General features: G+C 67.6%; 117 protein-coding genes, 5 tRNA genes, 1 other RNA gene and 1 pseudogene (2 of these 124 running past the window's edge). 68 read left to right on the forward strand and 56 right to left on the reverse strand.

Annotated features, from left to right (window positions below):
* On the reverse strand, positions 1-139 hold the start of the coding sequence (locus Q0653_RS08175) for a plasmid pRiA4b ORF-3 family protein (protein WP_298744735.1). It extends 1,166 nt beyond the left edge of the window; only the first 139 of its 1,305 coding nucleotides appear in the window; its start codon is at positions 137-139; its stop codon lies beyond the left edge, outside the window.
* A gap of 87 nt (positions 140-226) precedes the next feature.
* Here Q0653_RS08175 and Q0653_RS08180 point away from each other — a divergent pair, with 87 nt between their 5' ends.
* On the forward strand, positions 227-1,699 hold the full coding sequence (locus Q0653_RS08180; RefSeq protein WP_298944089.1) for an HNH endonuclease signature motif containing protein: 1,473 nt from the start codon (positions 227-229) through the stop codon (positions 1,697-1,699).
* Between the two features lie 22 nt (positions 1,700-1,721).
* Here the strand turns inward: Q0653_RS08180 and Q0653_RS08185 are convergent, their stop codons facing one another.
* A complete protein-coding gene (locus Q0653_RS08185) occupies positions 1,722-2,492 on the reverse strand; it encodes a siderophore-interacting protein (protein ID WP_298944091.1) in 771 nt (256 codons plus the stop codon).
* A 155-nt stretch (positions 2,493-2,647) separates the two neighbouring features.
* Between Q0653_RS08185 and Q0653_RS08190 the strand changes: the two genes are divergently transcribed.
* From Q0653_RS08190 to Q0653_RS08200, 3 genes are all read left to right on the forward strand, one after another.
* Entirely contained in the window at positions 2,648-3,277 is a 630-nt protein-coding gene (locus Q0653_RS08190) for a CoA pyrophosphatase (protein ID WP_298944383.1), read from the forward strand.
* Positions 3,278-3,288: 11 nt separating this feature from the next.
* Positions 3,289-3,380, forward strand: a tRNA-Ser gene (locus Q0653_RS08195).
* Between the two features lie 192 nt (positions 3,381-3,572).
* Positions 3,573-4,985, forward strand: a complete 1,413-nt coding sequence (locus Q0653_RS08200; RefSeq protein WP_298944093.1) for a dicarboxylate/amino acid:cation symporter — start codon at positions 3,573-3,575, stop codon at positions 4,983-4,985.
* A gap of 54 nt (positions 4,986-5,039) precedes the next feature.
* On the opposite strand, the gene Q0653_RS08205 is transcribed toward Q0653_RS08200, so the two are convergent.
* Genes Q0653_RS08205 through Q0653_RS08215 form a run of 3 tightly spaced genes read right to left on the reverse strand, consistent with a single transcriptional unit; the run spans position 5,040 to position 9,532 of the window.
* On the reverse strand, positions 5,040-7,298 hold the full coding sequence (locus tag Q0653_RS08205) for a DUF3488 and transglutaminase-like domain-containing protein (RefSeq protein WP_298944094.1): 2,259 nt from the start codon (positions 7,296-7,298) through the stop codon (positions 5,040-5,042).
* On the reverse strand, positions 7,285-8,529 hold the full coding sequence (locus tag Q0653_RS08210; RefSeq protein ID WP_298944096.1) for a DUF58 domain-containing protein: 1,245 nt from the start codon (positions 8,527-8,529) through the stop codon (positions 7,285-7,287). Before Q0653_RS08210 ends, Q0653_RS08205 begins: the two co-directional genes overlap by 14 nt.
* 7 nt (positions 8,530-8,536) lie before the next feature.
* Entirely contained in the window at positions 8,537-9,532 is a 996-nt protein-coding gene (locus tag Q0653_RS08215) for a MoxR family ATPase (protein ID WP_298944098.1), read from the reverse strand.
* A gap of 104 nt (positions 9,533-9,636) precedes the next feature.
* Between Q0653_RS08215 and ffs the strand changes: the two genes are divergently transcribed.
* From ffs to Q0653_RS08240, 5 genes are all read left to right on the forward strand, one after another.
* An RNA gene (gene ffs / locus Q0653_RS08220) (signal recognition particle sRNA small type) lies at positions 9,637-9,733 on the forward strand.
* Between the two features lie 127 nt (positions 9,734-9,860).
* Positions 9,861-12,008 carry a phosphate acetyltransferase gene (pta, locus tag Q0653_RS08225; protein ID WP_298944100.1) on the forward strand — a complete coding sequence of 716 codons (2,148 nt, stop codon included), beginning with the start codon at positions 9,861-9,863 and terminating at the stop codon, positions 12,006-12,008.
* Positions 12,005-13,204 carry an acetate kinase gene (locus tag Q0653_RS08230; protein WP_298944102.1) on the forward strand — a complete coding sequence of 400 codons (1,200 nt, stop codon included), beginning with the start codon at positions 12,005-12,007 and terminating at the stop codon, positions 13,202-13,204. The genes pta and Q0653_RS08230 overlap by 4 nt, the downstream gene beginning before the upstream one ends.
* Before the next feature lie 71 nt (positions 13,205-13,275).
* Positions 13,276-14,013: an HAD-IA family hydrolase gene (locus Q0653_RS08235; RefSeq protein WP_298744719.1), complete on the forward strand. Its 738-nt coding sequence runs from the start codon at positions 13,276-13,278 to the stop codon at positions 14,011-14,013.
* Positions 14,013-16,547, forward strand: coding sequence for a glycosyl hydrolase family 65 protein (locus Q0653_RS08240; protein ID WP_298944104.1), 2,535 nt, complete (start codon positions 14,013-14,015; stop codon positions 16,545-16,547). Before Q0653_RS08235 ends, Q0653_RS08240 begins: the two co-directional genes overlap by 1 nt.
* Before the next feature lie 12 nt (positions 16,548-16,559).
* Here Q0653_RS08240 and Q0653_RS08245 read toward each other — a convergent pair whose 3' ends face one another.
* The 11 genes from Q0653_RS08245 to mpaB all read right to left on the reverse strand — a co-directional run bounded on the left by Q0653_RS08245 (position 16,560) and on the right by mpaB (position 25,268).
* The gene (locus Q0653_RS08245) at positions 16,560-17,297 is read right to left on the reverse strand and encodes a hypothetical protein (protein ID WP_298944106.1); all 738 of its coding nucleotides are present in this window, start codon (positions 17,295-17,297) and stop codon (positions 16,560-16,562) included.
* Positions 17,294-18,022, reverse strand: coding sequence for an ABC transporter permease (locus Q0653_RS08250; RefSeq protein WP_298944108.1), 729 nt, complete (start codon positions 18,020-18,022; stop codon positions 17,294-17,296). The genes Q0653_RS08245 and Q0653_RS08250 overlap by 4 nt, the downstream gene beginning before the upstream one ends.
* Positions 18,019-18,735, reverse strand: a complete 717-nt coding sequence (locus tag Q0653_RS08255; RefSeq protein ID WP_242087613.1) for an ATP-binding cassette domain-containing protein — start codon at positions 18,733-18,735, stop codon at positions 18,019-18,021. Before Q0653_RS08255 ends, Q0653_RS08250 begins: the two co-directional genes overlap by 4 nt.
* Positions 18,736-18,738: 3 nt before the next feature.
* On the reverse strand, positions 18,739-20,424 hold the full coding sequence (gene mpaP / locus Q0653_RS08260) for a daptide biosynthesis intramembrane metalloprotease (RefSeq protein WP_298944111.1): 1,686 nt from the start codon (positions 20,422-20,424) through the stop codon (positions 18,739-18,741).
* Between the two features lie 5 nt (positions 20,425-20,429).
* Positions 20,430-21,239 (reverse strand): daptide-type RiPP biosynthesis methyltransferase, encoded by an 810-nt coding sequence (gene mpaM, locus Q0653_RS08265; RefSeq protein ID WP_298944113.1) that lies wholly within the window; start codon positions 21,237-21,239, stop codon positions 20,430-20,432.
* A gap of 68 nt (positions 21,240-21,307) precedes the next feature.
* Positions 21,308-21,427 (reverse strand): MpaA3 family daptide-type RiPP, encoded by a 120-nt coding sequence (gene mpaA3 / locus Q0653_RS08270; RefSeq protein WP_298944116.1) that lies wholly within the window; start codon positions 21,425-21,427, stop codon positions 21,308-21,310.
* Between the two features lie 44 nt (positions 21,428-21,471).
* A complete protein-coding gene (gene mpaA2, locus Q0653_RS08275) occupies positions 21,472-21,615 on the reverse strand; it encodes an MpaA2 family daptide-type RiPP (RefSeq protein WP_242087610.1) in 144 nt (47 codons plus the stop codon).
* Between the two features lie 45 nt (positions 21,616-21,660).
* Positions 21,661-21,789 (reverse strand): MpaA1 family daptide-type RiPP, encoded by a 129-nt coding sequence (gene mpaA1 / locus Q0653_RS08280; protein ID WP_298944117.1) that lies wholly within the window; start codon positions 21,787-21,789, stop codon positions 21,661-21,663.
* A 4-nt stretch (positions 21,790-21,793) separates the two neighbouring features.
* Positions 21,794-22,978, reverse strand: a complete 1,185-nt coding sequence (gene mpaC, locus Q0653_RS08285; RefSeq protein ID WP_298944119.1) for a daptide-type RiPP biosynthesis dehydogenase — start codon at positions 22,976-22,978, stop codon at positions 21,794-21,796.
* The gene (gene mpaD / locus Q0653_RS08290) at positions 22,975-24,234 is read right to left on the reverse strand and encodes a daptide-type RiPP biosynthesis aminotransferase (RefSeq protein WP_298944121.1); all 1,260 of its coding nucleotides are present in this window, start codon (positions 24,232-24,234) and stop codon (positions 22,975-22,977) included. The genes mpaC and mpaD overlap by 4 nt, the downstream gene beginning before the upstream one ends.
* Complete coding sequence (gene mpaB / locus Q0653_RS08295; protein WP_298944123.1) at positions 24,231-25,268, reverse strand: daptide biosynthesis RiPP recognition protein; 1,038 nt, start codon at positions 25,266-25,268, stop codon at positions 24,231-24,233. The genes mpaD and mpaB overlap by 4 nt, the downstream gene beginning before the upstream one ends.
* A gap of 379 nt (positions 25,269-25,647) precedes the next feature.
* On the opposite strand from mpaB, the gene Q0653_RS08300 reads away from it, so the two are divergent.
* Complete coding sequence (locus tag Q0653_RS08300) at positions 25,648-25,824, forward strand: hypothetical protein (protein ID WP_298944125.1); 177 nt, start codon at positions 25,648-25,650, stop codon at positions 25,822-25,824.
* On the opposite strand, the gene Q0653_RS08305 is transcribed toward Q0653_RS08300, so the two are convergent.
* Positions 25,821-26,882: an NAD(P)-binding domain-containing protein gene (locus Q0653_RS08305; protein ID WP_298944126.1), complete on the reverse strand. Its 1,062-nt coding sequence runs from the start codon at positions 26,880-26,882 to the stop codon at positions 25,821-25,823. The two genes, Q0653_RS08300 and Q0653_RS08305, sit on opposite strands and share 4 nt — an antisense overlap.
* Positions 26,883-26,955: 73 nt before the next feature.
* Between Q0653_RS08305 and Q0653_RS08310 the strand changes: the two genes are divergently transcribed.
* The 9 genes from Q0653_RS08310 (at position 26,956) to Q0653_RS08350 (ending at position 37,059) form a co-directional block, all read left to right on the forward strand.
* Positions 26,956-29,136, forward strand: a complete 2,181-nt coding sequence (locus Q0653_RS08310) for a DNA polymerase III subunit gamma and tau (RefSeq protein ID WP_298944128.1) — start codon at positions 26,956-26,958, stop codon at positions 29,134-29,136.
* 3 nt (positions 29,137-29,139) lie between these two features.
* Entirely contained in the window at positions 29,140-29,733 is a 594-nt protein-coding gene (gene recR, locus Q0653_RS08315; RefSeq protein ID WP_298744713.1) for a recombination mediator RecR, read from the forward strand.
* Between the two features lie 320 nt (positions 29,734-30,053).
* Positions 30,054-31,349, forward strand: a complete 1,296-nt coding sequence (locus Q0653_RS08320) for an aspartate kinase (protein ID WP_298744709.1) — start codon at positions 30,054-30,056, stop codon at positions 31,347-31,349.
* 63 nt (positions 31,350-31,412) lie between these two features.
* On the forward strand, positions 31,413-32,486 hold the full coding sequence (locus Q0653_RS08325; RefSeq protein WP_298744707.1) for an aspartate-semialdehyde dehydrogenase: 1,074 nt from the start codon (positions 31,413-31,415) through the stop codon (positions 32,484-32,486).
* A complete protein-coding gene (locus Q0653_RS08330; protein ID WP_298744705.1) occupies positions 32,486-32,695 on the forward strand; it encodes a PLDc N-terminal domain-containing protein in 210 nt (69 codons plus the stop codon). Before Q0653_RS08325 ends, Q0653_RS08330 begins: the two co-directional genes overlap by 1 nt.
* A 105-nt stretch (positions 32,696-32,800) precedes the next feature.
* Positions 32,801-34,330 (forward strand): malate:quinone oxidoreductase, encoded by a 1,530-nt coding sequence (locus Q0653_RS08335; RefSeq protein WP_298944132.1) that lies wholly within the window; start codon positions 32,801-32,803, stop codon positions 34,328-34,330.
* Between the two features lie 10 nt (positions 34,331-34,340).
* Positions 34,341-34,934, forward strand: a complete 594-nt coding sequence (locus Q0653_RS08340) for a thymidine kinase (protein WP_298744701.1) — start codon at positions 34,341-34,343, stop codon at positions 34,932-34,934.
* A gap of 106 nt (positions 34,935-35,040) precedes the next feature.
* Positions 35,041-35,763: a FadR/GntR family transcriptional regulator gene (locus tag Q0653_RS08345; protein ID WP_298944134.1), complete on the forward strand. Its 723-nt coding sequence runs from the start codon at positions 35,041-35,043 to the stop codon at positions 35,761-35,763.
* 24 nt (positions 35,764-35,787) lie between these two features.
* A complete protein-coding gene (locus Q0653_RS08350; protein WP_298744697.1) occupies positions 35,788-37,059 on the forward strand; it encodes an alpha-hydroxy acid oxidase in 1,272 nt (423 codons plus the stop codon).
* Between the two features lie 20 nt (positions 37,060-37,079).
* Here the strand turns inward: Q0653_RS08350 and Q0653_RS08355 are convergent, their stop codons facing one another.
* The 4 genes from Q0653_RS08355 to Q0653_RS08370 form a co-directional block, all read right to left on the reverse strand.
* Positions 37,080-37,844 (reverse strand): HAD-IIB family hydrolase, encoded by a 765-nt coding sequence (locus Q0653_RS08355; RefSeq protein ID WP_298744695.1) that lies wholly within the window; start codon positions 37,842-37,844, stop codon positions 37,080-37,082.
* A gap of 58 nt (positions 37,845-37,902) precedes the next feature.
* A tRNA-Pro gene (locus tag Q0653_RS08360) sits at positions 37,903-37,979 on the reverse strand.
* Between the two features lie 33 nt (positions 37,980-38,012).
* Positions 38,013-38,972: a metallophosphoesterase gene (locus tag Q0653_RS08365; protein WP_298944137.1), complete on the reverse strand. Its 960-nt coding sequence runs from the start codon at positions 38,970-38,972 to the stop codon at positions 38,013-38,015.
* Complete coding sequence (locus Q0653_RS08370) at positions 38,972-41,566, reverse strand: transglycosylase domain-containing protein (protein ID WP_298944140.1); 2,595 nt, start codon at positions 41,564-41,566, stop codon at positions 38,972-38,974. Before Q0653_RS08370 ends, Q0653_RS08365 begins: the two co-directional genes overlap by 1 nt.
* Before the next feature lie 86 nt (positions 41,567-41,652).
* On the opposite strand from Q0653_RS08370, the gene Q0653_RS08375 reads away from it, so the two are divergent.
* Together Q0653_RS08375 and Q0653_RS08380 are read left to right on the forward strand one after the other, a co-directional pair.
* A complete protein-coding gene (locus Q0653_RS08375) occupies positions 41,653-41,871 on the forward strand; it encodes a DUF4177 domain-containing protein (RefSeq protein WP_298944142.1) in 219 nt (72 codons plus the stop codon).
* Positions 41,868-42,347 (forward strand): RidA family protein, encoded by a 480-nt coding sequence (locus tag Q0653_RS08380; protein WP_298744687.1) that lies wholly within the window; start codon positions 41,868-41,870, stop codon positions 42,345-42,347. Before Q0653_RS08375 ends, Q0653_RS08380 begins: the two co-directional genes overlap by 4 nt.
* Positions 42,348-42,419: 72 nt before the next feature.
* On the opposite strand, the gene Q0653_RS08385 is transcribed toward Q0653_RS08380, so the two are convergent.
* Positions 42,420-44,300: a hypothetical protein gene (locus tag Q0653_RS08385; RefSeq protein WP_298944144.1), complete on the reverse strand. Its 1,881-nt coding sequence runs from the start codon at positions 44,298-44,300 to the stop codon at positions 42,420-42,422.
* A gap of 104 nt (positions 44,301-44,404) precedes the next feature.
* Between Q0653_RS08385 and Q0653_RS08390 the strand changes: the two genes are divergently transcribed.
* Positions 44,405-45,019: a TetR/AcrR family transcriptional regulator gene (locus Q0653_RS08390; RefSeq protein ID WP_298944146.1), complete on the forward strand. Its 615-nt coding sequence runs from the start codon at positions 44,405-44,407 to the stop codon at positions 45,017-45,019.
* Between the two features lie 15 nt (positions 45,020-45,034).
* On the opposite strand, the gene acs is transcribed toward Q0653_RS08390, so the two are convergent.
* The gene (gene acs, locus Q0653_RS08395; RefSeq protein ID WP_298944148.1) at positions 45,035-46,999 is read right to left on the reverse strand and encodes an acetate--CoA ligase; all 1,965 of its coding nucleotides are present in this window, start codon (positions 46,997-46,999) and stop codon (positions 45,035-45,037) included.
* 370 nt (positions 47,000-47,369) lie between these two features.
* Between acs and Q0653_RS08400 the strand changes: the two genes are divergently transcribed.
* The 4 genes from Q0653_RS08400 to Q0653_RS08415 are packed head-to-tail and all read left to right on the forward strand — an operon-like array spanning position 47,370 to position 50,953.
* The gene (locus Q0653_RS08400) at positions 47,370-48,413 is read left to right on the forward strand and encodes a TadA family conjugal transfer-associated ATPase (RefSeq protein WP_298944150.1); all 1,044 of its coding nucleotides are present in this window, start codon (positions 47,370-47,372) and stop codon (positions 48,411-48,413) included.
* Entirely contained in the window at positions 48,410-49,285 is an 876-nt protein-coding gene (locus Q0653_RS08405) for a type II secretion system F family protein (protein ID WP_298944152.1), read from the forward strand. Before Q0653_RS08400 ends, Q0653_RS08405 begins: the two co-directional genes overlap by 4 nt.
* 33 nt (positions 49,286-49,318) lie before the next feature.
* Positions 49,319-49,459, forward strand: coding sequence for a hypothetical protein (locus Q0653_RS08410; protein ID WP_298944154.1), 141 nt, complete (start codon positions 49,319-49,321; stop codon positions 49,457-49,459).
* A gap of 3 nt (positions 49,460-49,462) precedes the next feature.
* The gene (locus Q0653_RS08415) at positions 49,463-50,953 is read left to right on the forward strand and encodes a recombinase family protein (RefSeq protein WP_298944157.1); all 1,491 of its coding nucleotides are present in this window, start codon (positions 49,463-49,465) and stop codon (positions 50,951-50,953) included.
* Here the strand turns inward: Q0653_RS08415 and Q0653_RS08420 are convergent.
* Positions 50,950-51,120, reverse strand: coding sequence for a hypothetical protein (locus Q0653_RS08420; RefSeq protein ID WP_298944159.1), 171 nt, complete (start codon positions 51,118-51,120; stop codon positions 50,950-50,952). The two genes, Q0653_RS08415 and Q0653_RS08420, sit on opposite strands and share 4 nt — an antisense overlap.
* Positions 51,121-51,122: 2 nt before the next feature.
* On the reverse strand, positions 51,123-51,320 hold the full coding sequence (locus Q0653_RS08425) for a hypothetical protein (RefSeq protein ID WP_298944160.1): 198 nt from the start codon (positions 51,318-51,320) through the stop codon (positions 51,123-51,125).
* A gap of 654 nt (positions 51,321-51,974) precedes the next feature.
* Between Q0653_RS08425 and Q0653_RS08430 the strand changes: the two genes are divergently transcribed.
* From Q0653_RS08430 to Q0653_RS08475, 10 genes are read left to right on the forward strand one after another with little or no spacing between them, the layout of a single operon-like run.
* Positions 51,975-52,115 (forward strand): hypothetical protein, encoded by a 141-nt coding sequence (locus Q0653_RS08430; RefSeq protein ID WP_298944162.1) that lies wholly within the window; start codon positions 51,975-51,977, stop codon positions 52,113-52,115.
* Positions 52,112-52,624, forward strand: a complete 513-nt coding sequence (locus tag Q0653_RS08435; protein WP_298944164.1) for a hypothetical protein — start codon at positions 52,112-52,114, stop codon at positions 52,622-52,624. The genes Q0653_RS08430 and Q0653_RS08435 overlap by 4 nt, the downstream gene beginning before the upstream one ends.
* Positions 52,621-54,018, forward strand: coding sequence for an AAA family ATPase (locus Q0653_RS08440; protein ID WP_298944166.1), 1,398 nt, complete (start codon positions 52,621-52,623; stop codon positions 54,016-54,018). Before Q0653_RS08435 ends, Q0653_RS08440 begins: the two co-directional genes overlap by 4 nt.
* Positions 54,019-54,036: 18 nt before the next feature.
* On the forward strand, positions 54,037-54,891 hold the full coding sequence (locus Q0653_RS08445; protein WP_298944168.1) for a hypothetical protein: 855 nt from the start codon (positions 54,037-54,039) through the stop codon (positions 54,889-54,891).
* Positions 54,888-55,049, forward strand: a complete 162-nt coding sequence (locus Q0653_RS08450) for a hypothetical protein (RefSeq protein WP_298944170.1) — start codon at positions 54,888-54,890, stop codon at positions 55,047-55,049. Before Q0653_RS08445 ends, Q0653_RS08450 begins: the two co-directional genes overlap by 4 nt.
* The gene (locus tag Q0653_RS08455; RefSeq protein WP_298944172.1) at positions 55,046-55,417 is read left to right on the forward strand and encodes a hypothetical protein; all 372 of its coding nucleotides are present in this window, start codon (positions 55,046-55,048) and stop codon (positions 55,415-55,417) included. The genes Q0653_RS08450 and Q0653_RS08455 overlap by 4 nt, the downstream gene beginning before the upstream one ends.
* On the forward strand, positions 55,417-55,719 hold the full coding sequence (locus Q0653_RS08460; protein WP_298944174.1) for a hypothetical protein: 303 nt from the start codon (positions 55,417-55,419) through the stop codon (positions 55,717-55,719). Before Q0653_RS08455 ends, Q0653_RS08460 begins: the two co-directional genes overlap by 1 nt.
* Positions 55,709-55,984, forward strand: coding sequence for a hypothetical protein (locus Q0653_RS08465; RefSeq protein WP_298944175.1), 276 nt, complete (start codon positions 55,709-55,711; stop codon positions 55,982-55,984). The genes Q0653_RS08460 and Q0653_RS08465 overlap by 11 nt, the downstream gene beginning before the upstream one ends.
* Positions 55,968-56,417 (forward strand): hypothetical protein, encoded by a 450-nt coding sequence (locus tag Q0653_RS08470; RefSeq protein ID WP_298944177.1) that lies wholly within the window; start codon positions 55,968-55,970, stop codon positions 56,415-56,417. The genes Q0653_RS08465 and Q0653_RS08470 overlap by 17 nt, the downstream gene beginning before the upstream one ends.
* On the forward strand, positions 56,414-56,662 hold the full coding sequence (locus Q0653_RS08475) for a hypothetical protein (RefSeq protein ID WP_298944179.1): 249 nt from the start codon (positions 56,414-56,416) through the stop codon (positions 56,660-56,662). The genes Q0653_RS08470 and Q0653_RS08475 overlap by 4 nt, the downstream gene beginning before the upstream one ends.
* Positions 56,663-56,715: 53 nt before the next feature.
* Here Q0653_RS08475 and Q0653_RS08480 read toward each other — a convergent pair whose 3' ends face one another.
* Together Q0653_RS08480 and Q0653_RS08485 are read right to left on the reverse strand one after the other, a co-directional pair.
* Positions 56,716-57,096: a hypothetical protein gene (locus Q0653_RS08480; RefSeq protein ID WP_298944181.1), complete on the reverse strand. Its 381-nt coding sequence runs from the start codon at positions 57,094-57,096 to the stop codon at positions 56,716-56,718.
* Positions 57,097-57,157: 61 nt separating this feature from the next.
* Positions 57,158-57,652: a hypothetical protein gene (locus Q0653_RS08485; protein ID WP_298944183.1), complete on the reverse strand. Its 495-nt coding sequence runs from the start codon at positions 57,650-57,652 to the stop codon at positions 57,158-57,160.
* Between the two features lie 14 nt (positions 57,653-57,666).
* On the opposite strand from Q0653_RS08485, the pseudogene Q0653_RS08490 reads away from it, so the two are divergent.
* The 7 genes and pseudogenes from Q0653_RS08490 to Q0653_RS08520 all read left to right on the forward strand — a co-directional run bounded on the left by Q0653_RS08490 (position 57,667) and on the right by Q0653_RS08520 (position 64,649).
* Positions 57,667-57,859, forward strand: a pseudogene (locus tag Q0653_RS08490) (DUF4244 domain-containing protein).
* Positions 57,856-58,194: a TadE family type IV pilus minor pilin gene (locus Q0653_RS08495; RefSeq protein ID WP_298744677.1), complete on the forward strand. Its 339-nt coding sequence runs from the start codon at positions 57,856-57,858 to the stop codon at positions 58,192-58,194. Before Q0653_RS08490 ends, Q0653_RS08495 begins: the two are co-directional and overlap by 4 nt.
* A 15-nt stretch (positions 58,195-58,209) precedes the next feature.
* Positions 58,210-58,527: an Rv3654c family TadE-like protein gene (locus Q0653_RS08500; protein ID WP_298744675.1), complete on the forward strand. Its 318-nt coding sequence runs from the start codon at positions 58,210-58,212 to the stop codon at positions 58,525-58,527.
* 72 nt (positions 58,528-58,599) lie between these two features.
* Entirely contained in the window at positions 58,600-61,281 is a 2,682-nt protein-coding gene (gene topA / locus Q0653_RS08505; RefSeq protein WP_298944186.1) for a type I DNA topoisomerase, read from the forward strand.
* Complete coding sequence (gene tmk, locus Q0653_RS08510; RefSeq protein WP_298944188.1) at positions 61,281-61,925, forward strand: dTMP kinase; 645 nt, start codon at positions 61,281-61,283, stop codon at positions 61,923-61,925. The genes topA and tmk overlap by 1 nt, the downstream gene beginning before the upstream one ends.
* A 10-nt stretch (positions 61,926-61,935) precedes the next feature.
* The gene (locus tag Q0653_RS08515; protein ID WP_298744669.1) at positions 61,936-63,090 is read left to right on the forward strand and encodes a DNA polymerase III subunit delta'; all 1,155 of its coding nucleotides are present in this window, start codon (positions 61,936-61,938) and stop codon (positions 63,088-63,090) included.
* On the forward strand, positions 63,087-64,649 hold the full coding sequence (locus Q0653_RS08520; protein WP_298944190.1) for an alpha/beta hydrolase: 1,563 nt from the start codon (positions 63,087-63,089) through the stop codon (positions 64,647-64,649). The genes Q0653_RS08515 and Q0653_RS08520 overlap by 4 nt, the downstream gene beginning before the upstream one ends.
* A 12-nt stretch (positions 64,650-64,661) precedes the next feature.
* Here Q0653_RS08520 and Q0653_RS08525 read toward each other — a convergent pair whose 3' ends face one another.
* From Q0653_RS08525 to Q0653_RS08535, 3 genes are all read right to left on the reverse strand, one after another.
* Positions 64,662-65,321, reverse strand: a complete 660-nt coding sequence (locus Q0653_RS08525; protein WP_298744665.1) for an ABC transporter permease subunit — start codon at positions 65,319-65,321, stop codon at positions 64,662-64,664.
* Positions 65,314-66,351, reverse strand: coding sequence for a methionine ABC transporter ATP-binding protein (locus tag Q0653_RS08530; RefSeq protein ID WP_298944192.1), 1,038 nt, complete (start codon positions 66,349-66,351; stop codon positions 65,314-65,316). Before Q0653_RS08530 ends, Q0653_RS08525 begins: the two co-directional genes overlap by 8 nt.
* Positions 66,352-66,417: 66 nt before the next feature.
* Positions 66,418-67,332, reverse strand: a complete 915-nt coding sequence (locus Q0653_RS08535) for a MetQ/NlpA family ABC transporter substrate-binding protein (RefSeq protein ID WP_298744661.1) — start codon at positions 67,330-67,332, stop codon at positions 66,418-66,420.
* 216 nt (positions 67,333-67,548) lie between these two features.
* On the opposite strand from Q0653_RS08535, the gene Q0653_RS08540 reads away from it, so the two are divergent.
* From Q0653_RS08540 to Q0653_RS08560, 5 genes are all read left to right on the forward strand, one after another.
* Positions 67,549-67,623, forward strand: a tRNA-Thr gene (locus Q0653_RS08540).
* A 25-nt stretch (positions 67,624-67,648) separates the two neighbouring features.
* Positions 67,649-68,038, forward strand: coding sequence for a hypothetical protein (locus Q0653_RS08545; RefSeq protein ID WP_298944195.1), 390 nt, complete (start codon positions 67,649-67,651; stop codon positions 68,036-68,038).
* Between the two features lie 54 nt (positions 68,039-68,092).
* Positions 68,093-70,318 carry an MMPL family transporter gene (locus Q0653_RS08550; RefSeq protein WP_298944197.1) on the forward strand — a complete coding sequence of 742 codons (2,226 nt, stop codon included), beginning with the start codon at positions 68,093-68,095 and terminating at the stop codon, positions 70,316-70,318.
* Complete coding sequence (locus Q0653_RS08555) at positions 70,315-70,893, forward strand: isochorismatase family protein (protein ID WP_298944199.1); 579 nt, start codon at positions 70,315-70,317, stop codon at positions 70,891-70,893. The genes Q0653_RS08550 and Q0653_RS08555 overlap by 4 nt, the downstream gene beginning before the upstream one ends.
* Positions 70,890-71,513 carry a DUF2510 domain-containing protein gene (locus tag Q0653_RS08560; RefSeq protein WP_298744652.1) on the forward strand — a complete coding sequence of 208 codons (624 nt, stop codon included), beginning with the start codon at positions 70,890-70,892 and terminating at the stop codon, positions 71,511-71,513. The genes Q0653_RS08555 and Q0653_RS08560 overlap by 4 nt, the downstream gene beginning before the upstream one ends.
* Before the next feature lie 6 nt (positions 71,514-71,519).
* Here Q0653_RS08560 and Q0653_RS08565 read toward each other — a convergent pair whose 3' ends face one another.
* The 4 genes from Q0653_RS08565 to Q0653_RS08580 form a co-directional block, all read right to left on the reverse strand.
* Complete coding sequence (locus tag Q0653_RS08565) at positions 71,520-71,747, reverse strand: RNA-binding S4 domain-containing protein (RefSeq protein WP_298944201.1); 228 nt, start codon at positions 71,745-71,747, stop codon at positions 71,520-71,522.
* Between the two features lie 505 nt (positions 71,748-72,252).
* Positions 72,253-72,660, reverse strand: a complete 408-nt coding sequence (locus Q0653_RS08570; protein ID WP_298744646.1) for a GNAT family N-acetyltransferase — start codon at positions 72,658-72,660, stop codon at positions 72,253-72,255.
* Positions 72,661-73,013: 353 nt separating this feature from the next.
* The gene (locus tag Q0653_RS08575) at positions 73,014-73,274 is read right to left on the reverse strand and encodes a Txe/YoeB family addiction module toxin (protein WP_298744644.1); all 261 of its coding nucleotides are present in this window, start codon (positions 73,272-73,274) and stop codon (positions 73,014-73,016) included.
* Positions 73,271-73,522, reverse strand: coding sequence for a type II toxin-antitoxin system prevent-host-death family antitoxin (locus tag Q0653_RS08580; RefSeq protein WP_298944203.1), 252 nt, complete (start codon positions 73,520-73,522; stop codon positions 73,271-73,273). Before Q0653_RS08580 ends, Q0653_RS08575 begins: the two co-directional genes overlap by 4 nt.
* A 363-nt stretch (positions 73,523-73,885) precedes the next feature.
* On the opposite strand from Q0653_RS08580, the gene Q0653_RS08585 reads away from it, so the two are divergent.
* Both Q0653_RS08585 and Q0653_RS08590 read left to right on the forward strand, forming a co-directional pair.
* Positions 73,886-74,164, forward strand: coding sequence for a type II toxin-antitoxin system RelE/ParE family toxin (locus tag Q0653_RS08585; protein WP_298944205.1), 279 nt, complete (start codon positions 73,886-73,888; stop codon positions 74,162-74,164).
* A 14-nt stretch (positions 74,165-74,178) separates the two neighbouring features.
* Positions 74,179-74,460 (forward strand): HigA family addiction module antitoxin, encoded by a 282-nt coding sequence (locus Q0653_RS08590; RefSeq protein WP_298944208.1) that lies wholly within the window; start codon positions 74,179-74,181, stop codon positions 74,458-74,460.
* Positions 74,461-74,537: 77 nt separating this feature from the next.
* Here Q0653_RS08590 and Q0653_RS08595 read toward each other — a convergent pair whose 3' ends face one another.
* Entirely contained in the window at positions 74,538-74,747 is a 210-nt protein-coding gene (locus Q0653_RS08595) for a hypothetical protein (protein ID WP_298944211.1), read from the reverse strand.
* Positions 74,748-74,913: 166 nt separating this feature from the next.
* Between Q0653_RS08595 and Q0653_RS08600 the strand changes: the two genes are divergently transcribed.
* A complete protein-coding gene (locus Q0653_RS08600) occupies positions 74,914-75,093 on the forward strand; it encodes a hypothetical protein (protein WP_298944213.1) in 180 nt (59 codons plus the stop codon).
* A gap of 104 nt (positions 75,094-75,197) precedes the next feature.
* Here Q0653_RS08600 and Q0653_RS08605 read toward each other — a convergent pair whose 3' ends face one another.
* The 12 genes from Q0653_RS08605 to Q0653_RS08660 form a co-directional block, all read right to left on the reverse strand.
* Positions 75,198-76,139, reverse strand: coding sequence for a serine hydrolase domain-containing protein (locus tag Q0653_RS08605; RefSeq protein ID WP_296194759.1), 942 nt, complete (start codon positions 76,137-76,139; stop codon positions 75,198-75,200).
* A gap of 297 nt (positions 76,140-76,436) precedes the next feature.
* Positions 76,437-76,658, reverse strand: coding sequence for an AsnC family protein (locus tag Q0653_RS08610; protein WP_296194756.1), 222 nt, complete (start codon positions 76,656-76,658; stop codon positions 76,437-76,439).
* A 361-nt stretch (positions 76,659-77,019) separates the two neighbouring features.
* Positions 77,020-77,796 carry a CBS domain-containing protein gene (locus tag Q0653_RS08615; protein WP_298944216.1) on the reverse strand — a complete coding sequence of 259 codons (777 nt, stop codon included), beginning with the start codon at positions 77,794-77,796 and terminating at the stop codon, positions 77,020-77,022.
* Between the two features lie 154 nt (positions 77,797-77,950).
* Positions 77,951-79,441, reverse strand: a complete 1,491-nt coding sequence (locus Q0653_RS08620; protein ID WP_298944218.1) for a toll/interleukin-1 receptor domain-containing protein — start codon at positions 79,439-79,441, stop codon at positions 77,951-77,953.
* Between the two features lie 301 nt (positions 79,442-79,742).
* Positions 79,743-79,949, reverse strand: coding sequence for a hypothetical protein (locus tag Q0653_RS08625; protein WP_298944220.1), 207 nt, complete (start codon positions 79,947-79,949; stop codon positions 79,743-79,745).
* 101 nt (positions 79,950-80,050) lie between these two features.
* The gene (locus Q0653_RS08630; RefSeq protein ID WP_298944222.1) at positions 80,051-80,296 is read right to left on the reverse strand and encodes a hypothetical protein; all 246 of its coding nucleotides are present in this window, start codon (positions 80,294-80,296) and stop codon (positions 80,051-80,053) included.
* Between the two features lie 255 nt (positions 80,297-80,551).
* Positions 80,552-80,950, reverse strand: coding sequence for a hypothetical protein (locus Q0653_RS08635; RefSeq protein WP_298944223.1), 399 nt, complete (start codon positions 80,948-80,950; stop codon positions 80,552-80,554).
* Positions 80,951-81,007: 57 nt separating this feature from the next.
* Positions 81,008-81,559 carry an adenylyl-sulfate kinase gene (locus Q0653_RS08640; RefSeq protein ID WP_298944225.1) on the reverse strand — a complete coding sequence of 184 codons (552 nt, stop codon included), beginning with the start codon at positions 81,557-81,559 and terminating at the stop codon, positions 81,008-81,010.
* A gap of 105 nt (positions 81,560-81,664) precedes the next feature.
* Positions 81,665-81,904, reverse strand: a complete 240-nt coding sequence (locus Q0653_RS08645; protein ID WP_298745414.1) for a hypothetical protein — start codon at positions 81,902-81,904, stop codon at positions 81,665-81,667.
* Between the two features lie 66 nt (positions 81,905-81,970).
* On the reverse strand, positions 81,971-82,624 hold the full coding sequence (locus Q0653_RS08650) for a hypothetical protein (protein WP_298944227.1): 654 nt from the start codon (positions 82,622-82,624) through the stop codon (positions 81,971-81,973).
* 114 nt (positions 82,625-82,738) lie between these two features.
* A complete protein-coding gene (locus tag Q0653_RS08655; RefSeq protein ID WP_298944229.1) occupies positions 82,739-83,038 on the reverse strand; it encodes a HigA family addiction module antitoxin in 300 nt (99 codons plus the stop codon).
* The gene (locus Q0653_RS08660; protein ID WP_298944231.1) at positions 83,013-83,291 is read right to left on the reverse strand and encodes a type II toxin-antitoxin system RelE/ParE family toxin; all 279 of its coding nucleotides are present in this window, start codon (positions 83,289-83,291) and stop codon (positions 83,013-83,015) included. The genes Q0653_RS08655 and Q0653_RS08660 overlap by 26 nt, the downstream gene beginning before the upstream one ends.
* A gap of 304 nt (positions 83,292-83,595) precedes the next feature.
* On the opposite strand from Q0653_RS08660, the gene Q0653_RS08665 reads away from it, so the two are divergent.
* Both Q0653_RS08665 and Q0653_RS08670 read left to right on the forward strand, forming a co-directional pair.
* Positions 83,596-83,907, forward strand: a complete 312-nt coding sequence (locus Q0653_RS08665) for a hypothetical protein (RefSeq protein WP_298944232.1) — start codon at positions 83,596-83,598, stop codon at positions 83,905-83,907.
* Positions 83,908-83,910: 3 nt separating this feature from the next.
* Positions 83,911-84,789: a tyrosine-type recombinase/integrase gene (locus Q0653_RS08670; RefSeq protein WP_298944234.1), complete on the forward strand. Its 879-nt coding sequence runs from the start codon at positions 83,911-83,913 to the stop codon at positions 84,787-84,789.
* A gap of 132 nt (positions 84,790-84,921) precedes the next feature.
* Here the strand turns inward: Q0653_RS08670 and Q0653_RS08675 are convergent.
* Together Q0653_RS08675 and Q0653_RS08680 are read right to left on the reverse strand one after the other, a co-directional pair.
* A tRNA-Lys gene (locus Q0653_RS08675) sits at positions 84,922-84,994 on the reverse strand.
* 114 nt (positions 84,995-85,108) lie between these two features.
* Positions 85,109-85,765, reverse strand: coding sequence for a fasciclin domain-containing protein (locus Q0653_RS08680; RefSeq protein ID WP_298944236.1), 657 nt, complete (start codon positions 85,763-85,765; stop codon positions 85,109-85,111).
* A gap of 162 nt (positions 85,766-85,927) precedes the next feature.
* Here Q0653_RS08680 and Q0653_RS08685 point away from each other — a divergent pair, with 162 nt between their 5' ends.
* The 5 genes from Q0653_RS08685 (at position 85,928) to Q0653_RS08705 (ending at position 90,797) form a co-directional block, all read left to right on the forward strand.
* Positions 85,928-87,643 (forward strand): cytochrome c biogenesis protein CcdA, encoded by a 1,716-nt coding sequence (locus Q0653_RS08685; RefSeq protein ID WP_298944238.1) that lies wholly within the window; start codon positions 85,928-85,930, stop codon positions 87,641-87,643.
* Between the two features lie 44 nt (positions 87,644-87,687).
* Complete coding sequence (sigK, locus tag Q0653_RS08690; protein ID WP_261606608.1) at positions 87,688-88,287, forward strand: ECF RNA polymerase sigma factor SigK; 600 nt, start codon at positions 87,688-87,690, stop codon at positions 88,285-88,287.
* The gene (locus Q0653_RS08695; RefSeq protein ID WP_298944240.1) at positions 88,284-89,057 is read left to right on the forward strand and encodes an anti-sigma factor; all 774 of its coding nucleotides are present in this window, start codon (positions 88,284-88,286) and stop codon (positions 89,055-89,057) included. Before sigK ends, Q0653_RS08695 begins: the two co-directional genes overlap by 4 nt.
* 57 nt (positions 89,058-89,114) lie before the next feature.
* Positions 89,115-89,753, forward strand: coding sequence for a DNA-directed RNA polymerase subunit beta (locus Q0653_RS08700; RefSeq protein ID WP_298944242.1), 639 nt, complete (start codon positions 89,115-89,117; stop codon positions 89,751-89,753).
* A gap of 159 nt (positions 89,754-89,912) precedes the next feature.
* Entirely contained in the window at positions 89,913-90,797 is an 885-nt protein-coding gene (locus tag Q0653_RS08705; RefSeq protein ID WP_298944244.1) for an aminodeoxychorismate lyase, read from the forward strand.
* 152 nt (positions 90,798-90,949) lie between these two features.
* Here the strand turns inward: Q0653_RS08705 and pstB are convergent, their stop codons facing one another.
* The 4 genes from pstB to Q0653_RS08725 all read right to left on the reverse strand — a co-directional run bounded on the left by pstB (position 90,950) and on the right by Q0653_RS08725 (position 95,022).
* Complete coding sequence (gene pstB, locus Q0653_RS08710) at positions 90,950-91,729, reverse strand: phosphate ABC transporter ATP-binding protein PstB (RefSeq protein ID WP_298745391.1); 780 nt, start codon at positions 91,727-91,729, stop codon at positions 90,950-90,952.
* 48 nt (positions 91,730-91,777) lie between these two features.
* The gene (gene pstA / locus Q0653_RS08715; RefSeq protein WP_298944246.1) at positions 91,778-92,881 is read right to left on the reverse strand and encodes a phosphate ABC transporter permease PstA; all 1,104 of its coding nucleotides are present in this window, start codon (positions 92,879-92,881) and stop codon (positions 91,778-91,780) included.
* Between the two features lies 1 nt (position 92,882).
* Entirely contained in the window at positions 92,883-93,836 is a 954-nt protein-coding gene (gene pstC, locus Q0653_RS08720) for a phosphate ABC transporter permease subunit PstC (RefSeq protein ID WP_298944248.1), read from the reverse strand.
* A 73-nt stretch (positions 93,837-93,909) separates the two neighbouring features.
* Positions 93,910-95,022, reverse strand: coding sequence for a phosphate ABC transporter substrate-binding protein PstS (locus Q0653_RS08725; protein WP_298944250.1), 1,113 nt, complete (start codon positions 95,020-95,022; stop codon positions 93,910-93,912).
* A gap of 185 nt (positions 95,023-95,207) precedes the next feature.
* Between Q0653_RS08725 and Q0653_RS08730 the strand changes: the two genes are divergently transcribed.
* Genes Q0653_RS08730 through Q0653_RS08740 form a run of 3 tightly spaced genes read left to right on the forward strand, consistent with a single transcriptional unit; the run spans position 95,208 to position 101,055 of the window.
* Positions 95,208-95,822: a hypothetical protein gene (locus Q0653_RS08730; protein WP_298944252.1), complete on the forward strand. Its 615-nt coding sequence runs from the start codon at positions 95,208-95,210 to the stop codon at positions 95,820-95,822.
* 2 nt (positions 95,823-95,824) lie between these two features.
* A complete protein-coding gene (locus Q0653_RS08735; RefSeq protein ID WP_298944254.1) occupies positions 95,825-99,760 on the forward strand; it encodes a Pls/PosA family non-ribosomal peptide synthetase in 3,936 nt (1,311 codons plus the stop codon).
* Complete coding sequence (locus Q0653_RS08740) at positions 99,757-101,055, forward strand: M1 family metallopeptidase (protein WP_298944256.1); 1,299 nt, start codon at positions 99,757-99,759, stop codon at positions 101,053-101,055. Before Q0653_RS08735 ends, Q0653_RS08740 begins: the two co-directional genes overlap by 4 nt.
* An 81-nt stretch (positions 101,056-101,136) precedes the next feature.
* Here the strand turns inward: Q0653_RS08740 and Q0653_RS08745 are convergent, their stop codons facing one another.
* From Q0653_RS08745 to Q0653_RS08755, 3 genes are all read right to left on the reverse strand, one after another.
* Positions 101,137-101,484 carry a cytoplasmic protein gene (locus Q0653_RS08745; RefSeq protein ID WP_298944258.1) on the reverse strand — a complete coding sequence of 116 codons (348 nt, stop codon included), beginning with the start codon at positions 101,482-101,484 and terminating at the stop codon, positions 101,137-101,139.
* Between the two features lie 226 nt (positions 101,485-101,710).
* Positions 101,711-101,783, reverse strand: a tRNA-Arg gene (locus tag Q0653_RS08750).
* Between the two features lie 16 nt (positions 101,784-101,799).
* Positions 101,800-102,558, reverse strand: a complete 759-nt coding sequence (locus Q0653_RS08755) for an SGNH/GDSL hydrolase family protein (RefSeq protein ID WP_298944260.1) — start codon at positions 102,556-102,558, stop codon at positions 101,800-101,802.
* Positions 102,559-102,673: 115 nt separating this feature from the next.
* Between Q0653_RS08755 and Q0653_RS08760 the strand changes: the two genes are divergently transcribed.
* The 7 genes from Q0653_RS08760 to thrB form a co-directional block, all read left to right on the forward strand.
* Entirely contained in the window at positions 102,674-103,519 is an 846-nt protein-coding gene (locus tag Q0653_RS08760) for a transglutaminase family protein (protein WP_298944262.1), read from the forward strand.
* A gap of 410 nt (positions 103,520-103,929) precedes the next feature.
* Positions 103,930-105,597, forward strand: a complete 1,668-nt coding sequence (locus tag Q0653_RS08765; protein WP_298944264.1) for an arginine--tRNA ligase — start codon at positions 103,930-103,932, stop codon at positions 105,595-105,597.
* A 4-nt stretch (positions 105,598-105,601) separates the two neighbouring features.
* Positions 105,602-106,426, forward strand: a complete 825-nt coding sequence (locus Q0653_RS08770) for a DUF2993 domain-containing protein (protein ID WP_298944265.1) — start codon at positions 105,602-105,604, stop codon at positions 106,424-106,426.
* A 125-nt stretch (positions 106,427-106,551) separates the two neighbouring features.
* Positions 106,552-107,961, forward strand: coding sequence for a diaminopimelate decarboxylase (gene lysA / locus Q0653_RS08775; RefSeq protein ID WP_298944384.1), 1,410 nt, complete (start codon positions 106,552-106,554; stop codon positions 107,959-107,961).
* The gene (locus Q0653_RS08780) at positions 107,958-109,286 is read left to right on the forward strand and encodes a homoserine dehydrogenase (RefSeq protein WP_298743482.1); all 1,329 of its coding nucleotides are present in this window, start codon (positions 107,958-107,960) and stop codon (positions 109,284-109,286) included. Before lysA ends, Q0653_RS08780 begins: the two co-directional genes overlap by 4 nt.
* Positions 109,287-109,305: 19 nt before the next feature.
* The gene (thrC, locus tag Q0653_RS08785) at positions 109,306-110,385 is read left to right on the forward strand and encodes a threonine synthase (protein ID WP_298944385.1); all 1,080 of its coding nucleotides are present in this window, start codon (positions 109,306-109,308) and stop codon (positions 110,383-110,385) included.
* On the forward strand, positions 110,382-110,865 hold the 5' portion of the coding sequence (thrB, locus tag Q0653_RS08790; protein ID WP_298944268.1) for a homoserine kinase. 473 nt of this gene lie beyond the right edge of the window; 484 of the gene's 957 nt are visible here — the first part of the coding sequence; it begins with the start codon at positions 110,382-110,384; its stop codon lies off the right edge, out of view. The genes thrC and thrB overlap by 4 nt, the downstream gene beginning before the upstream one ends.

A 110,865-nucleotide genomic window follows, 5' to 3' on the forward strand; every position in this document is an offset into this window, starting at 1 on the left:
GAGTGTCCCGCCATCCGAAGGCGATTTGGATCACGTCGTGGAGATCGGCGAGGGCGAGCGCGGCATCGACCTCGATGAGGCGCCAGATCTCGGGATTGGTGTCGATGCTGATGCGGAGGCGCAGAATGCGGCGGGGCATGTGCCTATTCTGACCTCTGGAAGATCTGTTCGATAAATCTGCACCTCGGCTATTGATACATACGTTCGAAAGTGTGATAATCAAGCTATGACATTCCTCGGAGATCTCCGCGAAGGCGTCGACCGCCTGACGCAGTTCTCCGAGCTCGATTGCGAGGTAGGAGTGCTGGCCACCGGCGCCGGTGCTCTCAGCGACGACTCTGTCCGCGCGGCGTTCGGCGTCGTCGCCGATCTCGCGCGCGAGGTGCAGAAGCTCGAAGCGGTGCTCGCGGGAGTCATCGCGCAGCGTTCACGGCGCGACACCGGCCACGCGGGGCTGGCGCAGGTCGGCGGGTTCCGCACCCCTGTGCAGATGGTGCAGGAGATCACTGGTGTCTCGCGCGCCGAGGCTACGCGGGTCGTCAAGGTCGGGCAGGCGCTGGCCGACGTGGCTCGGTCAGCCGACCGGCCTGCATCGGAGTCAGAGTGGCCGGTGCACTGGCACGAGCCGCTGGGCGCCGCGCTTCTCGTCGGGACCGTAACGCGCGCTCAGGTCGACGTCATCCGACGCGGGCTCGGCGAGCCACCCGCGATCGACGGGCGCGCCGAAGGCGACGTGGTGGAGGTGTGGCGCGTGGCAGTGGTGCAACTAATCGATGAGGCCGCCACCTGCACCGTGGAGGACCTTTTCGCGTCGGCACGTGCGGTGCGCGACGCAATCGATCCGATCGGCGCCGAAGCGCGCTGGGCCGATCACTACGAGGCGCGTTCGTTTCGGATACGCATCGACGGGGACGGGCGACGGCACGGGCACTTCGTGTTCGACGACCTCGCGGCCGAGTTCTGGCAGTCGGTGTTGGACGCGGCGCTGCGCCCACGACGCGGGGAACCTCGGTTTATGACGGATGAAGAGCGTGCCACGGCGCGCGAGCTCGCCGACGACCCGCGGACGAACGAGCAACTGGCGTACGACCTGTTGACCGACCTCGTGCGGGTCGGAGCCGTGGCCGAAGCGAAAGATGTGTTCGGCGCCCGGCAGGCGGGTGTGCGGCTGGTGAGCATTCGGGACGAGGGCGAACCACGCCGAGATCTCTTCGGGCGGCTGCTCGCGGTCGCGCACACGGATCACGGCGATGCGACGTTCCCCGGATCGGTGCTGGATCGAACGATCTGCGAGACCGGCATCGTGCCCGTGACTGTCGACGCGTCCGGAAATCCGCTCGACGTGGGACGTGAGCATCGGCTGTTCACCCCGGCTCAGCGCATTGCGCTTGCGACCCGCGACGGAGGATGCCTCTGGCCGGGGTGCGATCGACCTCCCGTGTACTGCGAGGCGCACCACATCGACCACTGGGAGGCCGACGAGGGGCGCACGGACGTCGACAGAGGCATCCTGCTGTGCATGTACCATCACCTGCACCTTCACCTGACGGGGTGGAAGATCACCCGCGAGGGAAATGGCCGCTTCATCCTGCATCCGCCGTCGGGCGAACAGACGCCGCCGATCGAGTTGCGATCGAAATCACCGCTGAGGTGGGCGTTCGACCCGCCACCGGGAAGACCTTGGCGACTCGCGGCCTGACCGGCACGAGCCACAGGAGCTGTCAGAGGATCTGCCCGATCGGTTCGCGCTTTTCCGCCTGGAAGCGGTCTTCCGTGCGGCCGCGCGCCCAGTAGCCCGAGAGCGAGACCTGGCCGCGGTCGAGCCCGCGCTGGTCGAACAAGACGCGGCGCAGTGCCTTCATCGACTCGCGCTCACCGTGGGCGAACACCTGCACGACACCGGCGGGCCAGTCGAACTGAGCGAGAACCGAGGCCAGCGCCTCGGCCTCGTGGGTGGGGTCGACCACCCACTCGATCTCCACGCCCGCCGGGGCCCCGACCGGGATGATCGCCGCGTCGGAGGAGACCTCCACGAACGCGTGACCCACGGCATCCGTCGGCAGTGCTGCCAGCGCCGCGGCGATCGCCGGAAGCGCCGACAGGTCACCGAGGAACAGATGCCAATCCGCCTCAGGATCGGGGCGATATCCGCCGCCCGGTCCCATCAGGCTGATGCGGTCGCCCGGGCGTGCGCCGGCCGCCCAGAGCCCCGCAAGCCCCTCGTCGCCGTGCACGACGAAGTCGATGTCGAGGGTGCGGGCCTGGTGGTCCACGCGGCGCACCGTGTACGTGCGGGTCACCGGCACCGCGTCGGCGCCGGTGAACTTCAGCTTCACGTACTTGTCCGTCTCGGGCCGGTCCTCGAACTCGGCAAACCCGGGCCCGCCGAGGGTGACCCGCACGAGCTCCGGGCTCAGCTCGGCCGTAGCGACCACCTCCCACTCGATCGTCGGGCGGGGCGGGCGGACAGCGGTGCGAGAAGAAAGGGCCACCTCTCCACGGTAGTGGCCGGAACGGGCCGGGGGCTGATCTGCGGGCGTAGCCTGAGAGGGTGCCCGCTGCTTCCGTTTCACCCCCGACCGCACGCGCACACCTCGAGAGAATCGCGGCCGAGGGTGGCCCGATCGGCGACACGCGCGGGTTCCCGATGCCGGCAGATCCGCGCGCCGCGGCCGTGCTCATCCTGTTCGGTGTCCTCGACGACCTCCCGAGCGATCATGTGGCCTCCGCGGTCTCCCGTGATCTTGATGTGCTCCTCCTTGCGCGCGCCACGACCCTGCGCTCGCACCCGGGGCAAGTCGCCTTTCCCGGGGGTCGGTTGGACCCCGAAGACAACGGCCCGGTCGGCGCAGCGCTGCGCGAGGCCCGAGAAGAGACGGGACTGGATCTCGCCGGGGTCGATGTCCTCGGCACGCTCGACCCGGTGCCCCTCGAATATTCCGGTCACGTCGTGACGCCCGTGCTGGGATGGTGGCGGCAACCCTCCGCGGTACACGCGGTCGATCAGGCTGAATCCGCTGCCGTCTTCCGGGCTCCCGTCGCCGATCTCCTCGATCCCGCGCACCGCGGCGTCACCGTCATCCGGCGCGAGGGGCAGGAATGGCGGGGCCCGGGGTTCGTCGTCGACCATCCGACCGGCGTCCACCTGGTGTGGGGGTTCACCGCTCTGCTGCTCGACGGATTGTTCACCCGGCTCGGCTGGACGGAGCCCTGGGACCGCACGCGCGAACTCCCGATCCCGGAGCACGGGCGAGGAGCGCGCGCCGACCTGAGGTAGGATCGTCCCTTGGAAGTGTGTCCGAGCGGCCTAAGGAGCATGGCTGGAATCCATGTAGGCGGGGTAACTCGTCTCGCAGGTTCAAATCCTGTCACTTCCGCCACAGAAAAGGCCCCGACCTCGCGGTCGGGGCTTTTTCGCGTCGCCGGGGAATGCTGACGGCATCGTCGTCGTTGTCACGCCACGTCACGCACTGCCCCGCTTTCCGGCGCGCGCTGTAGCGTCGATCGCGGCCGTCCCCAGCGGCCGGCAGCAACGCATCACCCGGCATCCGCCGTTTCCCCAGGAGATACACGTGAGTTCCACCCCGACCGGCGCGACCGCGCGCAAAAAGAAGCCCTTCTATCGCTCGTTCGGATTCCAGATCACCCTCGCGTTGATCTTCGGCATCCTGCTGGGGGTGCTGGCGCTGAACCTCGGACCGGATGCCGAAGGTAACCCGAACGGTCTCACCGCGACCCTGTCGACGATCGGGAACGGCTACGTCACGCTCCTGAAGGCTGCCGTCATTCCGCTTGTCTTCCTCGCGATCGTCGCGAGCATCACCCAGCTGCGCCGCGTCACGAACGCCGCTCGCCTGGCGGGCCAGACCCTGCTGTGGTTCGGGATCACGGCGCTCATCGCCGTGACGATCGGCATCGTCCTCGGTGTGACGATCCAGCCGGGCAATCGTGTCGATCACAGCGACCTCACCACTGGCGACCCCTACGCCGTGGGGACGTGGTGGAACTTCCTCAAGGGACTCATCCCGCAGAACGTCCTCGGCCTGTCGGTGTCGAGCTCTGCCGACGCAGCCACCGGCGCCGTCACCTCCAGCGTGGGCTTCAACGTCCTGCAGGTCATCGTCGTCTCCGTCGCCGTCGGCATCGCGGCACTCAAGCTCGGCACGCGTGCCGAGCCGTTCGTCTCGGTCACCGAGTCACTTCTGAAGGTCGTCCAGCGGGTGCTCTGGTGGATCATCCGGATCGCGCCGATCGGTACCCTCGGCCTCATCGGGGCGGCGGTCGTCTCGTACGGCACCGACAAGTTGCTCACGCTCGTCTGGTTCGTCGTCGCCGTCTACGTCGGACTGTTGCTCGTGTTGTTCGTCGTGTACCCGATTCTGATCAAGGCCAACGGGCTGTCGATCCGCCAGTACTTCTCGGGCGTCTGGCCGGCGGTGCAGCTCGCGTTCGTCTCGCGTTCGTCGATCGGGACGTTGCCGCTGACGCAGCGGGTCACCGAGCGCAACCTCGGCGTACCCCGGGAGTACGCGTCCTTCGCCGTGCCGCTCGGCGCAACGACGAAGATGGATGGCTGCGCCGCCATCTACCCGGCAATCGCCGCGATCTTCGTCGCCCAGTTCTTCGGCGTCGAGCTCAACATCATCTCCTACCTCCTGATCGTGCTGGTGTCGGTCGTCGGCTCGGCCGCCACGGCGGGAACGACCGGCGCGACGGTCATGCTCACTCTGACCCTGTCGACGCTCGGCCTGCCGCTCGAGGGCGTGGGTCTGCTCCTCGCGATCGATCCGATCCTCGACATGGGCCGCACCGCGGTCAACGTCGCGGGGCAAGCCCTGGTCCCCACGATCGTCGCCAAGCGTGAGGGAATCCTCGACGAGACGCTCTACAACGCCCCGCGCGACGGCGAGCCGTTCGCCGACGACTCGGACGACGAGGTGGACGACGCCCCGGCATCGCCCTCCGCGGAGCCGGCGCGCGTCTGAGCGCACCGAGAAGCCCCGCTCCCGTTCACGGGGGCGGGGCTTCGTCGTGTCCGGTCAGCGGGCGGATGCCGGCACACTCGCCACCCGTTCGGCGAACGCCGACCCGGGCCGAACGACGAGTGAGCGAGGCAGCAGAGTTGCGATGAGGCGCGTCCGTCCCGAGGTCGCCGTGCGCAGACCCGCGCGCACCGTCGCGGCATCCCTGCCGATGTCGCCCGCGCTGGCCGACGGGGAGGGTGCGTAGCTGGCGTGCTCGACGGCCGCGACGAGTCGTCGCGTTTCCTGCGGCGGGGCACCCGCGACCGAGACGAGCCGTGACCCGAACGCGCGCGGGGTCTCGGATGTGGTGACGTCCACGCCGAGGTCGATCGCGGCATCCTGCACGTACCGCCACGCGGCGGTGACAGTGCCGCTGCGTGCGCGGCGCAGGAGCACTCCGCGCCGCAACGCGCCGGCGGCCGCGGGCGCCAGCAGCACGATCAGCACGATGCCGATGACCGTCGCGGCCGGCCGCGGATCGAACGCGCGCGCCGTGATCGCACCGGCCTGCGTGTCCGCGTCGCGGTCGGCGACGTTCGGGGCAGCCGTCGAGCTCGGTGTGGCGGTCGGGGTCGGGGTCGGAGCGCCGACATCTGTGCCGCCCTCGTCGGTGGGCGCCGAGGCGGCGGGGACGAAGCGCGTCTGGGTGCCGAGACTCTTGGTCGGCTCGAACTGCACCCAGCCGATCCCGGAGAAGTAGACCTCGGGCCAGGCGTGCAGTTGCGCAGTCGAGGCCTCGGCAACGCGCATGCCGTCGACCGATTCACCGGTGAAGGCCCCGGGCAAGAATCCGACGGCGATGCGCGTGGGCATCCCGAGCGAGCGGGCCATGAGGGCGAAGGCGCCGGCAAAGTGCACGCAGTAGCCCTCCTTCTGCTCGAGGAACTCGGCGACCGCGTCGGCGCTGCTTCCATCGAATCCGTCGGCGACGGGAGCCGTCAGCGAATAGGTGAACTCGGGGCCACGGAACCAGTCCTGCAGGGCGATCAGGTGGTCGTAGTCGGTCGTCGCGCCGGCGGTCACGTGCGCCGCGAGCTCGCTCACGATCGGCGGTGCGCCCTCCGGGAGCGACTGGAGATCGACGCGGGACTCGGCGATCTCCGTCTCGGCGGCGCGGATCTGTTCGAGGCTCGGGCGGGGGAGATGGGTGACGATTTCGTACTGCTGGCCCTGCGCGTTGCTTTCGCCGGTCTGGATGGTCCGGTTGTAGGGGACCGACCTCCACAGCCCGTCGAGACCGCTCACCCCGACCGTCGGGAAGGGGACGGGGAGATACGCCGACGACAGCTGATCGATCGAGACGAACGTGCGGTATTCGGTCAGGCGGATGCCCTCATCGACCGTGACGGGAGCGAGGGGCGCTTCCTCGAGGGGCACCGAGCGGAGGCGATCCGGCATCCACACCTCGCCGTCGAAGACCGAGAGTGTCGCCACGCGCAGATACGGTGGCGTGGGCGCGTCACTGTAGGTCGACAGCACCGGCACATCCGAGCGCTGCCGCAGATCGTCGCCGAGGTCGAGACTGGCATCGATGCTCGCGACCAGCCCCCCTCCGGCGGCAGTCACCGGCGGGGGAGGGAGCGCGGGCGCTGCGACGAGCGCGGCCACGATCGCGACCGCCCCGATCGCGATGGCGACCGGGGTGACGCCCGCGGCACCGCCGCCGGTCGAGACCCTCTCGCGGGTGCGGGTCTCGGCGCGGATCAAGAACAGCAAGGATGCCGCCAGGACAGCGAAGGCGATGACATCGACACCGGACGGGACGGCGATCGCGGGCACGAGCCACACGGCGACGAGGGCGATCCCGGCCAGCAGCGGCATTCGCGCGGTGAGAACGACGTGGTCCAGGGCGATCGTCAGCAGGCCGATCGAGGCCACCACGAGGAAGTTCACGCCGGCGCTCGCCGGCAGCGGCGCAGCTCCCAGGAGAATCTCGTTCGACGCCGATTGCACCAGCAGCCGCGCCGCATCGAAAACACCCCCCGTGGGAATGACGCCGAGGAGCGATTGCGAGGGGAAGCCCACGAGCGTGATGACGGCGACCCAGACAGCCAGTTCCACCGCACTGACCGCCACGGCCGGTAGGCGTCGGCGTCGGAGCAGGTATCCGACCATCAGCAGAAGGGCCGGCAGTGCGAGCGCGCCCGCGACCCATAGGCCTGGCGCGATCACCGAGAACAGCGGAATGACCATGGCCTGCAGTGCCAGCCACAGCGCGATCGTCACGCGCAGTCCGCCGGGGCGTGCGGTCGAGCGCGCGTCAGCCGCCGACACGACTGGTCCCCCGATCGACGGCGAACCGCCACGCCTGCGTCAGATCCTCATGCGGACCGATGCCCACCGCGCGCCACCCGGAGTCGGCCGCGCGGGCGAGCGCCGCGCCCTGGGGTGCGACCGCGAGGAGGATCGGCAGTGAGCTGTGGGGGGCCAGCGGGGCCAGGAGTGCGGCATCCGTCTCGTCGAGGATGCCGGTGACCAGGACGAGAGGACCCGTCATGGTGCAGGCGAAAAGGCGGACCACGGCATCGAGCGAGGCCTGCCCGTGGGTGACGATCGTGGCCAGCGACATCGCCAAGTGCGGGGCCCCGGTCGTATCACCGCTGTCGATCGGCGCGCAGAGTTCGGTGCCGTCCACCTCGAGGACCGTCACCCGGTACCCCTCGGCGACGAATCGTGCGACCGCCGACACGGTGGCGCTCACCGCCGCTTCGAAACCGGGGTCCGTGCCCGGAGCCCGGGCGGCACTGGCGTCCCACCGGCGCACGGCACGATCGAAGACCACGGTCGCTTCCGGCGCGGTCTCCTGCTCCTCCTGTCGCACCATGAGCTCGTCGCGGTGGGCGCTGGCCCGCCAATGGATGCGGCGCATCGAGTCGCCGGGCGTGTAGTGCCGGGGGACGAGATTGTCCGTGCCCTGCCCGAGCTGGTGAGTCGCGGTGTGCATGCTGCCGCCCGCTTCGCCGGGAAGGTCGGCGAGGGATCCGAGATCGACGATGACCGGCGCGACGGTGAGGGTGACCGTGCCGCCGACGGCGTGGCGGCGCCGAGCGAACCCGAACGGATCGGTCGATGTGATCGTCAGGGGACCGAACCGGCGGACACCTCGCCGATCGGCGCGCACGGTGTAGGAGATCTCGACGCCGTTCCGCTTCGTGCGCATCCCCGAGGCGACAGCGGGAAAGTCCCCCGTGGCTCCACCGGTGATTCCCCGGGGAAGAGTGTCACTCCACCGCCCCTGCGCGATCGGGAGCGGCGAGCGGATGTCGACCCGCGCGCGCACGTCGACGTCGCTCCCGACGGCCGCGACACCGGGCGAGAATGAGCGCACCACGGTCTCGGTGCGGCGCACCAGGTGCAGTGTCGCGATGCTCGCGATGACGACGGCGCCCAGCAGCACACCGACGTAGATCAGCTCGGTGATGCGGAACTCGTGGGCCAGCACGAAACACAGCAGGCTCAGCAACGCCGCGCCGGTGCCCCGGACTGTCAGCGGCCAGCGTGTCATCGGTCGCTCAGCGGGTGGCCAGCGGTACGCGCACCGTGCCGGCGATCGACTGCACGATTGAGGCGACGGTGTCGGCCGCGCTGTGTCCGCGCGATGCAGCTGACGTCCGCGCCGGGATCAGCCGGTGCGCGAAAACCGGCTGGAGGAGGGTGACGAGATCGTCCGGGATCACGAAGTTTCGGCCATCGAGCGCTGCCCACACTTTCGCGGCACGCACGAGCTGGAGCGTCGCGCGGGGGCTTGCACCCAACCGCAGGTCGGGATGGTCGCGCGTCGCGCGGGCCAGCGAGACGGCGTATTCCTCGACGGCGGGGGAGACGTGCACGGTGCGCGCCCACTCGATGAGTGCGCGCACCTGGTGCGCATCGACGACGGGGGAGAGCGCATCGAGCGGATTGACGGCATCGCGTTGCCGCAGCATGAGCGCCTCGTCAGCCGCGTCCGGGTATCCCATGGAGATGCGCATCATGAAGCGGTCCCGCTGCGCCTCGGGGAGGGCGTAGGTGCCCTCCATCTCCAGCGGATTCTGGGTCGCGACGACCAGGAACGGATCGGGGAGCACGTGGCTCGTCCCGTCGACGGTGACCTGGCGCTCTTCCATCGCTTCCAGCAGAGCGGACTGGGTCTTCGGTGACGAGCGGTTGATCTCGTCGGCGATGACGATGTGCGCGAAGATCGCACCTTGCTTGAACTCGAACTCGCGGTCGACCGGGTTGTAGACGCTCACCCCGGTCACATCGCCGGGAAGCAGGTCGGGCGTGAACTGGATGCGGCGGACCGTCGCCTCGACGGATGCCGCGAGCGCCCGCGCGAGCATCGTCTTGCCGACGCCGGGAACGTCCTCGATGAGGAGGTGCCCCTCGGCGAGCAGGCAGACGAGGGAGGCGCGCACGGCGGCGGGTTTTCCGTCGATGACCCGGGAGACGGACGTCACGATCGCATCGGTCGACTCGGCGAAAAGGGCGGCATCCATCGCGGTGGCGGTGGATGTGACGTCCGGCATGCTGCTCCCTGCTGATCGGGGATCGGCGGTGGACGCGACGATGCGGCCCCCGAACGAGCCTAGCCCGGGCGGAGGGGTCGGGGCTGGGAGTCGGCTAGACTTGTGTCAGCTCTCCGCGAGACGGCACCCAGGCCAACTCCCCCAGGACGGAAACGTAGCAAGGGTAACCGGGCTCTGCCGGGTTCGCGGAGAGTCTTACTTTTCCCCCGGGGTCTGCGGGGCCACATGTCCCATGCCCTCGAGCGCATCTCCGGCCCCGACCTCGGGGCGGGGTTTTGCACGGACGGGATCCTGGCCGCGGCGTGCGGCCAGACCATAGGCTGGACACGTGGCTCAGAGCATCTACATCACCTCGGCCGAAGGGCTTTCCGGCAAGTCGACGATCGTCTTGGGCGTGATCGATGCGCTCACGCGGGTGACCCCCCGCGTCGGTGTGTTCCGGGCCATCGCCCGCTCGACCGCGGAGCGCGACTATGTGCTCGAGATGCTGCTCGATCACGTCGACGTCGACCTCGACTATGAGGAATGCGTCGGGGTCACCTACGACGACGTGCGCCGTGATCCGGATGCCGCGCTCTCGCGCATCGTGGAGCGCTACAAGGCCGTCGAAGCCAAATGCGATGCGGTCGTCATCGTCGGCAGCGACTTCACCGATGTGGGCTCGATGAGCGAACTCGGCTACAACGCCCGCATCGCGGCGAATCTCGGCGCTCCCGTGCTGCTCGTGCTCAACGGGCGTGCGAGCGAGGGAGACCGACTCGGCGTCTCGATCCCCCGTTCGCCTCACGAACTCGGTCAGCTCACCGCGCAAGCCGTCACCGAACTGCAGCACCACCGCGCCGAACTCTTCGCCGTCATCACCAACCGTGCCGACCCCGTGAAGTTGCACGCCATCAATGCGGAGATCACCGGCATCGTGGCCGACGTTCCCGCCGCGGACGGCACGCGGGAGTCGGATGTCGGCGTCTGGTCGATCCCCGAGGACATCTACCTCGTCGCCCCCGCGGTCCGTGATGTCATGCTGACCCTCGGCGGCACGCTGCTGCGCGGCGATGAGGCCCTCCTCACCCGCGAAGTCGTCGACGTCGTCGTGGCGGGCATGTCGCTGAACAACGTGCTCGAGCGACTCCAGGAGGGCGCGATCGTCATCGTCCCCGCCGACCGCACCGAAGTGCTCCTGGGCCTCCTGCTCGCGAACTCCTCCGGCACCTTCCCGTCGATCTCCGGCATCATCCTCAACGGTCCGTTCCCGTTGCCGGATGCTGTGCAGAAGCTCATGGCGGGTCTGGACTCGTCGTTGCCGATCGTCCGGACCGACCTCGACACCTTCGACACCGCTGTGCGCGTCATGGGCACCCGGGGCCGGTTGGCCGCCGGATCGCAACGCCGCTACGACACGGCGCTGGCCCTGTTCGAGCAGAACGTCGACACCGAAGAACTCACGACGGCGCTGGGTCTCGCGCACTCGAGTGCGGTGACCCCTCTGATGTTCGAGTACCAGTTGCTGGAGCGCGCGCGCACCGGCCGCAAGCGCATCGTTCTGCCCGAGGGTAGCGACGACCGCGTCCTCCGGGCCGCGGCGACCGTGCTCGCGCGCGGGATCGCCGACCTCACGATCCTCGGCGACGAGGCCGAGGTCCGCGGGCGGGCGGTGGAGCTGGGCCTGGACATCAGCGCGGCGCACGTGCTGAGCCCGTTCGACCCGGCCACCGTCGACCGCTTCGCGAAGGAGTATGCCCTCTTGCGATCACACAAGGGCGTCACCTACGAGAAGGCCGCCGACACGGTCACCGACGTGTCGTACTTCGGCACGATGATGGTCCATCTGGGCCTCGCCGACGGCATGGTCTCGGGTGCGGCCCACACGACCGCGCACACCATCCGTCCGGCGTTCGAGATCATCAAGACGAAACCGGGCACCTCGGTCGTCTCGAGTGTGTTCCTCATGGCGCTCGCCGACCGCGTGCTGGTCTACGGCGACTGCGCGGTGATCCCCGATCCGTCGGCCGGCCAGCTGGCCGACATCGCGGTGTCCTCAGCGGCCACGGCCGCGCAGTTCGGCATCGATCCACGCGTGGCCATGCTGTCGTACTCGACGGGGGAGTCGGGCTCGGGTGAGGATGTCGACAAGGTGCGCGAGGCCACCGCCCTCGTCCGCGAGCGCGCGCCGGAGCTGCTCGTGGAGGGGCCGATCCAATACGACGCTGCGGCCGACGCCGCCGTCGCGAAGGCGAAGATGCCCGATTCTTCGGTGGCCGGTCGCGCAACCGTGTTCGTCTTCCCCGATCTGAACACCGGAAACAACACCTACAAGGCCGTCCAGCGCTCTGCGGGCGCGGTCGCCATGGGGCCCGTCCTGCAGGGCCTGAACAAGCCCATCAACGACCTCTCCCGCGGCGCGCTCGTCGAAGACATCGTCAACACCATCGCGATCACCGCGATTCAGGCACAGGCAGAAGGAGCAGCATCCGCATGACCGTCGTGCTCGTGATCAACAGTGGGTCGTCCTCCTTCAAGTACCAACTCCTCGACGTCGAGACCCAGCGGGCATTGGCGTCCGGCCTCGTCGAGCGGATCGGCGACGCCTCCGCCGACGGCGTCGCCACGCACAAGGTGGGGGACGAAAAGCACACCAGAGAGCTTCCCATCCCCGATCACACCACCGGTTTCCGGGTGATGCTCGACGCGTTCGCCACATACGGACCCTCGCTCGCAGAACACGCTCCCGTCGCCGTCGGCCACCGCGTCGTCCAGGGCGGTGCGCGGTTCTTCGCGCCCACGCTCGTGACGCCGCTCGTCGAGATCAACATCGACGAACTCTCGCTCCTCGCCCCGTTGCACAACCCGGGCGCACTCCAGGGCATCAAGGCAGCCCGCGCGAACTTCCCCGACGTTCCGCACGTCGCCGTCTTCGACACGGCCTTCCATCAGAGCATGCCCGCGGCGGCATATACCTACGCGATCGACAAGGCCGTCGCCGAGAAGCACCGCATCCGCCGCTACGGATTCCACGGCACCAGCCACAAGTTCGTCAGCGAAGAGGCCGCGCGCTTCCTGGGGAAGGATCTCGGCTCGATCCGGCAGATCGTGCTCCACCTCGGAAACGGCGCATCGGCCACCGCGATCGACGGCGGTCGGTCGGTCGACACCTCGATGGGCCTCACACCGCTCCAAGGGCTCGTGATGGGCACGCGCTCCGGCGACATCGACCCGTCGGCGCTCCTGATCCTCGCGCAGCGCGAGCACTGGACCGCTGCCGACGTCGACTCGTTCCTCAACAAGCGCTCCGGGATGCTGGGGCTCGCCGGCGCCTCCGACATGCGCGATATCGAAGATCGCCGCGCGGCGGGGGACCCCGACGCGACCCTCGCGTTCGATGTCTACATCCACCGGCTCCGCGGCTACATCGGGGCCTATCTCGCGCAGCTCGGCGGTGCAGACGTGATCTCCTTCACCGCGGGCGTCGGCGAGAATTCGCCGCTCGTGCGTGCCGCCGCGCTCGAGACGTTCGGGTTCGCCGGCGTCGAGATCGATCCGGAACGCAACACGTCGTCCGAGCGCGGGATCCGCACGATTTCGACGGATGCCTCGCCGGTCACGGTGCTGGTCGTCCCCACGAACGAAGAGCTCGAGATCGCCCGACAGACGCTGCAGGTCGCAGCCGCGCTCTGACTCCCGCCGCTCCTGTCAGCGCTCAGCGAAGCGTCATGCATCCGAAACAGCTGGCGCACTACGCTGGGACGGTGACAGCCGAAACGCTTCCTGACCTGTCCGCCTACGACGGGGTCCTGTTCGATCTGGATGGGGTCCTCACACCGACCGCCGATGTGCACATGCACGCCTGGCAGACGATGTTCACCGAGCTGTTCTCCGCATGGGGGATCGAGCCGGCGTACACCGACGAGGACTATTTCCGCTACCTCGACGGCAAACAGCGCTACGACGGCGTTGCCAGCCTGCTGCGCTCTCGCGATGTCGAGGTGCCCTGGGGTGATCCGACCGACGAGCCTACCGCCGACACCGTCTGCGGCATCGGCAACCGCAAGAACGCCGTCTTCTCCCGTGTGCTGCGCACCGAGGGAATCGCGCCCTATCCGGGATCGCTCGCGCTGGTTGACCGCCTCATCGCCCTCGGCGTGCCGATCGGCGTCGTGTCGAGCTCCAAGAATGCCGAAGAGGTACTGACCGTCGCGGGCATCCGCGACCGCTTCCCGGTCGTGATGGACGGCGTCGTCGCCGCGCGCGAAGGCCTGCGGTCCAAGCCCGAACCGGACATGTTCGCGGCCGGTGCACGGATGCTGGGCGTCGACCCCGCGCGCAGCGCTGCTGTCGAAGATGCGCATTCCGGGGTGGCCTCGGCATCCGCCGCCGGCTTCCAACTCGTCGTCGGCGTCGATCGTGGCGCGGGCGCGCAGGCGCTCCTCGACCTCGGCGCACACGTCGTCGTGGACGACCTCGGTGCATTCATGGAGGAGAAGTGATGGATCGCGACCGTTTCCCGATCGACCCCTGGCGTCTCGTCGAGAAGAGGTTCAGCCTCGACGACGCCGGCGTCACCGAAACGCTTTTCTCCGTCGGCAACGGATACCTCGGACTCCGCGGAAACCAGCCCGAGGGCCGCCACGAGCACGAGCACGGCACGTTCATCAACGGGTTCCACGAGACGTTCCCGATTCGGCACGCTGAGCAGGCTTATGGGTTCGCCGAGGTCGGCCAGACGATCGTCAACGCCCCGGACGCGAAGATCATGCGGGTGTACGTCGACGACGAACCGCTGTCGTTCGATGTCGCCGACGTCCGCGAGTACGAGCGCGTGCTCGATATGCGCACGGGCGTCTTGACTCGGCATGTGCGCTGGACGACACCGAGCGGCAAAGACGTCCTCATCGACTTCGAACGGATGGTCTCGTTCGAAGACAAGCACCTGGCCGTGCAGCGCGTCTCGGTGACGGTGATCGGCGCGGATGCCGCAGTCGCGATCAGCTGTCAGATGATCAATCGCCAGGACGGCGAGGATGTCTACGGCGGTGCCCCGCCCGGTCGCGCCCGGAAGGCAGGGTTCGACCCGCGACGCGCGGAGAAGATCGATGAGCGGGTGCTCCACTCCGAGGAATACTGGCAGGACGGGCAACGCTCGGCGCTGGCGTATCGAGTTGCGGCGTCCGGGATGACGCTGTCGGTCGTCGCGGATCACGTCATCGAGACCGAGAACGACTACTCGGCGCGCACCTCGATCGACCCCGACATCGCCAAGAACATCTTCCGCGTGCAGGCGAAAGCGGGTGTTCCGACCACGGTCACGAAGGTCGTGGCCTATCACACGTCGCGCGGTGTCCCCGGGCGCGAGCTCGTCGACCGCGGACGCCGGGCACTGGACCGGGTGTCGGCCGAGGGCGCGCAGGTGCAGTTCGACCGGCAGACCGAATGGATGGCGGCCTTCTGGGACCGATCCGACATCGTCATCCAGGGCCATGATGACCTCCAGCAGGCGACGCGCTGGTGCCTCTTGCAGTTGGCGCAGGCTGCCGCGCGCGCCGATGGGCAAGGTGTCCCCGCGAAGGGGGTGTCGGGCTCGGGCTACAGCGGACACTACTTCTGGGACACCGAGATCTACGTGCTGCCGTTCCTCATGTACACGACGCCGCAGTGGGCCCGCAACGCGCTGCGGATGCGGTACCTCATGCTCCCCGCAGGGCGGAAGCGCGCCGCACAGCTCAACGAGGCCGGAGCGCTGTTCCCGTGGCGCACGATCAACGGTGAAGAGGCGTCGGCCTATTACGCCGCCGGTACCGCGCAGTACCACATCAACGCAGACGTCAGCTTTGCGCTCGCGAAGTACGTGCGGGCGACCGGTGACATCGATTTCCTCCACCGGGAGGGCGTCGACATCGCCGTCGAGACAGCGCGGCTGTGGTCGACGCTCGGATTCTGGCGCTTCTCCGAGTCGGGCGACATGGAGAGCTTCCACATCCACGGCGTGACGGGGCCGGACGAGTACACGACGGTCGTCAACGACAATCTGTTCACGAATGTGATGGCGCGCTTCAACCTGCGTTTTGCTGCGCGGGTCGTCCGCGAAATGGCCGAGACGGTGCCCGAGGCGTACGCCCTGATGGTCGACCGTCTGGGTCTTGGCGAGGCCGAAGCCGACGGGTGGGAGTCGGCGGCCGAGGCGATGCATATTCCGTACAGCGATGCCCTCGGCATCCACCCGCAGGATGCGATCTTCCTCGAGCGGGAAGTCTGGGATCTCGAGAACACTCCACCTGAGCAGCGGCCCCTGTTGCTGCACTTCCACCCGCTCGTGATCTACCGCTACCAGGTGCTCAAGCAGGCCGATGTCGTGCTCGCGCTGTTCCTGCAGGGCAACCACTTCACCGATGAGGAGAAACTGGCCGACTTCGAATACTACGACCCGCTCACGACGGGCGACTCGACGCTGTCCGCCGTCGTGCAGTCGATTCTGGCGGCGGAGGTGGGCTATCAGGATCTGGCTCTGGAGTATTTCGCGCAGTCGATCTTCGTCGACCTGGGTGACCTTCACCACAATGCCGCGGACGGCGTGCACGTCGCCTCGGCCGGTGGCGTGTGGACGGCGCTCGTGTCCGGCTTCGGTGGCATGCGCGATCACTTCGGTGAACTCACGTTCGACCCGCGGTTGCCCGCCGACTGGCCTTCGCTGTCATTCGCGCTGAACTGGCAGGGGACGCAGTTGCGCGTGACGGTGACCGCCGATGCGCTCGAGGTCGTCGCCGGGCCGGGCGAGCCGGTGAGCTTCATGGTCAGGAATGCGTCGTACGTGGTCGGCGGAGGCGAGACTGTCACGGTACGCCTGCACGGACAGGGGCCCGTGCTGCACGGCCGTCCGACGCTCGAGGACCTCGGCGAGTCACTTCGCGAGGACGGCACGCTGCTGTCGGCGTCGGTCCCGACGATGACGACCTCGATCCCGGTGATCACCGGCAGCATGCCGATCATCACTGGCGACGACGGAAACCTCGGCGTCGACACCTGACCGCGCGAGGGATCAGTGCACGTCGCGACGAGCGAGCGAGGCTCCGCCCGCCACCAGAGCGACCAGCGACCATCCGAAAACGACCGCGACGGCCGCCACGGTGTCGAGGGCGGCGACGTCGCCGAGAGCGACGTCGCCGAGGTCGAAGCCGAATGCCGTGAGCATCGCGGGGAGCGGGAACCACACGGCTCCCGGCCCCCAGAATGTGGTCAGCAGCAGGCCGACGCTGAGCGAGAGCGGCGCCACGAACAGCGCGATCAGATGGTGCTGGACCAGCAGTCCGACGCTCAGCCCCCACAGGGCGGCTGTCGCGCCCAGCGCGGCGGCGAGGGCGGTCGATGACAGGTCCACCGCGAGGCCGCCCAGGGACGGTGCCAGAGCGATGCGGCCGCCGAGGACCGTTGCCACGGCGATGACTCCGCCGCCGAGCGCCGTCCACGGCACTCGACCGGCGAGATGGGCCCATCGGGGTTGCACGGTCAGTCGTTGCGCGACCACTCCGTTGCGTCTATCGCTCGTGTAGCGGAAGGAGCCGTAGATCGCCGCCATGAGGGCTCCGTACGTGGCCATGACCGGGTCGAAGGGCGCGAGGAGGCGGGCGCGGACCTCCACCGGCGCGCTGGAGATTTCGGCCGGCACGCTGGTGATGAGCGAGAGCGCCATCGTGAACGCAGCGACGCCCACGCCCAGCAGCACGACATCCCGCGCGAAGCTCCTCGACTGCGCCGCCAGGGCCTGACGGAGGATCATGCTACGCGGCGACGGCCGAGGAACCAGGCGGCCACCACGAACACCACGGTCCACGCGAGCGCGATGCAGGCGCCGGCTGCCGACGACAGGAGATGACCCTGATACTCCGGGACGCCGATGGCGGCGATCGCCATTCCCGGGGAGAATCGCGCGAGATCCGGTGACGTCCTGATCAGGGCGAACTCGATCAGAATCGGGAACGCGAGCACGGCCGCCGCGCCGATGTAGTAGTTGCGCGTGATCCATCCCACCGCCCCGCCGATGAGCGCACCCGGAACGACGCCGATGAGTGCGCCGGCGTAGACCTGGACGCCGGGCTGGGTGAGCGTGAAGGTGCGACCCTCCTGGCTCAGCACGATGAGCACCACGACCGTCCAGCCGATGCACACACCGACGGTGATCCAGAGCGCCGCCATCACGCCGGCGACCATCTTCCCCCAGAATGCGCGGCGGAACCCGACCTCGGTCAGCGTCCTGTCCATCGATGCGTAGTACCACTCGCGGGTCACGGCGTACGCACCCGCGAACGCCGCGGTGACGAAGGACCACGCGAGCGGCTGCAGTAGGCGAGCGGTCGCCGCCGAGTCGTCCAGGCCGCTCAGATCGGTGAGCGAGGGGTCCGAGGTGAGGACGGCGACGGGGACGAAGATTGCGAGGACGTAGGTGGCCCAGAGCGAGAGCCCGCTGACCGCGCGCAACGCCTCGCTGCGGATGGCCGCGATCACGAGCGACGCCCTTCCACGAGGTCGAAGTATCGGTCCTCCAACGAGTCGGCGGTGTCCGTCACCAGGTCGCGTAGCCTCCCGGAGAACAAGGCCTCCCGCTTGATCACCACCACATCGTCGACGATCTGCTCGAGCTCGGCCAACTGGTGACTGGAGATCAGCACCGTGCCGCCGAGTTCGACGTAGGTGCGCAGATGGCGACGGAGCCATCGGATCCCATCGGGGTCGAGCCCGTTGGCCGGCTCGTCGAGGATGAGGGTGCGGGGGGAGCCGACCAGCGCAGCCGCCAGACCGAGACGCTGGGCCATGCCCGTGGAGAACGTCTTCACCCGTCGGCCGCCCACGTCGTGAAGGCCGACCTCTTCGAGGACCTCGTCGACACGTCGGCGTGGAGCCCCTGCCGCGAGGCGCACGATGTCCAGGTGCCGACGAGCGGTTAATCCCACTTCGAATCCGAACCCGTCCATGTGCACGCCCACGTGCGAGGCGGGGTTGTGCAGCGCCGAGAACGGCGCACCGTCGATGGTCGCGACCCCGCTCGTGGGTCGGATCAGTCCCACGATTGCGCGCAGCGTCGTCGACTTGCCGGCGCCGTTGGGCCCGAGCAATCCCACGATCGAGCCGCGGGGGACGACGAACGACAAGTCTCGGACGGCCGTCGTGTGTCCATAGTTCTTCGTGAGGTTTCTGACCTCGATCGCATTGTCGACCATTGCTCATCCCTGCCTTACGTCGCTGTGTTGGTTGAAGATTTCGGCAAGCGGCCGTGCCACCGCGGATTCCCAGACTGCCTGCCACAGGTTGGTGATCCCGAGCTCGATCCGGGCCTGTCCTGTCGAAGGCAGCCCCGCAGTTTCCAGAGACCGCTGCGCGATCCCGATCACCGTGGCCGGCACCTCGGCGCCGCCCGCGGTCACGGGGAAGAGGACGTCGAGCGGAACCGAGGTCGGCGCTGTCTCCCGGGCGGCGAGGGTCGCCTCGCCGACGGGGACGTTGACGAGGATCCCGTTGGTCAAGAGCGCGACGTCGGCGCCATCCGGGATGTCCGCGTCCGCGCGGGTTCCGCCCTGGACGAGGACGATTTCCGAGCCGGTCGCTGAGAATCCTGCCGTCGTTGTCGAGGGCACCGAGATGCACAGCCCCGCCATGACGACCGCGATCACGACCAGCAGGTTGACCGCGATGAACCGCCAGGTGGATACGCCCGCCCGCCATGCATTGCGCACGCCCCGGAGCAGGATCGCGACGCCCATGGCGAGAACGGCGCCTTCGATCGCGAGCACGAGGAATGCCAGCACGGGGCCGCCGCTGGCCAGCGCGCTCTGGATGCGCATGATCGCGAACACGACGAGGACCACCGGTGCCAGCGTGCTCGCCATTCCAAAGCTCGCGCTCCACCAGCGGTCCAGCCGCTTCGGAGCGGGAGCAGTGCCGTAGAGGACACCGGTGAGCCAACGAGTGAAGTCTCGTTTCGACCGGTCGCGCAGATTGGGCTCGTCGAGGGCGCTCATCAGCGCGATGTATCCGTCGAAACGTATGAACGGAATCAGGTTGACGAGGACGATGCCGAAGCAGGATGCGCCCAGCAGTAGAAGGATCTGGCGCCCGATACCGTCGGCGACGAAGAGGGCGGCGATGGTGAAGGCCGACCCCAGCACGGCATGCACCGTGGGACCCGCCAGGGCGACCCCCACCCGCTGCCAGCGATCCTCGAGCCGCCAGCCGTCGGTCACATCGACGAAGAAGGCCGGCGTGAGGTAAAACAGCATGAATCCGGCGCGGCGAGGCGTCCCGCCGAATCGGGTCAGGGTGACCCCGTGTGCGCCCTCGTGGAGGAGCGTCATCACGGACTGCACGATGAGGACCACGACGAGTCCGAGCAGCGGGACGGGCGATGCCAACAGGCGCGCCACATCCGTCGTCTGCAGCCCCATGGCGATCACGCCCAGGAGGACGATGGCAGGCACCAGCGCCCTCGTCGCCCGGCTGGAAAGCGGCCGGATGCCCCTGTCCAGCCATGCGAACATCGCCGGCGCTCTGAGCGTGGCGACCTGGAGGGTGAGCGGTGCCCGGTAGACGAATCGACCGGCAGGCTTGTGGTCAGCGCCTTCCATCAGCCCGTTGGACCGGAAGCGGTTGACCAGGGCGAGGAAATCCTGTTCTGGCACGTCGGCGGCGAAGCGGGCATGGAGGTCCCGCACGGCGCTCTGGCCGTCCATCGCAGAGAGCAGTTCGACCACAGGGGGTGACACGCGCGACACGGGCACCCCCGAGACCATCACGATCCGAGACGCTGCTCCGTCGGCCGGCTCGCCAAACGACACCGCCGCGCCGAGGGTGGGGCTGCTGTCCAGCTGCAGCTCGAGGTGGGCCCGCTTCGACCGGTGTGGGCCTGTCGTCATCTGGGTCATGCGGATCGGTGCTCTCCGCGCAGCGACGTCTCGAGAAGGACGATGTCTGACCCTGCGTTCGCGCGCACGGGGTACACCCGCGGATCAGTGAAGCCCGCCTGTACGAGCTCAGCCCGAAGGATGTCGGCGTCGAGCACTCGCAATCGGCTCGTCAGCACCGTCACTGTCCCGTTCCGGACGAAGTCAGCCGCGCGCGCCCAGTTCACGACACGCGCGGTGCCGTCGTCCACGATCTGCTGAGAGTAGAGGTACTCCTCCGCCCCGTCCGGACCGTCGACGGTGAAGCGCTGATCCTCGGTGACACGCAGGTGCGCTCCGGAGGAGGTCCCCGCGATGGTGAGCGCGAAGATGCCGCCCTCTGCCAGATGTTCTCGAACGCTCGCGTACATCGCGATTCTGTCTTTCGCGTCGAGGAGCGTGATCGAGGTCGCGCCGATGATGATCAGTTCGTACCGCCGCTCGAGTGCGAAGGAGCGCATATCCGCCACGACGCAGTCCAGGAGCGGGTTGCCGGCGATCTCTCCCTCCAGCCGCGACAACATGTCCGCAGACAGATCCACGGCAGTGACCCGCGTGCCGCAGCGGACGAGCGGGATCGCCAGTCGTCCGCTGCCCGCGGCGAGATCGAGAACCGCTCCGCCGGCACTCCGGGCGAGCGCCAAGACCTCCCGTACTTCCGAGCGGTCCGAGCCGACGAGCCGGTCGTAGAACGCGGCGCCGTCGCCTTCATAGAGGTCCTGCACGCGGGGGACCGCGTTGAACTCCGCGAGCTGCGCGGCGACAGACTCGGTGATGCCGACTGTCATGAGATGTCCTTTCCTTGTCGTGCCCATGGGTGCGGGCGGCTCCAACTCCGCCCGCACCCGACGTCCTGCTACGTGGCGATCGCGACCGCGCCGCCGATGATCGCCACGATGTACCCCACGTGCTCCCACCACTCGAGCGGCGTGTCCATCGCGTCGAGTTCGACGAATTCCAGTTGCAAGTCGTGCATATTTCACCTCCCTGAACGTTCGGACCGTGCCCGCGAGCTCCGCGTCACGTCAGGGCGATGAGCCCGATCAGCATGCCGACGGTCACGCCGCGCATCCAGTCAACGGCGTTGTCCGGCGCATCCATCGCGTCGAGTTCGGTGAATTCGAGTCTGTGCGCCGAATTGTCCATGACAAGTGTGTTGTTCATATTTCACCCCCTTTTCTTTTCACGTGTTTCCACCTGCCATTCGATCTATGTAGCAGCGACGATGCCGATAATTCCGAGGCCGACGATCACTCCCTGATAGAAGCTCTCCCAACTCGGCGCTTCCATTGCGTCGAGTTCTTCGAACTCGAGGCTCATGACAGCGGTACTTTCCATGTATTCACCCCCTCACCAATTCGAGCGTTGACGTTGGAGCGGGTGTCGACGATTCGCTTTTCCAGAACGAGTCATCGAGGATGTCGCGCACGTCTGCGTCGTCGATGCCCATGAGCATCGGATGTCGGCCGCCCCACGCGCGTGCGGTCGCGCCGGCGAGCGCGCGGACGGCGTCGGCGTCGGGTCGCGCCGGGCGATCGATACCCCACGCCTCGATGACCCCGCGGATCCCTTCGACCGGATCGGGATGATGCCCGGTGCCTGCGACTGCGGCTCGCCAGAACCCCGCGAGACTCTCCCGGTCGCCCCAGCGGGCATCGCCGGCGCAGATCCGTCGCCAGACGGCGACGATGACGGCGGCCGTCGCCGACATCTTGGGCGCGGCGAGACCGAAGGCCACTTCATTGGCCACATACCAGTGGCGGGCGCCGTAGGGAGTGCGGCTGCGCAGGGCCGCCGTCCGCTGGGTGGCCGCGCTCAGGCGGGCGATGCGAAGTCTTGCAGTGTCGGTGCGCACTTCGTCGCTCGCGGCGCGGAGGAGCGCCCGCGCGATCGCGACGGCGTCGCGCTGTGCTCGATCTGCGCGCAGTGGCGTCGTGCTGACGCCGGCGATTCGCAGCAATGCTTCGAGTCCTCCTTGGCGAACGGCCCCGTCTGACAGCGAGCGCAGGTGTGAGGAATCCAAGATCGCGAATCTCGGCCGGAGTGCGCGGCCGATGATGAGGCGATGGCCATGTGCGGTGCGAAGGATGCTGACGCTGTTGGTCTCCGATGAGGTGCCGACAGTGGTCGGTACGGCGATGATGACCGCCGCCGGCTCGACGTCCGGGAGGACCGTCAATGCGGACCTAGCGGCGTGGGTCGTCGCGTACTCGAGGACGTGCTCGGACGTCAGCGCCAGCGCTGCAAGTTTCGCCGCGTCCAGCACGCCGCCGCCGCCGACGGCGACGATGACCTCGGCCCTACTCGACCTCAGCTCCTGCGCCAGGGTCGCGACGGTCGCGGCGTCGATCTGCTCGGCATCCAGGTGCAGTGCGCGGCCGACGTATGGGATGTCCGTGGCATCCGCGACGGCGCGATCGGCGATCGTCATCGCCGTCCGCCCTGCGCTGAGCCGCCCGATCACGCCGGCCGAGATCCTGCTGCCGGAGAACAACGTCGGAACGCCCGCCGTGGAGGCCCGGCTCACAGTCGAACGTCCTGAAGAGCGGTGAGGGTCGAGTGTAGTGCAGTCTCCAGTTCGAACAGCTCAGCTTCACTGAATCCGAAGGCTGGGACGAGTTCGACGGAGCTGGGGCCCGGCTGCACGATCACTCCCTCATCGGCGAGGTCCGAGATCACTCGGAGGACTTGCTCACCCGTGTACTCGGTTCCGTCATCGTGGCGCAGCGAGAGGCCCAGGAAGCAACCGCGGCCCGTCACTGCAGCGATCTTGCCGCTCGCTCGCAGGTCGTCGGCGATGTTGAGGAGCCGGACGCCCAGTGCCCCTGCCTTGGAATCCACGTCGGTCGCGCGGAGCTCGTCGATGACGGCGAGGATCGCTGCGGCGCATGCCGGCGATCCTGCTTGGGTCTCTCCGTGGACGAACGTCCACCTTCCGCGGGTGAACTCGTCGCTCACACGGGGCCCCACCAGGACGACCGCGGCGCCCATGGCTCCATTGGTGAGTGCTTTGGACAGCAGCAGCAGGTCTGGTGCAGCGGGCCATTCGTTGGTCGCGAAGAGCGGGCCCGTCCGGTGGAATCCGGTGGCGACCTCGTCCGCGACGATCAGGAAGCCGTACTTCTCGCGCAAATCCAGCAGGCGTGCGATGAACTCGCGGGACAGGGGCAGGGCGCCGCTTCCGAGGACGGGCTCGACGACGACGGCGGCGACGCGTGAGCCCTCGCGCTGCAGTAGCGCATCTAATTGCTCGGCCTCGTCGTCGTGGGGGACGTGTCGCACATGTCGGCGATCGACGGAGTAGACGGAGTGCAGGAGATCGTCGCCGCTGAGCGCGTGGCTGCCGTACATGGTGCCGTGGTAGCTGCCCCTGAGGCCGACGATGATGGATCGGGACGACGAGCCGCGCTGCGCCCAGTACTGCCGAGCTAGCTTCATCGCGATGTCGTTCGCGGCCCCGCCCGAGGTCGAGTAGATGACCCGTCGGTAGCGATCGCGTCCGGCGAGCTCGACGAGGGCGTCAGCCGCTTGCTCCGCGTAGCGATGGGTCGCGCGGAAGAGCGAGAGGTACGACGCATCGTGCATCGCCCGAGTGACGGCCCGCGCGACGGCGGGATTCCCGTACCCTAGGGGCACGTTCCAGAGGCCACTCGTGACGCAGAGTCTGGTCGAGCCGTCGGCGTACTCGATCCGATGACCGGACGCGCCGACCGCGATGCGCTCGCCCGGAAACGCCGAGTCCGCAGCGACCAGGGACGGCCACGCGGTGCCGAGGCCGCTCACTGCGGCACCTGTGCGCCGACGAGGACCTCGTCGCGGGGGCCGCCGCTGTGCACGCCGAGCCGGTCGAGGGCATCTCGGCACAGCAGCTCCGCACGGTGCGTGTCGATGCCGTGCAGCGCAGCAAGACGATCGCGCGCCGTGGGCAGGGACGCCGACGTCTGCACGATCGACACGACGTCCGCCGTCAGCGGCGTCAGCAGCTGACGGCGCCGGCTGATCACGTCGGCCAGCACGACGCCGTCCTGCGTCGAGACGATGAACGGGTCTGCGGCCGGCGTGACGCTCTCCGCACGGCCGTCCTCGCTCACGGACCAGCCGAAGCCGGCGACCTTCGCGACGCCGTTGCCGAGGGCGAGCATCTTCACCAGCTCGATCGCGTGGAGGTACCGCGGCAGCCAGGGAGCATCGCGAAGGTCGGACGCGACATGTTCGTGCGCCACGACGTCTCCCAGCGCTGCGATGGGGGGCACGGGCCTCGACAGTGCGGTGGCCGTATCGTTGACGTCGCCCAGGACGATGCCCTGCATGCCCAGACTGATGCGGCCCGTCTGGTCCACGCGGACTGCGCGCGGCGGCTCAGAGCGCGCAGGGGCGATCAGCGCGTCCCTGTCGGCGAGTGCCACCCGCGGGTCGATGAGGGGCGGCGGGAAGACGCCCGTTCGGCGGGCGAGTTCCGCGTCGTCCAGGAACGCGGTCCACCCCGCCTGGTCGAAGAACCGGACGGCTGTCGGACCGACCACCTCGACGAACGCCGCTGCCAGGTAGTCCTGCAGTTCGACCCCGCGGTGCCCGACGAACAGTTCGTCGCCCGGGTCTGTGAATTGTCCGCTGTAGGTGAGGATCCGCGCGCGATCGTGGGTGGGTGCGTCGTGCTCGGGTGCGATCACGACGTCGTCCGCGCTCAGGAACGGGGCGATCGCGCCGAATGGTGCGCCCGAGTCGAGGAAGAACATCCGCCCGTATTCGGTGCGTGCTCCCGTTATCCATTCACGCAATGTGCGCGCAGCGAATAGTTCATCGGCGTCGATTTCCACATTCCCTCTTTCTGCTGGCGGGGCGCCGAAAAGTAGTCGCGAGAGCAGGAACGCATATATCGACATGCGTCGAATCCCGCTTTCTTGTCCTGGCAATTCAGTGATCCGATCGAACTGTAACCACCGAGTTTCGCCCCTGTCTGTCCGCACTTCGGAGGACAATCGCAACATTCTTTCGCAGACAATGGCCGATGGTCTGATGGGAATAGCTAAAGGTCTATGTCGACATCTGCGGCCCCGACCTATGGGCGCGCAGAGCGCCCGGGCTTGCGGGAGCGATCGCCGTCCAGCACGACCGCGCCGGGGGTAGAGTGGCCGGATGCCGACTCCGGACGCCACAGAATCCCGAACGCTGTCCTGGGGGAAAAGTCTCATCGGCGTGGGACTGCTCATCCTGTCCGCCTCGTATGCATTCTCCGGCGGACCGTGGTGGCAGATCCTGTCGGCTGGCGTCGTCGCTGTTGTCGCGGTGCTGCTGATCGTCTCCGGTGTGCGAGGAATCATCGCCTATCGCCACGCACGGCGCGCCCACGAGACGGATCCGGAAAGCCGCTAGGCGACGATCGCGCGCACGGCGTCGCGGCCGGCGCGGTTCGCGCCGACGGTGGACTGCGAGGGGCCGTATCCGATCAGGAATAGGCGCGGTTCGTCGAGGGAACGTCCGTGCGCGACGCGGATACCCCCGGCCGCTGTCCGTAGCCCGAGGGGCGCGAGATGGGCGATGTCCGCGCGGAATCCGGTCGCCCAGAGGATGACGTCGGCGGGTTCGAACGAGCCGTCCGGCATGCGCACGCCGTGCTCCTCGATGCGCGTGAACATCGGATGCCGCACGAGAACGCCGCGTGCCTCGGCCGCGCGCGCCCAGGGGGTCCAGTGCTGGCCGGTGACAGAGATGACGCTGCCGGGTGGCAGCCCCTGCCGCACACGCTCCTCCACGCCGGCGATCGCCGAGACGCGGGCGGCCGTGTCGAATTCCGCGGCATCCCATGTGACGTCGTTCCGGGTGACCCAGAACGTGTCGGTCACGCGCGAGACCTCATCGAGCAGTTGGATGGCCGAGATTCCGGCGCCGACGATCACGACCCGGCGACCGGCGAACTCGTCCGCCGACCCGTAGTCGTGCACGTGCAGCTGACGCCCCGCGAACTCTTCCTGCCCGGGGTAGTGCGGCCAGAAGGGGCGGCGCCATGTTCCGGTGGCGTTGATCACGTGCCGCGCTGCCCAGGTGCCGGCATCCGTCTCGACGAGCAGTCGGCCTGAGGGGTCGCCGTCGGCGCGCCGCACCCCGTCGACGCGCACAGGACGGCGGACCCGGAGGTCGAATCGCTCTTCGTAGTCGGCGAAGTACGCCGGTAATACGTCGACGCTCGCCGCGTTCGGATCCGCGGGCGGGACAGCGAAGCCGGGCAGTTCGTGGATGCCGTTGACCGTCGCCATGCTCAGCGACCGCCAGCGGTGCTGCCATGCTCCGCCGGGCGCCGTCTCGGCATCGAGCGCGACGTATGCACGTTCTCCGGTCTCCGGTGTGAAACCGCGACGTCGGAGGTGATACGCCGCGGACAACCCGGCTTGGCCCGCGCCGATCACGGCGACGTCGACGGGTACGGGATCCACATCGCATTCCAACACCCGGGACAGCGGGGGATGTTCCCGGCGGTGTGTCGGTGCCACGCCGTAGGCTGTCCTGGTGACCACCGCCCTGTACCGCCGCTACCGACCCGAGACGTTCGGCGAGATGATCGGGCAGGCTCAGGTCACCGACCCGCTCATGACCGCGCTGCGTGGTGATCGCGTTGGCCACGCGTACCTGTTCTCCGGCCCGCGCGGATGCGGCAAGACGACCTCGGCACGCATCCTGGCGCGGTGCCTCAACTGCGCGCAGGGACCGACCGACGTCCCGTGCGGGACGTGCGACAGCTGCGTCGAACTCAGCCGCGGGGGAGGTGGATCGCTCGACGTCGTCGAGATCGACGCCGCGTCGCACAACGGTGTCGACGACGCCCGCGATCTGCGGGAGCGCGCGATCTTCGCTCCGGCGCGCGACCGGTTCAAGATCTTCATCCTCGACGAGGCGCACATGGTCACGGCGCAGGGCTTCAACGCGCTCCTCAAGCTCGTCGAAGAGCCACCGGACCACGTGAAGTTCATCTTCGCGACGACCGAACCCGAGAAGGTCATCGGGACGATCCGCTCACGCACTCATCACTATCCGTTCCGGCTCGTCGCTCCGGCAGCGATGCTCGAGTACGTCGAGCAACTGTGTGTGCAGGAAGGTGTCCAGGTTGAAGCCGGGGTGCTCCCGCTCGTCGTCCGGGCCGGGGGAGGATCACCGCGCGACACGCTGTCGCTTCTCGATCAACTCATCGCCGGATCGGATTCGTCGTCCGGCGACGGCGGTGCGCTCGTCCGCTATGAGCGTGCGGTGTCGCTCCTCGGCTACACGCACGCTGAACTGCTCGATGAGGTCGTCGAGGCGTTCGCCGGGCACGATGCGGGCGCTGCGTTCGCGGCGGTCGACCGCGTCGTGCAGACCGGTCAAGACCCGCGCCGCTTCGTCGATGATCTGCTCGAACGGCTGCGTGACCTCATCATCGTCGCCGCCACGGGGCAGGGGGCCTCGGCCGTGCTGCGCGGCATCCCTGTGGATGAACTCGAGCGCATGGGGCGCCAGGCATCGAGCTTCGGCACCGATCGGCTGTCGAAGATCGCCGACCTCGTCGTCACGACCCTCGACGACATGAGCGGCGCAACGTCGCCACGACTGCAGCTCGAGCTCCTGGTGGCACGGGTGTTGGCCTCCGCGCCGGATGCCGGCAGCGCTCCGGCGCCTTCCGCCCCGGCGGCGCGCGTCGACGCACCCGTGCCGGCGGCGACATCCGCGGCTCCACCGGCCCGTGTCGAGAGCACTGCTCCACCGGCGCGTGTCGAGAGCACTGCCCCCGTCTCCGCGGCCCCGACGCCCGCTGCTCCCACGTCTGAAGCGACCGCTCCCGCATCGGCAGCGGTCGAGGTCGAACCCCCGTCCGCAGCCGCGCCTGCACCGGTCGTTCCGACCGGTCCGCTGACGCTCGGGCACGTGCGCGATGCCTGGCCGGAAATCCTCCAGCGGCTTGAGCCGGTGAGCCGTTCGTCGTGGATGATCGCGACCGCGGCAACGCCCATCGCGTACGCCGACGAGGTCCTCACCCTCTCGTTCCAGAGCCAGAACGACGTCGCCACGTTCAAGAAGCTCTCCGCCGGCGCCGGGCCGAGCGAAGATCTCCGCGGCGCGATCGCGGGTGTCTTGGGTGTCCGGGTGAAGTACGTCGCACGGCACGACTCCGACGCGGGAGGAGCAGGCGGCAGCGCCGGACCCGCGGGCGGCGGGGACTCATCAGGTCCCGACTCGCGCGGCGGCGGCCCGGCGCCACGGGGCGGGACGCCCCGTGCGGGAAGCCCGACCGGACCTCCACAGTCCGACCGATCAGCCTCTCCCACGCGGCCGTCCGCCTCATCACCCGTCACCGAATGGGCCGTGGCGGCGATCCCTTCCGGCGACGGCCCGGCGCCGAGCACCGCGCTGGCGGTCGATGACGAGCCGGAAGAGGCGGCATCCGCTCCCGCACAGACGATGACCCTGCAACGCGAAGGAGACGTCATCGACGACGGCCCCGAGCCGACACCGCCGGACGACGATGACGCGCCGCCGCCCCCCGCCGACGTCCACGCGCCGGTTCCGCCGCGCGCACCGGTCGCGATCGAACGGCCCGAGCGCCCCGCTCCTCGCAAGGGTGGCATCGAACGGGTCGGCGAAGCGGTCGTCCGCCAGGTGCTCGGTGCGACGTTCGTCCGAGAAGAGCCGTACACACCCCCCACGAGGTTCAACTAATCCATGTACGACGGCATCGTTCAGGACCTGATCGACGAGTTCGGTCGACTGCCCGGCGTCGGACCCAAGTCCGCGCAGCGCATCACCTTCCACATTCTGCAGACGCCGAGCTTCGATGTGTCGCGGCTCTCGGTGCTCCTCGGCGAGCTGCGGGAGCGCGTGCGGTTCTGCGAGATCTGCGGCAACGTCTCCGAGCAGGAGCGATGCAGTATCTGTCGCGATCCGCGGCGTGACCCCGCGCTGATCTGCGTCGTCGAAGATGCCAAAGATGTCTCGTCGATCGAACGCACGCGCGAGTTCCGCGGGCTCTACCACGTGCTCGGTGGCGCGATCAGCCCGATCGGCGGCGTCGGACCGGACGATCTGCGCATCGCACAGCTCATGCAGCGGCTGGCCGACGGCACCGTGCAAGAAGTGATCCTCGCGACGAACCCCAACCTCGAGGGCGAGGCAACGGCAACCTACCTCAGCAGGCTCCTGCACACCCTCGAGATCCGTGTGACGCGCCTCGCGTCGGGACTTCCCGTCGGAGGAGACCTGGAGTACGCCGACGAAGTCACTCTGGGGCGCGCGTTCGAGGGCCGCCGCACCATCTGACGCGGCTTACCGCAGCACTTCCACCAGGACGATCCACGAGACGAGCAGCGCGACGACGATCGCCGCGATGGCACCGATCGCGAGCAGCAGAAGCCCACCGCTCCCGGCGATCATCAGCACACCCCCGGTGGCGTAGAGCGCCGTCGGGACGAATCCGACTGTCGCCTTCGCTACGTGAGAGAGGCGGCCTTGATGATCTCGGCGATGCTACCGCGCGGCACTCGTCACATGGCCGTCCCGGCATCCACCCCTCTCTAAGATGGTGCGGTGGGGCCGGCATCCGTGCACCGAGCCTCGTCCACACACCCGGGAGTTCCACAGTGGCGCTGATCGTCCAGAAGTACGGCGGGTCATCCGTCGCCGATGCCGAGAGCATCAAGCGGGTCGCCAAGAGGATCGTCGACACGCGCCGCGCCGGCCACGACGTCGTCGTCGCCGTGAGCGCGATGGGCGACACGACCGATGAGCTGCTCGACCTCGCCCACCAGGTCGCTCCGATCTCAGCGCCGCGCGAGCTCGACATGCTGCTGAGTTCGGGCGAGCGGATTTCGATGGCGCTGCTCGCGATGGCCATCCACTCGATGGGCTTCGAGGCGCGCTCGTTCACCGGCAGTCAGGCCGGCATGATCACCGATGCGACCCACGGTGCGGCGCGCATCGTCGATGTCACCCCGATTCGCCTCCGCGAAGCGCTGGATGAGGGTGCTATCGTCATCGTCGCCGGTTTCCAGGGCTTCAACCGCGACACCCGCGACATCACCACCCTCGGCCGCGGCGGCTCCGACACGACCGCGGTCGCCCTCGCCGCCGCGCTCGAGGCGGATGTCTGCGAGATCTACAGCGACGTCGACGGGATCTACACGGCCGACCCGCGCGTCGTTCCGCAGGCCCGCAAGCTCGACGTCGTCTCGTCGGAAGAGATGCTCGAACTCGCCGCCAACGGTGCGAAGGTGCTCTACATCCGCGCTGTCGAGTACGCCCGCCGTCACGGCGTCATGATCAACGCCCGTTCGACCTTCAGCTCCGGGCAGGGGACGTTCGTCCTCAGCCCCGGAATGACCGCCCCCGCCTCGATCGCCCGCACCCAGGAGAGTCCCATGGAAGAGCCCATCGTCGCCGGCGTCGCCACCGACCTCAGCCAGGCCAAGATCACCGTCATCGGTGTGCCGGACGTCCCCGGCAAGGCCGCCGAGATCTTCAAGATCGTCGCGAAGTCCGGTGCGAACGTCGACATGATCGTGCAGAACGTCTCTGCCGCCGCCACCGGTCGCACCGACATCTCGTTCACTCTGCCGAAGACGGACGCGTCGCTCGCTCTCCGCGCGCTCGCCGCCGAACAGGTCGATGTGGGCTTCGAGAGCCTCGTGCACGACGATCAGATCGGCAAGCTCTCGGTCGTCGGCGCTGGCATGCGCACGCACTCGGGGGTCTCGGCGACCCTGTTCGAGGCACTGTCGACGGCGGGGGTCAACATCGAGATGATCTCCACATCCGAGATCCGTATCTCGGTCGTCGTCCGCGGCGACGATCTTGCGGGAGCGGCACGCGTCGTGCACACCGCCTACGGACTCGACGGCGATACCGAGGCCGTCGTCTACGCCGGCACCGGCCGCTGAGGCCCCGTCCCCACCCGCCCGATACAATCGGGCAAACCCGCTACGCGATCTTGAGGTAGAGCTATGACCCGCATCTCCGATTCCGGACTCTCCGTCGCCATCGTCGGCGCCACCGGCCAGGTCGGCACCGTGATGCGCGAGATTCTCGCGGAACGCGCGTTCCCCATCGGCGATCTTCGCCTGTTCGCGACGGCTCGCAGCGCCGGCACCGCCGTCGACTTCGCCGGCCACAGCATCGTGATCGAAGACGTCGCGACGGCCGACCCGGCCGGCATCGACATCGCACTGTTCAGCGCCGGGGCCACCGGCTCTCGCGCACACGCCCCGCGGTTCGCCGAAGCGGGCGCGGTCGTCATCGACAACTCCAGCGCGTGGCGGATGGATCCCGAGGTGCCGCTCGTGGTCAGTGAGGTCAACCCGCACGCGACCGAGAACCCGCCCAAGGGAATCATCGCCAACCCGAACTGCACAACGATGGCCGCGATGCCGGTCCTCAAGCCGCTCGCCGATGAAGCCGGGCTCGAGCGCCTGATCGTCAGCACCTATCAGGCCGTGTCCGGGTCGGGCCTCGCCGGTGCGCAGGAGCTCCTCGGCCAGGTCGAGGGTGTTCTCGCTCAGGGGCACACGCTCGACCTCGTGCACGACGGTTCGGCGGTCGATTTCCCGCAGCCGGAGAAGTACGTCGCTCCGATCGCGTTCGATGTCATTCCGTTCGCCGGAAACCTCGTCGACGACGGTGACAACGAGACCGACGAAGAGAAGAAGCTCCGCAACGAAAGCCGGAAGATCCTCGAACTTCCCGATCTGCTCGTGGCGGGAACCTGCGTGCGGGTCCCGGTCTTCACCGGACACTCGCTGTCCATCCACGCCGAGTTCGCCCGCGACATCACGCCCGACCGTGCGCGCGAGATCCTGGCATCCGCCCCCGGCGTCGTGCTCGAAGAGGTTCCGACGCCGTTGCAGGCCGCCGGTAAGGATCCCAGCTTCGTCGGCCGCATCCGGGCCGACCAGTCCGCACCCGCGGGCAAGGGCCTGGTCCTGTTCATCTCGAACGACAACCTCCGTAAGGGGGCGGCGCTGAACGCCGTGCAGATCGCGGAGATCGTCGCGGCCCGTCTCGGGGCCCAGGTCGCCTGATGAGCCGGACTGCGCCGCAGGGCTCGCTGGCCCGCGTGGGCATTGCGGTGGCCGCGGTCGCGCAGATCGCGTTCGCGGTCGTGGCGTTCTGGGACCTCGCGCACCGTCCGGCGGCCGAGGTACGCGGCCCCAAGCAGGCGTGGATCCCGGCCATCCTCATCAACTGGATCGGCCCGGCGGTCTACTTCGTCTTCGGCATTCGCCGCTGAAAACCGCGGCGCCTCGCCCGATGTCCGATTCGCCTCTTCATCGCGGTTGGGTATCCCATAGCCGGGTCGTCTTGACTCACCGGCAAGAATCGCGTTCCTTCCTGGATGCCGGCACCTCCGCCGGGCCGGCACGGTGCGAAACGCGGCCTAGACTGGAACATTGTGAGTGAACCCGTCGATGTCGTCTTGATCGGTGGTGGCATCATGAGTGCCACCCTGGGAACCCTGCTGAAGCAGTTGCAGCCCGACTGGAAGATCGTCGTGTGCGAACGCCTGTCCGAGGTCGCCCAGGAATCGTCCAACGCCTGGAACAACGCCGGCACAGGGCACGCCGCGATGTGCGAGCTGAACTACATGCCCGAGGGCAAGGATGGTTCGCTCGACCCCGCGAAGGCGATCGCGATCAACGAGCAGTTCCAGCAGAGCCGCCAACTGTGGACCTCGCTGATCGAACGCGGCAGCCTCGACGGACCGTCGACCTTCATCAACGCGACGCCGCACATGACCTTCGTCCGCGGCGAGAAGGACGTGGCGTACCTCAAGAAGCGCTACGAGATCCTGAAGAACGAGCCGCTCTTCGCCGGAATCGAGTACTCCGAGGACTCGCGGGTCATCAATCAGTGGGCACCGCTGCTCATGCAGAAGCGCCGCAAGGGCGAGCCGTTCGCTGCCACACGAGTGCCGGCCGGCACCGACGTCGATTTCGGCGCGCTGACGCGCCAGCTCTTCGCTCACCTGCAGGCGCAGGGGGTGGATGTCGTCACGAACCGTGAGGTCCGCAATCTGACGAAGCTCGATGACGGAACCTGGAAGGTCTCGTACCGCCACGCACTGGGGAAGACCCCGGGCAGTTTCCGCGCACGCTTCGTGTTCGTCGGAGCGGGCGGATGGGCGATCAAGCTGCTGCAGGCATCCGGCATTCCGGAGATCAAGGGCTACGGCGTCTTCCCGATCGGAGGGCAGTGGCTGAAGACCTCGAACCCGGCGATCGTCGCGCAGCACAACGCCAAGGTCTACTCGCAGGCTTCCGTCGGTGCACCGCCGATGTCGGTGCCGCACCTGGATACCCGCGTGGTCGACGGCGAAGCATCGCTCCTGTTCGGCCCGTTCGCGACCTTCAGCCCCAAGTTCCTCAAGAACGGGCGGATCACGGACCTCGTCGAGCAGGTCCGCCCCGGCAACCTCTGGCCGATGATCAAAGTCGCCGTCGACAATCCCGGGCTCATCAAGTACCTCGTGGGTGAGCTGCTCAAGAACCACGCCAAGAAGGTCGATTCTCTTCGCGAGTTCATGCCGACGGCGAAAGACGAAGACTGGGAGTTGCTCCAGGCGGGGCAACGCGCGCAGGTCATGAAGAAGGATCCCGACAAGGGCGGCATCCTGCAGTTCGGTACCGAGGTCGTCACCTCCGCCGATGGCTCGATCGCCGGGCTCCTCGGGGCGTCCCCGGGCGCGTCGACGGCCGTGTCGATCATGCTGAACCTGCTGAAGACCTGTTTCCCCGACCGGATCGGTGGGTGGGAGCCGGAGCTGCGGGACCTGATCCCCAGCTATGGTTCCACGCTCAACGGCGATGCCGCTCGCGCACAGGCCTCGGTCGCGCACACGGCCGCGGCGCTCGGCATCCACGACTAAGAGGCGCCCGATGGCCAAACTGTACTTCCGCTACGGGGCGATGAACTCGGGGAAGTCCACGGCGCTCCTGCAGGCCGCCTACAACTACGAGGAGCGCGGCCAGCACGTCCTGCTCGCCAAGCCCACGGTCGACACGAAAGGCGCCGAGAAGATCTCGAGCCGCCTCGGCGTCGAGCGTACGGTCGACTTCCTGATCGGGCCCGACGACGATCTGCGGGCACTGGTGGCGGCGCACGCACATCCCGCGGTTGCGTGCCTTCTCGTCGATGAGGCGCAGTTCCTCTCGCCCACCCAGGTGGAAGACCTTCTCCGCATCGCGGTGGGAGAGCGTATCCCGGTCCTGGCCTACGGCATCCGGTCAGACTTCCAGACCCGTGCCTTCCCCGGCTCGGCGCGACTTCTCGAACTCGCGCACAGCCTCGAAGAACTCAAGACCATCTGCCGCTGCGGACGAAAGGCGATCTTCAACGCGCGACTCGTCGGAGGCCGGTTCGTCTTCGACGGGGACCAGGTGGCGATCGACGAGCTGAGCACGGAACGGGTCACGTACGAGTCGATGTGCGCGGAGTGCTACCTGCGCGAATCGGGTGGCCGACTCAGCTGATTCGCGTGAGGTCTGACGTGTTGTATCGTTTCATTCAGCAACTCGAACGGGTTTGCCGGTCTGACCACAGCGCGGTAGGGTGGCCGGACCATTCGGAAGGGCAACGATGACCGAGAACACCCCGGCACGCGCGTGGCGCGTCGTGCTCGAGAAGCTCGAAGCAGATCTCCTCGAAGGCAGGCTCGGCCCCGGCGACCGCCTCCCGCCGGAGCGCGAACTCGCGACGACGCTCGGTGTCGGCAGGTCGAGTGTGCGTGAGGCGCTCCGTGTCCTCGAAGTGATGGGCCTCATCCGCACCGCAACCGGCTCCGGTCCCACCGCCGGCGCCATCGTCACGGCGACACCGCACGGCGGGCTGGCGCAACTGCTGCGCCTTCAGGTGGCCGCGCAGGGGTTCGCGATCCCCGATGTGTACGAGACACGCCTCCTCCTCGAAGAGTGGGCGGTCGCCCACTTGGCCGCGCAGCCGGAGGTCGACCTCGCAGAAGCGCGGGCGACGCTCGACGCGATGGATGCCGAGGACCTGTCGCCGGATGACTTCCTCGCGCTCGATGCGCAATTCCACCTACGGCTGACGGATGCCGCCGGCAACGTCGTCGTTGCGGCGACGATGGCGGGTTTGCGCCCGACGATCGACAGCTACGTGCGAGCCGGCGTCGACCGCATCCCGGATTGGGGTGCGACCGCCGACCGCCTGCGACACGAACATCACGATGTCTTGGATGCGATCGAGTCCGGCGACGCCGACCGCGCCCGCCACATCGTGCGGGCGCACATCGCCGACTACTACGCCGACGCCGGCTTGCCGTCCCCGTCGCAGACTCCCTGATTCGCCGACACCTGAGGAGGTGCCATGGTCCAGCGTCAGCTGCCCAAGATCCCCGAGCTCCTGGAGCTCATGCAGTTCAAGAAGCCCGAGCTCGACGGCACCAAGCGGCGGCTCGACGGGGCGCTGACGATCGCCGATCTGCGCACGATCGCGAAGCGCCGCACACCGAAGGCCGCCTTCGACTACACCGACGGTGCGGCCGAGGGGGAGCTGTCGCTCGCGCGCGCGCGACAGGCCTTCGAAGACATCGAGTTCCACCCCGACATCCTGCGCCCGGCCGAGCACGTCGACACCTCCGTGGAGATCCTCGGCGGGCGCTCTGCTCTGCCGTTCGGGATCGCGCCCACCGGATTCACGCGCCTGATGCAGACCGAGGGTGAGACCGCCGGGGCCACGGCGGCAGGGGCCGCCGGCATCCCGTTCACGCTCTCGACGCTCGGTACGACGTCGATCGAGAATGTCCGCGCCGCGAATCCGCACGGGCGCAACTGGTTCCAGCTCTACGTGATGCGGGAGCGGGAGCTGTCCTACGGGCTTGTGACACGCGCCGCGGAAGCCGGATACGACACCCTGATGTTCACGGTCGACACCCCGGTGGCCGGTGCCCGCCTGCGCGACAAGCGCAACGGATTCTCGATCCCGCCACAGCTCACCGTCGGTACGATCGTCAACGCGATTCCGCGTCCGTGGTGGTGGATCGATTTCCTCACCACGCCGAAGCTCGAATTCGCCTCCCTCACCACGACCGGCGGCACGGTCGGTGAGCTCCTCAACGCGGCGATGGACCCGACGATCAGCTACGAGGATCTCGAGGTCATCCGCTCCTTGTGGCCCGGCAAGATCGTGATCAAGGGCGTGCAGAACGTCGCGGACTCGAAGCGGCTCATCGACCTCGGCGTCGACGGGATCATCCTCTCCAATCACGGTGGTCGTCAGCTCGACCGCGCGCCGATTCCGTTCCATCTGCTCCCGCAGGTCGTCCGCGAGGTCGGCAAGGATGCGACGATCATGGTCGACACCGGCATCATGAACGGCGCCGACATCGTCGCCTCGATGGCGCTCGGCGCGAAGTTCACCCTGATCGGCCGCGCCTACCTGTACGGCCTGATGGCAGGTGGGCGCCGAGGAGTCGATCGCACGATCGAGATTCTCCGCACCGAGATCGAGCGGACGATGCAGTTGCTCGGCGTTTCGTCGCTCGAGGAGCTGGAGCCGCGCCACGTGACGCAGCTCCAGCGCCTGACCCCGGTGGCCGCTCCCGCTCCGCACCACGCGCCCGCAGTGCTCTCACCGTAGATGCGGCTTCCCTCGCCCGGTCAGCGCGGCGGGAGGGTGGGGATCAGCGCCTCGAGGAACGTGGCGGTGTCCTCCCAGCCCTCCACGGCATGGCAGGTCACGCCCATGGCGAGAACCGGGTAGTCGTTCCCCTCGGGGTCGAGTCGGTCGCCCACGAACAGCATGTCCTCGAGCGGGATGCCGGTCTGGGCCGCGAGCTGGTTCATCCCGTACGCCTTGTCGATCCCCCGCTCGGTGATGTCGACCGATGTCGACCCGCCCGAGCGGACCTCGAGGTCGGGAAGGAGCGCGGCGACGGCCGCGCGGAGCGAGTTCTTCTTCGCACCCGTGGGGTCCCAGGCCGTCTTCTCCGCAACCGGGGCCCTCTGCCCGAGAGCTGAGAAGGTGATCTGCGAGCCGCGATCCTCGAGGATCTCGCCCCAGGTCTCGCTTTCCCACAGTCCGAGGCGCCGCGCTTCGCCTTCGACCGCAGCCAGTGCTCGTGACTTCTGATCATCGCTGAGGGTCCGCGCGTACATGGTCGTGACGCCGGCATCCGTGAGCCGGTAGTACTGCGTACCGCAGGTGGGAAGAAGGTGCAGGGCCGCGCGCACCCGATCAGTCGTGTCGGGGAGGCGATCGACGACCTGCGTCGTGAACTGCTGCAACTGGCCGCCGGAGATGATCGCCACCTCGACGCGCTCCGCAAGTGCGATCAGCAGGTCGGCCATCCGAGGCTCGATCGCGGTCTTGGACGGTGCGAGTGTGTCGTCCAAATCGAAGGCGACAAGGCGAGGCGTGGGCATCTGAGGCTCCGATCGAGGGGGGATACACGAGAGGCTCCGCCGCGGCGGAGCCTCTCACTGGTCGGGGTGACAGGATTTGAACCTGCGGCCTCGTCGTCCCGAACGACGCGCGCTACCAAGCTGCGCCACACCCCGTGGCAACCCTCCGAGTCTACCCTGTCTGGCGCCTCACACCGAATCGACGGCGCGCAAAGTCAGGACAGATACTTCGGGACGGCATGCGAAACGCACGGGCGCGTAGATGGAATGTCCGAGGCCGGCCGAGACATTCAGTGGCACAGTGTGGCCGTCATGATTCCACGCGCTCAATCCCCGGGCCTGGTCCAGCGGGATATCGCAGTTGGCGACGAGCGCGGAGCGCGAGAACGGCACGCGAACCTGGCCGCCGTGCGTGTGTCCGGCCAGAAGGACATCTGCGCCGAGCTCGACGAATCGGTCGAGCACCCGGCGGTACGGTGCGTGCGTCACTCCGAGCGTGAGGTCGGCCGGTCGCGGTCCCGCGAACGGCCGGCTCCGGTGGAGCGCGGCCAGGGCTCCCGGGAGTGCGTCGAGATCATCCCAGTCCCGGTGTGCATCGCTCACCCCGAAGGTGTCGATCCGGAGCCCCGCGATCTCGATCGATGCGGCGGTGTTGTTGATTCCGGTCCAGCCGAGCTCGTCAGTGAAATACGCATCCATCGCGGGCGTATCGAGCTGCTCGGCGCGGTGATTGCGTTCCGACGGCCCCTGGAAGTAAAGCAGGGGATTGCGGGCGGACGGCCCCACGACGTCGTTCGATCCGTGGACGAAGACACCCGGCACGCCGCGGAGGGGAGCGAAGGCCGCACGAATGCCGGTGAGGCCCTCGGCGTGACCCAGATTATCTCCGGTGTTCACGACCAGGTCGGGCTGAATCTGCTCGGCAGCCTCGGCGATCCACGCCTGCTTGCGATGCTGCCACGGGGCCATGTGCGCATCGGAGAGGTGGAGGACCGTCAGCGACGGAGCGCCGGCGGGAAGAACGGCGAGTGTGTGCGAGCGCACCGTGAACAGGAACCGTTCGATGCACGTGCCCCAGACGCCCGCGCCGATCGAGGCCGCCCCCGCCGCCGCAGCGGCGGCGAGGGCGATGCGTGAACCCGACGCCACTAGTCGCGGCCGTCGCAGTTCTCGGCCTGATAGGCGATCGTGATCGACGCGTTCCGGCTGACGATGGTGCCGGTGGCCGGATCTGTGCCGGTCACGGTGGGAGCTGTCGCACTCTCGGATGCGGTGCACTGGAGCGTCGTGCTCCCGAAGCCCGCGCTTCGAAGCGCGCGCTCTGCTTCTTCGGGTGTGCCACTCACGCCAGGGACCGCGACGCCCTCACCGTTGCTCGGACGGATCGTGACGGTGGTCCCGCCGGCGACGCGGCCGGCGCCCGGATCCTGCTGGATCACGGTGCCCGCCGACTCGACACCGTCCACTGCGTCACCGACGGCGACCGAGAAACCAGCCGTCTGAAGGGTCCGCGTGGCCTGATCGACGCTCATGCCGATGACCGAGGGGAGCGTGGTCAGGATTCTCTTGGTGAGGTTGGGATCCGGACCGGGGAACGCGTCGCCCCCGTAGATGTCGTTCGCGGCACCCTGCATCGCGGGCCAGATGCCGTTGCGGATGCGGGAGAGTTGGTAGCCATTTTCGCGGGCCCTGTCCAGCTTCGCGTGGCCCTTGACGTTGCCGACCCAGACGACCGTGGCGACCTTCGAAGACGCGCCGTCCATCCACGTCTGCTCGTACTCGTGGATACCCGTCTTGCCGAACACGGGGACGCCATCGCCGATGCGCGCGCCGCTACCTGTGCCGCTCATGACACCCTCGAGCGTATAGGCCGCGGTCGCCGCCACGCCCTCGGACATGACGCGTTCACACGTCGTCTGCGGCGTGATGTCGTTGCCGTCTTTGTCGAGCGCCAGGTCGATCGACTTCGGCTGGCAGAGGATGCCGTTGGACGCGATCGCCGCGTAGGCCTCAGCCATGTCGAGCGGAGCGACGGCAGCGGAACCGAGCACGTCGTACGCCTGATTCGGCGAGAGGCCAGAGTCCTCGGGCACCGCGTCCAGCGGTGTGCCGTCGCTGCGCATGACGCCGAGCTTCATGGCGACCTGGTTCGTGCTGCAGACCGAGATCTTCTCCGCCATCGCGATGAAGCCGGAGTTGAGCGAGTCGCGGGTGAAGTTGTAGATCGTGCCGGTGTAGCCGCTGTTGTTCTCGAAGTTTCCGACGGCGCCGGCTTGACCGTTCGCGGTCTTCACCGTCTGCGTCTGCCCGTCACAGTTGATGACCTTCTTGGTGCCGACGCGACCGTTGATCACTTCATTGACCGAGTGGCCCTGCTCGAGCCAGTTGATCAGGCTGAACGTCTTGTAGGTCGAGCCGGCCGAGTGGCCGCCGCCGCCGTTCGCTTCGCGCACGTTGTAGTTGACCGGGGTCACCGTGCCGGTGTCGTCGCCGAGCGCGCTGTACGGCCTGTTCTGCACCATCGACAGGACGCGGCCCGTACCGACCTCGACCTGCACGCCGGAGGCGCCGAGATCCATGTAGGAGACGGCGGCCGGAACGATCGAGATGGCGTCGATTGCGCTTTGCTGAAGCTGTTCGTTGAGGGTCGTATAGATCTTCATCCCGCCGCGGCGGAGGTTGGCGGTGCGTTGGTCTTTTGAGTCACCGAACGCCTCGTTGGTCTTGATCTGCGACACGACGTACTCGCAGAAGAACTCGGCGCCGCTCGCGGTCTGGCACCCCTGAGGGCGAGGGCTGATGGCGGGAGTGATCGGCGTGGCCATGGCCTCGTCGTACTCTGCCTGTGAGATCTTGCCGTCGTCGAGCATGCGGCCGAGGACGTAATTGCGCCGGTCAAGAGTCAGTGTGTAGCCGTCGGCCGCGCTGTTGACGGCTTCGCCGGCGGAGTTCGTGGTCGTTCCGTCCGGCCGGTCGAGGCGGAACGTGTTGGGTTCCTGCACCATCCCGGCGATCGTCGCTGCCTGCGCGATCGTGAGGTTCGCCGCGTCGGTGCTGAAGTAGTACTGAGCCGCGGCGCCGATCCCATAGACCGTGCCGCCGAAGTTCGTGATGTTCAGGTAACCGAGGAGGATCTCGTCCTTGGAGTACTGCTTCTCCAGCTGGATCGCGTAGCGCATTTCCTGGAGCTTGCGCTGGTAGCCCTCAGAGCCTTTCGACACCGTCGTCGAGGTGAAGCACGCCTCGACCTGTTCGGTGCTCGTCGCCTCGGACTCGCAGTTCTGCTGCAGGACGTTCTTGACGTACTGCTGTGTGATCGAGGAACCACCGCGGTTCGAGCCGCTGGAGGCGTTGCCCACGAGAGCGCTGACCGTGCCGACGAGGTCGACACCGCCGTGCGTGTAGTAGTTCTTGTCTTCACTCGAGGTGATCGCATCGAACATGACCGGGTTCACCTGATCCCAGTTCACCGGGATGCGGTTCTGGTCGTAGAACTGCGCCATCAGCACGTCGTTGCCGGCGCCGTCCTTGCGGTAGATCTCGGTCGGCAACATGAGCGGGTCGATCTGGAGGAAGCTCGGCATGTTGTCGAACGTGTCGAGCGCGCTCGTCGCGGCGTAGCCGGACACGGCGATCGCAGGAGTCACGGTCGCGGTCACGAGGACGCCGGCGATCGCGCTCAGGCCGACCAGGCCGGCGAACCCGCCGAGCACACCGGTGCCCGTCCGTTTGAGTGTAGGCATAGGCTTGATCGTAGGGGAGATACCTGGGCGAACCCTTGGTAGGACCCGCCAGCCGCGCCTACGCGCCGTCACATCCGGGAGCCTCGATGATCACGTGGGAATACCTCACTACGCCTCTTCTGATCCACAACACTGCCGCGATCCTCAACAACTGGGGCAAGCAGGGCTGGGAGCTGGTTCAGGTCGTGCCCGGACCCGAGGGCGGGCTGGTCGCCTACTTCAAGCGTCCGTCCGGCGGGGGAGCCGCCAACGCCGGACTCGGCGCCGCAGCGGTCGCCGCTCAGCAGTTCGAGGGGCAGGCGTGAGCGCCGCGGCATCCGTCTCGGCGCGTCTCGCCGAACGGGGCATCGAGCTGCCTCCGGTCGTTCCGCCGGTCGCGTCCTACATTCCGGCGAACGTCCACGGTGACCTCGTCTACACGTCGGGGCAGCTGCCCATGGTTTCGGGCGCGCTCCCCGCGACCGGCAAGGTCGGCGACGGCCACGGGCTCGTCCCCGCCGCTGACGCGCAGGCCTACGCTCGCCAGAGTGCGCTCAACGCGATCGCTGCCGCCGCGGCCGCCGTAGGGGGCGTCGACCGCCTCACCCGCGTCATCAAGGTCGTCGGATTCGTCGCATCGGTGCCGGAGTTCACCGGCCAGCCTGGCGTCATCAACGGCGCCAGCGAACTCCTCGGAGAGGTCTTCGGCGACGCCGGACGCCACGCCCGATCCGCCGTCGGCGTGCCGGTGCTGCCGCTGGACAGTCCCGTCGAGGTCGAGGTCATCTTCGCCTGGGAGTGACCGCCAGCCGTCACTCCCCGCCAGCAGGCCCCGCCGAAGGGATCGTTGCGGCGGGGCCTTCCTGATGGTCGATCAAGCGGGCGGCGTGTGGCGGCGGTTCAGCCGCGGCGTAAGGATGGCCAGGAGCCCGAGGGTGACGAGGCCCACGCCCCAGGCGAAGACCGGGCTGGGGCGGCTGCCCGTCGCGGCGAGCGCGCCGCGCTGCAGCGTGACGTCGGAGACGAGGGTGATCCCGAGGTCGGCGTAGTTCAGGATCAGGTGGTGCGCGCCGTTCGGCACGCCGGACAGGTCGAACGCCCCCGACACGTTGCCGCGATTCCACTGGACCGTGCCGATCGACACCGGCGTCGAGCGCATGTTGCCGATGATGCTCGACCGTGAGTCCTGCATCTTCTTGACGAGGCTCGTCGTCAGGTCGAACGCCTCGTTGCGCTTGTCCGTCATCGACTGCAGGCGCAGCATGTCCATCTGCTGCGTGTTGCCGTGTGCGTCCATGGTCGACCGCAGGACGGAGATGAGTGCGTTCGCATCTGGCATGCCGGTCCCGGCCGACCGGTCGAGGAAGGCGTGCGTGACGCCGGCGGCGCGGACGGCGGTGGTGGCGGCGGCGAACGTGGCCGCGGTGGGCGACGCCACATAGGCTCGCACAGCGCCGAGGGCGGTGCTGGTCAGTGCGAGCGCGTTGTTGCGGTCTTGCACGCCCTGGATCTGGGCCTGCAGCTGAGCGTCGAGCAACGATGCACGGTTGGACTGGGCCGCCATCATCAGCGCCTCCAGGTCCACCGCGGCGAAGTCGGTGTGGTTGACGGTGAGACCGGCGATCGGATCGGTCACGGGAGTGGTGGGCCGCTGGAACAGGGCGACGCTGGGCCCGACATGGACCGCCACGCCCAGCACCTGTCCGATGCTGTTGGTGACGCCGACCGTCCCGGTGGCGGACGTGGCGCGCAGGAGCGCGCTCAACTCGGCCTCGCTCATGCCGTCGAGGGCTGCCCCGAGGGTGTTTCCGCTGGGGAAGATGACGGTTCCCGCGAGTCCCGGCGCCCGCGTCGGCGTCGGCGTCGGCGTCGTCGTCGGTATCGGCGTGGGGATCGGCGTCGTCGTCGGGGTCGGGGCCGGGGTCGTCGTCGGGGCCGGGGTCGCCGTCGGTGTCGGTGTCGCCGTCGGTGTCGGGGTGGGCGTGGGTGTCGGGGTGGGCGTGGGCGTGGGCGTGCCGCCCTCGGGCGCGAGTGCGAACAGCCGGTTCACCTCCACGGCGGTCGGCGATGTGGGGCCGGCGGGGAGTGCGAACGACGGGTTGGGATCGGGCTGGTCGTTCGCGAGGTCGTAGCCGGTCGGCGGCACGAGCGTCAGGCGGTAGTCCGCGGTCGCGCTCGTGGGGAGCGCGCCGCTCGTGAACGAGCCGTCGGCCGTGAGTGCGAGGCGCTGCACCTCCGTGCCGCCGCTCGAGACGATGAGGCCGGCCCCGCTGAGATCGGCCATCGGGACTCCGGCGGCGGTCACGGTGATCGCACCCGACACGATGGCGTATGTACCGTGGAAGACGACCCCGACCGGCTCGCCGTGTTCCGGCACGAATTCGATCCGCACGTCGGTCGATGGGAGGTCGCCCGTCGCGCCGGGCCAGACGGCATCCGCGACATAGGCGGATTCTTCGCCGTCGACGACCATCGCCAGAGAGCCGTCCGCACCGGTCGTCCCGCTCGCGAGAGCGCTGTCGGGGACGTACGGATTCCGGACGACGACCTCAACGCCGGCAAGGCTCACAGGGCCGGACCCGTCGTCGATGCTGGTTGTTACCGTCACGGGATACCTGACGGGGGCATCGGCGTGAGCGGCGGGGGAGATGGTCGTGAGGGCCAGCCCGGTGGTGGCGATGACGGCGCCGAGGATTCGTGCGCGCCTCGCAGTCACGGAGGCGCGCAGGTCACGTGTGCGTGCAGAAGGATGCATGATCGTAAGTATGGACTGTGTCCAAAACTTGACGCAACCCAAAATATCGGGCGTAGGATCGAACTCTCATTCACACCACGCAGCGCCAGGCAGGAGCGGACGTCATGGCCGAAGGACTGCGCGAACTCAAGCGCCGCGCCGCGCGCCGCGCGATGGAGAATGCCGCGGTGGATCTCGCCTACGACGAGGGTGTGCGAGCAGTAACGGTCGAGCGCGTCTGTGCCGCGGCGATGGTCTCCCGCAGCACCTTCTTCAACTACTTCACGTCCCTCGAGCAGGCCATCTTCGGAGCGGCCCTCGAATACGACCCTGCCCTGACCGACCGTATCCTCGCCCGCTATCCCGATGATCTGGTGGTGGCGGCGTCTGTCATCGTCATGGAGTCCGTCCGTGGGGCGGACGACGCAATGACCCGGCGTCGACTCGCGCTGTTCACACGGGAGCCGGGCACCACGAGCGCCGTGTCGTGGGCGAGCCACGAGAGCCGCGAGCGCCTCATCGCTGTGATCGCGGCATGGCTCGATGCGCATCCGGAGCGTGCGCGTCTGACGGACGCGGATCACGCGACGGAGGCCCGCCTCACCGTTGCGTTCGCCATCGCGCTGGGTGACGAGGTGCAACGGGACGCGCGGGAGGTCGACGGCGATGTCCGCATCGACCCCGAGACCTTCCGGGCCGTGCGGCGCCGGATGGCGGCGATCAGTGCCGCGGCGGAGTGAGCGCCGCCATCCGGATCACTTCACCTGCGCGGAGATCACGCTCATGACCATCGTGTCGGCGAGCGTCGTCGTATCGCCGATCTCGCGCCCTTCGGCCACGTCGCGCAGCAAGCGGCGCATGATCTTGCCCGAGCGGGTCTTGGGAAGCTCGCCGACGATGTAGACATCGCGCGGGCGGGCGATCGGTCCGATCTGCTCGCCGACCCACTGGCGGAGCGTGCCGGCAAGGCCCTCGGGCGAATGCGCATCGAGATAGCTCTGCTTGATGATGACGAAGGCGACGACCGCCTGACCGGTCGTCTCGTCCGACGCGCCGACGACCGCGGCCTCGGCGACCGCCTCATTGCCGACCAGAGCGGACTCGATCTCGGTCGTCGAGAGGCGGTGCCCCGAGACGTTCATCACGTCGTCCACGCGGCCGAGAAACCAGATGTCGCCGTCCTCGTCGAGGCGGGCTCCATCGCCGGCGAAGTAGAACCCCTGCGTCTCGAACTTCTCCCAGTACGTTTCTTTGAAGCGGTCGGGGTCACCCCAAATCCCGCGCAGCATCGACGGCCAGGGCTCGGTGATCACGAGAAGCCCACCGTTGCCGTTCCCGACATGGTTTCCGTCGTCGTCCACGACGTCGATTGTGATTCCGGGCAGCGACACCTGCGCGCTTCCTGGCTTCGTCTCGGTGACGCCGGGGAGAGCGGAGACCATCATCGCGCCGGTCTCGGTCTGCCACCAGGTGTCGATGATCGGGGTCGAATCGCCGCCGATCACGTGGCGGTACCACATCCACGCCTCGGGGTTGATGGGCTCTCCGACCGAGCCGAGCAGGCGGATGGACGAGAGGTCGAACTGCTCCGGGATCTGACGCCCGAGCTTCATGAAGGAGCGGATGGCGGTCGGTGCGGTGTAGAGGATCGTGACGCCGTACTTCTGCACGATCTCCCACCAGCGGCCCGGATGCGGGGTATCCGGTGTGCCTTCGTAGAGCACCTGGGTCGTCCCGTTGGCGAGCGGGCCGTACACGACGTAGGAATGCCCGGTGATCCAGCCGATATCGGCCGTGCACCAGAACACGTCGCTGGCGGGGTGGATGTCGTGCGCGACCTTGTGGGTGAACGCCGCCTGCGTGAGGTATCCCCCCGACGTGTGCAGAATGCCCTTGGGCTTTCCGGTCGTCCCCGACGTGTAGAGGATGAAGAGCGGATTCTCAGCGGGGAAAGGTTGCGCGACATGCTCGCTGGATGCCGCCGGCACAGCGTCGTGCCACCAGATGTCGCGGTCGGCATCCCAAGACACCTCGTTGCCGGTCCGGCGCACGACCAGGACGTGCTCGACGCTTTCCTGGGGGCCCGCGCCACGGTCGCCGAGGGCGTGGTCGACGGCGGGCTTGAGCGGTGAGACCCGGCCCTTGCGATAGCCGCCGTCGGCGGTGATCACGAGCTTCGCACCGGCGTCGTCGAGGCGCGAACGCAGACTGTCGGCCGAGAAGCCGCCGAAGATGACGGAGTGGATGGCCCCGATTCGCGCGACGGCGAGCATCGCGGCGATCGCCTCGGGGATCATCGGGAGGTAGATGGCCACGCGGTCGCCGTGCCCGACCCCCAGGCCCTCGAGGACGTTCGCGACGCGCTTGACCTCATCGGTCAGCTCGGAATAGGTGACCGCGCGAGAGTCGCCGGGTTCGCCTTCCCACAACAGGGCGACGCGATCGCCCAGCCCGGCCTCCACGTGGCGGTCCAGGCAGTTGTAGGCGACGTTGAGCTCACCGTCGGCAAACCACTGCGCGAACGGAGGGTTCGACCAGTCGAGCGTCTGAGTGAACGGGGTGCTCCACTCCAACGCCCGCGCCTGCTCGGCCCAAAAGGCTTCTCGATCCGCTCCCGCCTGGGCGTAGAGGTCTGCCGATGCCACGGCATCCGCCGCGAACTTCGCGGACGGTGCGAATCTGCGGGACTCGTTCAGCAGGTGATCGATCTGGCTGCTCATGGGCGCGCTCCTTTGCGGCGTGAACGGTGTGACGATGGGTCGAAGTTAGCGGCGTGGACCTGTGGTCACTACCGCCGATAGTAGGTGTCCAGGGGTGAGAGATATATCGGGTCTGCACGGCCCGGTGCGTTTGGAGAGGTGCATTCCGCCCCGTATGCTCGGTCGCGGCCGAACATCGATTCTGGCATCGCAGCATCCCGATCACCCCCCCATTTCGGGATTCTGCGCGTGGCGGCATCCCATTCCCCCCGATGGGATGCCGCCACCTTTTTCGGGCATCGCCTCCTCCACAGACGCGGTTCCGGCGGATCTCTCCACCGATCGGGCTCGAGCCAGGATGGCGGGATCGCCACCGGCCTACCGTCGGGTCATGGCCGACCCCTTCATCGTCAGACCGCGCCGCGCGCTCGCCCCCGAGGCGGTGCGCCGCGCGGGTGTGCCGGTTGATCAGGCGCCGCGGTCGCGAGCGGGGAGACCGCGGCACCTCCCGGAGCACCCCGCGCTGGATCCGCTGCGAGCGCTGCTTTCCGATCCTGACGTCACCGATGTTTTCATCAACGGGTCCGACGGACTCTTCGTCGATCGCGGCGCGGGTATCGAGCGTGTCGCCGGATGGACGCTCGGAGGCGACGAGGTGCGGGCACTGGCCGTGGATCTGATCGCCGTTGGCGGGAGGCACCTCGACGATGCGACACCGCTGGTCGATGTGCGCTGGGAGCACGGCGCGCGCGTGCACGCGGTGCTGGCTCCCGTCGCGTGCGCCGGGGCTGCCATCTCGATTCGGCTTCCTCAGGTCGATCTGCCCGATCTCGACGATCTCGGACGGCGCGGGATGTTCGACGCCGGCACCGGCGCCCGGCTGGAGGGGTTCATCGCCGCGCGCGCCAACCTCTTGATCACCGGCGCGACCGGCACCGGGAAGACGACGCTGCTCGCCGCACTCCTCGGACGGGTTCCTGCGACCGAGCGCATCGTGACGATCGAAGACGTGGCCGAGCTCCGCCTGCACCACCCCCATCACGTGCGTCTCGAAGCGCGCCAGGCCAATCTCGAGGGCGCCGGTGGCGTGCCGCTCGCGCGCCTCGTGCGCGAAGCGCTGCGCATGCGCCCCGACCGACTGATCGTGGGAGAGTGCCGTGGTGAGGAGGTACGCGAACTCCTCACCGCGCTCAACACCGGCCATGACGGCGGGGCCGGCACCGTGCATGCGAGCGGCATCCGCGACATCCCGAGCCGCCTCGAGGCCCTCGGAGCGCTCGCCGGAATGGACGACCACGCGGTGGCACGGCAGGTGGTCAGCGCCATCGGGGCGATCGTGCACGTCGGGCGCGATGGCGCCGGCCGACGTCAGGTGCTCGGTCTCGCTCGTCCCGTACTACGCGAGGGCCGGCTCGACGTCGAGGAGGAGACGTGAGTGATCAGGATGCCGCCGATGCCGCCGCCGTGGTCCAACGCCTCGCCGTGTTGCTGGAGGCGGGTGTGTCGCCCGTGAACGCGTGGGCCTACGCGGCTGAAGAGGGCGACCCGGTTGCCGTCGCCGTCGCCGCCGAAGTATCGGCCGGTGTCGGCCTCGCGACCGCCCTGGCCGCCGTGCCGGGGTCATGGCGCGAGGTCGCGGTGGCGTGGCGTGTCGCAGAAACCGTCGGCGCACCCCTCGCCCCCAGCCTGCGCCGCTTCGCCGAGGCCTTGCGCGATGCGCAGCAGTCCCGCGACGACGTGGCCGTCGCACTCGCCGACCCGGCGGCGACGGCGAAGCTCGTGGCCTGGTTGCCGCTGGTCGCCGTCGTTCTGGGCGTCGCCCTCGGGTTCGATGTCGCCGCGACGTTCGGTAACCCGATCGGCATTGCATGCGTCGTCGGGGGGATCGCGCTCATGATCGCGGCGCGGGTGTGGACCCGGCGGTTGGTGCGCCGCGCGCAGCCCGGCCCCGACATCGCCGGGCTCCAGGGTGATGTGGTGGCGATCGCCTTGACCGGCGGGGTGTCGATCGAACGCGCTCTGGCGGTCGTCGCCGAGGCCGGCGGTGGGGTCGGCGAGCCCGAGACCGAGCGAGTGCTCCGGCTGTCGCGGCGCGCGGGCGCCCCCGCGGTCGACCTGCTGCGCGCCGCCGCCGCCGATGCGCGCCGCCGTATGCGGACCGAGGGCCGGCTTCAGGCGGCGCGCCTCGGCGCGCGACTGCTGTTGCCACTCGGCGTGTGCACGCTTCCCGCGTTTCTGCTCTTGGGTGTCGGTCCGATGCTGTTGTCGGTCCTCTCGGGCGCGACGCCCGTGCTCGGTGCCCCCTGACGTGCCCGCCCATCACCGATCGAAGGAGAAGAAATGACCCAGTCCACACCCACTGCGATTCCGCGGTTGACCCGTCGCCGCGCCGCGGCGCTCTATGAAGACGACGAAGGAGCGGCGACGGCGGAATACGCGGTGGCCACCATGGCGGCAATTGTCGAGATAGGGCAGACTTAGCGCATGACACGCGCTGCTATCTATGCTCGACAGTCCGTCACAGACGACGAGCTCATCGACGTACAGGTCGCGAAGTGCGAAGCGCTCGCCGCCGCGAAGGACTTCGACGTCGTCGAGATCTACCGCGACAACAACGTCAGCGGCTACAAGGCGCGCGACGAAGGCACGGCCTTCTCGCGGATGCTCAAGGATGCACGCGCGGGCCGCTTCGACGTCGTCGTCGTGCGGAAGCTCGACCGGCTCGGCCGCTCGCTCGCCGCGCTGGAATCGTTCGCCGCGGCGCGCGTGGCCGTCGTCACGATCGACGAGAACATCGACCTCACGACCGTCAACGGGCGACTCATCGCGAATCTGCTCACGTCCGTCGCCCGCGCCGAGGTCGAGATCAAGGCCGAGCGCCGCGTCAACGCGAACACGGCGCGACGGCAGCGAGAGGGCGCGGCCGTGCCCACGTCGGGGCGCGTGCCCTACGGCTACCGATGGGTGCCGACGAAGGATCGAGGCGACGACGGCACCGCGTACGTGCTCGACGGCGAGAAGGGCGCGCCCGACACCGCTGCCGAGCACGACGACAGCCGAGCCGCCGACGTGCGCGAGCTCTTCGACGCCTTCCTCGCGGGCGTTCCGCTCGGCTCGATCGCGCGGGATCTCAACGCGAAGGGGCGACGCACGAAGCCGTCGAAGGCGCATCCCGCGGGCGTCCCCTTCACGCCGACGACGCTTCGACGCATGCTCATGTCGCCCTACTACGCCGCACGGATGCCCGCGGAAGCCGCCACGACGTACGACCAGCGCGCGCTCTCCCGTCACAACACGGTCGCGGGCGCCTGGCCGGCGATCGTCGATGTTGAAGAGTGGGAAGAGGCGAAGAAGCGGCTTGAGCATCCCGAGCGCAAGACGTCGCCGGGGCCGACGCGGAAGTGGCTCCTGAGCGGGCTCGCGATCTGCGGCACGGAGGGATGCGGGAAGCCGATCCGAGCGGGCGGCGGCGAGGCCGGCATCCACTCTTACCGATGCGCGAGCATGGCGCACTTCATGCGGCGCGGCGTGCCCCTCGACGACTTCGTGGAGCGCGTCGTGATCGCCCGTCTCTCGCGACCGGATGCCGTCGACCTCCTGGACGACCGTGAGCGGCACGACGTGGACGAACTCCGCGCGGAACGCCGGCGCCTCGAGACGGCCGTGCGGCAGGCCGGCGACGACGAGATGGACGGCCTGATCGACCGGGCCGAGCGCGTGCGCCTCACTCGTCGCGCGAACGCCCGGATCGCCGAGCTCGACGAGAAGCTGCGCGCCGGCGTCGACACGACGGCACTCGCCGAGGTCGTGGGGAGCGACGACGTCGCGGCAGCGTGGCACGGGCTCACGCTCGGCAAGAAGCGCGCGATCCTCGAGGCGTTGGCGACCGTCGTCGTCTACTCCGTCGGGCAGGGGAACCGGCGACGCATGAGCGACGAGGCGATGGCGCGCACCGTCCGCTTCGACTGGCACTAACCGCCGTGGATGCCCGGCCCGTCGAAGCCGGGCGGCATCTCGACGGCGGGCATGGCCTCGACCTCGCCGCATGAAGGGCAGACGTACGCGCCCGGCTCGTCGCGCATCACGACGCCGCACGACGGGCAGCGCGGCTGTGCGCCGGCGGCGATCTCGTCGTCGCCCATCCCTAGACGGCTTGAGAGAGTCGGAGATCCCGCCCCGTGTTGCTCGGGCACTCGGCGTTCAGGCATATCCGCTTGACGCGCGGCGGCCCCGAGACGCCGCCGACGCGGGCGTCGCCGGGCAGCAGCTGCTCGCGCACGTTCTTGCCGCAGATGTTGCAGGGCGCCGGTCCCTCTTTCGCGTAGCTGTATCGCTCTTCCATGAAGCACACGCTATCGGCCGGCAGCGACAACGTCGTCGGGTACGCCCTAATAGCGACAGCGGGCACCGTTGCCAATTCCGATCCGCGAGCGCACATAACAACTCCCTCCGTCGAGACGGGATAAGGGCGACGGCACACCGCGCGGGGCTAGTTATCCTGGCGACGCCACGGCCGGGCCTTATGTCTCAGGCGCGCGAGAGATAGGCCGCTAGGTGAGCGAGTCGTCTTGATCGACGATCTGGACGAACTCTTCGCCGATACGTCTGTCCCGATTGTCTCGATCCGGCGACACGTCGATAATTCCCCGTCTTTCCGCGGTTCTTGAACACTTCGTCCCGATTGTCCCGATTGTCCCGATTGTCTCTCCCGGACAGGCCCCCCTATAAGGGGCCTGGGACCTGGACGGGACACTCAGACGCGCGCCACTGGACGGATGCGAGAGACGGGATAGCGGAGCGAGATACGACCGTGCAGATTGATCATTTCTCACCCATTGGCCGAGAACTTCTCACCTAATGGCTAATCACAAGTAGATAACGCTCGCAGAATGCGCAACCTATGAGTGGAAATTGCCGGCCGACGTGTATAGGTTGTACCTAGGAGTTGTCAGCCCCTACCCCCGAAAGCGCGAGAGCGCAGGAAGGGCCTAGGGCCATGACAGACAACACGACCGGCGGCATCGTCGCCACTCGACGCGAAGACGTCGCTGCGAGCATCGCCCGTTCGGCGCCGCCGCTCACGGATGCGGCGCGCGCTCGTCTCGCCCTCCTGCTCAAGCCGGCGGCGTCACGATGACACGCGATAAGGCGAAACGCCTCGGCGCGAAGGTGCCGGAGGATCACAAGGCCCCCTTCGACCGCGCAGCGTCGGGACGGGCCGCGATCGAACGCCGCTGGGCGCCGTATCGCGAGGCGCGCATCGCCCAGGGCCTCGCGCCGACGAAGCAGGCCGAGCGTGGGGCGAAGCCCGATCGTTTCGACGATCCCGAGGTCGAGGCCTATTGGATGGATCGCGCCGGCGAGATGGGCCTCTACCCCGCGAGCGCAGGCCGCACGCAACAGCGCCGCATCGCTCACCGCCTCGCCGAGGCCGAGACGAAGGCGATCATCGAGGCCGCAGGCAGCGCGACGTCGAGTGACCTTCCGACGGACGACGACACCCTGGTCGCCTATCACGAGCAGGAGATCGCCCGCCTGACCGCGCAGCGCTCCGCCGAACTCAACCGGGCCGCCGAGCACGCCCGCCTCATCACGGAGCACGAGACGGCCCTCGTCGAGGTCATGCGACGCGAGGCCCGCGCGTGAACGTGGACGGAGTCGAACTCGTCGCGGGCAGCCGCGAGGGTATCTACGCCGACGTCGCGCGGCTCGGCGAACTCGTCAAGTACGACGCCGCGGAGATCCCCACGGCAGCGCGCGAGATGGGCGCGAGCGTGCCTCTCAGCCTCTACACGAAGGCGCAGGCGCTCGAGTTCCTCTTCGACTCCGCGCCGCGCCTCACGCCGGACGAGCGGAAGGCTCTCGAGAAGAAGGCCGCGAAGGCCTACGGCAAGGGCAGGAAGGCCCCGCGCCGCCGCTACCTCGTGGACTGGGACGCCGCGCACGAGCGCGCCGAGGTCGAGACGGAGAAGGCGACACAGCGGAAGCGCCGGATCGCGAAGCGCGAGCTCGACGAGGAAGAGGGCAGCAATCGCCCCATGATCGCCGACGGTCTTCTGGACTATGCCGCGCTCGCCGCCCGCCCGCCGCTTCGCCCGCTGATCGAGGGCGTGCTGAACGTCGATACCGTCGCCATGCTCTACGCGCCGCCGGCGACGTTCAAGACGTTCCTGGCGCTCTGGTGGGCCGCGTGTATCGCGCTCGGCCGTCCGTGGGCCGGCAGGGCCGTTGAACAGGGCCCCGTGCTCTACGTCGCCGCCGAGGGCGTGGCAGGCATCCAGAAGCGCGTCGCGGCTCTCGCGTGGCTCCTGAACCGCGGGAAGCCGATCCCGGATCTCTTCATCTACCCCGCACCCGTCAACCTCACGAGCGACGGGGAGGTCGAAGAGATCGCCGCCCTCGTCGCCGATCGCGGCTTCCGCTTCGTGATCTTCGACACGCTCGTCAAGGTCGCGGGCGGCGCCGAAGAGAACGACAACACGGCCATGACGCGAGTCACGAACGCCGCCGAGCGGATCAAGCGCGCCGGCGACGGAGAGACGACGGTCGCCTTCGTTCACCACAGTGGCAAGTCCGGCGACTATCGCGGCGCGAGCGCGCTCGAAGGCAACGTCGACACGATGCTCAAGCTCGACGGCGAGGCGGGGATGCTCACCCTCTCCGCCGTGAAGCAGAAGGACGGCGAGGGCGGGGAGATCATCCGTCTTCGCGCGAAGCGCGTCCCCGAGCACGAAACGCTCGTCCTCGAGCCGATCGGCCCCGGCGAAGGGCAGCCGAGCGGGATGCAGGCCGCCCGGATCGAGGAGGCCCTCGCGCACTTCACGCGCGCCTACGGCGCGACGGGCGTTACGCGCTCGGAGTATGCCCGGAACCTCGTCGAATGGGGCGTCGCGGGCGGTCAGAGCACCGCGCAGACGTACATCGGCGACCTCATCTCGTCCGGCCGTCTCGCCCGAAGCAACCGCGGGCGCAGTACCTACCTCGAACTCGCGCCCGAGCGCGCGAGGCTCGAGACCGACCCCGACACCCACCAAAAGTAACGAAAGGTAACGACCGAAATGCGCAGCTTCTTCGCAGCAGGACAGACAATCAACCTCCCCGACACAGGCCGCACCCCGCCGAAGGTCGAGGCGGCGATCGCCGGCCTCGAGCAGATCGACGTCGACCTCGCCGCCGGCGCGGTTCGACTCGACGAAGCCGAGGCGGCCCACAACCACGCGGTCGCCGCCGAGGATCACCGCCGGGCGGCGTCCTACGCCGCAACGGGCGACTACGCCGACGGCGACTCTCCGGTCGACCGTCTCAAGGCTGAGGCCAAGCAGGCGCGCGCCGACTACAACGCGCTCCGCGCCGCCCGCGACATGCGCGCCCGGCTCTTGTTCGCCGCCGTGAACGAAGAGGCGGCGGCCTGGGCGCAGACCTCGCGAGCATCCGGCAAGAAGCTCCTGCTCAAGCTCACGACCGCCCTTCGCTCGCTCGAAGCGGTCGCGAAGGGTTTGCAGGAGGACACCGGAGTGCTGAACATGCTCCAGGGCCTCGAGGACGGGCGCGGTCGCTACTCGCTCACGTGGGAGCGCGGCTCTCACATCTTCTCGATCGACGCCGCGCTCGAGGGCGTGCGGGCGACCATCGCGGAGGCGTCCGCCGAACTCGCCGCACGTGCGAAGACGACCGGCATCCCCGCGACCGTCGCGCCTCAGCCCGAGCACGATCAGCCGCGCGACGAGTTCGGCCCGAAGGTCCGCACGGCCGAGGGCGGCGTCTGGACGGCGCCGGAACCCGAGGCGTCGCCGGTCGTGCGCGTCAAGGTGTCGAAGCGTGATCTTGCCGACCTCGACGACGACGACGAGGTCGGCGACGACCTCGACCACCTCATCTTCGACGACAACGACGACGACGAGGATGACGAATGAGCGCCAAAGGGACCGACGCTCTTGCCTGCCGCGTCCTCGATCGTGAACTCGAGAGAGTGCAGGGCGAGATCCACGCACGCGAGGCGGCTCTCGTCGCCCTCCGCGAGGAACTGGAAATGCTTGCACTTATGCGCGCCGCGATCGAGGCGGACGAATGAACGCCGATCGGATCGACCGCGACGACGACCTCGACGAGATCGAGGAGGACTTCGCGCCCGTGGATCTCGTCGAGTCCGTGATCGGCCTTCTCGTCGCCGGTGAGTCCCGGAATGCCGTTGCTCGCGCCCTCCGGATCACTCGTGACGAGGTCGACGCGAGGGTCGCAGAGGCGACAGCGGAGGCCGAGGCCGAGGCGCTGAACGAGCGCGAGTTCATCGTCCGCGAGCGGATGCAGAGCCTCGTGCGGCAGTCTTCGACGTTCGGCCTTCCGTCGAACGAACTCGACCGCCTGGCGCTTCTTCTCGCGCTCGCGAAACTCGAGCTCGAACTCATCGGCTGGACTCGTCGCCAGCAGGGGGTGACGTGATGGGCCTCAAGCGACCGAAGCGCCGCGACTACGCGAGCGACCCGGACTGGCACGTCGCCTGCCTCCGATACCTCGACGCGAAATGGCCGGGGCGAGAAGGGCAGCGGAAGCGCCTCGCCGCCTTCGCGCGCTGGGAGACGGAGCACAGCACGGAGCGCGTGCGCGCTCGGATCGCCGAACTTGTCGAGATCGACGACTGGACGGCCGAAGAAGCCGACGAGTTCGACCGACTCGCCGCAATTTGGAAATGGAACAGCCGGCAGACCGCCGGACGGATAAGGGAGGCCCATCGTGGTATCTAGAGAAGCAATCGAAGCCCGCAAGGAAGCCTTGGAAGCCGAGCTCGCGCGCCGCCGTGAGGCGTCGCTCAGCACGAGCGCCAGGCAGGCGGCGTTCGTGACCGGCCGCGGCCGCTCGGAGGACGTCGCCGAAGACCGCGACGTCGAGCGTGAGCCGGCGTGGGGCGACGGCGGAGGGCGACGTGAACGCGCCGGCGACTGGGCTTCTCGTCGCCAGGCAGCGCGGATCACGCGCGGCGCATCCAGTCGGGGTGACTCGGATGCGTAGCTCTCGGCAAGGCGCTATCCCGTCCGAGCTCGGGAACCTGATCGACACCCTCGACGGCTACGAGGCCCGGCTCCGCACGCTCGAGGCTCCCTCCGGCGAGTCGCTGTCGAACACGGTCGCGAAGGTCTCGGCGCTCGTCGCCGACATTCAGTCGCAGATCAATCAGTGGGCGACGACGCGCTGGACGAACGCGCAGATCCTCGCGCAGATCGACGCGAAGATCGCGGCGGCATTCGCGGGCAACGTGGCGATTACGGGATCTCTCACGGTCAACGGCGCGATCGCCGGCGCGTCGCTCTCGACGGGCGGCTCGCTCACGGCCGGCGGCGCCGTCACCCTGCCCGACGTTTTCAACACGGACATCGTCGGGCTCGGCGGCTCGCGAAAGACCGTGTGGGTGCGCGACGGCGGCAGGATGGGCAACACCGGATGAGCGTTCATGCCGTGACGCTGGACTACTCCCCGGAGACTGGGACGATCGCGGCCTGCGTCTGCGGCCTCGTCCTTGGCCCGTTCCACGAGTACAAGGAAGCGCGGAAGGCCGCGGCGGAGCACCGCCGCTGGACGGGCGCCGAGGTCATCGGAAGCCCGGACCGGCGACGTGAGCGTGAGCGAGAGCGCACAGCGAGGCAGGCAGCAGCGAGGCGCGCGGCGCGGGAGCGGGCCGCCGAGGCCTGACACGAGACGAGAGGGTCGGGGAATGAGAGTGCCCCGGCCCTCTTCTCGTGCGCTCAGTAGTTCTCGAGGCCTTCGTAATCGTCGACGTCAACGCCCGGATCGAGGGGGCGCGCGTTCGTGAGCAGCGTCCAGCCGAGGGCGCTCAATTCCTGACGGATCCGACGCTCGCGCAGATAGAGCGGATCGCCCTGAGCGAAGCTGCCCTCGATGTGCGCCTCGACGAAGAAGCCGTCCAGCGTCGCCAGGGATGCAACGCTCGTGATCTTGATCGACGCGGGGTGAAGGCTTCCCTGCTCGGCGGTACGAAGGACGAGCCGGTCGCCCTCGCGCGGGACGATCGTCGCGTCCGTGATCGTGTGCGAAGCGATCGCCTCTATCGGCGACTCCCGGTTCGCCCGATCAATACGGGCGACGGCGAACACTACTTTGAACATGGATCATCCTTCCGAGCGGACTCTCACCGTACCGGGGCGGCCCGACAACCCGACATGGCGACTAGGCCGTCTCGACGGGCTCGCGGCCGAGCGACACCAGCGCGGCGTTCAGGTCTTCGAGCACGGCGTCGCGGTTCGTGACCTCCGCCTCGATCCGCTGAGGCGAGTCTGTGCCGAAGATCTTCGCTTCGCGCTCCTGGTAGCGCAGCAGGCGGAGTTCAGCGTCGGCGGATGCCTTGACGTCGCCGGCCGCGCGGGCCACCTTGATATCGCCGATCGCGAGCCGGATGAGTTCGTCGATCTCGCCCTCCTGCCGGGCGCGGCGCTCGTCGACGCCGACGCGCAGCGTTCCGCGGATCTGGGCGAAGTAGGCGTCGGCGCGCGCCTGTAGCGTCGCGATGCCGAGCAGATAGCCGAGGCCGCCCTGTTCGACCGGCAGCGCGGAGCGGTCGCGCATCTGTCGCCAAGACAGCCGCTCGACGCGGCGGTCGTAGGCCCATTCCTCTTCGATCGCCACTTTCGCGGCGACGACCTCGCGGTCGATCTTCTTCGGCACTGGGCACCCCTAAGTTGCGGCCTTTCGGGGGGCGTTCTAAGCGTACCCTCGGAACCGCCGATACTGGACGACGCGCCGCGTATGCGCTGTATCCGCTCAACAATGGCCGCCGTGGCTTTTGCCGGGTTGCTGGTGGTCATCATGCGCTCGGACGAAGTCCGCGGCATCCTGACCGACCTCGTCCGCCGTGCGCTGACGGTCGCATGATCAGGCGGCGCGACGACCGGGGATCGGTCACGGCCGAGTTCGCGGTCGTCGTGCCCGCTGTCGTCCTCATCATCGCGCTGACGGCGGGGACGCTCTCGGCCTCGGGCCACCAGGTGCGCCTCGAGCAGGCGGCGGCGCAGGCGGCGCGCCTCGTCGCTCGGGGAGAGGGAGAAGCGCGCGCGAGCGCCGTCGTCTCGGCGATCGCCGGGGCAGCGGCGACCCGCATCCACGAGGACGGCGATCTGGTGTGCGTCGAGGCGACCGCGGCGGTCGCGCTTCCGCTGCCCCTCCCGCCGCTCCGTGCGGTCTCGTGCGCACTGTCGGGTGGTCGCTGAGATGAGCCGGCGCTGATGTCGGGTCTTGCGCTCTCGGTCGGCGCTCTCGCGGTCACCGTCACCCTTGCCGTGGGGTGCGCCTCGCTGGGTGCTGCGGCCGCACATGCGACGCGACTGTCGGCGACGGCGGATGCCGCGGCCCTCGCCGCCGCCGACACCGCATCCGGGCTCCTCGCCGGTATCCCCTGCGAGCGAGCGGCCGAGATCGTCACCCGGAGCGGGGCGTCACTGAGCGAATGTGACGTGGACGGACCCGTCGCAACGGTCCACGTCGAGAAGGGTTTCGGGCTCCTGCCCGCGTCGGCTCGAGCTCGTGCCGGGCCGCCACCCTGACGGGTGGGTACTGCTCCCAGCATCCTCATGTCTACGCGGTGTGTATGGTGTGCATCGAAGAAAGGACGCCACGTGGCAGCGCGCACGGCAACCGGCAAGAAGCTCGTCATCGTCGAGTCTCCGACGAAGATGAGGTCCATTCAGGGGTACCTGGGTGACGGATACGAGGTTCTCAGCTCGGTGGGTCACATTCGTGATCTTGCCGAGAAGAAGGACATCCCGGCCGAACTGAAGAAGACCTCGGTGGGTAAGTACTCCATCGACATCGAGAACGGGTTCACTCCTCTTTATGTGGAGAGCGATCGCGGCAAGAAGACCGTCGCCGAGCTCAAGCGCGCGCTGAAGACCGCCGACGAACTCCTGCTCGCCACCGATGAAGACCGCGAAGGCGAAGCCATCGCATGGCACCTGCTCGAGGCTCTCAAGCCGAAGGTCCCGGTCAAGCGCATGGTGTTCCACGAGATCACGAAGGATGCCATCCGCGCAGCGGTCGACAACACGCGCGAGCTCGATCTCGCTCTCGTCGACGCGCAGGAGACCCGTCGGATCCTCGACCGCCTGTACGGATGGGACGTGTCCGACGTCACGCGCCGCAAGGTCGGGCAGGGAACCTCTGCCGGTCGTGTGCAATCTGCCGCCACCCGCCTCGTCGTCGACCGCGAACGCGAGCGCATGGCCTTCATCTCGGCCTCCTACTGGGATGTCGAGGCGACAGCCGGTACCGGCGGCGAGTCTTTCGGAACGCGTCTGGCTCGACTCGACGGTGCACCGCTTGCGCGAGGCACCGACTTCGACGATCGCGGAGAGCTCAAGAAGGCCGTCGTCGTGCTCACCGAGACGCAGGCCCGCGAGCTCGCGAGCGCCATCGAGGCCGATGGATCGGCGGTGGTCACCGCCGTCGAGGCCAAGCCTGGCACCCGCAGCCCCAAGCCGCCCTTCACCACGTCGACCCTGCAGCAGGAAGCGGGCCGAAAGCTCTCGATGAGCGCGAAGCACGCCATGGGCGTCGCGCAGCGGCTCTACGAAAAGGGCTACATCACCTATATGCGTACCGACTCGACGGCACTCTCAACGCAGGCGATTGCCGCCGCGCGGACGCAGGCGGTCGCGCTGTACGGCGATCGTGCCGTGCCGCCGAACCCGCGCAGCTACCGCAACAACAGCAAGAACGCGCAAGAAGCCCACGAAGCGATCCGTCCCTCCGGTGAGGAGTTCCGCACACCGGCGTCGGTGTCTCCCGGTCTCGACCGCGACGAACTGCGTCTTTACGACCTCATCTGGAAGCGCACGATCGCCAGCCAGATGTCGGATGCGAAGTACGAGACGACCACCATCACCCTCGAGACCTCGGCGGCCGGCCAGGTGGCGGCGTTCACCGCATCCGGCACCGTCTACACCTTCAAGGGATTCCTCGAGGCCTACGAAGAGGGTCGCGACGAGAAGCGTGCCGACTCGGACCGAGACGAGGATCAGTCGCTACCGATCCTCGCGGTGGGCGATGTCGTGCAGCTGACCGACGTCGACCCGAAGGGTCACGCGACCAGCCCGAAGCCGCGCTACACCGAGGCGAGCCTCGTGAAGGCGCTGGAAGAAAAGGGCATCGGACGCCCGTCCACGTTCGCGAGCATCATCGACGTCATCATCAACCGTGGCTACGTCACCAAGCGTGGCCAGGCACTCATCCCGAGCTGGCTCGCCTTCAGCATCGTGCGTCTTCTGGAGCAGCACTTCGCCGATTTGGTCGATTACGACTTCACGGCGGCGCTGGAAGACGATCTCGACGCGATCGCGCGGGGAGAGCAGCAGCGTGTCGATTGGTTGAACGAGTTCTATTTCGGTTCGGACAACCACGTGGGCTTGCGCAACATCGTCGACAACCTCGGGGAGATCGATGCCCGCGAGATCAACGCGAACCCGATCGGTGACGTTGCGACGCTCCGCTTCGGCAAGTACGGTCCGTACCTCGACGTCCCCAACGAGGACGGCACGACTCGGATCGTCAACGTGCCGGAAGACCTGGCACCCGATGAGCTGACGCCCGAGAAGGCGCTGGAGCTCATCGACGCTCCGATCGCGGGCGATCGTGTGCTGGGGCAGAACCCGGAAACGGGCCTCGACATCGTCGTGAAGGACGGACGCTTCGGTCCGTACCTCGAAGAAGTCCTGCCTCCCGTGGAAGAGCCGGTCGTCGATCCCGACGCCCCGAAGAAGCGCGGCGCGAAGAAAGAGGTCGCGCCCAAGCCCCGTCGAGCATCGCTGTTCAAAAGCATGTCGCCGGAGACGATCGATCTCGACACGGCACTGAAGCTCTTCTCGCTGCCGCGCACCGTGGGGCTGGACCCGGAGACGCAGACGCCGATCACTGCCCAGAACGGCCCGTACGGCCCGTACATCAAGAAAGGCACCGACTCGCGGTCGATCGCCAGCGAAGACCTCATCTTCGACCTGACCCTCGAGCAGGCCCTCGAGATCTACGCGCAGCCGAAGTACGCCAATCGCGCGGCGACGTCGATCAAGGAATTCGAAGCAGACCCGGTCAGCGAGAAGCCGATCCGCATCAAGGACGGCAGATTCGGCGCCTATGTCACCGACGGCACCACGAATGTGACGATCCCGCGCGGTCAGACGCCGGATGACATCACGTTCGAGATCGCCGTGCAGATGCTCGCTGACAAGCGCGCGAAGGGTCCTGCACCCAAGCGCACGACGCGGCGCGCGGCGACGACCCGCAAGCCCGCTGCCAAGAAGAAGTGATGCCGGCGGGGCTCTGGGTCACCTTCGAAGGCGGCGACGGGTCGGGGAAGACGACCCAAGCGGCGCTCCTCGAGAGCTGGCTGCGAGAGTGCGGGCGCACGGTCGTCCGCACGCGCGAACCCGGCGGCACCGACGTCGGCAACCTCGTCCGTGACATCGTGCTGCATCACCGCGGTGAGGTCGCCCCCCGTGCCGAGGCGCTGCTGTACGCGGCCGATCGCGCACACCACGTCGCGACGCTTGTTCGGCCCGCTCTCGCGCGCGGCGACGTCGTGATCCAAGACCGCTATCTCGACTCCTCGGTCGCCTACCAGGGTGCCGGACGGGTACTGGATGCCGGTGAGATCCGCGACCTGTCGCTCTGGGCTGCCGAGGGTGCGCTGCCCGATGTGACGGTGCTGCTGGACTTGGACCCGGCATCCGCCCGTCGGCGACTGGATGCCGCGGACAAGCCGTTCGACCGGCTCGAGGCGGAGAAGGCGGAGTTCCACGAGCGTGTGCGCGGAGCGTTCCTCGACCTCGCGGACGCCGAGCCGGACCGCTTCCTCGTGCTCGATGCCTCTTTGCCCGTTGAGCACCTCGCCGCTGCCGTCCGTGCGCGCGTGGCCCTCGCGCTCGGGGTGAGCGTCGGTGGCACCGCATAGGCTGGATGTCATGACCGCCGCCCTTGCCCCCGCGTTCCCGTGGGGTGATGTCTGGGGGCAGGACGAGGCACTCTCCCAGCTGCAGGCGGCGGCGAGTGATCCGGCCCAACTCGCGCACGCGTGGCTGATCACCGGTCCTCCGGGGTCGGGCCGATCGACCCTCGCCTCCGCGTTCGCGGCGGCTCTGATCGCCGAGCCGGGGGATGAGGCAGCCATGCGGCAGGTGCTCGCCGGCACCCACCCGGATCTGACGGCGCTGCGGACCGAAGGCGTCATCATCTCGATCAAAGATGCGCGGGCGCTCGTCGAACGCTCGTACTTCTCGCCCTCACTCGGCCGTTATCGCGTGATGGTCATGGAAGACGCCGATCGGATGGTCGAGCGCACGAGCAATGTTCTCCTGAAGGCGCTCGAAGAGCCACCCGAGCGCACCGTGTGGATCCTCTGCGCACCGAGCGACGCCGATCTGCTCCCGACGATTCGGTCTCGCGTGCGCACGCTGCGGCTCCGCGAGCCCGAGGTCACCGATGTCGCGCGATTGATCACGTCGCGGACGGGTGTCGATGCGGCCGTTGCCGAGCAGTCCGCCCGTCTCGCGCAACGGCACATCGGCATGGCTCAGCGGTTGGCGACGGATGCCGATGCCCGCGCGCGACGGGAAGAGACGCTCCGGCGTGTTCTCGCGGTGCGCGGTGTGGGCGACGCGGTCGAGACCGCGGCGCGCATCGTGCAGCTCGCGACGGATGATGCCAAAGCGCTCACCGCAGAACGCGATGAGGCAGAGCGTGAAGCGTTGCTGCGGACGCTCGGGATCGCCGCGGGCGCGGCCGTGCCCCCGGCTGTGCGTGGCCAGCTCAACGCGCTCGAGGACGATCAGAAGCGTCGCGCGACGCGCAGTCTCCGCGACGGGATCGACCGGGTGCTCACCGATCTCGAGTCGATGTTCCGCGACACGCTCATGCTGCAACTCGGGCGTCCTGGTGACCTCATCAATCGTGAGCTGCAGGATGAGCTCACCTCGCTCGCCGCCTCGTGGACATCGCGGCGCACACTCACGGTGCTCGACCGCATCTCCGCGACCCGTTCGAACCTCGAGGGCAACGCAGCCCCGGTGTTGGCCCTCGAAAGCATGCTCGTGACCGTCGCGAGCGGAAGGACTCCGTGACCTATCGTCGACGTCTTCTCGCCGCTGTGGCCGGCCTGGCTGTGGCCGCTCTCACCCTCACCGGGTGCCTCTATTCGGCGATCCCGCCCGAGGGTTCCGCGACCCCGGCGCCCAGTCGCGAGCCCGATCTGAACGGCGCACCCGCAGGCTTCGAGGAGTTCTACGCTCAGAGCCTCGATTGGCAGAGCTGCGTGGGTGCCGATGCCGGCGCCTACGACTGTGCGACCGTGACGGCGCCACTGGACTGGGCCGATGCGGCTTCGGGGACCATCGAACTCGCGGTCATCCGTCGTGCGGCAACGGGCGGCACAGCTCTCGGCTCCCTCCTGACGAACCCCGGTGGTCCGGGCGCCAGCGGCTATGACCTGGTTGCCGACTCAGCGACCTTCGCGGTCGGCGCTCCTCTCCTCGAGGCGTATGACGTGATCGGCTTCGATCCGCGGGGAGTGGGCCGCTCGACCGCGGTGGCGTGCCTCGATGCGGCCGGCATGGATGCCATGCTCTACGACATCCCGGCCGATCCCCGGGGGAGCGAGGGATGGACCGCGGAGCTCACCGACCGCAATGTCGGCTTCGTCGAGGCATGCGAGGCGAACTCCGGCGGCATCCTGCCCTACATCACGACGGACAACTCCGCCCGCGACATGGATCTGCTGCGCGGGGTGCTGGGAGATCCGAAGCTGAACTACCTCGGGTACTCCTATGGCACCTTCCTCGGGGCGACCTACGCGAAGCTCTTTCCTGAGCGGGTCGGACGCCTGGTGCTCGACGGGGCGATCGACCCCTCGGTGTCCGGGCTCGACGTCGGAACCACGCAAGCCGTCGGTTTCGAGTCGGCGTTGCGCGCCTACATGGCTGACTGCGTGAGCGGGCGGGACTGCCCGTTCACGGGCACAGCGGACCAGGCCATGGGCGACCTCGCGACGCTGTTGGCCAGTGCGGATGCCGACCCACTGCCCGGGTCGGACGGTCGGATGCTCGGCGCGGACAACCTGCTCACCGGCATCATCGCCGCCCTCTACGCGCGAGAGAGTTGGTCTTCTCTGACGCAGGCGCTCTCGGCTGCGCTCCAGGGCGATGGATCGATGGCGCTTCAGCTCGCCGACTTCTACAACGGACGCAATGCCGATGGGACGTATGCCGACAATTCGACGGAAGCGTTCCGTGCCTACAACTGCATGGACTATCCCCTCGATACGTCGGAGGCAGATCAGGATGCGGCCGACGCGAAGATCGCGGCCGAAGCGCCGACGATTGCTCCGTACTGGCAGGGTGTGGACGTCTGTGCCGTCTGGCCCTATCCGCCCACCGGGGTGCGCGAGAAGATCAGCGCGGACGGAGCGGCACCGATCCTCGTCGTCGGCACGACGAACGACCCTGCCACGCCCTACGCCTGGTCGGTCTCGCTCGCCGATCAGCTCGCCTCCGGCGTGCTGATCACCCGCGAAGGCGAAGGGCACACCGGGTACAACAAGGGCAACGCGTGTGTGGATGCTGCCGTCGAGGCCTATCTCATCGACGGCACCGTCCCCGCCGCCGATGTGACCTGCGGCGCGTGATCCACGCGCGGGTCAGCGCCGAAGGATGCGGCGTGCCAGCCAGTTTCCGAAGAACTGCACGGCCTGCACGATCACGATGATGATGAGCACGGCTGCCCACGTCACCCACGGATTGAACTGCTTGAACCCGTAGTTGATCGCGAACTCGCCGAGGCCGCCGGCCGCGACGGCCCCGGCCATTGCCGTCATATCGACGAGGGCGACAACCACGAACGTGTAGCCCAGAATGAGGGGGCCGAGGCCTTCGCGGGGCACGAGGCGGAAGAGGATGCGCGACCTGCTTGCGCCAGCGGCTCGTGCCGCCTCGATCACACCCGGGCGCACCGTCAGAAGGTTCTGCTCGACGATGCGGCTGATCGCGAACAGCGAGGCGATCGTGATGGCGAAGATTCCGAAGGTCACGCCGATTCCGGGGATCCCGACGCTCCGGGCGAGTGGCTGTACCGCGGCGAGCAGGATGATGAACGGGATCGGCCGGATCGTGTTCACGATCACGTTGAGAATCCCGAAGACGGCACGGTTCGGGAAGAGGCTCCCTGGCCGGGTGGCGTACAGGGCCATCCCGAGAATGAGTCCGCCGATACCGCCGAGGATGAGTGCGGCGCTGGCTACGTAGAGGGTTTCCGCGGTGGCTGCCCACAGTTCCGGCAGCAGGTCGATGAGCCTATCCACGGCTGTCCTCCTCGGACAGGGTGGCGAACGCAGCCGCGGCCACGAGTGCGCGATCCACGGCATCCTGCGCGCCGGTAAGGGCGAGCGTCAGATGACCGAAGACGCGGCCGCGGATGTCGTTGATGCCCCCGTGTACGACTTCGAAGCGCACGCCTTCATCAGCGAGCGCGGCGAACACATCGGCTTGCGCGGCGGTTCCTTCGCGGACGTCGAGGGTCACGATGCGACCGGGGTGTCGCTCGCGCAGCACCGCAAGATCTTCACCCGTGGGGACGTCTTCGATGATGCTGGAGACGAAACGGGCTGTCGCCGCATGCTGTGGTGCGGAGAGGATGTCGAACACCGCGCCCTGTTCGATCACGCGCCCGTGTTCCATCACGACGACACGATCGGCGAGATGTCGGATGACATCCATCTCGTGCGTGATCACGAGGATCGTGATCCCGAGTTCGACGTTCACCCGCTTCAGCAGAGCGAGCACTTCGCCGGTCGTGTCGGGGTCGAGTGCGCTGGTCGCCTCGTCCGCGAGGAGGATGCGGGGGCTCGTTGCGAGTGCGCGAGCGATGCCGACGCGCTGCTTTTGCCCACCGGACAGCTGCTCCGGGTAGTTCTTGGCTTTGTCGGCCAGCCCGACGAACGCGAGCAGTTCGGCGACGCGCGCGCGGATCTCCGCCCGGGGGCGACCGGCGACTTCGAGGGGGTAGGCGACGTTACCCGCGACAGTGCGGGAGTCGAAGAGATTGAACTGCTGGAAGATCATGCCGATGTCGCCGCGCAGCCGGCGCAGGTTGCGCTCGCTGAGGCGGGTGATGTCGCTGCCATCGATCTCGACCGCACCGGAAGACGGTGTCTCCAGCGCGTTGACGAGCCGGAGGACGGTCGACTTTCCGGCGCCGGAGTAGCCGATGATGCCGCAGATCTCGCCTGCGGCGATCTCGAGTGTGACGTCATCTACGGCGACGACGGGCTCGGCTCCCGGGCCGGACGGGGGGAACGCCTTCGTGACGCCGGTGAGGCGAATGAGGGTCATGGTGACTCCTGGGATGACACGCGGATGCGGCCCGTTCGGGGAACGGGCCGCATCCGGAACGGGGTGTTACTGCTGGCCGCGGATCGATTCCTCGGTCTCCGTCAGCGAAGCGACGAGGTCGGCGACCGGTGTCGTGAGAAGCAGTGCGCTGCCGCCGGAAGCCTCGACCACGCCGTCCGTGACGGCCTGCGTCTCCTGGTAGATCTGGACGAGCTTCAGGTACGTCGGGTTCTCAGCATCCTCCGCCTTCGCCGCGAAGATGTTGATGTACGGGAACGCTGACGCATCGGTCGGGTCGTCCTGAGCCAGCAGCTGGTCGCTGGTGAGTCCAGACTTCGCGACGAAGTCGTTGTTGACGACGGCGCCGGCGAAGTCAGGGAGCGACGAGGCGGTGAAGTCGGCGGCGACGGCTTCGACCTTCACCTTCGAGCCGTCTTCGATGTCGGCGACGGTCGAGAAGATCGAGCCGCCGTCCTTCAGTTCGATGAGGCCGGCCGACTGGAGGACCAGCAGCGCACGCGCCTGGTTGGACTCGTCGTTGGGCACGGCGATCGTGTCGCCCTCTGCGATGTCGGCAACGTCGGAGTACTTCGTCGAGTAGAGGCCGAGCGGGTAGATCGCGGTCGCACCGATGGGCTGCAGGTCATCGTCTGCGGCAACGTTGTAGGTCGCGAGGTAGATGATGTGCTGGAACTGGTTGAGATCGAGCTCGCCCGCCGACAGCGCCGGGTTCGGCTGGTCGTACGAGTCGAAGTTCACGATTTCGACCTCGATTCCTTCGGCAGCGGCGGCCTCGGTGTAGGTCTCCCAGTACGGCTCTCCGGCCCCGACGACGCCGATCCGGACGGGTTCGGCGGTTGCGTCGCCGCTGGCGGCCGGATCGCTGGATCCCCCCGCGCACGCGCCGAGCAGAAGAGCCAGCGGGAGAGCGAGGGCCGCGGCGGCCAGGCCCTTGCCGCGGAAGATGGTGGGCTTCGACATGGTGGTGCTCCTTGTGGATCGGGGCACCGCGGAGCGCGGAGAGTCCAGTGAAGACCGCGCTCGCCTCATCGCGGTGCCGTTTCGACGGTAGACGGATGCCGGGGACCGGGCCAATCCGGACGTAACATGTCGACACCGTAGGCTCCCGCGCTGGTTCGCGGCCGACCGATCCACCCTGTAGGATCGATGATCGTGCATAGCGCTCCGGCGACGTGCGCCACCTTAGCTCAGTGGTAGAGCAGCTCACTCGTAATGAGCAGGCCGTCAGTTCGATCCTGACAGGTGGCTCCAATGGTTCCCCCGGGAGGAGAACTCCGTGGATCGCACGGCCGACATCCTCTTCGAGATCTTCACGTGGGTCGGTGTCGCCGGCTTTCTCACGCTCGCTGTGGTCGCGGTGATCGTCTGGGCCGCGGACGGCACCTGGATGCCGGCCGAAGCGATCGTGGATCGTGACAGCGGTGAACCGATTCTGCGATGGTTCGACGCTGACGGCGACCCCAACAGCGCAGTGCCGGCCTCGTCTGACCATGCGGCGATCGCATCGCGGGCCACGGTGCCGATCTGGTATCGACACGGGTGGCGTGATCGGATGCGACTGACTCCTCGCCCTCCGGCGCTGCGCGCGACGATGATCGGTGCGGCAGCCATGCTCGCCCTGGGGATCGTGTCCTTCATTGCCGGATGGATCGTTCTCGCCGCCTGATCCGATCGAAAACAGATTGCACGAGAAGCTCATATTGCTAGATAAGCTAGCAATATGAGCTCGACTCCCTCGCGTTGGTTGCGTATCGGCATCCCCTCACTGCTCGTCCTCATTTGGCTGATCGGCGGATCCGTGGGCGGCCCGACCTTCGGCCGTGTCGACGAGGTGGCCACGAACGACCAGTCGTCGTTCCTGCCGGCCAGTGCCGAAGCCACTCAGGTACAGGAGCGACTCGCCGATTTCACCGGCGGAGACACGATTCCGGCTGTCGTGGTCATCACCGGCGACGGCGAGCTGTCCAGCGACCAGCAGGCGCAGATCAATGACGCGGTCGCGGCGCTCGGCGACGTCGAAGGAGTGGGGGAGCTGTCACCCGCGCTCGTGTCGGAAGACGGTGAAGCGGCGCAGGTGTTCGTGCCGATCGACTCGACCGGCGACGTCGGCGAGACCGTCGAAGCCATCCGGACCGCGCTCACCGACGACCTGCCGGATGGGTTGGAAGCGTGGGTCACGGGCCCTGCGGGCTTCACCGCCGACCTCGTGAAGGGCTTCCTGGGGATCGACGGACTCCTGCTCGGTGTCGCGCTCGGCGCCGTCTTCATCATCTTGGTGATCGTCTACCGCTCACCTCTGCTCCCGATCCTCGTGTTGCTCACATCGGTGTTCGCCCTGTGCGTGGCCCTGTTGACGGTGTTCTGGCTCGCCAAAGCCGAGATCGTCGTGCTCAACGGCCAAGTGCAGGGGATCCTCTTCATCCTCGTCATCGGTGCGGCCACCGATTACGCGCTGCTGTACGTCGCACGTTTCCGCGAGGCGATCGGCGCCGGGCTGCGGCGATGGCACGCCACGGTCGCGGCGTGGAAGGGCGCCTTCGAGCCGATCGTCGCTTCCGGCGGCACGGTCATCGCCGGGCTCCTCTGCCTTCTGCTCAGTGACCTTGCCAGCAACCGGGCGCTCGGGCCGATCGCCTCGATCGGCATCGTGTTCTCGGTCTTGTCGGCGCTCACCTTCTTGCCGGCCCTCCTTGCACTCGTAGGTCGGGCCGCATTCTGGCCGTTCATCCCGAAGAAGGGGGCGACAGACCTCCCCGACGCCCTCACTCAGCCGATCGCGGGTCTCTGGCCTCGCCAGGCGCGTTTCGTCGCCCGGCATGCGCGACCGATCTGGATCGCATGCACGGTTGTTCTGCTGGCGGCATCCGTCGGCGTGCTGCAGTTGAAGGCCGACGGCGTTCCCGCGAGCGACCTCGTCCTGGGTGTCTCCGAGGCCCGCGACGGGCAAGACGTGCTCGCCGAGCACTTCCCCGCAGGCTCGGGCAGCCCCGTCTACGTCATGGTCGCGGAAGACAACCTGGCGGAGACGGTCGGTGTCCTGGAGGCGGATGCCGGAGTCGATGCGGTCTCGGTCGTCTCGGCGGACAGCCCCACCGGTCAGGTCGGCGTCACCCTCGACGCGGGAGAGCCGGTGTTCACCGTGCAGGGGCCGCCCGGAACAGCCGCGCCCGCACCCACGGTCTCCGGCGGGGACGTGCTGGTCGTCGGCACATTGACGGATGCCGCCGACTCGATCGCTGCGGAAGACACGATCCGCTCGCTGCGCACTGAGTTCACGTCGACATTGGGCGAGGGTGTTGCGCTCGTGGGTGGGACGACCGCCGTCGACGTCGACACGAACGACACGTCGATCCGCGACCGGACGATCATCATTCCGACGATCCTCGTCGTGATCCTCGTCATCCTCATGCTGCTGCTGCGGGCGGTCCTTGCACCCGTGCTCCTGATGCTGAGCGTCATTCTCTCGTTCGGCGCCGCGCTCGGCGTCAGCGCGCTCGTGTTCAACCATGTCCTGGGCTTCCCGGGGGGTGACCCGGCGGTGCCGCTCTACGGCTTCGTGTTCCTTGTCGCGCTCGGGGTGGACTACAACATCTTCTTGATGTCGCGCGTGCGGGAAGAGTCTCTCGTCCACGGCACGAGACCGGGGATCCTGCGCGGACTCGTCGCCACCGGCGGCGTGATCACGTCGGCCGGCCTCGTGCTGGCGGCGACGTTCGCCGCGCTCGGCGTGACCCCCATCCTGTTCCTCGCCCAGCTCGCCTTCATCGTGGCGTTCGGTGTGCTCCTGGACACCTTCCTGGTGCGGTCGTTGCTCGTTCCGGCCGTCTCGTACGACATCGGCAAGGCGATCTGGTGGCCCTCGAAACTGGCGCGCACCGACCCGCCGGCGTCGGAGTCGACTCCGGCGATGACGCGAGCGGAGTACCGGGCTACGCTCGGAGAATGACCCGGGCACTGTTCATCGTCGACGTCCAGAATGACTTCACCGAGCACGGTGCGCTGGGCGTCGAGGGGGGTGATGCGGTCGCAGAGCGCATCACCGCCTTTCTGGCGGAGCACGCCGCCGACTACGAGATCGTCGTCGCTTCGCGTGATTGGCACGAAGGTGAGTCCGACAACGGGGGTCATTTTTCTGCCGAGCCCGACTTCATCGACACCTGGCCTGCGCACTGCGTCGCAGGAACGGATGGTGCCGAGTATGACGAGGGATTCGACACCGCCGCGGTCACGCACCACCTGAAGAAGGGGCAGGGGAAGCCGGCCTATTCGCTCTTCGAGGGGCACGCCGATGACGGGCGCACGGCCAGGGAGTTGCTCGAACAACACGGGATTCTCGACGTGGACATCGTCGGGATCGCCACCGACTACTGTGTGCGTGCCTCCGCGTTGGATGCCGTCGCGGCGGGTCGCCGCATCCGCGTCTTCACCGATCTGATCGCCGGAGTGCACCCAGAATCCAGCGCCGCCGCCCTCGCCGAACTCGCCCACGCGGGCGCCGAACTCCAGGAGAGCATCCGATGAGCATCCCCGCCGGCTGGTATCCCGATCCGTCCGGCGCGCCCGGTACACGGTGGTGGGACGGCGGGCAGTGGACGGCGCACGCGTCTCCCGTGGCCGGTTACGCCGCCGTTCCCTCGGCGCCGGCGAAGATCGATGTGCCGACCTCCACGGTGTGGGTGTGGCTGGCGATCGCAGCCTCGGTTTTGCCGTTCTTCACGATCTTCCTGATGGACTGGCCCGGCTTCATCGACGCGATCGCGGCGACCGCTGCCACCGGGGCCGATTCGTCGTACCTGGTCACCTGGCAGCTGAACTCGCTGCTGATCTCGTTCGTCAGCTGGGGGGCCATAGCCCTCTTCATCCTCTTCAGCTGGCTCGATTGGCGAGAGTTGGGCAGGCGCGGAATCGTCCGCCCGTTCCACTGGGCCTGGGCTTTCTTCGGCCTGCTGAGCTTCGGTGTCGCCGTGTACATGATCGGGCGCGCAGTCGTGCTGGGTGCGCGCACGGTACGGGGGTCATGGGCGCCGTTGTGGGTCTGGATCGCCGCGACGGCCGCCTGCTACATCGCGGCGTTCGCGTGGGTCTTCTGGTTCTTGGGGGCGCTGTTCTCTGCGCTCGGCCCCTCCATGACCTACAACTGATCCGTTCTACGGACGGACGCGGACCGAGCGCCCTTCGAAGCTGACGACATCGCCGATCTGTAGCTGTCGTCCACGGCGTCGATCGACCTCACCGTTCACGGTGACGAAGCCGTCGATGATGGCTTCTTTCACCTCGCCGCCCGAGTCGAGCACTCCCGCGAACTTCAGGAACTGACCGAGCCGGATGCTGTCGCCCCCGATTGGGATGTCGTCGATGGGCGGCTGATTCGTCATGTCGAGAAGGGTAGTCGACCCGAGGTAGGTCGGTGTGCTGGTCGAAAGGCACTCGAGGCAAGAGGGGAGTGCGGGTGGTTGCCGGTGGTGGACGTATTTACAAGCTGGCAGGGCACTACTTCTAACTGACAACGCCGTTCGCGTGCGCGAACAGCTTCACGTCGAAAGAGAGCTGAGCTCATGTCCACCATCGAAAGCCGCGGGCCCATTGGCACCGAGGTCACCCAGGTCGCCCGCTACCGGGCGTCTGAAGAGACGGCCGGCGGATTCGTCTTGCCGAGTTCGGGAAGCAGCGATCGAAGTCGAGCGCACCTGGCACGAGATTATTCCGGCGATCACCCAAGGAGAACCCACGTTGCGGCCGGACAACAACGAGCTCGTCTTCTTCGCCAGAGACGGCTCCGTGATCTTCGGAGACGTTGTGATCATGTACACCTCGAATCAGACCACTGTCCCTGTGCGGTACACCGTCGCCGCGGAGTGACATCTCGGCGCAGGCACTCCGTCATCGCGCTGATCGGACCATCGCGGTCGTATCGGGGGCTGTGAAACCGAACTGCTGGTACAGCCCGTGCGCATCCCCGGTGAAGAGCGTCCATCTGAAGTCGCGTCCAGGGCCGTCGTCGATCATGTGTTGCAGGATGCGTTTGCCGAGCCCCTGGCCTCGGTGCGCCTCGATCACGAAGACGTCGGCGAGATACGCGAAGTTGACGCCGTCAGATACGGCGCGAGCAAAACCCACTTGCTCTCCGGTGTCGCCGCAGTAGACGCCGACAACGCGCCACGCAGCGGCGATCTGGGTGTCGATGTCGACACGAGTGCGCTGTCGGCCCCAGTAGGCCTCTGTCGACAGCCAGCCCCAGATCATGTCGAGCTGGATGCGGACAGGGTCATCGTCGAGTTCGTACTCCATTCGATCATTGTGATCCCCGTGCCGCCGACCTCGACCGGGCCAGTCGCTATCTGGTGGACTGTCAGACAGGGTGTCTAACCGGTTGAGTCCAATTCGGCGACGTAGGCGACGGAATCTGCGCAGTCGCCCACGGGCTCATCAACCGCTGAGCGATATCGCGCGGGAAGCCCTGGGGCCTCGGCAGAGTCGCCCAGATGTAGGGCTTCCTCGCGTTCGGTCTGCGTCAGGTGCCCCTCACCGAGACGAGCGACGGCGCAGCTATCGGGCCCTGTGAGATCTGCCACGCGGATCATGATCGAACCACGTATGGTCGGCACACGTCGATTCCAGCGGCGGAGGAATCGTGTCGGGAGTCAATAGTGGTCGCGGGCTTGGAGAATGATGACGTGGCTATCGGTGACGTAGTAGACCAGGCGGTTCTTGTCATCGATTCGGCGTGACCACGCGCCCGAGAGAATGTGCTTGAGCGGTTCGGGTTTGCCGATCCCCGCGAAGGGATCCCGAATTACGGCTGCGATCAGCTGATTGATGCGCTTCAGCGTCCTGCGATCCTGCGTCTGCCAGTAGACGTAGTCCTCCCACGCGTTCGGGTCGAACCCGATCGTTCGCGTCACGCGTCGAGGAGGTCGTGCTGTTCGAAATCTTCGCGACGGGCGCGCTCGATTGCGGCGAGCAGCCGGTCAGCGTTGGCAGGGTTGCGGAGCAGATACGCAGTTTCGGTCATCGCGTCGTAATCGTCCTTCGACAGAAGGACGGCGTTTCCGTGACGCGAAACAACCTCGACGGCCGTGTGGTCTTCATTGACCTGCTGGATGAGGCCGAAAAGAGTCTTACGGGCCTCAGTCGCGGTGATTGCAGTCATCTCTGCCTCCCTAAGTAGTACGTCAAAGCGTACCACTTTGCGATTACCGGGTTCGGTCAACCATCTGCGCGGATCGCGTCGACAGGCCGCGATCCCAGTGTTACAAGGGATCGGGGCGGTGAAAGAAGGGTGGGCCCCGTGGGGCTCGAACCCACGCAGGCGGATTTCGACCCGTTGACATTTGACGCCGATCGTTGATTTTCCGCGGTTTTCTGGCATGCTCGGCAACAGATGAAAACATCGAAATGCGAACAGATGTTGTCAAAATGTTGTCACGGAACGTGAGGCTTCGGGACCCGTTTGCGGACGGTGGGTCAGTCCGGATCGGTTGTATCGCGATGCGATACGCGATACACTCGCCGGGTGATCGTCGGCTTCCGGCATAAGGGCCTGCAAGCTCTCTACGAGTCGGGGTCGAAGAAGGGTGTACAGCCTGCGCATGCTCCAAAGCTCATCCGCATCCTGGGTGTGCTCGATGTCGCTCAGGCGTCGGCCGATCTTTCGATCCCCGGATTCCGCACCCATGAGCTGAGGGGCGACTTGGCCGGCCACTGGTCGGTTTGGGTGAACGGCAACGGGCGAGTGACTTTTCGGTTCGTCGGGCAGGACGTCGAACTCGTGGATTACCAGGACTACCACTGAAGGGGGAGAAGACCATGATGAAGAACCCGCCCCACCCCGGCGAAATCATTGGGGAAGATGTGATCGGCGAACTCGGCCTGAGCGTCGCTGAGGCTGCCGCGCGGCTCGGCGTGGCTCGCGTCACGCTCAGCCGGGTCATCCACGGACACTCCGGAGTGAGCCCGAACCTTGCGATCCGCCTCGAACGGTCAGGCGTCAGTACGGCGCGGGCCTGGATGGCCATGCAGACCGCCTACGACCTCGCGCGCGAACTCGAGGACAAGTCACACGACGTGCAGCCTCTGGTCGTCGCCTGACAGGACGCAGGAGGGTCGCAGGGCCCTGGCTCGAAACGGGTCGCCGAAAGAGCTAGCCGCACAGCGGTCCACGCCACTCAAATGAGCGAGATGTGTTCCGAATCCTTTGGGGCGCTGCGGGAGCTGCGGTATTCGATGATGCTGCGAACCAGGAAGACCAGCGCTGCGAGGAATGTAACGGCGATCGAGGTGGTCGTCCACCATTCCGACACTGTGCGACTAAGCATCATGCTGCCGGCTCCGAAGAAGACCACAGCGCCAAATAGGTAGTTGCTCCAGCCGGTCATGCTTTGAGCGTAGTCGACCGTCCTCGCGATGAGAAGGCGCTCGGCAGATCATGGAGGCGCGGCGCTCGCTGACGATCCGCATGCGAACACTGCAAGAGAAGGCGACCCAGCGACGCCGCTCATCGCACCTCAACTCAAGCAAGGTTGCCGCCGTATGCTCACCACCATGGATGATGTCGTGACGGTGAAGGACCTCATGCGCGAACTCGGGTATGACGACGAGGGGCGAGCCGTTCGCGCCGCCCTCCGCAAGGCTTTCCCGGGGCATCCGAAGAACAGTCGATGGGACCCCCTCTCGCCAGTGCAGATCAGCTTCGTGCGTAAGAGCGTCAGCCCCAAGCGCTAAGGATCGTCCAGCGGGGCGCTCCCGCGTGCTCGAGCGCCCTCGGGTCGATGGACGTCCACCGTTCGGGGTCATTCAGCCTGCCAGGGCCGCAGGGGCGTCGGCCGCTACCTCCCTTCGTTCGGGTTCGTTCCTGTCGTGAGCTCCGTCAGCAGTCGGAAGCCCTGCCGGTCGACTGGGCTGTGACGTGCCGACAGAACGGCCAGCCCGACGCCGGCTGCACGATCGACGCCGATCCAGCTGCTGAATCCTCCGGTGCTGCCGTTGTGCCAGGTGATCGGTCGCCCGCGGTGGCTGACCGTGATCCAGCCCGCGCCAATCCCGACCTGGGGGGTGAAGTCCGAGGTCGGTTCCAATGCGGAGAGCCCCGGCGCGGTTCCATCGATCACGGATCGCAGGAAGTCGCGCATTGTGACGACCGAGGCGCGGATGCCGCCGGCGGGCGCCACTGCTTCACCGATCCACGCGGCTGCGGGTCGTCCCCATCGACCGTGGCCGATCACATCCGAGGCCCGAAGGTCCGATTCGCGACTCGGAGCCGAGAATTCGACTCCCATGCTGTCGTGGAGGAGCTGGGCGAAGGTGCGGCCTTCCGCTGCCGCGACGGCATGTCCGAGTAGTTGGAAGCCGAGGTTCGAGTAGCGGGCGCGGGGAGCGCCGACCGGCACGTTCCGCGTCTGGTCGAGAAGTTCTGCGAGCGAGTCGCCGTAGGGATTCTCGCCCCTGAGCAGGAACCTGACGTTTCTGCTCAGGGGGCGCATCCCTGGCGGCAAGCCGGGGAGCCCGGATCGGTGGATGGCAAGTGAGTGGAGGGTCACTGACCCGACCTGCCCGTGATCGTCGAGGGGAAGCAACTCCCGAAGGGTGGTCGTCGGTGAGACGACGCCACGCTCCGCCGCGTCTCGATACAACATGCCGGTGATGGCCTTCGAGATCGACCCGATCTCGAACGTCTCATCGCCGCTCGCTCCTGCTGTCGCAGTGCCGTCCCCCTCCCGAGTGACCGCCGCAACTGCTGCTGGTCGTTCCGGACGGAAGGTGCGGCTCACCGTGCGAATGAGTTGAGTGTCCCCACCCCATGTGCTTCCCAAGGCAGTCCTTCCTTCGGCGCCAGCAGCCTCGATCCGAAGCCCCAGTCGGACACCGACGCACTCGTATGCTTGCTCGTCAAGAATAGTTGACAACGACTCGCCTGGTCAACGTATATTGACGACGTTCGCCCCCCCTGTCTCGACACGCGCTGCGACGCCCACCCCGGTTCGCGGCCGTCCTCGCCGCGCACCCCTGAAGGCTGATCGGTGGCTGTTCGGTGCCGTCAATGCGACCGGAATGCGACCACGGGATCCCTATCGCTTTCCGTACTTCCGGTGCGCCGCTTGCTTGGTCACGCCGAGGCTCAGCGCGATCGCTTCCCAAGACAGCCCGGCTTGCCGGGCGCGTCGGACGTAGACGGCCTCACCGCGCTCGATCTCGCGGCGAAGCTCGGTCACGATCTGCAATGCCTCCGCTGGACCCTTGTCAGGCATCGAATCGACCAGCGTCTTCCATCTCTCGATGTCGACTTCCATGCGTCAATGCTAGTTGACGAAGTGATGCCGAAACCCAGCGGCATATCGCCACTGGTGATCTGGGTGCACGGAGGAGCTCGGGTCGCAGGTTCCGCTCCTGGCCGCATGCGTGTCAACCGCGTTCCGGTTCCAGCCATTGGCTTCCCCGCTGAGAGCGGGCACGGTCGGAAGAGATGTCCCGTAAGGGGATCCCTGAACGTGCACCGCGCGGATGAGCGGCCTGCTTGAGCGGGTTCTGACCCGCGCGGTGTCGAAGCCATTCCGGGTGGATCAGCTCGGACACCAGCGTGATGTGATTGGGGAGGTGGGCTCCGGACGAAGGAAGTCGAATCCCTCCCTCCCTCGCCGGCAGCAGCGGGAGCTACTCGGACCCGTTGGCAAGGTCGACAAGTAGCTGTGCGGACACACGTATGAGGTTTGGCAGCGCCGCGACCGTTCTCTCGTCCGCTGCCGCCAACTCCCGGAAGTGCATGATCTTGTTCCGCGCCGCGACCGCCTCCTGAAGCGAGCGCTGGAAGGTGACGCGTTCGAACATGCTTGTGATGCGGGGCCAAACTGCCTTCTCTGTCAGGACCGAGACCAGGTCGCCGAGCGTGAACTGTTGGGCGGGTGCGGAGAGCTCGCGAGAACTGCGTGGCAAGGCGCGTCCGACATCCTCGCTGGACAGCGCACCACGGGCTTTGAGAGCATCGAAGATCCGGCGAAGGATGTCCTCAAGCCTCTCGAAATGTAGGAATGGTTGCGTGAGATCAGCGAGCGCCTCTCCGAGGTCTGCGCTAGTCACGATCCCGACGATCTGCTCCCGATCGCCCATCACGAGTACGTACCCGTGCCTGTTCACGTCACCGATCGCTTGAAGCAGATCGTCATCAAGTCGGAATCGCGGAAAGTCGATGTCAAGGCAGTCCGCAAGAGTTGCCGCTGGGTTCCGGGCCAATGCACGCCCCATACTCTGCCAACTGACCACTCCGACGGGCTTCTTACCGCGCAACACGGGCAGCTGAGAGAAGTCCCCCAGCTCCATTTCGGTGCGCGCTTTAATCAAATCATCGGTGTCCTTGATCGTGATCAGAGGCTCAAGTCTCGCACTCGGGATATACGCGACAGTTAGGGCATCACCCGACTTGCGACGACTCATCCTCCGAGACTATTGCCAGCCGAGACCCGTGCGTGAAGGCTCGGCGGGCGGCAGCAATCCCCACTCGGGCAATGCTCGACGCGGGAACGGCGGGGGACGCATTCGATCCGTTTGCGGGCAGTCCCCCGCACGGGCTGCCCTGAATAACCAGCACCTACCAGCGAGAAGACCTGATGCGACCCGCGAGGTCCGCGACGTTCTCCAGTGCGGCGATTGCGCGCTCAGAGTCACCGCCGAAGAGACCGGCTAGTAGCGGGGTCCATCCAGCACCTTGCGCCCGCGCCTCATCCAGCATCACGACCTCCGGCCCCTTGTCGCTGTGGCGGTGTCGCCAGGTATAGCGGCCGTAGCCCCCGTGCGACCCGTAATACCGATCTGACTGCGCACGAGCGTCTTCCGAGATCACGTCGAGCAACACTTCGACTCGGTCGAAGGCATCCGCGTAGTCAGCGTCGCTCGCAAATTGCTGCCTGTAGAGCGGGGCTAGAACCGTGAACAGATGATCTGAGACTGGCGTGTACCTACGTCCGCCACCGTTCGTGAGGAGCGAGTCCAGCTCTTCGTCGCTCATCGGCTTCTGATCGTCCTCGAGACAGAGCAGCGTGCCGAGCGCTGTCCACTGATCGATGCCGACAACGCTCTGGCTGCCGGAGGTAAGAATGAACGGAACGCGCGTTCCGTTCAGCGTCGACACGAGGACGTCGGCGGTCGCCGCTCGCAGCATGGAGTAGTTCTGCTTTGCGACCGCGCCGAGCGCCGTCGCAAAGGTCGCGACGACGGCCGGGTACTGGTGGAGCGAGGTGAGCAGATCAACTCCATCTCGCTGCGTTGACTCCTGCGCGAGTACGCGAAGCGTCTGGGTGAGTTCCTGCTCGTGCGCCTGCGAGCCGTACATCGCGATCAGCTTCAGCGGCACTAGAGCGGGAGCAAGCAGGTCGTCATAGTTGCGGACTCGGCGGACCCAGCCACGGGCGTACGCTGCGTCCACCTTGGTGCCGGCTGTGACGGTCAGCGGAAACTCATCGCGGTTGCTCAGCGCGACGCGAAGAGGTGTGCGCATCTCCGACATGTACTCATCGAAGTCCATGATGAGCGACGGGTTCCGAAGCAGACCGCGAAGCCGCTCGACGACGTCGCTCTGTGCGCGACCCGCGTCGGCCGCGACCGTGGATACCGATGCAGGTGCTACCCCCGGCGTCGCGCCGATCGCCCGCTGGATCGCGACGACCAGGCGGCTCAGCTGAGCGATCTTCTGTGGGCCGAACAGATCGGCCCGATGGATAGAACGGCCGAGCGTCCGCCCCGCTCCTAGGTCGAACTCGGGGATTTCACATTCGTCTAGCCGCGCCGTCATGAGCCAGGAGGCGCCCGGCGGACGAGTGCGGTACTCCTCAGCGGCGAGCGTCAATTCTTCAAACTGGTAGGACTTCTCTCGCTTAGCGAGATTGGAGGAGAAGCATGCCAGGAATACGAACGACCCGCTCCGGATGGCGCTTCGGATCTCGCGTTGCCAATCATCACCCGGCCAGAGCTTGTCCTTGTCTCTCCAGACGATGAAATCAGCGGCCTCCAGCGCACCTTGAAGCTCGTCGATCGCATCGGAGTCTTCGTTGATGTAGGAAATGAAAACGTGGTCCCCTGGCACGAGGCTCAACCTATCGGTGTGCTGCGGTATCTACTCGCGAATCGCTTGGGAAGTGTCGCCAGGGTTTCGGGCGTTGAGTCGCCGCGGCGACGGCAGGCAAAGGGGCCACGGGTAGCAAGGGAAGAGCATGTAGAGATCACCCTGCCGGCGCGTTCGGCGGGGATTCGCTGACATCTTTCGGGGGTTGATCCTCACGACCCCGATGTGCGCAGCGGCACGCCACGCATGGTCTCAGGAACCAGCTCATCGACGGTACACGTGAGTACGGTGCCGGCGAAACCGCCGCGCGCAAGCCGGTCCACTATCGTGCGCCGTCGCGGCGCTGGCTGATGCTGTATCCGGCCACCAAGCTGAGACCCGCGATGCCGACAATGCTGATGGCGACTGCGGTCGCCATCAGCGGCGTAAGTACGACGACTGCGCCCGGGAAATATGCTTCGGCGGCGAGTGGTTGGTAGGCGAACCAGCCGAAGGAAGCCGTCGCCGTCGCGGCCGTGGCGATGAACATGATAACGCCCCCGAGCGTAAGTACGCCAAAGCTGATCGCTGCGATGGCTGCTCTGAATGACGGGCGGTGCATGACCGAACGATACCGTTCGCTACGGTCCGTCAACGGGCGGGTCGTTGCTCCTTGGCGAGAAGTGCAATCACGAGGAGCGCAGTTGATATGAGCGCTGCGAACGCGGCGCCCGTCATGACCGCGGAATCCGCGGGCAGCATTGCGCAGCCAACCGAGGAGTCCTCATAGTCGCAGCTTCGCCAGGGCTGGAAAAAGTACACGACGGCGACTGCTCCTCCGGCGACCGCGATGATCGCGGTCGAGACGATCAGCCATCGACGCAGATCCATGTGCATGGCTTGAGTTTAGGCATTCTCGCGATCGCCTGCCGGTTGATACTCACGCCTTTGGCCACCCTGTCTCCCCGTCAAGCCCATTCTTCGCTAAGGATCTCACGGGTGACCGACGCCGGCGCTGACACCCGAGCTTGATCGACGCGTGCCGGACGCAAGCCGGTCCTTTTGCGAGCGGCACCCGAACCCAGATTGCAGCACGGACCCTCTCGACTTCGTACTCGCAAGGAAACCAGCGATCTAACCCCGCACCCCAACTCAGGAGGTGAACAGGGAGAGGTAGTTCTCTTGAGCGATCCCAAAGGCAATGAAGAATACGACGAAGCCCAGGATTGCTGACCCGACCAACGCGACCGTGGTCCACAACCACCGGCTGCCGCGCACACGCGGCGGAGGAAAGCACGCAACAGCAATCGCACCTAACAATGGGACCGGGATGGCTGCCCATTCGAGCGCTTGTGCCGTGTAATAAATCGTCTCCTCAGCCGGCGTGGCGGGCCACGGGATATCCCCCTGCATCGTCCCGAAGAGAAAGCCGCTCGCCGCCGCCAAGACAGTCATAAGCAAGCCGACTGCGATCAATGCCACCCAGGAACCACTCGAATCGGCCCGCTCATTGGTGGCAGCTGCTGACTCCTGCGCCGCGACTGTACTCACCCAGTCATCCTCGCAAGACGTTCAGAAGGCGCGCAAGACAGTCCTTCAGCGAACTACTCAGTGCGTACTCAGATCGGCACGTGCGGATGCGATCGCGTCTTGGATGTGTGCGACGCCCAGGTCGACGGGGACCGCATTCGTGTCGATCAGCACATCCGGATCGATCCGGGTCAGTTGGCGCGGCCACCGCTCGTAGACGCCGCCCAGGAACTCTCGCTCTTTCGAGACGCCGCGCGTGGGATCTGCCTGTGCGCGATCGAAAGCCACGGCGAAGGGAGCGGTGGCGGCAACGGTGACTGTTGCTGCACCTTCCGGCACTTGGCTCCGAAGCCTTCGCAACTCGTCATAGGTTCCTGAGCCTTCAGCGACAACGCATGTAAGGCCCGTCCTTGCCCACATTCCGGTGACGGACTCGAATATTCGATGAGCGTCGTCCCAGCTCGGCAAGGTGGGTAGTGCCATAGCGGCGATCTGATCGAGCTCGATAAGCGCGACCGCCTCGCCCTGCTCACGTAGCGCGGTCGCGACGGCCGCTGCGAGTGTGCTCTTCCCGGACGCTTGGGGCCCAGCGATCAGGACGACAATGAGCGGGAGTTCTGCGGATGCCATCTGTCCACGATGGCGGAACTCTTCACCCAAAGCCATAGATCCGAGACGGTCCTTCCGCGGGCACCGCGGGGAATCGAAGCGGCAGGCTGAGAGCGACCGTGATGGCTAGCGCTGGACTGGCCGGCTGGTGCTTGGTGCTGGTCGATCGTTGGCCGTGATCGCGGCCTGCGCCGCGCCTACCAAGGTGGTCGCGATCCCAGCAAACATGAGAAGCCAGAGCATCGGGTTCCAGCCGCTGATTCCGGTCTCATCCGCAATGATGCCGAAGTTGTACGACGCGGCTCCGCCCGCGACGGTGGTCACCACACCGAGCCCAATCACAAGAACCGCCAAGATCATCCGCATGTGAGCAACCTGCCACACCGCGGTTCGGCCGGGCAACCCGCAGCAACAGGTTCGCATGCCGGTCGCTCAGCGTGCGCTCGACTGGCTGGTTTCTGCGGCGGCCAGCATCCCCGCTGATACGAGCGTTGCGACGCCGATTCCCGGTTGCAGCGTCGTGCCGATCAGGATGAGGCCGATCCCGCTGTACAGCACGGTCGCCGACCGTCGGCGCTGCGTCACGCTGCCGACGATTCCGAGCAGCAGGCCGAGCGTGCACAGGGATACAGCAGGCAGCACGGTCATCACCCACACCCCTGATCCTGTTTCACCCTCCGGCCGCGGCCCGGTATACACCGTCGCCGCGTAGAAGGTCCACCACGCGACCCAGCCCAGCGAGACGGTCGCGAGCGCCAGAAACGCGGTTGTGCGCCGGGGAGACGGCCGGGCGATCGCGGTGAACAGCCCGATAAGGAGGAGTAGCGCCGACATTCCCCCGAGGCCGACCGCAACAACGAGGTATCCGATTCCGTCGCCGCACGACCACGTGCCGTTCTCACCCCACTCGCCGATACCCCACGAGCAGTTGTAATGGAGGGTTTCGCGGAATAAGCCGAAGCTGAAACCGGCGCAAAGAAAGGCCAGGAGTCCGCCGGATGCGACCGCGATTGCGGCCCACTGTTCGCGGTCCCGCCCGGGCGCGGCCGCGTTTGATGGCTTGGTCTCCATCGACGGTTCAATCACCTCGCCGAGGCTACCGGACTGAGCAAGTCGGGCGCGGTCGCACAGCCCGCAAAGTGGACGAGTTGCGCTCTGCGATCCTGCGCGCTTGCCGGTCGTCTTGCGGGCATTGATGTGTCAGGCGCTCAGTGGCTGGATTGCGCTGGTCGGCGTTTTGGTGCGGGCGAGCGCGAGGTCGTAGCCCTCCTGCAGCCGGAGCCAGAACTGCGGTGTGGTGCCGAAGAACGCGCCGAGGCGCAACGCGGTGTCCGCGGTAATCGCCTGCTTGCCGCGGACGATCCGCGAGACGCGTGCCTGATCGACGCCGATGCGCTTGGCGAGCTCATACTGACTCAGCCCGAACGGTTCGAGAAACTCCTCGAGCAGGATTTCACCCGGCGTCGAGAGCTCGTCAGTGATAGTCGATGAATGCGGCATTGTTTGCTTCCCCTCCGTCCCAGTCGAAGACCAGTCTCCATTGGTCGTTGACCCGGATGCTGTACGTGCCCACCCGGTCACCCTGCAGCTTCTCGAGATGGTGTGAGGGCGGGATCCTCAGATCCTGCAGCTCCGCCGCCGCCTCGAGCATTTGGAGCTTGCGCGCCAGACGCTTCCGGACGTCTGGTGGCACGCGTCGCGGTGCCGGACCACCGAGCCAGTACTCCTCGATGTCCCGATCCGTGAACTTCACACCACAATACTAGCGTGACGCGCAAGTAAGAGGAAGGGTGTGACAGCACCGTGGTCGAGCGCACGCATGGTCGTGCAATCGGGTCATCCGACGGTTGACGTAGCTAGAGAACGTTTAGCCCGCCCGAGGAAAAGCCCGAAGAGGCCCCGTCAATCGAATTACCAGAAGTCGAGCCCAGAGGCATGAAGACGACGAAGCCAACGACTCCGACCACGAAGTAGAAGATGACAACGCACGCAGGCACCAAATGGTGGCTGACACACCCTCTTGCGGAAAATCAACGATCGCGTGTAAACCCGGTTACGTGAGCAAGAACGCCACCGACCGACGCAAGGCTCGCCGCAAAGAAGCTGCGGCGAAGGCGACCGCGACCGCGAAGGAGCAGGTGCTGGTCGAACGGTGGGGGAGTCGGCTCGGAGCCCTTGACCGCATGGGTGCGATCTCGCGCCGGCTCGATGAGATGAGGGCTGAGGAGCTTCGGTTGCTGGCCGAGCGCGACGATCTCGTTTTCGCACTCCGCGAGGTCGAGGTCCCGTGGACGCACCTCGCCGCGCGCACCGGCCTTAGTCGCCAGGCGCTCACCAAACGCATGGTCGTCGCGATGGACCGGGACTGAGCCATGGGCAGCATCCACTCGTACACAACCTCCGTCGGCCGGCGATACCGGATCAGCTACCGCAAGCCGAGCGGGCAGCAGGCGACTCTTCGCGGCCTCCGCACGAAGCACGAGGCGGAGATCAGACTCGCCGAAGTGGAGATCTCGAAGAACCGCGGCGAGTTCGTTGACCCCTCGGACTCGAGGGCCCCGCTCGGATCGCTGGGGACGGAGTGGCTCGCGGCGCGACAGGCGGATCTCAAGCCGTCGACGTTCCGCAGCATCGACTCCGCGTGGCGCATCCACGTGCGACCGAAGTGGGAGCGACGCGTGGTCGGGAGCATCCGGCACTCGGAGGTCCAGGCGTGGACCTCCGAGCTTGCCAAGACGCACAGCCCGACGACCGTGCGCCGGGCGCACGAAGTACTCGCCGGCATCCTCGATGTCGCCCTCCGGGACCGTCGCATCGCGTCGAACCCGGCACGCGGTATCAAACTCCCGCGGAAGGTCGCGAAGCCTCGCGCCTACCTCACCCATCAGCAGGTCGCCGACCTTGCGCGCGAGTCGTCGCAACCTGAACTGGTGACGCGAGCGCAAGTCTCTGCCGACCAGGCGATCGCCGACGCGCTGGCGGCCGGCCGGCAGCCCCCGCCATCGTTTCCGCGCGTCACGCCGCATGACCTCCGTCACACTGCCGCGTCGCTCGCCATCTCAGCCGGAGCGCACGTCAAAGCAGTGCAACGGATGCTGGGCCACGCCTCGGCGGTGATGACCCTTGACACGTACGCCGACCGCTTCGACGACGACCTCGACACCGTGTCGGAGGCTCTCGGGATGGCGGCGGCATCGTCCGATGTGATCGCCGTTCTGTCTCGTGACAACAACCGTGACAACAGCGTGTGACAACAACCGCGACCCTCCCGCGCCACAAAGCCGCGTTCAGATGTTGTCAAAGTGTTGTCACGGGGCCATTTCGGGTGTCCCGTGACAGCTGCGATCCCAGTGGATACAAGGGATCGGGGCGGTGAAGAAGGGTGGGCCCCGTGGGGCTCGAACCCACGACCCGCGGATTAAAAGTCCGATGCTCTACCGACTGAGCTAGAGGCCCTAGATCTCCCAGCCTACTTGCCGGGAACACCACCGCACGCACGGAAACCGCCGGAGGTCCGTAGACCTCCGGCGGCGTTTCCCCCCCACACCCGGGCGCGGCTCGGGTTCTTGATTACTCGGCCGGCGGCATCAGCACCGTGTCGACCAGGTAAACCACGGCGTTGGCGGTCTGGACGCCACCGCAAAGGACGGCCGCATCGTTGACCATCAGGTTGTCACCGGATCCGGTGACCTCCAGGCTTCCGCCCTGCACCGTGGCGTGCATGCCGGCGATGTCTGCCGGCTCGATCTGACCTTCGACCACGTGGTACGTGAGGATCTTGGACAGCAGATCGCTGTCGGTCTTGAGCGTCTCGATCGTGGCCGCGTCGATCTTGCCGAAGGCGTCATCGACCGGAGCGAAGACGGTGAACTCGCTGCCGTTGAGCGTGTCGACGAGGTTGACGTCGGGGTTCAGCTGACCGCTGACCGCCGAGACCAGCGTCGTGAGCATCGGGTTGTTGGATGCCGCGACCGCCACCGGGTCCTGCGACATGCCCTGGATCGAGCCGCCGCCGGTCGGGTTTGCTTCGGCGTATGCCGCGCAGGCGGGGCCGACAAGGTTGGCGGCAGGGTCCATCTCCATTGCTTCGGGAGTGGCTTCCATCGTGGCCGACGGCTCACTCGACGGCTCGGCCGTGGTGGAACCCATCGAACATGCCGAAAGGGCGAACGTGCCGGCGATGGCAAGGGTCAGAGCTGCCGTGATCTTCTTCTTGGTGCTGAGCATGATGTCCTCCGTGACTCATGGGTCGCTGGGTGCGGCCTCACCAAGCTCTTCGGAGCGCGGGGGAGATCGGATGGGAGAAATCGAGAAAAGATTCCGGGACGGCATCGTGCCAATCCGATCGGGCCCCAGTGACGAACACTCCTCGACAGGAACGAGGCCCTCATGGACGTCATCATCATCGGTCTGCTGGGCGGACTGATCACGGGAATCTCCCCGTGCATCCTCCCGGTTCTACCGGTCATCTTCTTGACGGGAGGTGCGCAGTCGGCGCGGATCGAAGGCCAGCCGATGGCCTCGCCGCCACGGAGTCGGCCGTTCCTCGTGATCCTCGGTCTCGTGCTGAGCTTCACGATCGTGACGCTCGCCGGCTCGCTCGTTCTCGGGGTGCTGAACCTGCCGCAAGACCTGATGAGGTGGCTCGGCATCATCGTGCTGATTCTCATCGGTGTCGGGCTGCTGATCCCGAAGGTCGAGCAACTGCTCGAGCGCCCGTTCCAGTGGATCCCGCGTCGTGAAATCGGCAACGGAGGAAACGGATTCGGCGTCGGACTCGCGCTCGGTGCCGTCTTCGTGCCGTGCGCCGGCCCGGTGCTCGCCGCGATCATCGTCGCCGGAGCGACCGGACGCATCGGCGTCGACACGATCCTGCTGACCGTGGCCTTCGCGGTGGGCGTTGCCATCCCGCTCCTCTTCTTCGCACTGGCGGGCCGCGGTCTGATCGAGCGCATCAAGGCTTTCCGCAAGCGCGAGCGCGGCCTGCGTATTGCCGCCGGAATTGCGATGCTCGCGCTCGCCGTAGGTCTCGTCTTCAACGTCCCGCAGGCTTTGCAACGACTACTGCCCGACTACACGGCGCAACTGCAGACCGACTTGACCGACAACGAGCAGGCGGCCGAGGCACTCGGACTCGGGGGTCTCGTGACCGACGAGAACCGTGAGCTGGCGAACTGCACCAACGGTGCGGAAGAACTCGAGTCCTGCGGCACCGCTCCGCAGATCCGGGGTATCGAGTCGTGGCTCAACACTCCCGATGGCGCGGGGGTCGATCTCGAAGAGCTTCGAGGCAAGGTCGTGCTCATCGACTTCTGGGCGTACTCGTGCATCAACTGCCAGCGCTCCATCCCGCACGTCGTGGCGTGGGACGAGACCTATCAGGATGCCGGCCTCGAGGTCATCGGCATCCACTCGCCGGAGTATGCCTTCGAGAAGGATGCCGGGAATGTCGCGGATGGCGCGACGAACTTCGGCATCGACTACCCGGTCGCCCTCGACAACAACCTGTCGACGTGGACCGCGTACCGAAACCGCTACTGGCCAGCGCACTACCTGATCGACGCCAGCGGAACCGTCCGCCACATCTCGTTCGGCGAGGGGAACTACGCCGCGACGGAGAAGATGATCCGTGAGCTGCTGCAAGATGCCGACCCCGGTGTCACCCTGCCGCAGACGACGGATGTCGAAGACGACACGCCCGACGTCGGGTCGACGACGCCGGAGACCTTCATCGGATCATCCAAGGACGTCAACTACGGCGGAGACGAGCGCTACGGAGCGGGGGAGGCGGAGTTCACCTACCCGGCCGATCAAGCGCAGGACACCTTCTCGCTCGAGGGCGACTGGGCCGTGCAGACCCAGTTCGCGACGCCGACCGGCGATTCCGCCGGCATCCGACTCACCTACCGGGCGTCGGAAGTGCGCATCGTCGCCGCCGGTGAAGGGGAGGTGGCCGTCACGATCGATGGAAAGGATGCCGACGACATCTCCGTGGGCGGCACCCCGAAATCGTACGAGGTTCTCAAGGAGAGCGGCTCGCGGACCGGCCTGATCGAGCTCACCATCCCGGCTGGGGTGGAAGTGTACTCGTTCACCTTCGGATGACGACAGGGCGAGCACATGTACACGTCGCAGCGCCGGCATGGTGCATGCTGGGAGAGATGGTCATCGACGGCATGGAAGTACCCGAGGACGGTCCCGAATCGGACCGCATCGGTGAGCTTCTCGTGCGCACCGCAGGGGGCGACGAGGCAGCTTTCGCCAGCCTCTACGATTCCCTCTCTCCCCGCGTGTTCGGCCTCATCCTCCGGGTCCTCGTGGACCGCGCGCAGAGCGAGGAAGTCCTCCAAGAAGTCTTCCTCGAGATCTGGCAATCCGCCGGCGCGTTCGCTCCGAATAAGGGACAAGGCCGGTCGTGGGTTCTCACGATGGCACACCGACGAGCCGTGGATCGTGTCCGTTCGGCGCAGTCCGCAGGTGAACGTGACGTGCGGGTCGGGATGAGAGAACTGAATACTCCGGTCGCCGGAGTCGAGGAGCAGGTGGAGCTGCGACTGGACAGCAGGCGCGTGACGCGGGCACTGGGAACTCTGCCAGAACCGCAGCGCGAAGCGATCACGTTGGCCTATTACGGCGGATACTCACAGAGTGAGATTGCGGCGCTGGTGGGGGCGCCGCTGGGAACGATCAAGACGAGAATGCGTGACGGGCTGTCACGCTTGAGGACGGAAATGGGGGTGATGTCGTGAACGAGCAGGAGTTCGCCGAACTGTCGGCCGGGCACGCCCTCTCCGCTCTGTCGCCGGCGGACGAGCGCGCGTACACCGCTGCGCTCGCGGCACACCCCGAATGGGCCGCTATCGCCGAGGCCGACCTCCGTGCTGCCGCGGCGCTCGCCGACGGGGCAGAAGAGGTTGCACCGCCGCTCGCGGCACGCTCGCAGATTCTGAACCGTATCCGTCAGGCATCGGGCGAAGAGTCTTCCGCTCCGGAGCAGGTCGACGTTCCTGCGGCATCCGCTCCGTCGACCGAGGTTGTCCAGACCGTCGCGCGGCGGAACTGGTCGCGTGGCCTGTTCGCTCTCGTCGCCTCGATGGTGTTGCTCGTCGGGATCGGCTGGGGTGCGGGCAGTATCTCGGAGATCCTCAACCGGACGCCTGCCGAGAACACGCTCATCCAGATCGAAGCGGCTCCTGATGCGGCACAGGCATCCGGCGACCTCGTCGATGGTGGCACCGCGACGGTGCACTGGTCGGAGTCGCTCGGTCAGGTCGTCCTGGTCAGTCAGGGACTCCCGCAGATCCCGGACGACCGCACGTTCGAGCTGTGGTACGTCCGCGGTGACGGGGCGATCTCCGCCGGCACGTTCGACGCCGGTGACGGCAGGACGACGGCAGCACTCGCGTCCGGGATGGAAGCCGGAGACACGATCGCGGTGACGATCGAGCCGGCCGGAGGGGCACCCGAGGGTGCGCCGACGACCGAGCCGATCGTGTTGATCCCGACGACCGGCGTCTGACCCTTCGCTCTTCGGGCTCGGCCTCGGCACGCGATGCGCCGGGTAGCCTGGACGGCGATGAGTGACGACTCCCGCCCGTTCCACAAGCCCGTTCGGCGCCCCGCCGAGCTGTTCGACCGCCTGTTCAGCGCAGAGGATCCGGCTGAAGTGTCGCGCGTCGCGCATGCGACTGCCGCGGCACTGTTGACCCGCGTACGGGAAGCGCCGGCGGATGCCGTGATCGAGCGGCTCGTCGCCTTCACCGACGAGAACGGGATCGACACGATCGCCGACCTCTGGTCGCGTGCACCCGCCCGCTCCCTCCCCGGGGCACTGTGGCGGCTCTACCTGCTGCAGCTGATGGTGCACGACGACCCTCGCACCGCCGCGCTGCTCTACGAGCGGGGGCGGACACGTCTCGCCTCGGTCGACGATGTCGTCGCCGGAGCACCGACACCGGCGGGGCCGGATGAGCTGGTCTCGCTGAGCGATGAGATCCTCCGCGGGATCTTCTCCGGCGATTTCGCCATCGCGTTGGAGCGCGCGGCATCCTTCTGCCGCGTCGAAGCGGCCGGTGCGACCGATCTTGCCGACGATTACGATGCCAGCGAGCCCGAGCGGGCACGCACGTTCACGACACGGGCGCTACGGTTGGCGACGTATGCCGAGGAACTCGCGGCCGCGGCAGGCCTCTGGCGACGGGACGCGCTGACCTGAGCATCAGTCCCTGGAGCCAATAGTGCCGGGCCGCAGAACGCCTCTCGGCGCGGTGCCGCTCGAAGCGGCAAAAGATGGAGCCCGGGGTTACTGCGGCCCGGCTGTTCCAGTGTAACGAATGCCACCGGGTGCGGTATTCCCGCGGCGTAGGCTCGCTTCATGGCACCGAGCTCCGCCCTCCTCATCGATATCGCACCGGCGGACGCTGACCGCGCCGACTTCGCGGACACGTTCACGGTGATCGACCCGGCACAGCCGGCGTTGCCGGTGGGGGAGCTGAGTGCCCAACGCGGCGACGGGGTGTTCGAGTCGATCGGTGTCATCGACGGACATGCGCAGGAGGTCACCGCTCACCTGGAGCGGTTGGCGCACTCGGCCGAGCTGTGCGATCTGCCCGCACCGCACCTTTCGCAGTGGCGACAGGCGGTAGCGCAGGTGGCCGCGCATGCGGGCGCCGGCGAAGCAGTGATCAAGCTCGTCCTCAGTCGTGGTGTCGAGGGTGGGCAGAGCCCCACGGGGTGGGTCACTGTCGCCCCGGCCACCGATTTCGCCGCGTCGCGCGCGGACGGCATCCGCGTCGTGACGCTGGATCGCGGGTACCCTCTCGATGCCCCTGCGCGTGCTCCGTGGCTGCTGTCGGGCGCGAAGACACTGTCGTATGCCGTGAACATGGCAGCTCTCCGCGAGGCGAAACGTCGCGGCGCAGACGATGCGATCTTCACGACAAGCGACGGGTTCGTCCTCGAGGCGCCGACGGCATCGCTGATTCTCCGTCGCGGCGACACGTTCGTCACGCCGGCACCGACCGGCGGCATCCTGCACGGGACGACGCAGGTGAGTCTGTTCGCGCGTCTGGCCGCTCAGGGGTTCGCCGTCGCGTACGAAGAGGTTCCGGCATCCACGCTCGCGTCAGCGGATGCGGCATGGCTGGTGTCGAGTGTGCGCCTGGCTGCGCCGATCATCGACATCGACGGCCACTCGCTGCCCCTCGAGCGCGAGCCAACGGCATCCCTCAACGCGTACTTGCTGTCCGGACGTGACTGACCCTCGCCCGCGCCGACGGTCCCAGGCGTGACGGTGGTATGTCCCACTTTCGGTTGCTTTTGCGCCCACGAAACAACCGAAATGGGGACAACCCTCGCCCGAATGGGGACAAGGGCTGCCCCCAGTGGGACATGCGCGTGAGGAGGTGGGGCTCAGCCGAAGCGGCCGGAGACGTAGTCCTCGGTGGCCTGGACGGCCGGCGTCGTGAAGATCGAGTTCGTGTCGTTGTACTCGATGAGCTTGCCGGGCTTGCCGGTGCCGGCGATGTTGAAGAACGCCGTCTTGTCGGAGACGCGCGACGCCTGCTGCATGTTGTGCGTCACGATGACGATCGTGTAGTCCTTCTTCAGCTCCTGGATGAGCTCCTCGATCGCGAACGTCGAGATCGGGTCGAGCGCGGAGCACGGCTCGTCCATCAGCAGCACGTCGGGGGAGACCGCGATTGCACGCGCGATGCAGAGGCGCTGCTGCTGACCGCCTGAGAGGCCGGAGCCGGGCTTGTCGAGGCGGTCCTTGACCTCGTTCCAGAGGTTCGCGCCCTGCAGAGACTGCTCGACGAGCGTGTCGGCGTCGCTCTTCGAGAGTCGCTTGTTGTTGAGCTTGACCCCGGCGAGCACGTTCTCTTTGATCGACATCGTGGGGAACGGGTTGGGGCGCTGGAAGACCATACCCACCTGGCGGCGCACGAGCACCGGGTCTACTCCGGGGCCGTACAGGTCGTCACCGTCGAGGAGGACCTCGCCCTCGACGCGTGCGCCGGGGATCACCTCGTGCATGCGGTTCAGGGTGCGCAGGAACGTGGACTTTCCACAGCCGGACGGACCGATGAAGGCGGTCACGCTGCGCGGCTGGATGTCGAGGGAGACACCCTCGACAGCGAGGAAGTCGCTGTAGTAGACGTTGAGGTCGTTGACTTCGATGCTCTTAGACACGGGGTACCTGTGATTTCGATTTCGAGAGGATGCGGGGGATGCCGGGGCTCAGCGGCCGAGCTTGGGGGAGAAGAGCTTCGCGACCAGGCGGGCCACGAGGTTCAGGACCATGACGATGACGATGAGCGTCAGCGCGGCGGCCCATGCGCGGTCGATGTAGGCCGACGCGGGAGTGCCCTGGTTCATGTACTGCGAGTAGGCGAACACGGGAAGAGTCGCCATGCGGCCGTTGAACAGGTCGTAGTTCATCGATGTCGCGACGCCTGCCGTCAGCAGGAGCGGCGCGGTTTCGCCGATGACGCGCGAGATCGACAGCATGATGCCGGTCGTGATGCCGGCGATGGAGGTGGGAAGGACCACCTTGACGATCGTCAGCCACTTCGGCACGCCGAGCGCATACGACGCCTCGCGCAGCTCGTTCGGGACGAGGCGGAGCATCTCTTCGCTCGAGCGGACGACGACCGGAATCATCAGGACCGCGAGGGCGACCGAGCCCATGATGCCCATGCGCACGCCCGGTCCGAAGAAGAGCGCGAACAGGGCGAAGGCGAACAGACCCGCGACGATCGACGGGATGCCGGTCATCACGTCGACGAGGAAGCGGATGCCTTGCGCGAGGCGGCTGCTCTGTCCGTACTCGATCAAATAGATCGCGGTGAACAGGCCGATCGGGATTGAGACGATCGCGGCGGCGAGAGTGATCAGTAGTGTGCCGACGATCGCGTGCAGAGCGCCTCCGCCCTCACCCACGACGTTGCGCATGGAAGAGGTGAAGAACTCTGCCGAGATTCCCGCGACGCCGTTGGTGACGACGGTGAAGGTGACCGAGATCAGCGGCACCATCGCGAGAGCGAACGCAGCCGAGACGATGCCGACGACCAGCCGGTCGACACCCTTGCGGCTGCCTTCGACGACGGTCGAGATGACCGCGATCAAGATCAGGTAGGCGAGGACCGAGACGACGGCCCACCCCGGGATGTTGAACGATCCGCTCTCGGCGAGAGCGATGACACCGAAGATCGCGGCGCTGACGGCCGCGCTGAGTCCGAGGAGCGCCCAGGGAGCCCAGCGGGGAAGGTGTCCACTTGTCAGCCCGCTCGAGGTGCGCGGCGCCGACGTCGGGGTCTGGGAGGGAGCAGTGGTGATGGTCATGTCAGTTGGCTCCCGAGAATTCCTTGCGGCGGTCGACGACCCAGCGGGCGACGGCGTTCACAGCGAAGGTGACGATGAACAGGATCAAACCGGTGGCGATGAGCACGTTGATGTTCGTGCCGTAGGCCTCGGGGAAGGTCAGTGCGATGTTGGCCGGGATGGTCCCGGGGTTCTCGGCGGTGAGCAGTCGGATGTTGATCACGTTCGCCACCGACAGCACCATGGCCACGGCCATGGTTTCGCCGAGGGCGCGACCGAGGCCGAGCATGGACGCGGAGACGATGCCGCTGCGGCCGTAGGGGAAGACCGCCATGCGGATCATTTCCCAGCGGGTGGCGCCGAGGGCCAGGGCGGCCTCCTCGTGGAGGACCGGGGTCTGGAGGAAGATTTCGCGGCAGATGGCCGTGATGATCGGGACGATCATCACGGCAAGCACGATGGCCGCGGTGAAGATCGTGCGCCCGGTGCCGGAGACGGTGCCCGCGAAGAGAGGGAACCATCCCATGTTCGCGTTCAGCCACATGTAGACCGGGAGGACGGCCGGGGCGAGCACCAGGATGCCCCAGAGGCCGAAGACGACCGAGGGCACCGCAGCGAGGAGGTCGACGATGTAGCCGAGCGTCTGCGCGAGGCGGCGCGGTGCGTAGTGCGAGATGAACAGGGCCACGGCGACCGAGAGAGGAACGGCCATCACGAGCGCGAGAAGCGCGGCCCAGATGGTACCGAACGCAAGGGGCCAGACGTAGTCCCAGAAGTCGCTGCGGAGGATCGAGGCGGTCTCGTTGGTGGCTGAGATGCCCGGGACCGACTGGATGATCAGGAAGATCGCGACCGCCGCAAGAGTGACGAGGATCATTGCGCCGGCGGCCAGGGCGGTGCCCGAGAACCAACGGTCGCCCGGTCGCTGCGGCGGCTTCGGCTTCGCAGTGACAGCCGCTTCGGTTGTCGTGGTCATGGGTCCTTTTCCCTCGTCGGTGTGCTCAGGGGTGTACCCGGCCCGGCAGGATGCCGGGCCGGGTACGGGGGTATTACTGCGTGACGATCAGATCGAGCGCGGCCTGCATCGACTCGCGCTGCGAGTCGGAGATGGGTGCGCTACCGGCTGCGGCGGCAGCGGCATCCTGACCCTCGGCGCTGATGACGAAGTCGAGGAAGCCCTTGACCAGCGGAGCCATCGTGGCGTCGGTGTATTCCTCGCACGCGACCATGTAGCTCACGAGCACGATCGGGTACGCGGCGGTGTCGGGCGTGCGGTCGAGAGCGATCGCGAGGTCACCCGCGGTGCGTCCTTCTTCGACCGGCGATGCGTCGACGACGGCGGCAGCGGCCTCCGGCGAGAACGCGACGAACTCGTCACCGATCTGAACAGCGACCTGACCGAAGCCTTCGGCGCGCGACGCGTCGGCGTAGCCGATCGTTCCCGTGCCACCCTCAACGGCAGCGACGACACCCGAGGTCTGCGGAGCAGCCTCACCGGCGACCGGCGTGGCCGGCCAGACGCCGTCGGCCTCCCACGTCCACACGTCGGGTGCAGCCTGGAACAGATAGTCGGTGAAGTTCTCGGTCGTACCCGAGTCGTCGGCGCGGTGAACCGGCGTGATGGCCAGGTCGGGCAGCGAGACACCCTCGTTGGTCGCGGCGATCGCCGGGTCGTTCCAGTTGGTGATCGTGCCGGCGAAGATGCCCGCGAGGGTGTCGGCGTCGAGGTTCAGCGTGTCGATGCCGTCGAGCTTGAAGATCACGGCGATCGGCGAGATGTAGGAAGGGATCTGGATGATGCCGGTGTCGGCGACGCAGGCACTGAACGGGCCCTCGGCGATCTCATCGGTCTTGAACGCGCGGTCGGAGCCGGCGAAGCCGACAGCGCCGGCTTGGAAGGACTCGCGTCCCGCGCCCGAACCGGACGGGTCGTAGGTGATGGTGCTGTCCGGGTTGGCCGTCTGGAAGCCGGCGGCCCAAGCCTGCACGGCGACGTCCTGTGCCGACGAGCCGGCACCGGCGAGTTCACCGGAGAGCGCGACGGCGCCATCGGTCGCGCCGTCGGTGGCAGCAGGAGTGCCTTCGTTCGATGCGCAAGCGGTGAGCGTAAGTGCCGCGATGGCGGCGACTGCGCCCAGCTGGGCGAGGCGGGTGAGCTTCACGTGTGTGTCCTTCGGGATTGTCCTGTGATGGCAGCCCTGGTGCAGGGCCAGGCATGACCGTAGACACCGACTCTTACGAGAGTGCGCTGTGCCGGTAAACGACAGGTGAACGGGTACGACGTTTTGCGCGCCGATTCCCGCGTCTGTTCTTCTGCGGTTCACCCGCCGGGGCTATCCTGTGCGCCATGGCGAAGACGAGTAAGGCCGAGCGCGCGGCGCTCGAGGCGATCGAAGAGACCTCTGTTGCGGTGTCGCGCGCGAAGAAGACGGCCAAGCGGCTGCCGAAGAAGCAGGCATCCGGTCTCGCGGCCTACATCGATGACGCGCGGGATGCGGCCGACGTCTCCACCAAGAAGGTGCGCCGCAAGCCGAAGAAGGTCGTGAAGGATGCCGAGCGCGCGGCGCGCCGGTTGGAGCGCGCCGTGGCCAAGGCCGTCTCTGCGGCCGAGCGGAAAGCACAGTCGCGCGCCGACGCCCGCGCCGCTGCCGCCGCGGCCGAGCGGGCCGCTGAGGATGCCGCCGTGCGCGCCGCCGAGGCGAAGTCGCTGAAGAAGGCCGCGCGTCGCGCCGAAAAGGCTGCCGCGCGTGCGGAGCTCGACGCTGCGACGGCGGGAGACGCTCTCGCTGCAGAATTGTCCGCGCCCGCCGCAGACAGCGCGACCGATGACGCCACTGTTGGAGCTGCCGACAACGAGCTCGCTGCTTTGACCGTGGTGCAGCTGCGTGGGCGCGCGCGCGAGGCGGGTCACACGGGGTACTCGCGTCTGACCAAGACGCAGCTGATCGATCTCCTCTCCTGAACGTGTCGGCATCCGGTCAGGAGATTCTGGATCGCTCGTCCGCGGCGCCGGAGCCTCGCACGCTCCTGGAGATCATCCGCGCGACGACGGCGCAATACCCGGAGGCATCGGCGATCGACGACGGCTCCGGAGCGCTCAGCTACCGAGAGTTGATGGCGCGCGTCGGCACGACTGCCGCACGCCTGCACGAAGCCGGAGTGCGCCGCGGCGACCGGGTCGGAGTGCGGATGCCGTCTGGCTCGAAAGAGCTGTACATCGCGATCCTCGCGATTCTCGCGGCCGGCGCTGCCTATGTGCCGGTCGACGTGGACGATCCCGATGAGCGGGCCCGGCTCGTCTTCGGCGAGGCGGGTGTGCGCGGTGTGATCACGGGCGCGGGAGCTTACGCGCCCGAATCCGCGGAAGATATGTCGCCCGCGGAATCTTCACTTTTCGCCGGTGATGCGCCGCATCCGTCCACCCATGCGATCGTGACCGTGCCGCCACCTACCGTCGACGATGATGCGTGGGTCATCTTCACGTCCGGGTCCACCGGGGTGCCGAAGGGGGTGGCGGTCTCGCACCGTTCGGCAGCCGCATTCGTCGATGCCGAAGCGCGCATCTTCGCGCAGAGCGAGCCCTTGGGGCCGAAAGACCGTGTGCTGGCCGGACTCTCGGTCGCCTTCGACGCGTCGTGCGAAGAGATGTGGCTCGCCTGGCGTCACGGCGCATGTCTTGTGCCCGCACCGCGCTCCCTCGTGCGCTCCGGTGAAGACCTCGCACCGTGGCTGCTGCGGCAGGGGATCACGGTGGTCTCCACTGTTCCGACGCTCGCCGCCATGTGGCCCGCGGATTCGATCGAGAACGTCCGCGTGCTGATCTTCGGCGGGGAGGCCTGCCCGCCTGAGCTCGCGACCCGTCTCGCGGCAGAAGGCCGCGAAGTCTGGAACACGTACGGCCCGACCGAGGCGACGGTGGTCGCCTGTGCCGCTCCGCTGGGCGTGCCGGGACCGGTTCGCATCGGCCTGCCGCTCGACGGCTGGAGCCTCGCGGTGGTCGATGCCGAGGGACAGGCCGTGCCCGAGGGAGGTGTCGGCGAACTGATCATCGGTGGGGTGGGGCTCGCGCGCTACCTCGATCCGGCGAAGGATGCCGAGAAGTATGCACCGTTTCCGACGCTCGGGTGGGAACGCGCCTACCGCTCGGGTGACCTGGTGCGCTTCGAGAGCGCGGGCCTGATCTTCCAGGGTCGCGCCGATGACCAGGTCAAGGTCGGCGGACGCCGGATCGAGCTCGGTGAGGTCGAGGCTGCCCTCCAGGACCTCCCCGGGGTGACCGGTGCTGCCGCGGCGGTGCGGATGACCGACGCAGGCGTGCCTGTTCTGGTCGGCTATCTCGCTGCGCCGCCGGATTTCGATCGACTCGCCGCTCGCGCCGACCTTGCGGCCCGGCTCCCGGCGCCGATGGTTCCGCTGCTCGCGGTTGTCGACGATCTGCCGATCCGCACCTCCGGCAAAGTGGACCGGGCGGCTCTTCCGTGGCCGCTCCCGAACGTCGAACTGCCGCACACGGACTTCTCTCCGGGCGAAGCGTGGCTCGCGGAGCAGTGGCAGGCGGTTCTCGGCATGCCGGTCACGGGAACGAAGGTCGACTTCTTCGATCTCGGCGGCGGTTCGCTCGCGGCCGCGCAACTGGTCTCCCGCATCCGCACCCGTGTGCCGGAGTTCTCCGTCGCGGACATCTACGACGTTCCGCGCCTCGGTGCGATGGCGACGGCGCTCGGTGCGGCGCTGCAGGACGACACCGACGCGACCTTCCACCGTCCCGCGCCGACGCCACGGCGCATGCAGTGGGTGCAGTCGCTCCTGGGCGTGCCGCTGTTCATCCTGTCCGGTATCCGGTGGCTGCTCTACCTCCTCACCGCGTCTGCCCTCCTGCGCCTCGCGCCCGGGTTCGACGTGCTGCCGGCGACCCCGTGGCCGGTGCTCGTCGTGGGGCTGCTCGTCTTCGCGACGCCGTTCGGGCGGATGGCGATATCTGCCGCGGCGGCCCGTGTGCTGTTGAGGCGCCTCCGACCCGGCGACTATCCCCGGGGCGGATGGGTGCACGTGCGGCTGTGGCTCGCGGAGCAGATCGCCGATCAGGTCGACGCGGTCGGCCTCGCGGGCGCTCCGTGGATCACCTATTACGCACGTGCGTTGGGCGCACGCATCGGCACCGGCGTCGATCTGCATGCGTTGCCTCCGATCACGGGGATGCTGGAAGCCGGCGACGGCGCTGCCATCGAACCCGAGGTCGATCTGTCCGGCTACTGGATCGACGGCGATGTGGTGCGCATCGGGGGCATCCGGATCGGCGCCGAAGCGACGATCGGCTCGCGCAGCACGCTGGCTCCCGGTACCCGCATCGGCCGACGCGCCGAGATCGCCCCGGGTTCCGCTGTGTTCGGCCGGGTTCGTGCCGATCAGACGTGGGCCGGATCCCCCGCTGAGCGCACTGGCGGCCGGTCGGGGGAGTGGCCGACCGAGCGCGCGCCTGCTCCCACACGGTGGTTGTGGGCGTACGCGCTGTCGGCCGTTTTCCTGGCGATCCTGCCGATCCTCTCGTTCGCAGCCGGTGGCCTCGTCGTGGCGCGGGGCATCGTCGATGCGCCGACGCTCGGCACGGCTCTCGGTGGTGCCCTGCTGTGGCTCGTTCCCGGCGTGCTCGTCGCGGGAGCGGTCTACGCCGCCGCTGTGGTGATCTCGGTGCGGCTTCTGGCGATCCGACTCACCGAGGGCACGCATCCGGTGCGCAGCCGCGTCGGTTGGCAGGCTTGGACGACCGAGCGTCTGCTCGACTCAGCGCGGACGGTCCTCTTCCCCCTGTACTCGAGCCTGTTCACGCCGGTATGGCTGCGGATGCTGGGCGCGCGCGTCGGGCGTGATGTCGAAGCATCCACCGTGCTCCTGATCCCGTCGATGGCCCGCATCGAAGACGGGGCATTCCTCGCTGACGACACGATGGTGGCGTCCTACGAACTTCGCGGCGGGTGGATGCGCCTGGGGCAGGTCCGCATCGGCAAGCGTGCGTTCTTGGGCAACTCCGGCATGGCCGCCCCCGGACACCGCGTGCCCCGTGACGGTCTGGTCGCCGTCCTCTCATCTGCTCCGTCGAAGGCCAAGGCAGGATCGTCATGGTTGGGCTCGCCCGCCGTGCGCCTGCGCCGACTCTCGGCCGAAGGCGATGAGACCCGTACATACCAGCCGCCCGTGCGGCTGCGGGTCGCGCGTGCGCTGTGGGAGATCGGTCGCATCGTTCCGGTCATCGTGACGTGCGGGATCGGGCTTCTCGTGATGTTCGCGCTTGCCGCCCTGATCGAGACGCTCGGATTGGTCTGGGCGGTCCTCCTGTCGGGGCTCGTGTTGCTGCTCACCGGAGCGCTCGCGGCGGGCCTCTCGACGATCGCCAAGTGGATCATCGTCGGCCCGATTCGCGCCGGCGAACAGCCCCTCTGGTCGAGCTTCGTCTGGCGTACCGAGGTATCCGACACGTTCACCGAGATGGTCGCCGCACCCTGGTTCGCCCGTGCCGCTGCCGGTACTCCCGCTCTCGCTGTGTGGCTGCGCTCGCTCGGCGCAACGATCGGGCGCGGAGTGTGGTGTGACAGCTACTGGCTCCCCGAGCCGGACCTCGTCACCCTCGGCGACGGATCGACGGTCAATCGCGGGTGCGTTGTGCAGACCCACCTGTTCCATGATCGAATCATGAGTATGGATACCGTCGAACTGGAAGCCGGGGCGACCCTCGGGCCCCACAGCGTGATCCTTCCCGCTGCATCGATCGGCGCACACGCGACGGTGGGTCCGGCATCCCTCGTCATGCGTGGTGAGTCGGTGCCGGTCGGTTCGCGATGGAGTGGCAACCCGATCGGCCCCTGGCGTGCCGTCAAGGCGCGCGCCTACCAGTCGACATCGTGAGTGGCCACGACCCGTACACGCCCGAGAGTGGTGACCCGGCCTTCGATGTCGAGTCGTACGACCTTCAGATCGACTACCGCGTGCGCACCAACCGGCTCGAGGGGCGAGCGATCATCAACGCCGTCGCGACCAAGGCGGTCTCCGCGATCAGTCTCGACCTCGTGGGTCTCCGCGCGACGCGCGTGCGTCTCGACGGCGATCGCCGCACGCAGTTCACGCCGGGACCACGCAAGCTGCGGGTGAAATCGCCGCGGGTTCTGCAGGCGGGGGAGCGCTTTTCGCTCGACATCACGTACGCGGGGAGCCCCGGGCCGCGGCGATCGCGGTGGGGCACGATCGGCTGGGAAGAGCTCGAGGACGGCGCGCTGGTTGCGGCCCAGCCCACCGGTGCTCCCACGTGGTTTCCCTGCAATGACCGCCCCGACGACCGCGCGCGCATGCGTGTGTCGGTGACGACGGATGCTGGTTACCTGCCCGTGCCGACCGGTCGTCCCGTGGGGAAGTCGCTGAGCGGTGGCCGGGTGACGGTGATCGCGGAGTCGACCGTGCCGGTGGCCACGTATCTCGCTGCTGTCCACATCGGCGCGTACGAGCAGACGGCGCTCGCGGGTGATGACCGCGTGCGGGTGTTCGCCCCGCCGGCATTGCGCGCGGACGTGTGGCGCGCTTTTCAGGACGTTCCGCGCATGCTCGCCCTGTTCGACGCCGAGTTCGGTGCCTATCCGCAAGAGGATTGCGCGCTCGTCGTGACGGCGGATGAGCTCGAGATCCCGCTCGAAGCCCAGGGGATGGCGGTGTTCGGCGTCAATCACCTCGTCCCGGCGGAACAGCGGCTGATCGCCCATGAGCTCGCGCACCAGTGGTTCGGCAACAGCGTGGGTCTTGCCCGCTGGCGCGATATCTGGCTCAACGAGGGGTTCGCCTGCTACGCCGAGTGGATGTGGTCGGAGGCATCCGGAGGTCCGACGGTCGCCGAGAGAGCAGCGCAGTACCACGCGCGGCTGCGGACGCTTCCGCAGAATCTCGTGCTCGGTGATCCCGGCCCCGACCTCATGTTCGACGACCGGGTCTACAAGCGGGGCGCGCTCACGCTCTATGCGCTGCGATGCGCCCTCGGCACGCAGACGTTCTCCGCCCTCGTGCGCGAGTGGACGGCGGCGCACCGCCACGCACTGGTCACGAGCGACGACTTCCGTGCGTTCGCGTCGCAGACAAGCGGCGTCGATCTCAGCGGCCTTTTCGCCGCCTGGCTGGATTCGCCGCTCCTGCCCCCGCTCCCCGTTCGCCCGCGCTGATCGAGCAGGAACCCTCTCGCTGAGTGAGTAGCCCGCAGAGCGGGCGTATCGACATCACGCGCTACCGCTGGTGATCTCGATCTACGGGACGTCGGGCCCGAGCATCCCTTCGGTCGGGATGCCGGCCGCTGGGCCCTTGAGCTCGACGAGCATGGTGTGAGTCGGGGTGGTCCCGATGTTTCGGCCGGTGTGCCGCTGGGCGGGGAGCCAGACACTGCGACTCGCTTCGAGCTGAACCTCGCGGACCGTTCCGTTCACCTCGAGTTGGCGGCGAAAACCGCTGAGCGTGATCATCAAACTGTTGGGGTGGACATGGGGATGCGTCTGGTCGCCCGGCTCGTCGTGGTACTCCAGCACGCGAACATACTCGTTCTCGAAAACCGTCCGATAATGCTCCGGGTCCGTCACCACCGGGTCTTCGTTAGCCATGCCTGCGACCGTTCTCTCTCGCGGACCGGCGGTACAGGACCCCACTTCGGCCTCAGCAGGCTCCCCGCCGCGACGAGGGGGCGGGTGTTCGAACCGATGTTGGCGGTGGGGGTGATCGATGGTGGTGAGGATCGAATCGTGGACACGATCCCGCAGGAATCTGTTCTGATGTCACGGGACTAGAAAGGCGGGGCCCGAAGGCCCCGCCATCCCCGTGTTTTCTACGTGCCCCCGACTGGAATCGAACCAGCGACCTTTGGTACCGGAAACCAACGCTCTATCCCCTGAGCTACGGAGGCGTACCGATCGAGACTATCACCGCGAGATCGCGTTGACCGCCGCACTCAGTCGCTCGGCGAGGTAGCGATGACCCGCCGTCGACGGATGCTGGCGACCCACACCCGCGTCGATCACGTCGGCATAGTTCTCGGGAGTGATCCATTCGTCGTCCACGGGTGAGATGTACCACCAGCCGCGTTCCGCAGCGAGCCCCGCGAGGTCGCGGTCGATCGCGGCGGTCGACGCTTCGACCGGGAGGACGTGCGGGGCGGGGCCCAGGATCACGACCCGCGCAGAAGGAAAGGTCGCTGCAAGCGCATCCCAGGCAGCGTCCACGGCATCCGCGTAACCGGTCGGATACAACAGCCGATCGTTGATTGAGCCCTGGACGACGATCAGATCCGGCGCGATCGTGGGGTCGAGTGCCGCGATCCGCTCTCCGAATGCTGGCCCATCGATGCCGGCCTTCAGATACCCGCTCCCGCGCACGCCGTCGACGACCGTGGTCCACCCCGCAAGATCGGCGATGGCATAGGCGTAGCCGAGTTCGGGAACCGTCGCGGCTGAGCCGTAGGTCCACGAGTCGCCGAAGATCAGCACGGTCGGGTTCTCGGGAAGGTCGAGATCCTCGGGAGTGACCTGCACGGCGGACTGTCCGGCACCGGCGGCAACGGTCGCTTCGGGGGTCGCCCACGGGCGCCAGATCGCGACGACCGCGGCCAATGTCAGCATCCCGGCGAGGCCGGCGAGAACCCACGCGGGAACTCGTCGCAGAGGGATGCCGGACGCCGTCATGGGTAGAGGGTATGTCAGCCGCTTCCCCGCACCCAAACGTTCGTGTGACCGGAGTGATTGTGGGTCGGAAACCGCCGGTGCAGAAGCACCCCTCCGGGCATGCGAGGATACTTCGGTGCAACGCATCCTGACCGCTGAACTCGACCTGGAACTGGGGTCGTCCGTCGACCTGATTTTTCAGATCTCGGCCGCTCAACCGGCGCCCGTCGTGCGCGAGGAATTGACGTTCACCCAGGGTGATCGCGTGTACACGCCGACCGAAGTCGTCGACCAGTCCGGCAGTCGGTTGCACCGCGTGCTCGGCGAAGCGGGCCCTCTGCACGTGCGCTACGAAGCGGTCATCGACGGCCAGGTCGCGCAGCGGTCCACGAGCGACCTCGAGGCCATCACCTACCTGCGTCCGAGCCGGTACTGCCAGTCCGACGAGGTTTTCTCCCAAGCGCGGCGGCAGTTCCGCGGGCTCCAGGGCATCGATCTGATCACAGCGGTCAGTGAGTTCGTCGCTTCCAGCACGACCTACACGCCCGGGCTCAGCCAGGGAACCGACTCGGCCGTGACGACCCTGATGACCGGTCAAGGCGTCTGTCGCGACTATGCGCACGTCGTCATCGCACTCCTGCGTGCCATGGACATGCCCGCCCGCTACGCGGCCTGCTTTGCTCCGGGCCTGCGGCCGATGGATTTCCACGCGGTCGCCGAGGCCTACCTCGACGGCAGCTGGTACGTCATCGATGCGACGCGGCTCGCCAATCGCCGCTCACTCGTGCGCATCGCGACCGGCCGCGACGCCGCCGACTGTGCGTTCCTCAGCTATCACGGCGGGCACGTGGGCTTGCAGCGTATGCAGGTGGACGCCTGCATCCTCCCCGACGACGCGGCCGACGTCGATGCGCTCGACGCCGCGATCACCGCATCCGACCCCGCCGCCGACGACATCGCCGAACTGATCCAGCTCACCTGACCTCCGCACTTTGCTCAGTGGCATGGCACCTGGGGCTGGTGTGAACTCCTGAGGCCCACGGGTCGGCTTGCGGCGATCGGATCATACGACCGGACACCCACCCCCGGACCTCCCGCCGTCCGGAAGCACGCACGACCGCGTGTGTCCGCAGCCCTTATTCAGTCTGCACGCGGGCCCACGGGCCCGTGCTCCGCGTCATGACGGGGGAGTAGCGCCGGGCAGTTCGCGGGGAGACTGAATACGGAACATGTCGGGGTGGCGCCGGGCCGCGGCGCGGGGTCGGTTCAGCCGGATGGCGGGGCTGGCGCGCATTGTTGGGGCTCCAGGGGCGACGTGCGGCGTAGGGACCGTGCGACCGGACAGGTTGGGACACGGGACCGGTGCGAGAGCGCCGGTAGAATTGCCGGGTTATGAATCCTGAAGCGCTCTCCGCCGCCCTGCTCGCCGTCGTCAGCCCGCTCGCCGAGGCGCGACGCCCGGGCGCGAGCGCGGGATGGACGCCCGAGGACTTCGTGATCGAGCGCCCGAAAAACCGCGATCACGGCGATTGGGCCTCCAACGCCGCGATGAAACTCGCGAAGGGCCTCGGCGCGAACCCGCGCGAATTCGCCGCGGAGATCGCCGCCGCCCTCGCCGCGACCGACGGCGTCGCGAGCGTCGAGGTCGCCGGTCCCGGCTTCATCAACATCCGCCTCGAAGCCGGTGCCGCGGGTGCCCTGGCGAAGACGATCGTGGATGCCGGCGCTGCCTTCGGCTCGAACGACACCCAGCGTGGCCAGACCATCAACCTCGAGTTCGTCAGCGCGAACCCGACCGGTCCGATGCACATCGGGCACACGCGCTGGGCGGCCCTCGGCGACGCGATCGCCCGGGTGCTGCTCGCGAGTGGCGCGACCCTCGTTCGCGAGTTCTACATCAACGACGCCGGCGCCCAGATGGAACGGTTCGGGCGGTCGGTGCTCGCCCGCGCCAAGGGGGAGCCGACACCGGAGGACGGATACCCCGGGTCGTACATCGACGATCTCGCGCGCCGGGTGCTCGATCAGCGCCCCGATCTGCTCGATCTTCCGGCCGACGAGCAGGTGGCCGAGGCCCGCGACCTCGCCTACGCGCTCCAGCTGGGCGATCTGCAGGCGTCGCTGGAGAAGTTCAACGTGCACTTCGATGTCTTCTTCAGCGAGCGGACGCTCCATGCGAAGGGCGCGAACGGTGAGCCGAGTCTCGTCGACGACGCCGTCGATCGCCTGCGGGCACAGGGCCATGTCTTCGACCAGGACGACGCGGTCTGGGTGCGCACGACCGATTTCGGCGACGACAAGGACCGTGTCATCCGCCGTTCCAACGGGGAGTACACCTATTTCGCCGCGGATGCCGCGTACTACCTCAACAAGAGCGACCGCGGCTACGCACACAAGATCTACCTGCTCGGCGCCGATCACCACGGGTACGTCCACCGCCTCAAGGCCCTCGCCGGCGCGGCCGGCGATGACCCGGATCGCGACATCGAGGTGCTCATCGGGCAGCTGGTGTCGATCAACGGCGCGAAGCTCTCCAAGCGCGCGGGCAACATCATCGAGCTCGACGATCTGCGCGAATGGTTGGGAACGGACGCCCTGCGCTATTCGCTCGCCCGCTATCCGGCCGACTCGCCGCTGACGCTCGACCCTGAGGTGCTCACGAAGCGGACGAACGACAATCCCGTCTTCTACGTGCAGTACGCCCATGCCCGTACGCACAACGTGGGGAGGAACGCGGCGGATTCGGGCGTGACCCGCGAGGCGTTCGTGCCGGAGCTCCTCGATCACGAGACCGAGTCCGCCCTCCTCGGCGCGCTCCAGGAGTTTCCGCGGGTGGTCGCGTTCGCCGCGGACGTGCGCGAACCGCACCGTGTCGCGCGCTATCTCGAGGAGCTCGCCGGCCTCTACCACCGCTGGTACGACAACTGCCGCGTCACCCCGCTGGGTGACGAGGAGGTCACCGACCTCCACCGCACCCGCCTGTGGCTGAACGATGCCACCGGTCAGGTGCTCCGCAACGGCCTCGATCTTCTCGGCGTGAGCGCGCCCGAACGGATGTGACGACGTGACCGACGAGCATCCGACGCAGCCTCTCCCTGACCCGGATGCGCGCTGGGTGCTCTCCCGCGACGCGGCGCCCGCGAAACGCCGCCGCTGGCCGTGGCTGATCGCGGTGCTCGCCGTCGTGGCGCTCATCATCGGTGCCTGGTTCGCGGGGGAGTACATCGCCCGCGGCATCGTCATGAAGACGATCCGCGACCAGGTGGTCACCCAGCTCTCCCTGCCGGCCGATCAGCAGATCGACATCGATGTGCCCGGCCCGCTGATCCCACAGCTGATCGTCGGGAGTTTCGCCGACCTGTCGATCTCGTCGGAGGATGTGCTCCTGGAAGGAATCACCGCGGACATCAGCGTGACCGCGCAGGATGTCCCGCTCCGCGGTGGGGACTGGAGCGGGGCGTACGCGAGGGTCGCGCTCGACGAGGACCAGCTCCGTTCGCTCCTCGCGCAGGTCGAGGGATTTCCCGCCGACTCGGTCACGCTCGATGCGCCGGACGTCGCCGCGAGCTTCGAGCTCCGACTCTTCGCCCTCAGCGTGCCGGTGGGTGTCTCCCTCACTCCCCGCGCGGAGGGCGGCGACATCGTGCTGACACCCTCGACGCTCCAGGTGGGGGGCGCGGAGCTCTCCGCGGAAGCGCTGACCCAGCAGTTCGGTGCCATCGCATCGACCGTCCTCCGGGACTGGGATGTCTGCATCGCCGATCAACTGCCGAGCGCGCTCACGCTGACCGCGATCGCCGTCGAGCGCGAGCAGGTCGTCGCGGACTTCGAGATCGACAGCGCCATCCTTCAGCAGAGCGGGTCCGTGCCGCGGGGCACCTGCTCCTGATTCGCACAGCGTCACACGGCGGGCCGCCGCGCGCCGGTGCCCTAGACTGCAAGGACCGTCTGCCCGGATGGCCGGAGCGTGAACACGCCGCCCGCCGTCCGCATCCCATCCGATTGGTGCCCCTCGTGTCCGTCGCCCCCGACCGCCCGCTCGTGCCCGACTGGCTCGCCGTCCCGGACGACGCGAACGCGCTCGCCGCTGCCGTCTGGCCGGCTTCCGCCGACCGCGATGAGCACGGGGTCCTGCAGATCGCCGGCGTCCCGGTCACGGACCTTCGCGAAGAGTTCGGTACTCCGCTCTACGTCCTCGACGAGGATGCTGTCCGCGCCCGCGCCCGGCAGGTGCGCGAGGCGTTCGAGACCGCCGCCGCCCGCCACGGCACGCGAGCACGGGTCTACTACGCCGGCAAGGCGTTCCTGTCGACCGAGGTCGTGCGCTGGGTGACCGGCGAAGGACTCGCGGTCGATGTCGCCACCGCGGGTGAGCTCGCCGTGGCGCTCGCGGCCGGCGCCGATCCGGCGCGGATCGGTCTGCACGGCAATAACAAGTCGGTCGCCGAACTCACCCAGGCCGTCGAGCTCGGCCTCGGGTCGGTCGTGCTCGACAGTGAGATCGAGCTCGAGCGCCTCGCCGCGATCGCCGAGCGGCGCGGAGTCGTCCAACCGGTGCTCATCCGGGTCAACAGCGGCGTCCACGCGGAAACACACGACTTCCTCGCCACCGCGCACGAAGACCAGAAGTTCGGCTTCGCGCTGGCGGACGCGCCGGCCGTCGTCTCCCGCATCCGCGAACTCTCGTCGCTGCGCTTCCTGGGCTTGCACTGTCACATCGGCTCCCAGATCTTCGGGACCGCCGGCTTCGAGGAATCCGCGGGGCGTGTGGTCGAGCTCCACGCGGAACTGTCGGTCGGCGGCGAGATCCCGGTCCTCAACCTCGGTGGCGGGTTCGGCATCGCCTACACCTCCGTGGACACCCCGACGCCCATCGAGCAGCTCGCCGACGGCATTGTGGACGCGGTCGCCCGCGAGTGCGCTGTCCGCGGCATCCCGCTGCCGACGCTCGCCTTCGAGCCCGGCCGCACGATCGTCGGCCGCGCCGGCGTGACGCTGTACGAGACGGGCACAGTCAAGCCCGTGCAGGTGAGCGACGACCTCACCCGCCTGTACGTGAGTGTCGACGGCGGGATGAGCGACAATGCGCGCCCCGCGCTCTACGGTGCGCAATACTCCGCGCGCATTGCGTCGCGGACCTCGACCGCGGAGCCCGCGCTCACGCGCGTCGTCGGGCGTCACTGCGAGTCCGGTGACATCGTGGTGGATGCCGAGTATCTGCCGGGAGACGTCACTCCCGGCGATCTGCTGGCCGTGCCCGCGACCGGTGCCTACTGCTACTCGCTTGCGAGCAACTACAACGTCGTCCCCCGTCCTCCCGTCGTCGCCGTCCGCCACGGTGCGGCGCGCGTGATCGTGCGCGGCGAGACGATCGACGATCTGCTGGCGCGCGACGCCGGCGTCACCATCAAGGAGCGTGCATGACCGAATATCGCCGCCTACGCGTGGCGCTGCTGGGCGCCGGAGCCGTCGGCTCCCAGGTCGCCGACCTGCTGCGCAAGCACGGGGACGAACTGGCCGACCGGGCCGGTGCGGCCCTCGATCTCGTCGGCATCGCCGTGCGTGACCTCGACGCGCCGCGGGAAACGGATCTGCCGCGTGAGCTGTTCACGACCGACGCCAGTGAGCTGATTCTCGGCGCCGACATCGTGATCGAACTGATGGGCGGCATCGAGCCCGCACGCGAGTACATCCTGCAGGCGCTGAACTCGGGAGCCGACGTCGTCACCGCCAACAAGGCGCTGCTGGCCACCCACGGCCCGGAGATCTTCGACGCCGCCGATCAGGTCGGCGCCTCGGTGTACTACGAGGCCGCCGCCGCCGGTGCGATCCCCATCATCCGGCCGCTGCGTGATTCGCTCGCCGGTGACCGCGTGCAGCGCATCATGGGCATCGTCAACGGCACGACGAACTACATCCTCGACCGGATGGACCGCGAGGGCAGCGACTTCGCCGAGGTCCTCGCCGATGCGCAGGCGCTCGGGTACGCCGAATCCGACCCCACGGCCGACATCGAAGGCTACGACGCCGCGCAGAAGGCGGCCATCCTCGCCTCTCTCGCCTTCCACACGGCGGTTCCGCTCGAGGCCGTGCACCGTGAGGGCATCACCCACATCGACAAGAACGTGATGGATGCTGCCCGTCACGCGGGTTTCGTCGTCAAGCTCCTCGCGGTGTGTGAGCGGATCGTCGGGGACGACGCATCCCAGCCCGCGGGCGACGCGATCTCGGTCCGCGTATACCCCGCGCTCGTCCCTCGGGATCACCCGCTGGCCAGCGTCCATGGCGCGAACAACGCCGTGTTCGTCCAGGCCGAAGCGGCCGGCAACCTCATGTTCTACGGTGCCGGCGCTGGCGGAGTGCAGACCGCGTCGGCCGTGCTCGGCGACGTCGTCTCCGCCGCCCGCCGGCATATCGCCGGTGGCGTCGGTGTCGGCGAATCCACGCGCGCCAACCTACCCGTGCTGCCGATCGGGCGGGTCACGACCCGCTACCAGATCACGCTCGAGGTATCGGACGAGCAGGGTGTCCTGGCGACGGTCGCCGGCATCCTGAGCGACGGCCGCGTGTCGATCGCGACGGTCGAACAGACCGTCTTGACAGAGAACAACGGCGATCCGGGAGTGGCCCGCATCGTCATCGGAACCCACCGAGCGCTCGAGCAGGATCTCAGCGAAACGGTCGACCACCTCGCCGCGAGCGGCGTCGTGGAGCGGGTTGTTTCGGTTCTGCGAGTAGAAGGAGACTGACATGGCGGAGAACACGAAGATGGTTCATGTGTGGCAGGGCGTCATGCGCGAGTATGCCGACCGGCTGGGCGTCACCGACGCATCCACCGTCGTCACCCTGGGGGAGGGCGGCACGCCGCTCATCCCGGCGGCATCGCTGTCGCAGATGTCGGGCGCCGACGTCTACATCAAGTTCGAGGGAATGAACCCGACCGGCTCCTTCAAGGACCGTGGCATGACGGTCGCGCTCTCGCGCGCGGTCGAGCACGGAGCGAAGGCCGTCATCTGCGCCTCGACCGGCAACACGTCGGCGTCGGCTGCGGCCTATGCCGCGCACGCCGGCATCACGGCTGCCGTTCTCGTGCCCGAGGGCAAGATCGCGATGGGCAAGCTCAGCCAGGCCGTCATCCACGGCGGGCGTCTCATCCAGGTGCGCGGCAACTTCGACGATTGCCTCGAGATCGCGCGCGAGCTGGCCGAGCACTATCCGGTACACCTGGTGAACTCGGTCAACCCCGACCGCATCGAGGGTCAGAAGACCGCCGCCTACGAGGTCGTCTCACAGCTCGGCGACGCGCCGGACTTCCACTTCATCCCGGTCGGCAACGCCGGCAACTACACGGCGTACTCCCGCGGCTACCGGGAAGAGGTCGCGCGCGGCGTGTCGAGCACCGTGCCGCGGATGTTCGGCTTCCAGGCCGAGGGGTCGGCTCCCCTTGTCCGCGGTGAGATCGTGCGCAACCCGGAGACGATCGCTTCGGCGATCCGCATCGGCAACCCGGCCTCGTGGGAGCTGGCCCTCGAGGCGCGCGACGCGACCGACGGCTGGTTCGGCGCAATCGACGACACCCGCATCCTCGCTGCGCAGAAGCTGCTCGCCGGCACCGTCGGCGTCTTCGTCGAACCGGCCTCGGCGATCAGTGTCGCAGGGCTGCTCGACCGCGCCGAGGCCGGAGTCATCCCCGCCGGCTCGAAGGTCGTGCTGACCGTCACCGGCCACGGGCTGAAGGACCCCCAGTGGGCCCTGCGCAACGCGGACGGCTCGGAAGTGGCCCCCACGGTCGTCGACGCGTCGACCAGCGAGGTCGCCGCCGTTCTCGAGCTCGCTCCCCAGGCATGACCACGAGCGAGGCAACGGGCCTGCCCGAGCCGGTCACCGTTCGCGTGCCCGCGACGAGCGCGAACCTCGGTCCCGGATTCGACACGCTCGGCCTCGCGCTCAGCTCGTACGACGACCTGACGGTCACTCAGCTCTCGGAGCCGGGGCTGGAGATCGTCGTCTCGGGTGAGGGAGCCGCCGACGTTCCCACCGACGCGTCGCACCTCGTCGTGCGCGCGATGGCGTATGCCTTCGAATCGGTCGGGCGGACGCTCCCGGGCATCCGTCTTGAGGCGCACAACACGATCCCGCACGGACGGGGCATGGGCTCGTCCGGTGCGGCCGTCGTCGCGGGTCTTCTGGCAGCGAAGGGCTTGCTCGCCGGCGAGGTTGATTTCGACGACGCCACTCTGCTCCGTGTGGCGACCGAGATGGAAGGTCACCCCGACAACGTGGCCCCCGCGTTGTTCGGCGGGCTCACGATCGCGTGGATGGACGAGT

This window comes from uncultured Microbacterium sp. (assembly GCF_947488465.1).
GTDB lineage: Bacteria > Actinomycetota > Actinomycetes > Actinomycetales > Microbacteriaceae > Microbacterium.

What these genes read in the sequence shown, in the direction of transcription:
- Q0653_RS08390 (WP_298944146.1), top strand. Translation starts at nt 44,405, where the DNA reads ATGGCCGAAGGACTGCGCGAACTCAAGCGCCGCGCCGCGCGCCGCGCG.
- Q0653_RS08245 (WP_298944106.1), bottom strand. Translation starts at nt 17,297, where the DNA reads ATGATCCTCCGTCAGGCCCTGGCGGCGCAGTCGAGGAGCTTCGCGCGG.
- Q0653_RS08400 (WP_298944150.1), top strand. Translation starts at nt 47,370, where the DNA reads ATGGCCGACCCCTTCATCGTCAGACCGCGCCGCGCGCTCGCCCCCGAG.
- Q0653_RS08705 (WP_298944244.1), top strand. Translation starts at nt 89,913, where the DNA reads ATGGCACCGAGCTCCGCCCTCCTCATCGATATCGCACCGGCGGACGCT.
- Q0653_RS08700 (WP_298944242.1), top strand. Translation starts at nt 89,115, where the DNA reads ATGAGTGACGACTCCCGCCCGTTCCACAAGCCCGTTCGGCGCCCCGCC.
- Q0653_RS08555 (WP_298944199.1), top strand. Translation starts at nt 70,315, where the DNA reads ATGACCCGGGCACTGTTCATCGTCGACGTCCAGAATGACTTCACCGAG.
- Q0653_RS08755 (WP_298944260.1), bottom strand. Translation starts at nt 102,558, where the DNA reads ATGACGGCGTCCGGCATCCCTCTGCGACGAGTTCCCGCGTGGGTTCTC.
- Q0653_RS08345 (WP_298944134.1), top strand. Translation starts at nt 35,041, where the DNA reads ATGACCGAGAACACCCCGGCACGCGCGTGGCGCGTCGTGCTCGAGAAG.
- Q0653_RS08325 (WP_298744707.1), top strand. Translation starts at nt 31,413, where the DNA reads ATGACCCGCATCTCCGATTCCGGACTCTCCGTCGCCATCGTCGGCGCC.
- Q0653_RS08480 (WP_298944181.1), bottom strand. Translation starts at nt 57,096, where the DNA reads ATGTTCAAAGTAGTGTTCGCCGTCGCCCGTATTGATCGGGCGAACCGG.
- Q0653_RS08515 (WP_298744669.1), top strand. Translation starts at nt 61,936, where the DNA reads ATGACCGCCGCCCTTGCCCCCGCGTTCCCGTGGGGTGATGTCTGGGGG.
- Q0653_RS08565 (WP_298944201.1), bottom strand. Translation starts at nt 71,747, where the DNA reads ATGACGAATCAGCCGCCCATCGACGACATCCCAATCGGGGGCGACAGC.
- mpaM (WP_298944113.1), bottom strand. Translation starts at nt 21,239, where the DNA reads ATGACAGTCGGCATCACCGAGTCTGTCGCCGCGCAGCTCGCGGAGTTC.
- Q0653_RS08215 (WP_298944098.1), bottom strand. Translation starts at nt 9,532, where the DNA reads ATGCCGGACGTCACATCCACCGCCACCGCGATGGATGCCGCCCTTTTC.
- Q0653_RS08435 (WP_298944164.1), top strand. Translation starts at nt 52,112, where the DNA reads ATGACACGCGATAAGGCGAAACGCCTCGGCGCGAAGGTGCCGGAGGAT.
- Q0653_RS08570 (WP_298744646.1), bottom strand. Translation starts at nt 72,660, where the DNA reads ATGGAGTACGAACTCGACGATGACCCTGTCCGCATCCAGCTCGACATG.
- Q0653_RS08615 (WP_298944216.1), bottom strand. Translation starts at nt 77,796, where the DNA reads ATGAGTCGTCGCAAGTCGGGTGATGCCCTAACTGTCGCGTATATCCCG.
- thrC (WP_298944385.1), top strand. Translation starts at nt 109,306, where the DNA reads ATGGTTCATGTGTGGCAGGGCGTCATGCGCGAGTATGCCGACCGGCTG.
- Q0653_RS08190 (WP_298944383.1), top strand. Translation starts at nt 2,648, where the DNA reads ATGCCGGCAGATCCGCGCGCCGCGGCCGTGCTCATCCTGTTCGGTGTC.
- pstA (WP_298944246.1), bottom strand. Translation starts at nt 92,881, where the DNA reads ATGACCATCACCACTGCTCCCTCCCAGACCCCGACGTCGGCGCCGCGC.
- Q0653_RS08500 (WP_298744675.1), top strand. Translation starts at nt 58,210, where the DNA reads ATGTCGGGTCTTGCGCTCTCGGTCGGCGCTCTCGCGGTCACCGTCACC.
- Q0653_RS08460 (WP_298944174.1), top strand. Translation starts at nt 55,417, where the DNA reads ATGGGCCTCAAGCGACCGAAGCGCCGCGACTACGCGAGCGACCCGGAC.
- mpaA2 (WP_242087610.1), bottom strand. Translation starts at nt 21,615, where the DNA reads ATGAACAACACACTTGTCATGGACAATTCGGCGCACAGACTCGAATTC.
- Q0653_RS08415 (WP_298944157.1), top strand. Translation starts at nt 49,463, where the DNA reads ATGACACGCGCTGCTATCTATGCTCGACAGTCCGTCACAGACGACGAG.
- Q0653_RS08370 (WP_298944140.1), bottom strand. Translation starts at nt 41,566, where the DNA reads ATGCCTACACTCAAACGGACGGGCACCGGTGTGCTCGGCGGGTTCGCC.
- Q0653_RS08590 (WP_298944208.1), top strand. Translation starts at nt 74,179, where the DNA reads ATGATGAAGAACCCGCCCCACCCCGGCGAAATCATTGGGGAAGATGTG.
- Q0653_RS08475 (WP_298944179.1), top strand. Translation starts at nt 56,414, where the DNA reads ATGAGCGTTCATGCCGTGACGCTGGACTACTCCCCGGAGACTGGGACG.
- acs (WP_298944148.1), bottom strand. Translation starts at nt 46,999, where the DNA reads ATGAGCAGCCAGATCGATCACCTGCTGAACGAGTCCCGCAGATTCGCA.
- Q0653_RS08685 (WP_298944238.1), top strand. Translation starts at nt 85,928, where the DNA reads ATGGACGTCATCATCATCGGTCTGCTGGGCGGACTGATCACGGGAATC.
- Q0653_RS08230 (WP_298944102.1), top strand. Translation starts at nt 12,005, where the DNA reads ATGACCGTCGTGCTCGTGATCAACAGTGGGTCGTCCTCCTTCAAGTAC.
- Q0653_RS08425 (WP_298944160.1), bottom strand. Translation starts at nt 51,320, where the DNA reads ATGGAAGAGCGATACAGCTACGCGAAAGAGGGACCGGCGCCCTGCAAC.
- Q0653_RS08350 (WP_298744697.1), top strand. Translation starts at nt 35,788, where the DNA reads ATGGTCCAGCGTCAGCTGCCCAAGATCCCCGAGCTCCTGGAGCTCATG.
- Q0653_RS08455 (WP_298944172.1), top strand. Translation starts at nt 55,046, where the DNA reads ATGAACGCCGATCGGATCGACCGCGACGACGACCTCGACGAGATCGAG.
- recR (WP_298744713.1), top strand. Translation starts at nt 29,140, where the DNA reads ATGTACGACGGCATCGTTCAGGACCTGATCGACGAGTTCGGTCGACTG.
- Q0653_RS08445 (WP_298944168.1), top strand. Translation starts at nt 54,037, where the DNA reads ATGCGCAGCTTCTTCGCAGCAGGACAGACAATCAACCTCCCCGACACA.
- Q0653_RS08680 (WP_298944236.1), bottom strand. Translation starts at nt 85,765, where the DNA reads ATGCTCAGCACCAAGAAGAAGATCACGGCAGCTCTGACCCTTGCCATC.
- Q0653_RS08610 (WP_296194756.1), bottom strand. Translation starts at nt 76,658, where the DNA reads ATGGAAGTCGACATCGAGAGATGGAAGACGCTGGTCGATTCGATGCCT.
- mpaA3 (WP_298944116.1), bottom strand. Translation starts at nt 21,427, where the DNA reads ATGCACGACTTGCAACTGGAATTCGTCGAACTCGACGCGATGGACACG.
- Q0653_RS08780 (WP_298743482.1), top strand. Translation starts at nt 107,958, where the DNA reads ATGACCGAATATCGCCGCCTACGCGTGGCGCTGCTGGGCGCCGGAGCC.
- sigK (WP_261606608.1), top strand. Translation starts at nt 87,688, where the DNA reads ATGCTGGGAGAGATGGTCATCGACGGCATGGAAGTACCCGAGGACGGT.
- Q0653_RS08625 (WP_298944220.1), bottom strand. Translation starts at nt 79,949, where the DNA reads ATGTTCATCGCCACGGCCGCGACGGCGACGGCTTCCTTCGGCTGGTTC.
- Q0653_RS08450 (WP_298944170.1), top strand. Translation starts at nt 54,888, where the DNA reads ATGAGCGCCAAAGGGACCGACGCTCTTGCCTGCCGCGTCCTCGATCGT.
- Q0653_RS08330 (WP_298744705.1), top strand. Translation starts at nt 32,486, where the DNA reads ATGAGCCGGACTGCGCCGCAGGGCTCGCTGGCCCGCGTGGGCATTGCG.
- Q0653_RS08535 (WP_298744661.1), bottom strand. Translation starts at nt 67,332, where the DNA reads ATGTCGAAGCCCACCATCTTCCGCGGCAAGGGCCTGGCCGCCGCGGCC.
- Q0653_RS08580 (WP_298944203.1), bottom strand. Translation starts at nt 73,522, where the DNA reads ATGACTGCAATCACCGCGACTGAGGCCCGTAAGACTCTTTTCGGCCTC.
- pstC (WP_298944248.1), bottom strand. Translation starts at nt 93,836, where the DNA reads ATGACCACGACAACCGAAGCGGCTGTCACTGCGAAGCCGAAGCCGCCG.
- Q0653_RS08745 (WP_298944258.1), bottom strand. Translation starts at nt 101,484, where the DNA reads ATGGCTAACGAAGACCCGGTGGTGACGGACCCGGAGCATTATCGGACG.
- Q0653_RS08210 (WP_298944096.1), bottom strand. Translation starts at nt 8,529, where the DNA reads ATGACACGCTGGCCGCTGACAGTCCGGGGCACCGGCGCGGCGTTGCTG.
- Q0653_RS08240 (WP_298944104.1), top strand. Translation starts at nt 14,013, where the DNA reads ATGGATCGCGACCGTTTCCCGATCGACCCCTGGCGTCTCGTCGAGAAG.
- Q0653_RS08730 (WP_298944252.1), top strand. Translation starts at nt 95,208, where the DNA reads ATGGCGAAGACGAGTAAGGCCGAGCGCGCGGCGCTCGAGGCGATCGAA.
- Q0653_RS08595 (WP_298944211.1), bottom strand. Translation starts at nt 74,747, where the DNA reads ATGACCGGCTGGAGCAACTACCTATTTGGCGCTGTGGTCTTCTTCGGA.
- Q0653_RS08640 (WP_298944225.1), bottom strand. Translation starts at nt 81,559, where the DNA reads ATGGCATCCGCAGAACTCCCGCTCATTGTCGTCCTGATCGCTGGGCCC.
- Q0653_RS08655 (WP_298944229.1), bottom strand. Translation starts at nt 83,038, where the DNA reads ATGCCGCATTCATCGACTATCACTGACGAGCTCTCGACGCCGGGTGAA.
- Q0653_RS08410 (WP_298944154.1), top strand. Translation starts at nt 49,319, where the DNA reads ATGACCCAGTCCACACCCACTGCGATTCCGCGGTTGACCCGTCGCCGC.
- Q0653_RS08765 (WP_298944264.1), top strand. Translation starts at nt 103,930, where the DNA reads ATGAATCCTGAAGCGCTCTCCGCCGCCCTGCTCGCCGTCGTCAGCCCG.
- Q0653_RS08375 (WP_298944142.1), top strand. Translation starts at nt 41,653, where the DNA reads ATGATCACGTGGGAATACCTCACTACGCCTCTTCTGATCCACAACACT.
- mpaP (WP_298944111.1), bottom strand. Translation starts at nt 20,424, where the DNA reads ATGACGACAGGCCCACACCGGTCGAAGCGGGCCCACCTCGAGCTGCAG.
- Q0653_RS08495 (WP_298744677.1), top strand. Translation starts at nt 57,856, where the DNA reads ATGATCAGGCGGCGCGACGACCGGGGATCGGTCACGGCCGAGTTCGCG.
- mpaA1 (WP_298944117.1), bottom strand. Translation starts at nt 21,789, where the DNA reads ATGGAAAGTACCGCTGTCATGAGCCTCGAGTTCGAAGAACTCGACGCA.
- Q0653_RS08600 (WP_298944213.1), top strand. Translation starts at nt 74,914, where the DNA reads ATGGATGATGTCGTGACGGTGAAGGACCTCATGCGCGAACTCGGGTAT.
- Q0653_RS08340 (WP_298744701.1), top strand. Translation starts at nt 34,341, where the DNA reads ATGGCCAAACTGTACTTCCGCTACGGGGCGATGAACTCGGGGAAGTCC.
- Q0653_RS08430 (WP_298944162.1), top strand. Translation starts at nt 51,975, where the DNA reads ATGACAGACAACACGACCGGCGGCATCGTCGCCACTCGACGCGAAGAC.
- Q0653_RS08530 (WP_298944192.1), bottom strand. Translation starts at nt 66,351, where the DNA reads ATGACCCTCATTCGCCTCACCGGCGTCACGAAGGCGTTCCCCCCGTCC.
- Q0653_RS08420 (WP_298944159.1), bottom strand. Translation starts at nt 51,120, where the DNA reads ATGGGCGACGACGAGATCGCCGCCGGCGCACAGCCGCGCTGCCCGTCG.
- Q0653_RS08645 (WP_298745414.1), bottom strand. Translation starts at nt 81,904, where the DNA reads ATGCGGATGATCTTGGCGGTTCTTGTGATTGGGCTCGGTGTGGTGACC.
- Q0653_RS08630 (WP_298944222.1), bottom strand. Translation starts at nt 80,296, where the DNA reads ATGCACATGGATCTGCGTCGATGGCTGATCGTCTCGACCGCGATCATC.
- tmk (WP_298944188.1), top strand. Translation starts at nt 61,281, where the DNA reads ATGCCGGCGGGGCTCTGGGTCACCTTCGAAGGCGGCGACGGGTCGGGG.
- Q0653_RS08255 (WP_242087613.1), bottom strand. Translation starts at nt 18,735, where the DNA reads ATGGTCGACAATGCGATCGAGGTCAGAAACCTCACGAAGAACTATGGA.
- Q0653_RS08550 (WP_298944197.1), top strand. Translation starts at nt 68,093, where the DNA reads ATGAGCTCGACTCCCTCGCGTTGGTTGCGTATCGGCATCCCCTCACTG.
- Q0653_RS08355 (WP_298744695.1), bottom strand. Translation starts at nt 37,844, where the DNA reads ATGCCCACGCCTCGCCTTGTCGCCTTCGATTTGGACGACACACTCGCA.
- Q0653_RS08385 (WP_298944144.1), bottom strand. Translation starts at nt 44,300, where the DNA reads ATGCATCCTTCTGCACGCACACGTGACCTGCGCGCCTCCGTGACTGCG.
- Q0653_RS08335 (WP_298944132.1), top strand. Translation starts at nt 32,801, where the DNA reads ATGCCGGCACCTCCGCCGGGCCGGCACGGTGCGAAACGCGGCCTAGAC.
- Q0653_RS08560 (WP_298744652.1), top strand. Translation starts at nt 70,890, where the DNA reads ATGAGCATCCCCGCCGGCTGGTATCCCGATCCGTCCGGCGCGCCCGGT.
- Q0653_RS08670 (WP_298944234.1), top strand. Translation starts at nt 83,911, where the DNA reads ATGGGCAGCATCCACTCGTACACAACCTCCGTCGGCCGGCGATACCGG.
- Q0653_RS08180 (WP_298944089.1), top strand. Translation starts at nt 227, where the DNA reads ATGACATTCCTCGGAGATCTCCGCGAAGGCGTCGACCGCCTGACGCAG.